This is a genomic window from Ensifer sp. 1H6, assembly GCF_001976035.1.
Classification (GTDB): domain Bacteria; phylum Pseudomonadota; class Alphaproteobacteria; order Rhizobiales; family Rhizobiaceae; genus Ensifer; species Ensifer canadensis.
This window is the reverse complement of sequence record NZ_MOAI01000007.1, coordinates 1-111836: the sequence shown is the minus strand read 5'-3', so window position 1 is coordinate 111836 and position 111836 is coordinate 1. Positions and strand designations below refer to the sequence as shown.

The 111836-nt window shown below is 60.1% G+C and carries 112 protein-coding genes, 4 tRNA genes and 4 pseudogenes (1 of these 120 running past the window's edge); 79 read left to right on the top strand and 41 right to left on the bottom strand.

The features are described 5' to 3' along the window. Positions 1-263 carry the final stretch of a cystathionine beta-lyase gene (locus BKP54_RS10580; RefSeq protein WP_025426803.1) on the top strand. The gene continues 928 nt to the left of window position 1, outside the view, so the window shows 263 of its 1191 coding nt (coding positions 929-1191); its start codon lies beyond the left edge, outside the window; its stop codon occupies positions 261-263. A 6-nt stretch (positions 264-269) separates the two neighbouring features. Here BKP54_RS10580 and BKP54_RS10575 read toward each other — a convergent pair whose 3' ends face one another. Further along, a complete protein-coding gene (locus BKP54_RS10575) occupies positions 270-1436 on the bottom strand; it encodes an FAD-dependent monooxygenase (protein ID WP_025426804.1) in 1167 nt (388 codons plus the stop codon). A gap of 11 nt (positions 1437-1447) precedes the next feature. Beyond that, entirely contained in the window at positions 1448-1693 is a 246-nt protein-coding gene (locus BKP54_RS10570; RefSeq protein ID WP_025426805.1) for a zinc-finger domain-containing protein, read from the bottom strand. Positions 1694-1872: 179 nt separating this feature from the next. Here BKP54_RS10570 and BKP54_RS10565 point away from each other — a divergent pair, with 179 nt between their 5' ends. The 9 genes from BKP54_RS10565 to BKP54_RS10530 all read left to right on the top strand — a co-directional run bounded on the left by BKP54_RS10565 (position 1873) and on the right by BKP54_RS10530 (position 8764). Beyond that, positions 1873-2658: an alpha/beta hydrolase gene (locus BKP54_RS10565; RefSeq protein WP_084814400.1), complete on the top strand. Its 786-nt coding sequence runs from the start codon at positions 1873-1875 to the stop codon at positions 2656-2658. A gap of 100 nt (positions 2659-2758) precedes the next feature. Beyond that, positions 2759-3586: a serine O-acetyltransferase gene (gene cysE / locus BKP54_RS10560; protein ID WP_025426807.1), complete on the top strand. Its 828-nt coding sequence runs from the start codon at positions 2759-2761 to the stop codon at positions 3584-3586. 100 nt (positions 3587-3686) lie between these two features. Further along, on the top strand, positions 3687-3890 hold the full coding sequence (locus tag BKP54_RS10555; RefSeq protein ID WP_003535016.1) for a DUF3126 family protein: 204 nt from the start codon (positions 3687-3689) through the stop codon (positions 3888-3890). A 32-nt stretch (positions 3891-3922) separates the two neighbouring features. Then, a complete protein-coding gene (locus BKP54_RS34990; RefSeq protein ID WP_128090394.1) occupies positions 3923-4141 on the top strand; it encodes a hypothetical protein in 219 nt (72 codons plus the stop codon). After that, positions 4125-4478: a phasin family protein gene (locus tag BKP54_RS10550; RefSeq protein WP_025426808.1), complete on the top strand. Its 354-nt coding sequence runs from the start codon at positions 4125-4127 to the stop codon at positions 4476-4478. Before BKP54_RS34990 ends, BKP54_RS10550 begins: the two co-directional genes overlap by 17 nt. A 241-nt stretch (positions 4479-4719) precedes the next feature. Then, positions 4720-5073: an ATP-dependent Clp protease adapter ClpS gene (clpS, locus tag BKP54_RS10545; protein ID WP_025426809.1), complete on the top strand. Its 354-nt coding sequence runs from the start codon at positions 4720-4722 to the stop codon at positions 5071-5073. 9 nt (positions 5074-5082) lie between these two features. After that, complete coding sequence (gene clpA / locus BKP54_RS10540) at positions 5083-7602, top strand: ATP-dependent Clp protease ATP-binding subunit ClpA (RefSeq protein ID WP_025426810.1); 2520 nt, start codon at positions 5083-5085, stop codon at positions 7600-7602. 83 nt (positions 7603-7685) lie between these two features. Further along, positions 7686-8423 (top strand): AzlC family ABC transporter permease, encoded by a 738-nt coding sequence (locus BKP54_RS10535; protein ID WP_025426811.1) that lies wholly within the window; start codon positions 7686-7688, stop codon positions 8421-8423. Further along, complete coding sequence (locus tag BKP54_RS10530) at positions 8420-8764, top strand: AzlD domain-containing protein (RefSeq protein ID WP_038576042.1); 345 nt, start codon at positions 8420-8422, stop codon at positions 8762-8764. Before BKP54_RS10535 ends, BKP54_RS10530 begins: the two co-directional genes overlap by 4 nt. Before the next feature lie 156 nt (positions 8765-8920). On the opposite strand, the gene BKP54_RS10525 is transcribed toward BKP54_RS10530, so the two are convergent. The 4 genes and pseudogenes from BKP54_RS10525 to BKP54_RS10510 all read right to left on the bottom strand — a co-directional run bounded on the left by BKP54_RS10525 (position 8921) and on the right by BKP54_RS10510 (position 11781). Next, a complete protein-coding gene (locus BKP54_RS10525) occupies positions 8921-9340 on the bottom strand; it encodes an HIT family protein (RefSeq protein WP_025426813.1) in 420 nt (139 codons plus the stop codon). Between the two features lie 43 nt (positions 9341-9383). After that, positions 9384-10570, bottom strand: a pseudogene (locus tag BKP54_RS10520) (GNAT family N-acetyltransferase). Between the two features lie 4 nt (positions 10571-10574). Continuing rightward, positions 10575-11300, bottom strand: coding sequence for a glycerophosphodiester phosphodiesterase (locus BKP54_RS10515; protein WP_057205061.1), 726 nt, complete (start codon positions 11298-11300; stop codon positions 10575-10577). 13 nt (positions 11301-11313) lie between these two features. Next, positions 11314-11781, bottom strand: coding sequence for a RidA family protein (locus BKP54_RS10510; protein WP_025426816.1), 468 nt, complete (start codon positions 11779-11781; stop codon positions 11314-11316). A 144-nt stretch (positions 11782-11925) separates the two neighbouring features. Here BKP54_RS10510 and BKP54_RS10505 point away from each other — a divergent pair, with 144 nt between their 5' ends. From BKP54_RS10505 to lpxB, 14 genes are all read left to right on the top strand, one after another. Beyond that, complete coding sequence (locus BKP54_RS10505; RefSeq protein ID WP_025426817.1) at positions 11926-12753, top strand: cell envelope integrity EipB family protein; 828 nt, start codon at positions 11926-11928, stop codon at positions 12751-12753. Between the two features lie 180 nt (positions 12754-12933). Further along, entirely contained in the window at positions 12934-13701 is a 768-nt protein-coding gene (rpsB, locus tag BKP54_RS10500; RefSeq protein ID WP_038576045.1) for a 30S ribosomal protein S2, read from the top strand. A gap of 256 nt (positions 13702-13957) precedes the next feature. Next, positions 13958-14881 carry a translation elongation factor Ts gene (gene tsf / locus BKP54_RS10495; protein ID WP_025426819.1) on the top strand — a complete coding sequence of 308 codons (924 nt, stop codon included), beginning with the start codon at positions 13958-13960 and terminating at the stop codon, positions 14879-14881. Positions 14882-15072: 191 nt separating this feature from the next. After that, the gene (pyrH, locus tag BKP54_RS10490; RefSeq protein WP_025426820.1) at positions 15073-15795 is read left to right on the top strand and encodes a UMP kinase; all 723 of its coding nucleotides are present in this window, start codon (positions 15073-15075) and stop codon (positions 15793-15795) included. Between the two features lie 52 nt (positions 15796-15847). Continuing rightward, positions 15848-16408: a ribosome recycling factor gene (frr, locus tag BKP54_RS10485; RefSeq protein ID WP_025426821.1), complete on the top strand. Its 561-nt coding sequence runs from the start codon at positions 15848-15850 to the stop codon at positions 16406-16408. A 37-nt stretch (positions 16409-16445) separates the two neighbouring features. Then, positions 16446-17189 carry an isoprenyl transferase gene (locus tag BKP54_RS10480; protein ID WP_025426822.1) on the top strand — a complete coding sequence of 248 codons (744 nt, stop codon included), beginning with the start codon at positions 16446-16448 and terminating at the stop codon, positions 17187-17189. Continuing rightward, on the top strand, positions 17190-18023 hold the full coding sequence (locus tag BKP54_RS10475; protein WP_025426823.1) for a phosphatidate cytidylyltransferase: 834 nt from the start codon (positions 17190-17192) through the stop codon (positions 18021-18023). Between the two features lie 27 nt (positions 18024-18050). Then, on the top strand, positions 18051-19184 hold the full coding sequence (gene rseP / locus BKP54_RS10470; RefSeq protein WP_025426824.1) for an RIP metalloprotease RseP: 1134 nt from the start codon (positions 18051-18053) through the stop codon (positions 19182-19184). A gap of 250 nt (positions 19185-19434) precedes the next feature. After that, entirely contained in the window at positions 19435-21768 is a 2334-nt protein-coding gene (gene bamA / locus BKP54_RS10465; RefSeq protein ID WP_025426825.1) for an outer membrane protein assembly factor BamA, read from the top strand. Between the two features lie 48 nt (positions 21769-21816). Continuing rightward, a complete protein-coding gene (lpxD, locus tag BKP54_RS10460; RefSeq protein WP_025426826.1) occupies positions 21817-22881 on the top strand; it encodes a UDP-3-O-(3-hydroxymyristoyl)glucosamine N-acyltransferase in 1065 nt (354 codons plus the stop codon). Beyond that, complete coding sequence (fabZ, locus tag BKP54_RS10455; protein WP_025426827.1) at positions 22874-23338, top strand: 3-hydroxyacyl-ACP dehydratase FabZ; 465 nt, start codon at positions 22874-22876, stop codon at positions 23336-23338. Before lpxD ends, fabZ begins: the two co-directional genes overlap by 8 nt. Positions 23339-23340: 2 nt before the next feature. Further along, on the top strand, positions 23341-24150 hold the full coding sequence (lpxA, locus tag BKP54_RS10450) for an acyl-ACP--UDP-N-acetylglucosamine O-acyltransferase (RefSeq protein WP_025426828.1): 810 nt from the start codon (positions 23341-23343) through the stop codon (positions 24148-24150). Positions 24151-24155: 5 nt separating this feature from the next. Further along, the gene (locus tag BKP54_RS10445; protein ID WP_025426829.1) at positions 24156-25043 is read left to right on the top strand and encodes an LpxI family protein; all 888 of its coding nucleotides are present in this window, start codon (positions 24156-24158) and stop codon (positions 25041-25043) included. Continuing rightward, the gene (gene lpxB / locus BKP54_RS10440) at positions 25040-26224 is read left to right on the top strand and encodes a lipid-A-disaccharide synthase (protein ID WP_057205058.1); all 1185 of its coding nucleotides are present in this window, start codon (positions 25040-25042) and stop codon (positions 26222-26224) included. The genes BKP54_RS10445 and lpxB overlap by 4 nt, the downstream gene beginning before the upstream one ends. A gap of 35 nt (positions 26225-26259) precedes the next feature. Here the strand turns inward: lpxB and gltA are convergent, their stop codons facing one another. Continuing rightward, positions 26260-27549: a citrate synthase gene (gene gltA, locus BKP54_RS10435; RefSeq protein WP_025426831.1), complete on the bottom strand. Its 1290-nt coding sequence runs from the start codon at positions 27547-27549 to the stop codon at positions 26260-26262. 317 nt (positions 27550-27866) lie between these two features. Here gltA and BKP54_RS10430 point away from each other — a divergent pair, with 317 nt between their 5' ends. From BKP54_RS10430 to exoR, 9 genes are all read left to right on the top strand, one after another. Beyond that, positions 27867-30305, top strand: coding sequence for a ComEC/Rec2 family competence protein (locus BKP54_RS10430; protein WP_084814399.1), 2439 nt, complete (start codon positions 27867-27869; stop codon positions 30303-30305). Between the two features lie 173 nt (positions 30306-30478). Further along, positions 30479-31528, top strand: coding sequence for a tonB-system energizer ExbB (exbB, locus tag BKP54_RS10425; RefSeq protein ID WP_084814398.1), 1050 nt, complete (start codon positions 30479-30481; stop codon positions 31526-31528). A gap of 3 nt (positions 31529-31531) precedes the next feature. Beyond that, positions 31532-31957: a TonB system transport protein ExbD gene (gene exbD / locus BKP54_RS10420; protein WP_025426837.1), complete on the top strand. Its 426-nt coding sequence runs from the start codon at positions 31532-31534 to the stop codon at positions 31955-31957. Between the two features lie 234 nt (positions 31958-32191). Then, complete coding sequence (locus tag BKP54_RS10415; protein ID WP_025426838.1) at positions 32192-32857, top strand: protein-L-isoaspartate O-methyltransferase; 666 nt, start codon at positions 32192-32194, stop codon at positions 32855-32857. A 287-nt stretch (positions 32858-33144) separates the two neighbouring features. Next, positions 33145-34515 (top strand): outer membrane channel protein TolC, encoded by a 1371-nt coding sequence (tolC, locus tag BKP54_RS10410; RefSeq protein ID WP_025426839.1) that lies wholly within the window; start codon positions 33145-33147, stop codon positions 34513-34515. Between the two features lie 184 nt (positions 34516-34699). Next, the gene (locus BKP54_RS10405) at positions 34700-35518 is read left to right on the top strand and encodes a PopZ family protein (RefSeq protein ID WP_025426840.1); all 819 of its coding nucleotides are present in this window, start codon (positions 34700-34702) and stop codon (positions 35516-35518) included. 122 nt (positions 35519-35640) lie between these two features. Beyond that, a complete protein-coding gene (locus BKP54_RS10400) occupies positions 35641-38481 on the top strand; it encodes a valine--tRNA ligase (RefSeq protein WP_057205048.1) in 2841 nt (946 codons plus the stop codon). A 453-nt stretch (positions 38482-38934) separates the two neighbouring features. Next, the gene (locus BKP54_RS10395; protein ID WP_025426842.1) at positions 38935-40215 is read left to right on the top strand and encodes an OmpP1/FadL family transporter; all 1281 of its coding nucleotides are present in this window, start codon (positions 38935-38937) and stop codon (positions 40213-40215) included. A 457-nt stretch (positions 40216-40672) separates the two neighbouring features. Further along, positions 40673-41479, top strand: coding sequence for an exopolysaccharide production regulator ExoR (exoR, locus tag BKP54_RS10390; protein ID WP_025426843.1), 807 nt, complete (start codon positions 40673-40675; stop codon positions 41477-41479). Between the two features lie 26 nt (positions 41480-41505). On the opposite strand, the gene xth is transcribed toward exoR, so the two are convergent. Then, positions 41506-42300 (bottom strand): exodeoxyribonuclease III, encoded by a 795-nt coding sequence (gene xth, locus BKP54_RS10385; protein ID WP_025426844.1) that lies wholly within the window; start codon positions 42298-42300, stop codon positions 41506-41508. 205 nt (positions 42301-42505) lie between these two features. Here xth and BKP54_RS10380 point away from each other — a divergent pair, with 205 nt between their 5' ends. Then, complete coding sequence (locus BKP54_RS10380; protein WP_025426845.1) at positions 42506-43969, top strand: phosphatidylserine/phosphatidylglycerophosphate/cardiolipin synthase family protein; 1464 nt, start codon at positions 42506-42508, stop codon at positions 43967-43969. Positions 43970-44003: 34 nt separating this feature from the next. Here BKP54_RS10380 and erpA read toward each other — a convergent pair whose 3' ends face one another. Beyond that, on the bottom strand, positions 44004-44336 hold the full coding sequence (erpA, locus tag BKP54_RS10375; RefSeq protein ID WP_025426846.1) for an iron-sulfur cluster insertion protein ErpA: 333 nt from the start codon (positions 44334-44336) through the stop codon (positions 44004-44006). 213 nt (positions 44337-44549) lie between these two features. Between erpA and BKP54_RS10370 the strand changes: the two genes are divergently transcribed. Continuing rightward, the gene (locus BKP54_RS10370; protein ID WP_057205045.1) at positions 44550-45767 is read left to right on the top strand and encodes a deoxyguanosinetriphosphate triphosphohydrolase; all 1218 of its coding nucleotides are present in this window, start codon (positions 44550-44552) and stop codon (positions 45765-45767) included. A 95-nt stretch (positions 45768-45862) separates the two neighbouring features. Next, positions 45863-47623 (top strand): arginine--tRNA ligase, encoded by a 1761-nt coding sequence (argS, locus tag BKP54_RS10365; protein ID WP_057205041.1) that lies wholly within the window; start codon positions 45863-45865, stop codon positions 47621-47623. Positions 47624-47629: 6 nt separating this feature from the next. On the opposite strand, the gene BKP54_RS36445 is transcribed toward argS, so the two are convergent. Beyond that, a complete protein-coding gene (locus BKP54_RS36445) occupies positions 47630-48130 on the bottom strand; it encodes a hypothetical protein (protein WP_245317818.1) in 501 nt (166 codons plus the stop codon). Positions 48131-48193: 63 nt separating this feature from the next. Between BKP54_RS36445 and BKP54_RS10360 the strand changes: the two genes are divergently transcribed. The 13 genes from BKP54_RS10360 to BKP54_RS10300 all read left to right on the top strand — a co-directional run bounded on the left by BKP54_RS10360 (position 48194) and on the right by BKP54_RS10300 (position 62084). Further along, the gene (locus BKP54_RS10360) at positions 48194-50641 is read left to right on the top strand and encodes an SPOR domain-containing protein (RefSeq protein ID WP_245317817.1); all 2448 of its coding nucleotides are present in this window, start codon (positions 48194-48196) and stop codon (positions 50639-50641) included. 141 nt (positions 50642-50782) lie between these two features. Next, positions 50783-51799: a beta-N-acetylhexosaminidase gene (nagZ, locus tag BKP54_RS10355; RefSeq protein WP_025426850.1), complete on the top strand. Its 1017-nt coding sequence runs from the start codon at positions 50783-50785 to the stop codon at positions 51797-51799. Positions 51800-51883: 84 nt separating this feature from the next. Beyond that, complete coding sequence (locus BKP54_RS10350; protein ID WP_051509162.1) at positions 51884-52702, top strand: ScpA family protein; 819 nt, start codon at positions 51884-51886, stop codon at positions 52700-52702. Further along, a complete protein-coding gene (gene scpB / locus BKP54_RS10345) occupies positions 52695-53423 on the top strand; it encodes an SMC-Scp complex subunit ScpB (RefSeq protein ID WP_025426852.1) in 729 nt (242 codons plus the stop codon). The genes BKP54_RS10350 and scpB overlap by 8 nt, the downstream gene beginning before the upstream one ends. 88 nt (positions 53424-53511) lie before the next feature. Beyond that, positions 53512-54624: an ABC transporter ATP-binding protein gene (locus tag BKP54_RS10340; RefSeq protein ID WP_025426853.1), complete on the top strand. Its 1113-nt coding sequence runs from the start codon at positions 53512-53514 to the stop codon at positions 54622-54624. 94 nt (positions 54625-54718) lie between these two features. Then, positions 54719-54925 carry a twin-arginine translocase TatA/TatE family subunit gene (locus BKP54_RS10335; RefSeq protein ID WP_025426854.1) on the top strand — a complete coding sequence of 69 codons (207 nt, stop codon included), beginning with the start codon at positions 54719-54721 and terminating at the stop codon, positions 54923-54925. A 74-nt stretch (positions 54926-54999) separates the two neighbouring features. Next, complete coding sequence (gene tatB, locus BKP54_RS10330; RefSeq protein WP_025426855.1) at positions 55000-55659, top strand: Sec-independent protein translocase protein TatB; 660 nt, start codon at positions 55000-55002, stop codon at positions 55657-55659. After that, positions 55656-56498 carry a twin-arginine translocase subunit TatC gene (tatC, locus tag BKP54_RS10325; RefSeq protein WP_025426856.1) on the top strand — a complete coding sequence of 281 codons (843 nt, stop codon included), beginning with the start codon at positions 55656-55658 and terminating at the stop codon, positions 56496-56498. The genes tatB and tatC overlap by 4 nt, the downstream gene beginning before the upstream one ends. 47 nt (positions 56499-56545) lie before the next feature. Next, positions 56546-57829, top strand: a complete 1284-nt coding sequence (serS, locus tag BKP54_RS10320; RefSeq protein WP_025426857.1) for a serine--tRNA ligase — start codon at positions 56546-56548, stop codon at positions 57827-57829. Positions 57830-57845: 16 nt separating this feature from the next. Then, on the top strand, positions 57846-58616 hold the full coding sequence (surE, locus tag BKP54_RS10315; protein WP_057205034.1) for a 5'/3'-nucleotidase SurE: 771 nt from the start codon (positions 57846-57848) through the stop codon (positions 58614-58616). Continuing rightward, a complete protein-coding gene (locus BKP54_RS10310; RefSeq protein WP_025426859.1) occupies positions 58613-59266 on the top strand; it encodes a protein-L-isoaspartate(D-aspartate) O-methyltransferase in 654 nt (217 codons plus the stop codon). Before surE ends, BKP54_RS10310 begins: the two co-directional genes overlap by 4 nt. A 474-nt stretch (positions 59267-59740) precedes the next feature. Continuing rightward, on the top strand, positions 59741-60385 hold the full coding sequence (locus tag BKP54_RS10305) for a hypothetical protein (RefSeq protein ID WP_025426860.1): 645 nt from the start codon (positions 59741-59743) through the stop codon (positions 60383-60385). Between the two features lie 151 nt (positions 60386-60536). After that, on the top strand, positions 60537-62084 hold the full coding sequence (locus BKP54_RS10300) for a peptidoglycan DD-metalloendopeptidase family protein (protein WP_025426861.1): 1548 nt from the start codon (positions 60537-60539) through the stop codon (positions 62082-62084). A gap of 5 nt (positions 62085-62089) precedes the next feature. On the opposite strand, the gene BKP54_RS10295 is transcribed toward BKP54_RS10300, so the two are convergent. Next, a complete protein-coding gene (locus BKP54_RS10295; protein WP_025426862.1) occupies positions 62090-62959 on the bottom strand; it encodes an ATP-binding protein in 870 nt (289 codons plus the stop codon). A gap of 239 nt (positions 62960-63198) precedes the next feature. Here BKP54_RS10295 and yajC point away from each other — a divergent pair, with 239 nt between their 5' ends. The 5 genes from yajC to BKP54_RS10270 all read left to right on the top strand — a co-directional run bounded on the left by yajC (position 63199) and on the right by BKP54_RS10270 (position 68106). Next, positions 63199-63534: a preprotein translocase subunit YajC gene (yajC, locus tag BKP54_RS10290; protein ID WP_025426863.1), complete on the top strand. Its 336-nt coding sequence runs from the start codon at positions 63199-63201 to the stop codon at positions 63532-63534. A gap of 50 nt (positions 63535-63584) precedes the next feature. Next, positions 63585-66155: a protein translocase subunit SecDF gene (gene secDF / locus BKP54_RS10285; RefSeq protein WP_057214180.1), complete on the top strand. Its 2571-nt coding sequence runs from the start codon at positions 63585-63587 to the stop codon at positions 66153-66155. A gap of 1 nt (position 66156) precedes the next feature. After that, entirely contained in the window at positions 66157-66543 is a 387-nt protein-coding gene (locus BKP54_RS10280; RefSeq protein ID WP_025426865.1) for an Mth938-like domain-containing protein, read from the top strand. A gap of 22 nt (positions 66544-66565) precedes the next feature. After that, complete coding sequence (locus BKP54_RS10275) at positions 66566-67408, top strand: phytoene/squalene synthase family protein (protein WP_025426866.1); 843 nt, start codon at positions 66566-66568, stop codon at positions 67406-67408. A gap of 230 nt (positions 67409-67638) precedes the next feature. Next, on the top strand, positions 67639-68106 hold the full coding sequence (locus BKP54_RS10270; RefSeq protein ID WP_025426867.1) for a hypothetical protein: 468 nt from the start codon (positions 67639-67641) through the stop codon (positions 68104-68106). Between the two features lie 111 nt (positions 68107-68217). Here the strand turns inward: BKP54_RS10270 and trmFO are convergent, their stop codons facing one another. The 3 genes from trmFO to BKP54_RS10255 form a co-directional block, all read right to left on the bottom strand. After that, positions 68218-69636 carry a methylenetetrahydrofolate--tRNA-(uracil(54)-C(5))-methyltransferase (FADH(2)-oxidizing) TrmFO gene (gene trmFO / locus BKP54_RS10265; RefSeq protein ID WP_025426868.1) on the bottom strand — a complete coding sequence of 473 codons (1419 nt, stop codon included), beginning with the start codon at positions 69634-69636 and terminating at the stop codon, positions 68218-68220. A 109-nt stretch (positions 69637-69745) separates the two neighbouring features. Further along, the gene (locus BKP54_RS10260) at positions 69746-69889 is read right to left on the bottom strand and encodes a DUF1127 domain-containing protein (RefSeq protein WP_065781539.1); all 144 of its coding nucleotides are present in this window, start codon (positions 69887-69889) and stop codon (positions 69746-69748) included. A 442-nt stretch (positions 69890-70331) separates the two neighbouring features. Then, on the bottom strand, positions 70332-70475 hold the full coding sequence (locus BKP54_RS10255) for a DUF1127 domain-containing protein (protein WP_067698887.1): 144 nt from the start codon (positions 70473-70475) through the stop codon (positions 70332-70334). Between the two features lie 940 nt (positions 70476-71415). Here BKP54_RS10255 and BKP54_RS10250 point away from each other — a divergent pair. The 4 genes from BKP54_RS10250 (at position 71416) to tig (ending at position 75044) form a co-directional block, all read left to right on the top strand. Next, positions 71416-72525 carry a DUF2157 domain-containing protein gene (locus BKP54_RS10250; protein ID WP_057205027.1) on the top strand — a complete coding sequence of 370 codons (1110 nt, stop codon included), beginning with the start codon at positions 71416-71418 and terminating at the stop codon, positions 72523-72525. Further along, the gene (locus BKP54_RS10245; RefSeq protein WP_025426870.1) at positions 72522-73115 is read left to right on the top strand and encodes a GDYXXLXY domain-containing protein; all 594 of its coding nucleotides are present in this window, start codon (positions 72522-72524) and stop codon (positions 73113-73115) included. Before BKP54_RS10250 ends, BKP54_RS10245 begins: the two co-directional genes overlap by 4 nt. Before the next feature lie 186 nt (positions 73116-73301). Continuing rightward, positions 73302-73386, top strand: a tRNA-Leu gene (locus BKP54_RS10240). A gap of 179 nt (positions 73387-73565) precedes the next feature. Then, positions 73566-75044, top strand: a complete 1479-nt coding sequence (gene tig / locus BKP54_RS10235) for a trigger factor (protein ID WP_025426871.1) — start codon at positions 73566-73568, stop codon at positions 75042-75044. Positions 75045-75150: 106 nt separating this feature from the next. On the opposite strand, the gene BKP54_RS10230 is transcribed toward tig, so the two are convergent. Further along, positions 75151-75960: an endonuclease/exonuclease/phosphatase family protein gene (locus tag BKP54_RS10230; protein WP_084814396.1), complete on the bottom strand. Its 810-nt coding sequence runs from the start codon at positions 75958-75960 to the stop codon at positions 75151-75153. A 186-nt stretch (positions 75961-76146) separates the two neighbouring features. After that, entirely contained in the window at positions 76147-77553 is a 1407-nt protein-coding gene (gene sthA, locus BKP54_RS10225; protein WP_025426873.1) for a Si-specific NAD(P)(+) transhydrogenase, read from the bottom strand. Positions 77554-77755: 202 nt separating this feature from the next. On the opposite strand from sthA, the gene BKP54_RS10220 reads away from it, so the two are divergent. After that, positions 77756-78799, top strand: coding sequence for a magnesium and cobalt transport protein CorA (locus tag BKP54_RS10220; protein WP_025426874.1), 1044 nt, complete (start codon positions 77756-77758; stop codon positions 78797-78799). 107 nt (positions 78800-78906) lie between these two features. Here the strand turns inward: BKP54_RS10220 and radC are convergent, their stop codons facing one another. The 4 genes from radC to phaC all read right to left on the bottom strand — a co-directional run bounded on the left by radC (position 78907) and on the right by phaC (position 83355). Next, positions 78907-79698 carry a DNA repair protein RadC gene (gene radC / locus BKP54_RS10215; protein ID WP_025426875.1) on the bottom strand — a complete coding sequence of 264 codons (792 nt, stop codon included), beginning with the start codon at positions 79696-79698 and terminating at the stop codon, positions 78907-78909. After that, complete coding sequence (gene map, locus BKP54_RS10210) at positions 79695-80534, bottom strand: type I methionyl aminopeptidase (protein WP_057205024.1); 840 nt, start codon at positions 80532-80534, stop codon at positions 79695-79697. The genes radC and map overlap by 4 nt, the downstream gene beginning before the upstream one ends. A gap of 229 nt (positions 80535-80763) precedes the next feature. Continuing rightward, positions 80764-81495, bottom strand: coding sequence for a DNA/RNA nuclease SfsA (sfsA, locus tag BKP54_RS10205; protein WP_025426877.1), 732 nt, complete (start codon positions 81493-81495; stop codon positions 80764-80766). Between the two features lie 18 nt (positions 81496-81513). Continuing rightward, positions 81514-83355 carry a poly(3-hydroxyalkanoate) polymerase subunit PhaC gene (gene phaC, locus BKP54_RS10200; protein ID WP_025426878.1) on the bottom strand — a complete coding sequence of 614 codons (1842 nt, stop codon included), beginning with the start codon at positions 83353-83355 and terminating at the stop codon, positions 81514-81516. A 109-nt stretch (positions 83356-83464) separates the two neighbouring features. Here phaC and BKP54_RS10195 point away from each other — a divergent pair, with 109 nt between their 5' ends. From BKP54_RS10195 to recJ, 4 genes are all read left to right on the top strand, one after another. Next, a complete protein-coding gene (locus BKP54_RS10195) occupies positions 83465-83773 on the top strand; it encodes a hypothetical protein (RefSeq protein ID WP_025426879.1) in 309 nt (102 codons plus the stop codon). A gap of 124 nt (positions 83774-83897) precedes the next feature. Next, positions 83898-85115: an LL-diaminopimelate aminotransferase gene (locus BKP54_RS10190; protein ID WP_025426880.1), complete on the top strand. Its 1218-nt coding sequence runs from the start codon at positions 83898-83900 to the stop codon at positions 85113-85115. A gap of 83 nt (positions 85116-85198) precedes the next feature. Beyond that, complete coding sequence (locus BKP54_RS10185) at positions 85199-86521, top strand: homoserine dehydrogenase (protein ID WP_025426881.1); 1323 nt, start codon at positions 85199-85201, stop codon at positions 86519-86521. A gap of 126 nt (positions 86522-86647) precedes the next feature. After that, a complete protein-coding gene (recJ, locus tag BKP54_RS10180; RefSeq protein ID WP_057205021.1) occupies positions 86648-88450 on the top strand; it encodes a single-stranded-DNA-specific exonuclease RecJ in 1803 nt (600 codons plus the stop codon). A gap of 207 nt (positions 88451-88657) precedes the next feature. Here recJ and BKP54_RS10175 read toward each other — a convergent pair. From BKP54_RS10175 to BKP54_RS10150, 5 genes and pseudogenes are all read right to left on the bottom strand, one after another. Continuing rightward, positions 88658-88732 (bottom strand) — tRNA-Glu (locus BKP54_RS10175). Positions 88733-88929: 197 nt separating this feature from the next. After that, positions 88930-89004: transfer RNA gene (locus BKP54_RS10170), tRNA-Glu, on the bottom strand. Between the two features lie 209 nt (positions 89005-89213). Further along, positions 89214-89288 (bottom strand) — tRNA-Glu (locus BKP54_RS10165). Positions 89289-89424: 136 nt separating this feature from the next. Next, positions 89425-90829 (bottom strand): annotated as a pseudogene (locus BKP54_RS10155) (D-Ala-D-Ala carboxypeptidase family metallohydrolase). Positions 90830-91229: 400 nt separating this feature from the next. Beyond that, a complete protein-coding gene (locus tag BKP54_RS10150; RefSeq protein WP_025426884.1) occupies positions 91230-91670 on the bottom strand; it encodes a VOC family protein in 441 nt (146 codons plus the stop codon). A 197-nt stretch (positions 91671-91867) separates the two neighbouring features. Here BKP54_RS10150 and BKP54_RS10145 point away from each other — a divergent pair, with 197 nt between their 5' ends. From BKP54_RS10145 to BKP54_RS10135, 3 genes and pseudogenes are all read left to right on the top strand, one after another. After that, a complete protein-coding gene (locus BKP54_RS10145; protein WP_025426885.1) occupies positions 91868-92446 on the top strand; it encodes a cold-shock protein in 579 nt (192 codons plus the stop codon). After that, positions 92446-92929, top strand: a pseudogene (locus BKP54_RS10140) (DUF192 domain-containing protein). Before BKP54_RS10145 ends, BKP54_RS10140 begins: the two are co-directional and overlap by 1 nt. A gap of 159 nt (positions 92930-93088) precedes the next feature. Then, the gene (locus BKP54_RS10135) at positions 93089-93736 is read left to right on the top strand and encodes an outer membrane protein (RefSeq protein WP_084814393.1); all 648 of its coding nucleotides are present in this window, start codon (positions 93089-93091) and stop codon (positions 93734-93736) included. Positions 93737-93842: 106 nt separating this feature from the next. Here BKP54_RS10135 and BKP54_RS10130 read toward each other — a convergent pair whose 3' ends face one another. Next, a complete protein-coding gene (locus BKP54_RS10130) occupies positions 93843-94469 on the bottom strand; it encodes a DUF1062 domain-containing protein (protein ID WP_084814392.1) in 627 nt (208 codons plus the stop codon). Between the two features lie 535 nt (positions 94470-95004). Between BKP54_RS10130 and BKP54_RS10125 the strand changes: the two genes are divergently transcribed. The 5 genes from BKP54_RS10125 to arsH are packed head-to-tail and all read left to right on the top strand — an operon-like array spanning position 95005 to position 98136. Next, positions 95005-95358 carry a metalloregulator ArsR/SmtB family transcription factor gene (locus BKP54_RS10125; RefSeq protein ID WP_025426889.1) on the top strand — a complete coding sequence of 118 codons (354 nt, stop codon included), beginning with the start codon at positions 95005-95007 and terminating at the stop codon, positions 95356-95358. A 49-nt stretch (positions 95359-95407) separates the two neighbouring features. Beyond that, positions 95408-95935, top strand: a complete 528-nt coding sequence (locus tag BKP54_RS10120) for an arsenate reductase ArsC (protein ID WP_025426890.1) — start codon at positions 95408-95410, stop codon at positions 95933-95935. Further along, on the top strand, positions 95935-97008 hold the full coding sequence (gene arsB, locus BKP54_RS10115) for an ACR3 family arsenite efflux transporter (protein ID WP_057205006.1): 1074 nt from the start codon (positions 95935-95937) through the stop codon (positions 97006-97008). Before BKP54_RS10120 ends, arsB begins: the two co-directional genes overlap by 1 nt. Then, positions 97005-97433: an arsenate reductase (glutaredoxin) gene (gene arsC, locus BKP54_RS10110; RefSeq protein WP_225906175.1), complete on the top strand. Its 429-nt coding sequence runs from the start codon at positions 97005-97007 to the stop codon at positions 97431-97433. Before arsB ends, arsC begins: the two co-directional genes overlap by 4 nt. Further along, entirely contained in the window at positions 97408-98136 is a 729-nt protein-coding gene (gene arsH / locus BKP54_RS10105) for an arsenical resistance protein ArsH (RefSeq protein ID WP_025426893.1), read from the top strand. Before arsC ends, arsH begins: the two co-directional genes overlap by 26 nt. 42 nt (positions 98137-98178) lie before the next feature. Here arsH and BKP54_RS36440 read toward each other — a convergent pair whose 3' ends face one another. Then, positions 98179-98403 carry a GDCCVxC domain-containing (seleno)protein gene (locus BKP54_RS36440; RefSeq protein WP_239637575.1) on the bottom strand — a complete coding sequence of 75 codons (225 nt, stop codon included), beginning with the start codon at positions 98401-98403 and terminating at the stop codon, positions 98179-98181. 190 nt (positions 98404-98593) lie between these two features. Between BKP54_RS36440 and BKP54_RS10095 the strand changes: the two genes are divergently transcribed. The 5 genes from BKP54_RS10095 (at position 98594) to BKP54_RS10080 (ending at position 102279) form a co-directional block, all read left to right on the top strand. Then, complete coding sequence (locus BKP54_RS10095) at positions 98594-98914, top strand: metalloregulator ArsR/SmtB family transcription factor (RefSeq protein WP_025426894.1); 321 nt, start codon at positions 98594-98596, stop codon at positions 98912-98914. Between the two features lie 56 nt (positions 98915-98970). Next, the gene (locus BKP54_RS10090) at positions 98971-100368 is read left to right on the top strand and encodes an FAD-dependent oxidoreductase (RefSeq protein WP_025426895.1); all 1398 of its coding nucleotides are present in this window, start codon (positions 98971-98973) and stop codon (positions 100366-100368) included. 2 nt (positions 100369-100370) lie between these two features. Then, a complete protein-coding gene (locus tag BKP54_RS36435) occupies positions 100371-101129 on the top strand; it encodes an MFS transporter (RefSeq protein WP_245317815.1) in 759 nt (252 codons plus the stop codon). Between the two features lie 35 nt (positions 101130-101164). Beyond that, the gene (locus tag BKP54_RS36430) at positions 101165-101578 is read left to right on the top strand and encodes a hypothetical protein (protein ID WP_245317814.1); all 414 of its coding nucleotides are present in this window, start codon (positions 101165-101167) and stop codon (positions 101576-101578) included. A gap of 404 nt (positions 101579-101982) precedes the next feature. Next, the gene (locus BKP54_RS10080) at positions 101983-102279 is read left to right on the top strand and encodes a hypothetical protein (RefSeq protein WP_025426897.1); all 297 of its coding nucleotides are present in this window, start codon (positions 101983-101985) and stop codon (positions 102277-102279) included. Positions 102280-102319: 40 nt separating this feature from the next. Here BKP54_RS10080 and BKP54_RS34980 read toward each other — a convergent pair. The 4 genes and pseudogenes from BKP54_RS34980 to BKP54_RS10060 all read right to left on the bottom strand — a co-directional run. After that, a pseudogene (locus BKP54_RS34980) lies at positions 102320-102403 on the bottom strand (flavin-dependent oxidoreductase); the annotation flags it as partial. A gap of 242 nt (positions 102404-102645) precedes the next feature. Further along, entirely contained in the window at positions 102646-103770 is a 1125-nt protein-coding gene (locus BKP54_RS10075; protein ID WP_025426898.1) for a site-specific integrase, read from the bottom strand. Between the two features lie 205 nt (positions 103771-103975). Beyond that, positions 103976-104512 carry a DUF1643 domain-containing protein gene (locus BKP54_RS10065; protein WP_084814390.1) on the bottom strand — a complete coding sequence of 179 codons (537 nt, stop codon included), beginning with the start codon at positions 104510-104512 and terminating at the stop codon, positions 103976-103978. Next, positions 104509-104832 carry an ASCH domain-containing protein gene (locus tag BKP54_RS10060; RefSeq protein ID WP_084814389.1) on the bottom strand — a complete coding sequence of 108 codons (324 nt, stop codon included), beginning with the start codon at positions 104830-104832 and terminating at the stop codon, positions 104509-104511. Before BKP54_RS10060 ends, BKP54_RS10065 begins: the two co-directional genes overlap by 4 nt. 448 nt (positions 104833-105280) lie before the next feature. Here BKP54_RS10060 and BKP54_RS34975 point away from each other — a divergent pair, with 448 nt between their 5' ends. Then, the gene (locus BKP54_RS34975) at positions 105281-105478 is read left to right on the top strand and encodes a hypothetical protein (RefSeq protein ID WP_128090393.1); all 198 of its coding nucleotides are present in this window, start codon (positions 105281-105283) and stop codon (positions 105476-105478) included. A gap of 6 nt (positions 105479-105484) precedes the next feature. Here BKP54_RS34975 and BKP54_RS10050 read toward each other — a convergent pair whose 3' ends face one another. Together BKP54_RS10050 and BKP54_RS10045 are read right to left on the bottom strand one after the other, a co-directional pair. Beyond that, positions 105485-105841: a hypothetical protein gene (locus tag BKP54_RS10050; protein WP_084814387.1), complete on the bottom strand. Its 357-nt coding sequence runs from the start codon at positions 105839-105841 to the stop codon at positions 105485-105487. Then, positions 105838-106257 (bottom strand): DUF968 domain-containing protein, encoded by a 420-nt coding sequence (locus tag BKP54_RS10045; protein WP_084814386.1) that lies wholly within the window; start codon positions 106255-106257, stop codon positions 105838-105840. The genes BKP54_RS10050 and BKP54_RS10045 overlap by 4 nt, the downstream gene beginning before the upstream one ends. A gap of 151 nt (positions 106258-106408) precedes the next feature. Between BKP54_RS10045 and BKP54_RS10040 the strand changes: the two genes are divergently transcribed. Next, a complete protein-coding gene (locus BKP54_RS10040; RefSeq protein ID WP_084814385.1) occupies positions 106409-106591 on the top strand; it encodes a hypothetical protein in 183 nt (60 codons plus the stop codon). Between the two features lie 20 nt (positions 106592-106611). Here BKP54_RS10040 and BKP54_RS10035 read toward each other — a convergent pair whose 3' ends face one another. The 7 genes from BKP54_RS10035 to BKP54_RS10005 all read right to left on the bottom strand — a co-directional run bounded on the left by BKP54_RS10035 (position 106612) and on the right by BKP54_RS10005 (position 110239). Continuing rightward, entirely contained in the window at positions 106612-107037 is a 426-nt protein-coding gene (locus BKP54_RS10035; protein ID WP_084814384.1) for a hypothetical protein, read from the bottom strand. Between the two features lie 2 nt (positions 107038-107039). Beyond that, positions 107040-107702 (bottom strand): lambda exonuclease family protein, encoded by a 663-nt coding sequence (locus BKP54_RS10030; protein WP_084814383.1) that lies wholly within the window; start codon positions 107700-107702, stop codon positions 107040-107042. After that, positions 107695-108435: an ERF family protein gene (locus BKP54_RS10025; RefSeq protein WP_245317813.1), complete on the bottom strand. Its 741-nt coding sequence runs from the start codon at positions 108433-108435 to the stop codon at positions 107695-107697. Before BKP54_RS10025 ends, BKP54_RS10030 begins: the two co-directional genes overlap by 8 nt. Before the next feature lie 92 nt (positions 108436-108527). Then, entirely contained in the window at positions 108528-109574 is a 1047-nt protein-coding gene (locus BKP54_RS10020; protein ID WP_084814381.1) for a hypothetical protein, read from the bottom strand. Between the two features lies 1 nt (position 109575). Next, the gene (locus tag BKP54_RS10015) at positions 109576-109812 is read right to left on the bottom strand and encodes a hypothetical protein (RefSeq protein WP_084814380.1); all 237 of its coding nucleotides are present in this window, start codon (positions 109810-109812) and stop codon (positions 109576-109578) included. Continuing rightward, the gene (locus BKP54_RS10010) at positions 109809-110009 is read right to left on the bottom strand and encodes a hypothetical protein (protein ID WP_084814379.1); all 201 of its coding nucleotides are present in this window, start codon (positions 110007-110009) and stop codon (positions 109809-109811) included. Before BKP54_RS10010 ends, BKP54_RS10015 begins: the two co-directional genes overlap by 4 nt. Further along, positions 110006-110239 carry a hypothetical protein gene (locus tag BKP54_RS10005; RefSeq protein ID WP_084814378.1) on the bottom strand — a complete coding sequence of 78 codons (234 nt, stop codon included), beginning with the start codon at positions 110237-110239 and terminating at the stop codon, positions 110006-110008. Before BKP54_RS10005 ends, BKP54_RS10010 begins: the two co-directional genes overlap by 4 nt. A 223-nt stretch (positions 110240-110462) precedes the next feature. Between BKP54_RS10005 and BKP54_RS10000 the strand changes: the two genes are divergently transcribed. Further along, complete coding sequence (locus BKP54_RS10000; protein ID WP_084814377.1) at positions 110463-111212, top strand: DUF5131 family protein; 750 nt, start codon at positions 110463-110465, stop codon at positions 111210-111212. Here BKP54_RS10000 and tcmP read toward each other — a convergent pair. After that, on the bottom strand, positions 111188-111706 hold the full coding sequence (tcmP, locus tag BKP54_RS09995; protein WP_084814376.1) for a three-Cys-motif partner protein TcmP: 519 nt from the start codon (positions 111704-111706) through the stop codon (positions 111188-111190). The two genes, BKP54_RS10000 and tcmP, sit on opposite strands and share 25 nt — an antisense overlap. Between the last annotated feature and the right edge of the window lie 130 nt (positions 111707-111836).

The window sequence follows — 111836 nt, the reverse complement described above, 5'->3', positions numbered from 1 at the left end:
TCTTTTCCTTCGTGCTGAAAGCTGAAAGCCCCGAGCGCTTCAAGGCGAAGGCGCACGCGTTCCTCGATGCGCTGTCGCTGTTCGGCCTTGGATATTCCTGGGGCGGCTTCGAAAGTCTGGCGCTTCACGTTGGCCTGTCGGATCGAAAGGTGGCGTTGGCGCCGACCGAGGGGCCGGTCCTTCGCCTGCAGATCGGTCTTGAGGATGTTGCCGATATTCGCCGGGATATCGAGGCGGGACTTGCCGCAGCAAGGGCAGTCTGACCGTTTTTAGCGTTCGGGAGCGCCGTAGCCGTAGAGCCAATCGAAATCGGCTGCGAGCGCTTCCGGACCCTTCATCGACAGGACGATATCTCGCCCGAGCCGGAACGGGCCGCGGGCGTGGTAGGCGAAGCGGTTGAAAGCGGCGCGGCGGCGCACTTGGGCGATGCGTGGCCGGCGTGTGGCCTCGAAGGCCCTCAGCGCTTCGCTGATGTCGTTTGCGCTGCTGAGGCAGGCTGCAAGTGCGTCTGCATCTTCGATCGCCATGGCAGCGCCTTGCGCCGCAAACGGCGTCATCGCATGGGCAGCGTCCCCGATCAGAACGATCTTTCGTCCATCCTGCCAAGCGCCGTCAGTCACTGTGCAAAGTGGCCAATAGGTCGGCGCGTCGGCGTTTTTCAGCAATGTTTGCAGGCCGTTGTTCCAGGTTGAGAAGGCGTCAAGGTAGTCGCGACGCCTGACTTCGGAATCCTTGCCGACCCAGACGCCGTCGGTTTCCTTGCCTTCGATGATCGCAACCAGGTTGAAGCCGCCAATTTCTCGCAGGGGATAGGCGACAAGATGCGCCCGTGCGCCAAGAAAGGCGGTAACGCGATCCGGCTGCAGAAGGTTGTCGGCGGCAGCGCGCGTGACCGTCAAGCGCCAGGCGACATTGCCCGAAAACTGGACGGTGCCAGCACCCGCAATCGCATTGCGCAGGCGCGACCAGATGCCATCGGCACCGATGATCAGCGCCGGCGTCCGCCCGGTAGTGGAGGCAATCGCCTGTTCGGCATCGCCTTCGATGCGGTGTCCCAGGTGGAGACGGCAGCGCGGCTCGGCCGTCACGGCGGCAATCAGGATTCGTTGAAGGCTTGCCCGGTGTAACACGCCGTAGGGCGCGCTCCAGCGGTCACGGGCAAAACGCCCCGAGGGAACGCGTGCAAGCGCGCGAAGCGACTTTCCATCGACGAGCGTGATCGCATCCGGCTCGGTCCAGACGGATTCGAGCGCGTCGAGCAAGCCGAGTTCGCTGAGGATGCGCGATGCATTCGGGGAAAGCTGAAGCCCGGCGCCGACTTCGGTCAGAACGGCCGCCTGTTCGATAATGTCGACGTCGAAGCCGCGATGCGCGAGGCACAGGGCCGCCGTGAGCCCGCCGATGCCGGCACCGACGATCGCGACCGCGGTTGACATCCGCGCGGGTATCAGGTCGCCTGGAAGGTGAAGAGACAGCCCGGCGGGTTGGTTTCGGTCGCCTTCAGCTTCGGATTGTAGCGATAGAGCGTCGAGCAGTAGGAGCAGACCTTTTCATTGTCGTCGCCCATGTCGATGAAGATGTGCGGGTGGTCGTAGGGAACGGACGCGCCGGTGCACATGAATTCCTTGACGCCGATCTCGATTGCCTGATGTCCGCCGTCATTCTGGAAATGGGGGATGCTGTGGCCGGCCATGTCATGCTCCGATGTATGCAAGTCTTTGAGGGTCGAATTTGCCGGCACCATAGTGAGCTTTGTTGCAAAAGTGTAGCGGCAAACACGCCGCACCTGTGGTTTTTGCCGGGCCGGGGTTCCCCTCTACGGGACGACAAATTAGGTTGCGCCAAACCGATGCCGCCTCAAGGACCAGAATGATGGATCTCAATCCGCCGCCATTTTCGCACTTCACGCATGAAGGGCTGGATATCGCCTTCTTCGACGAGGGCGATCCTTCCGGTGCGCCGATCCTGCTCGTTCACGGCTTTGCTTCGAGCGCCAACGTCAACTGGGTTTTTCCCGGCTGGCTGAAGACGCTTGGCGATGCCGGTTACCGGGTAATCGCGTTCGACAACCGTGGCCATGGCAAAAGTAGCAAGCCATACGATCCAGCCCTCTACCATCCCCAGCAGATGGCCGGCGATGCGGTCGCACTGCTCGGGCATCTCGGCATCGCAGAGGCGCATGTGATGGGCTATTCGATGGGCGCGCGCATCTCCGCATTCCTGGCGCTTGCCCATCCCGACCGCGTGCGCACTCTGGTGTTCGGTGGCCTCGGTATGGGCATGGTCACCGGGGTCGGCGATTGGGACCCGATCGCCGACGCGCTGGTTGCGCCGTCGCTCGATGTGGTGACGCATGCACGCGGCCGCATGTTCCGCGCGTTTGCCGACCAGACCAAGAGCGATCGTCAGGCACTGGCCGCCTGCATATCGACGTCGCGTGACCTTCTGACCGCCGAGGATATGGGCCGCATCGACGCTCCGACCTTGATCGGCGTCGGCACAACGGACGATATCGCCGGCTCGCCGCAGGAACTTGCAGACCTGATGCCGAATGCCTGTGCGCTTGATATTCCGGGCAGGGACCATATGCTTGCGGTCGGTGATCGGGTGTTCAAGAAGGCGGTACTCGAATTTCTCGAAGAGGTGGGGCGAGCTTAGGTGTGTCTACGACCTCTGGTCGAACTGTGGCCCGGCCATTTATGTCCTGCCGGATTTCCCCTATATTGAAGGCATCGACCGATTAAGAAGGAGTGCGACGATGGTCGCGACGACCGAACTTCGTCAGACGGAATCCCTCAAGTTGATGGACCCGATCTGGAGCAGCCTGCGCGAGGAGGCCCGTCTTGCCGCCGAGCAGGATCCGATGCTGGCAGCGTTCCTCTATTCGACGGTCGTCAACCAGCATTCGCTGGAAGAAAGCGTCATCTACCGTATCTGCGAGCGCCTCGATCATCCCGATCTGCAGGCGAACCTGCTGCGGCAGACATTTGCCGAAATGCTGGAGGATTGGCCGGAATGGGGCGCGATCCTGCGCGTCGACATCCAGGCCGTCTACGATCGAGACCCGGCCTGCACCCGCTTCCTTGAGCCCGTGCTTTACTTCAAAGGCTTTCACGCGATCCAGACGCACCGTCTCGCCCATTGGCTCCTGAAGCGCGGGCGCCGGGATTTCGCGTTCTATCTGCAGAGCAGGGCATCCAGCGTCTACCAGACCGACATCAATCCGGCTGCCCGGATCGGCCGCGGTATCTTCCTCGATCACGCCACCGGGCTGGTGGTCGGCGAAACCGCTGTCATCGGCGACAACGTTTCAATCCTGCATGGGGTCACGCTTGGCGGCACCGGCAAGGAAGGCAGCGACCGTCATCCGAAGATCGCCGACGGCGTGCTGATCGGTGCAGGCGCCAAGATCCTCGGCAATATCCACATCGGCCACTGCTCGCGCATTGCTGCCGGCTCGGTCGTCCTCAAACCGGTGCCGCCGAAAACGACGGTTGCGGGCGTTCCCGCCAAGGTCGTCGGCGAAGCCGGGTGTTCCGAACCGTCGCGCCAGATGGACCAGATCCTGAGCAGCTTCGAAATTTGAACCATCGGGAACCGGTGCGTAGCTGCTTTCGAGGGGTTTACACCCGCCAATGCAGCGTGCGAGAAGCGCCGCACATCAAAAACGGCTACGGAGAAGACATTTGAAGCCCGAAGAAATCCGCAAGCTTGAAGCCTACCTCAAGCGCACGTTCAACCAGTCGATGGTCGTCAAGGCTCGCCCGAAGAAGGACGAGTCGGCTGAAGTCTATCTCGGTGACGAATTCCTCGGCGTCGTCTTCCGCGACGAAGAAGATGGCGAACTGTCCTACAACTTCTCCATGGCGATCCTTGACATCGACCTCTAAGTCGCTGATCGATGGTTTCAGGAAATGACCCGGTGGCGAGCGATCGCGCCGGGTTTTTCAATGCTTTCATGTTTTTTCAGGGCGTAAAGTCGAAGAATTTTGAACGTCGGCTGCGTTTTTTCATCAAGCTGTTGCAAGTATTGTGTTTTATTGCACTGCACGCTGGACTTGACTTTTTGTGCAGTGCACATAAACTAAAGCCTTCAGATCAGGCCGTCACTAAGGAGACACCCGATGTTCAACTTCGATGATGCAAACAAGAAAAGCAAAGAAGCCATTGACGTGGCTGTGAAAAGCTATTCCGCCTGGACCAAGGGCCTTCAGGCCATTGCGACCGAGGCTGCCGATTTTTCCAAGAAGTCCTTCGAAGACAGCGTTGCCCATGTGGAGAAGCTCTCCAGCGTCAAGAGCGTCGAGACGGCCTTCGAACTGCAGACCAATTTCCTGAAGTCGAGCTATGAAGGCTTCTTTGCCGAGGCAACCAAGATCGGCGAGATGTATGCCGACCTCGCCAAGGACGCCTACAAGCCGTACGAAGCGCCGGTTGCCAAGGCAACCGCAGCGGTCAAGGCTGCTGCTGCCGCGTAACGCAACGGATCATTGCCGTCATTTGGAAGGCCGGTCGCCGATACAGCGACCGGCCTTTTTGCTGTTTCGCGCACTTCGCGGTGGATCGAAGAAAGTTGATCAATCTTCTGCCTCTCCGTGCGATTATGATTGCAGTGCGTTGGTTCGGTCTTAAAATCTAGAAACGAACCATTAGATAAAGGGCAAGCACGCTGCGGCCACATCAGATGGATCCGCGGCTTGTACTAAGGAAAAGACACGAATGATCGCCATGCCGGTCCGGATGCAGCAAGGAAGCGACGACGAAGGAGGCGGAAGCAATCGCAGCACCTCCGTCATCACGCGCACCAAGCCGAAGACCAAGAAGCCGAGTTTGTATCGCGTTCTGCTTTTGAATGACGATTACACGCCAATGGAGTTTGTCATCCACATTCTGGAACGTTTTTTTCAGAAGAACCCGGAAGAGGCGACTCGCATTATGCTCCACGTCCACAATCACGGTGTGGGGGAGTGCGGCGTCTTTACGTACGAAGTCGCCGAAACGAAGGTGACGCAGGTGATGGATTTCGCCCGCCAGCATCAGCATCCGTTGCAATGCGTCATGGAAAAGAAATGAGGAACTAACGTGCCAACATTTTCGCCCAGCCTCGAAAAGGCGCTGCACCAGGCACTGACTTTTGCCAACGAGCGCCACCACGAATATGCGACGCTTGAGCATCTGCTTCTGGCATTGATCGACGATGCCGACGCAGCGGCCGTGATGGGCGCGTGCAACGTCAATCTCGAGACGCTGCGCAAGACCGTGACAGATTATGTCGACAACGAATTGTCGAACCTGATCACCGGCTATGACGAGGATTCGAAGCCGACCGCCGGTTTCCAGCGCGTCATCCAGCGCGCCGTCATTCATGTCCAATCGTCCGGACGCGAGGAAGTGACGGGGGCGAACGTTCTCGTTGCCATCTTCGCCGAGCGCGAGAGCCATGCCGCCTATTTCCTGCAGGAGCAGGAGATGACGCGCTACGACGCGGTCAACTTCATCTCGCACGGTATCGGCAAACGGCCGGGAAGCTCCGAGGCACGTCCGGTGCGCGGAGCTGAGGAACACGAATCCGAGCAGAAGCCTGCACGCGAAAACGAAGAGGCAAGCGCCAAAAAGCAGCAGGATGCCCTGACGGCCTATTGCGTCAATCTCAACGAAAAGGCGAAGTCCGGCAAGATCGATCCTCTGATCGGCCGCCACGCCGAGGTCAACCGCACGATCCAGGTTCTCTGCCGCCGTTCGAAGAACAACCCGCTCTATGTCGGCGACCCCGGCGTCGGCAAGACGGCGATCGCCGAGGGCCTTGCCAAGCGCATCATCGAAAAGAAGGTGCCGGAGGCGCTCCAGGACGCGACGATCTTTTCGCTCGACATGGGCACGCTGCTGGCCGGAACGCGCTATCGCGGCGATTTCGAAGAGCGCCTGAAGCAGGTCGTCAAGGAACTCGAGGACTACCCGGGTGCGGTGCTGTTCATCGATGAAATCCATACGGTCATCGGTGCCGGCGCCACCTCAGGCGGCGCTATGGATGCGTCGAACCTGTTGAAGCCTGCGCTTTCGTCGGGCGCGATCCGCTGCATCGGGTCGACCACCTACAAGGAATACCGGCAGTTCTTCGAAAAGGACCGCGCGCTGGTGCGCCGCTTCCAGAAGATCGACGTCAACGAGCCGACGATCGCCGATACCATCGAGATCATGAAAGGCCTGAAGCCCTACTTCGAGGATTATCATCATCTGAAATACTCGAACGAGGCGATCAAGGCGGCGGTCGAGCTTTCGGCCCGCTACATCAACGACCGCAAGCTGCCGGACAAGGCGATCGACGTGATCGACGAATCCGGTGCAGCCCAGATGTTGCTGCCGGTCAGCAAGCGCCGCAAGCTGATCACCGAGCGGGAGATCGAAGCCACCGTCGCGACAATGGCCCGCATTCCGCCGAAGACCGTCTCCAAGGACGACGAGGCGGTGCTGGCCAACCTCGAGAAGGAACTGCGTTCCGTCGTCTACGGCCAGGATCTGGCGATCGAGGCGCTTGCCTCGTCGATCAAGCTCGCCCGCGCGGGCCTGCGTGAACCGAACAAGCCGATCGGCTGCTACGTCTTCTCCGGTCCGACCGGCGTCGGCAAGACCGAAGTCGCCAAGCAGCTTGCGACGTCGCTCGGCGTCGAGCTCCTACGTTTCGATATGTCGGAATACATGGAGCGGCACACCGTGTCGCGTCTGCTCGGTGCACCTCCCGGCTATGTCGGCTTCGACCAGGGCGGCCTTCTGACCGATGGCGTCGACCAGCATCCGCATTGCGTGCTGCTGCTTGACGAAATCGAGAAGGCGCATCCAGACCTGTTCAACATCCTGCTGCAGGTCATGGACCATGGCTCGCTCACGGATCACAACGGCAAGAAGATCGACTTCCGTAACGTCATCCTGATCATGACGACCAATGCGGGCGCTTCGGAAATGGCACGGGCCGCTATCGGCTTCGGGTCGTCCAAGCGCACCGGCGAGGACGAAGAAGCGTTGAACCGCCTGTTCACGCCCGAGTTCCGCAACCGTCTCGATGCGGTCATCCCGTTCGCATCGCTGCCGACGCCGGTTATCCATCAGGTCGTGCAGAAGTTCGTCATGCAGCTGGAAACCCAGTTGGCCGAACGCAACGTCACGTTCGATCTGGCGCCCGATGCCATCGCGTGGCTTGCCGAGAAGGGCTACGACGAGAAGATGGGTGCGCGGCCGCTCGCCCGCGTCATCCAGGAGCACATCAAGAAACCGCTCGCCGACGAGATTCTGTTCGGCAAGTTGAAGAAGGGCGGCGTACTGCGCGTGACGATCGGCACGAAGGCCGACGGAACCAAGGGGTTGCTGCTTGATGCCGTTCCGGAAACGGCGCCAATCAGGCCGAAGGCGGAAGTGACCCGCCCCGCGATGAAGAGCGCCAAACCGAAGAAGGCCGAGGAAAAGGAAGCCGTCGGCGCTGAACCGGCACCGAAGGCCAAGCCGAAGAAGGTAGCAACCAAGTCGTCTTCGGACGACGACGGTAAGGCTGCCGGCGAGGCGAGCCCACGAAAGGGCAAGACGGTGCCGAAGGTGCCACGCAAGAAGTAGCCCGATCGGGCATGATGTTTGGCGCTGCCGGATGGTCTCATCCGGCAGCGTTTCTCTGAATGAAAACAATCCCGGAATGACTGATGAAGAGTGATGAAAACGACCAGTCGTCGGTCGTCTGGTTTCTGACTGGGATGCGTGGCCTGTTCAGCCTTCCGGCCTTTATCCTGATGCTGTCCTTCGTCGGCTTCTGTTCCCTGACGGCTCAGGCTGGAATTCCGCCGGAGCAGGTCGTTTTCATGACCGGCATGGTGTGGGCACTGCCGGCCAAGGTCATTCTCGTCAGTTCGATGATGAGCGGTGCCAGTCTCGCGGCTGCTTTCCTCGCTGTGTCGCTTTCGTCTGTCCGGTTGATGCCGATGGTTGCAGCACTCATTCCGGAGCTGCGCACAGCGAAAACGCCGACATGGCTACTGCTGTTCTTGTCGCACTTTGTCGCGATCACCGCCTGGGTCTTTGCCATGGAAAAGGTGCAGGCGGTGCCACGCGAGAAGCGCGTTGCCTTCTTCGCCGGCTTTGGCATCACGCTCGTCGTCGCCAACATGGTGTTGGTCGCCATCGTCTATCACTTTGTCGCCGATTTTCCGCCGATTGTCGCCGGCTGCCTGTTCTTCCTGACGCCGATCTACTTCCTGGCTTCGATCTGGCATTCGGCACGTCATCCGGTGGTCTACATCGCGCTGCTCTTCGGTCTTATCGCCAGTCCGCTGTTCTATTGGCTCGCCCCTGAATTTGACATCCTGCTCGCAGGCGTTGGCGGCGGCACGCTGGCCTGGGCGGTGGAAGGGCTCTGGCGCCGTCGCCGGGAGATCGGCGCATGACCTGGCAGGACGGTTGGTGGGCCTACGCCTTCATCGCGATCGCCGGCTGGCTCGCGACCGACATCTGGCGCTGGCTGGGTGTTATCGCCGGAAACCGGCTGCGCGACGATTCCGAGGCATTGAACTGGGTGAGGGCGGTGGCGACTGCGCTCGTCGCAGCCGTCATTGCCAAGCTCATACTCTATCCGACAGGCGTTCTTGAGCAATCGCCGTTATGGCTGCGTCTGGGAGCCGTCGCGATAGGGGCAACGGCATTCTTCCTGCTTGGCCGCAAACCGGCAATCGGCATAGCAACAACGATCGCAACGTTGGCTGCAGGCCTATGGTGGCTGGGCTTCTAAAGTGCGTCGCGATCTTTCAGATTCACTTGATGCGCTTTAAGCTTTTGTTTTTGCGTATGTCGTTATCGCAAAACCGCTGAACACTTTTGCGGGACATACTTTAGGGGCTCAATACGCAGCCGGTGACGGCCGCTGGTGCGACCGTCAGATTCGCATTTAAAGTGCCTGGCGCACTTTCTCGGCGTTGGCGGCCAATACCGCGCCATCTTCCATCGTGCCGGAATGCGGCTTCAGCGGAATTCCGTCGCGCCGCGGGATAACGTGGAAGTGCAGGTGGAAGACGGACTGGCCGGCAGGAGCCTCGTTGAACTGCATGATCGTCACGCCGTCGGCGTCGAAGGCTTCCTTGGCTGCGACGGCGATTTTCTGAACGGCGGTGATCAGTGCCGGCAGGCTCGTAGCGTCGGCATCCAGCAGATTGCGGGAAGCGGCTTTGGGGACGACCAGTATGTGGCCTTCAGCCTGCGGCATCACATCCATGAAGGCGATCGTCGCATCGTCCTCGTAGACCCGGTGCGACGGGATCTCGCCCCGCAGGATCTTCGCGAAGATGTTGTTGGTGTCGTAAACGCTCATTGTATTTCCTCGTAGATTGGATCCGGCCAGCGCCGAGAGCGGTTCAATCGTCCTGGCGCTCACCTTTGCGGAAAGGGCCGTGTTCGGCAAGAAACTCAGCCGTCTCTTCCACATCCCTTCGTTCGCGAAGAGATAGTCCGAGACCGCCCGGGCGAGGCCGGGATGGCTGATGTAGTGCGCTGAATGCGTCGTGACCGGCATGTAGCCGCGGGCGAGCTTGTGCTCGCCCTGCGCGCCGGCTTCCACGCGTTTGAGGCACTTTGCGATGGCGAAATCGATGGCCTGGTGATAGCAGACTTCGAAATGCAGGAAGGGGTGCTCCTCGATGCAGCCCCAGTGGCGGCCATAGAGCGCGTCGCCGCCGATGAAGTTGATCGCGCCTGCGATATAGCGGCCGTTGCGCCGTGCCATCACCAGCACAATGTCGTCCGCCATGCGCTCGCCGATCAGCGAATAGAAGGCGCGGGTGAGATAGGGGCGCCCCCATTTGCGGTCGCCGGTGTCCATGTAGAACGTGAAGAACTGGTCCCAGATTGCTTCCGTCAGATCGCTGCCGGTCAACCAGTCGATCGTGATGCCGTTTTCGAGTGCGGCGCGACGCTCCTTCTTCAGGGCCTTGCGCTTTCTGGATGCCAGCGTTTCCAGGAATTCGCCGTGCGTGCCATAGCCTTCGTTCAGGAAATGGAACTGCTGGTCGGTTCGATGCAGGAAACCTGCCCGTTCGAATACCGGCATCTCGGCATCCGGGACGAAGGTCACATGCGCCGATGAGGCGTCATGCCGCCGTGCAAGCTCCTTCAGACCTGCCGCAAGCCCGTCCTGTACGGGCGAGCCGTCTTGGCCCGAAACCGTCAGGAGCCTCGGTCCGGTTGCGGGCGTGAAGGGAATGGAGCCTTGAAGTTTGGGGTAATAACGACCGCCGGCGCGCTCGAACGCATCCGCCCAGCCGTGGTCGAAGACATATTCGCCCTGGCTATGGTTTTTCAGATAGCAGACGAGCGCCCCAAGAAGCTCTCCGTCAGCGCCCTCCATCAGCAGGTGTTGGCCGAGCCAGCCGCTTTTGGCCGTGGCCGAGCCCGATTCCTCCAGCGCCGAGAGATAGGCGTGCGAGACGAACGGGTTGTAGACCGCCCCGTCTCGTCCCTTCGCCGCGCCGGAAAGCATGTTCCAGCGCGCCGCCGGTATCTCGGAGAAGGATTGCTCTATGCGGATGGTGACGGCGTCGGACATGAGCTCAGGAAATCAATGCCTCCCGCGGGTCGAAACCCTCGAAGGTCATCTGATCGGCGTTGGCGTAGGTATATTCTTCAGCCTGCCTGTCGCGAACGGTCCAGGTGATGATCGTTCGGCCTAGCGTACGTTCCTTGGTGATGAACGAGTTCGGCAGATGGCCGTAGTGGTAGGAGATGAAGTCGAGGCCGAGTTGCATGGCCTCTTCATGCACGAAGAAGGTCTCCGGCCTTGCCCCCTCGGCGGTCAACCCGAGCGGATAGGGTGCATCGAGCGCTTTCAGATCCTTGAGCAACCAATGGTCGAAGCTCATGAGGGCGACATGGCCTTTGTAGCCTTCGAGCGTTTCCAGGACGGCGGCGGCAAACCCCTCGTCGTCGTCCTTGCGTCCCTTGAGCTCGATGATGAGCGGCACGCGCCCTTTGACGAGCCGAAGCATTTGCGACAGCGTTGGCACCCTGTCCTTCGTTCCGCCGATGGACATCAGGCCGAGCTCGCCGGCCGTCCTCGATCGCACGTCACCCTTGATGCCGCACAGCCGCTCGGTGTCGTCGTCGTGGAAGACGACCGGCACGCTGTCGGCGGTGTATTGCAGGTCGCATTCGATCGCAAAGCCGGCATCAACAGCGCGGGAAAACGCCGAAAGCGTGTTTTCCCAGACTTGCTTGTTCATGTCGTGATAGCCGCGATGGGCGATCGGTTGAGCTTTCAGCCAGGAAATATCTGTCATGCCCGGCACCCGATCACGCGATCTCGATGACCGCGTCGATCTCGACGGCGGCATTGAAGGGCAGGGCGGCCATGCCGACGGCAGCGCGCGCGTGCTTGCCGGCGTCGCCAAGGACGTTTGCAAGCAGGTTGGATGCGCCGTTGAGGACGAGATGCTGTTCGATGAACTCTGGTGTCGAGGCAACGAAGCCGTTGATCTTGACCAGCCGGCGGATGCGGCCGAGGTCGCCGCCAAGTGCGGATTTGGCTTGTGCCAGAATGTTGATCGCGCAGAGTTCGGCGGCGCGCTGGGCGCCCGCGACGTCAACGTCCTTGCCCACATGGCCGGTAACGGCGATCTTTCCGCCTTCCATTGGCAGCTGTCCGGAGATGTAGAGCATCGAGCCGCTGATGACGTAGGGCACATAGTTCGCCGCCGGGGCTGCAGCCTGGGGAAGGGTGACGCCGAGGTCCTTGAGGCGCGTTTCGATCTCTGCGGACATGGAAAGCTCCGTTGTTGTCTTTTGTGTTAAAATCCGGCATTCAGACCGGATCGCAGCGGGATGCGGCATTTAAATGTGGTGACGCCTCGCTTCTGCCGAAAGCTTGTTTATAGCATTGCCGGCGAGTCCAACAGGAGGAAACGGATGTTTCGTAAAGGCTTCGGTCTCGCCAGTTTAGGCAGCGCCTGCTTCGCGGTGATGACGGTTTCGGGCGTCGGTACGGCAAGCGCCAGTGTCCTCGTGCCACATCGGGCGGTCTACGATCTCGAACTCAAAGACGCTTCCGACCGCTCGGGTATCTCCGGCATGTACGGCCGCATGGTCTACGAGTTCAACGGATCGGCCTGCGAGGGGTATACGGTCAGCTTCCGTTTCGTGACGCAGGTGAATACCGGCGAAGAAACGCGCATGACCGACCAGCAGACGACCACCTATGAGGATCTGAAGTCGGGCAACTTCCGCTTTCTGACCCGCTCCTTCACCGACGAAAAGCTCGACAAGGAGGTGCGCGGCACGGCCCATGACGACAAGACCGGCGTCAAGGTCGAGCTGACCGCGCCGGACAAGCGCGAGGTCGAGCTGGCTGCAAGCCGGTTTCCGACCCAGCACATGGTCGAAGTCATCGATCGTGCCAAGAAGGGCGAGAGCTTTTTCGAGGCACGGATCTTCGATGGTTCCGATTCGGGCGACAAGACGCTGATCACCTCGACCTTCGTCGGCAAGTCGCGTAAACCGGCGCCCGATGAGCCGGATGCAGGCAAGGCCGGCAAGCTCGGCGCCGAGAATTATTGGCCGGTCACCATTTCCTATTTCAACGACGACAACAGCAGCGACGCGCTGCCGATCTACCGCATGTCGTTCAAACTCTACGAAAACGGCATCACCCGCGACCTGACGATGGATTACGGCGACTTCGTGCTGAGCGGCAAGCTTGCCGACCTCGAAGTCTTCAAATCGGAGGAATGCAAGTAGTCGATATGACAAAAACAGACTTCAAGTCTTGATTTGTCGGGCAGTAGCCGCTAAGGGGCTGCCTATTCCACACGTGAGGCATGGGATGTTCCGGGAGAAATCCGGATCGTTCCGCCGGTGGGCTTTTCGAAAGATGAGCTCGACGTCTCGCGGAGGTTCAACCGGAAAAGGAGAAAAGGCATGGCATTGCCTGATTTTAGCATGCGCCAGCTGCTTGAAGCTGGTGTTCACTTCGGCCACCAGACGCATCGCTGGAACCCGAAGATGAAGCCCTACATCTTCGGCGATCGTAACAACGTTCACATCATCGACCTCGCACAGACGGTTCCGATGCTGTCGCGCGCCCTGCAGATCGTAAGCGACACCGTCGCCAACGGCGGCCGCGTTCTGTTCGTCGGCACCAAGCGCCAGGCTTCGGAAATCATTGCTGACGCCGCCAAGCGTTCGGCCCAGTACTACGTCAATGCTCGCTGGCTCGGCGGCATGATGACCAACTGGAAGACGATTTCGAACTCGATCCAGCGCCTGCGCAAGCTCGACGAAATCCTCGCTTCGGAAGCTTCGGGCTTCACGAAGAAGGAGCGCCTGAACCTCGAGCGCGAACGCGAAAAGCTCAACCGCGCTCTCGGCGGTATCCGCGACATGGGCGGCACGCCGGACCTGATGTTCATCATCGACACCAACAAGGAATCGATTGCAATCGACGAAGCCAAGCGTCTTGGCATCCCGGTTGTTGCCGTTATCGACTCCAACTGCGATCCGGACCAGATCGACTACCCGATCCCGGGCAATGACGACGCCTCGCGTGCGATCGCTCTTTACTGCGATCTCATCGCTCGTGCAGCCATCGACGGCATTGCCCGTCAGCAGGGCGCATCGGGCCGCGATCTCGGCGCATCGGCTGAAGCTATGATCGAGCCGGCGCTCGACGAAGCCTCCGAAGCCTGATCGGAAGGCGCGGCGGGCATGAACCGCCGCACCAATCTAATGTCGGGGCGAGGCCGTTTGTGATGAAAAGTCTGAACGGCCTTGTTCTTTTCAGCGAGGGATGAAGCGGCTTGGGCCGGCGATCCGCGCCCCGGATATCATCGCGGTGGGCGCGTTCATCACGGTGTCACATACGCAAGCCATTCCCCTGCCACACCTCCTGGTGCCGCGCCACTTGCGGGCAGCGCGCCAGCCAAACAGACAAAGAGGCAAAAAGATGAGTGTAACTGCAGCAATGGTGAAGGAACTGCGCGAAAAGACCGGCGCAGGCATGATGGATTGCAAGAAGGCGCTCGCCGAAACCAACGGCGACATGGAAGCTGCGATCGACTGGCTGCGTGCCAAGGGCATCGCCAAGGCCGACAAGAAGTCGGGCCGCACGGCTGCTGAAGGCCTCATCGGTATTGTCAGCGGCGGCGTCAAGGCCGTTGTCGTCGAAGTCAACTCGGAGACCGACTTCGTTGCCCGCAACGAAGCCTTCCAGGAACTCGTTCGTGGCGTTGCCAACGTCGCGCTCGGCACCGACGGTTCTGTCGAAGCCATTGCCAATGCCAACTACCCGGCAACCGGCAAGTCGGTCGACGAGACGATCAAGGACGCGATTGCCACGATCGGCGAGAACATGACGCTTCGCCGCGCAGCCTTGCTCAAGGTCGAAGATGGCGTCGTTGCCACCTACATCCACAACGCTGCCGGCGACGGCATCGGCAAGCTCGGCGTTCTCGTTGCGCTGAAGTCGGTTGGCGACAAGGAAGTTCTGTTCTCGGTCGGTCGTCAGGTCGCCATGCACATTGCTGCCACCAACCCGCTGGCAATCCGCGCCGACGAAGTCGACGCCGCTGTCGCCGAGCGCGAGCGCAACGTGTTCATCGAACAGTCGCGCGCTTCGGGCAAGCCGGACAACATCATCGAAAAGATGGTCGAAGGCCGTATGCGCAAGTTCTTCGAAGAAGTCGCCCTGCTGTCGCAGGCCTTCGTCATGAACCCGGAAATCACCGTCGGTCAGGCCGTCAAGGACGCTGAAAAGCTCGCTGGCGCACCGATCGAAGTGACCGGCATGGCGCGCCTTCTGCTCGGCGAAGGCGTCGAGAAGGAAGAATCGGACTTCGCAGCCGAAGTTGCGGCTGTCGCCAAGGGCTGATTTCTTCACCCTTGTTTGGAAAACCTTGGGGCATCGCGTGACAACGCGGTGCCCTTCGTGTATCCGGCTTCGTCAATGCGCCGGACCCGCCGGAAAAAGCTCCGCAGCGGTTGAAACCGGGTAGCGCAATATGTCCTTATACGCAGCGCGCCGTTTTGTGCGCCCGCGTACCGATCTGTTCAGGAGCGATGATGTCGGCCGAGCCAATCTACAAGCGTGTTCTACTCAAAGCCTCCGGTGAAGCCCTGATGGGAAGCCAGGGCTTCGGTATCGATGTGGCGGTTGCCGACCGCATTGCCGCCGACATTGCCGAAGCACGCGCCATGGGCGTCGAAGTGGGCGTCGTCGTTGGCGGCGGCAACATCTTCCGCGGCGTGGCCGTTGCCTCCAAGGGCGGCGACCGGGTAACTGGCGACCATATGGGCATGCTGGCGACCGTCATCAACGCGCTGGCGCTGGCGACGTCTCTGCGCAAGCTCGACATCGACACGGTGGTGCTCTCGGCAATCGCAATGCCGGAAATCTGCGAGAGCTTCTCGCAGCGCGCAACGCTTTATCATCTGTCGCTCGGACGCGTTGTGATCTTTGCAGGCGGCACGGGCAATCCGTTCTTCACGACCGATTCTGCCGCTGCCTTGCGCGCCGCCGAAATGGGCGCACAGGCGATCTTCAAGGGCACGCAGGTCGACGGCATTTATTCCGCTGATCCGAAGAAGGATCCGACGGCCACACGCTTCGACCGCCTGACCCACAGCGCAGTCCTGGAAAAGGGCCTCGCGGTCATGGACGTGGCAGCGGTGGCGCTCGCACGCGAGAACGCCATTCCGATCGTCGTCTTCTCGATCCACGAGAAGGGTGGCTTCGCTGAAATATTGACGGGTGGCGGCCGCGCCACCATCGTTACCGACAATTAAGAGCTGCAAGACGGCTATCGGCCGATGAAAGACAGAACGGGAGTTTCCAGCCATGAGTGAAGGTGTAGACCTGAAGGAACTGAAGCGTCGCATGGACGGCGCTATCTCCGCATTCAAGAGCGATATCGCGTCGCTGCGCACCGGCCGCGCGTCGGCGAATGTTCTCGATCCGGTAACCGTTGAAGCCTACGGCTCGCGTGTTCCGCTCAATCAGGTGGCAAACATCACCGTGCCGGAACCGCGCATGCTGTCCGTTTCGGTATGGGACAAGCAGATGGTCGGCGCTGTCGACCGTGGCATCCGCGAATCGAACCTCGGCCTGAACCCGATCATCGACGGCCAGAACCTGCGCATCCCGCTGCCTGAACTCAACGAGGAGCGCCGCAAGTCGCTGGTCAAGGTGGCGCACGACTATGCCGAGAAGGCCAAGGTCGCGGTCCGCCATGTTCGGCGCGATGGTATGGACGACCTGAAAAAAGCCGAAAAGGATGGCGACATCGGACAGGATATTAGCCGTGCTCAGTCTGAGCGGGTGCAAAAGATGACCGATGAAACGATTTCCGATATCGACCGCTTGCTCGTCGATAAGGAAAAGGAAATTATGCAGGTCTGATCTGCTCTTGATCTGAGTCTCCTTTCGCGGACGCCTTATGCAAAATCTCATCCCGATCACCGTTCCGGAACACGTTGCCATCATCATGGATGGCAACGGGCGCTGGGCGAATGCGCGCGGTCTGCCGCGCACGATGGGACACCGCAAGGGTGTTGAAGCGGTTCGTGACGCGGTGAAGACGGCGGCTGAAGCGGGGATCCGTTACCTCACGCTGTTTGCCTTCTCGTCCGAAAACTGGAACAGGCCGCAGGCCGAAGTGACGGATCTGATGGGCTTGCTCAAGGCCTTCATTCGTCGCGACCTTGCCGACCTGCACCGCGAGAACGTTCGCATCCGCGTCATCGGGGAGCGATCGAACCTGCGCGGCGACATCCTGCCCCTGCTGATCGAGGCTGAGGAGACGACGAGCGGGAATACCGGCATTACGCTGGTGATCGCCTTCAACTATGGTGCGCGTGACGAGATGACGCGCGCCATGCGCCGCCTGGCAACTGAAGTTGCCGAAGGCCGTCTGCGGCCAGAGGACATAACGCCTGAGCGCATCGCCGCTTCGCTCGATACGGCCGGCATTCCCGATCCGGATCTCATTATTCGCACCAGCGGCGAAGAACGGCTTTCAAACTTTCTTCTTTGGCAGGGAGCCTATTCCGAACTGCTGTTCGTTCCGGAGCTTTGGCCAGACTTCACGCGTGAGACGTTTCTGTCTGCGCTCGAGAAATTCGCCTGCCGCGAGCGTCGCTTCGGCGGTCTGGCGCAGCCGACGTTAGCGGTTGGTTCGTAAATGCAAACAGAACTCAAGCTTCGCATCGCCTCGGGAGTGGTGCTCGCGGCGGTCGCACTCGGTGCGACCTGGTTCGGCGGCTTGGCCTTCCAGCTTCTTTCGGTCCTGATCGCACTGCTCGTTTACTACGAGTGGTCGACGATTACCGGGCTGCCGGAGCGCGATTTTCAAGGCAATGCCTTCGGTTGGCTGTCGCTGGCGATAATCGCCGCTCTCATTCTTCTCGGATATATCGGCTACAGTCTGCCGGCCTTGCTCATTGCTGTCGTTATCGCAGTGCTTTGGGTATCGCTCAAGAAAGGCAGCTGGTGGTTGCCCGGCGGCATCGTCTACGCAGGATTGACCGGCATCTCGCTGGCGGCCCTGCGCGGGGTTGACCAACCCGGCCTGATCGCGACCTTGTTCGTCTTCGCCGTCGTTTGGGGAACCGATATTCTTGCCTATTTCGTCGGTCGGGCGATCGGAGGCCCCAAGCTCGCGCCGCGCATTTCGCCCGGCAAGACCTGGTCGGGCGCCATTGGCGGGACGATTTCCGGCGTTGTGGCCGGCATTGCCGTTTTTATGGCATATTTTCCGCTGCAAGATCTGCGTGTCCCGGCTGTGGCGCTGGTTCTCTCCGTCGCGAGCCAGATCGGAGACCTCTTCGAATCCTTCATAAAGCGCCGATTCGGCGTCAAGGATTCGAGCCATCTCATTCCTGGGCATGGCGGGGTCATGGATCGGGTCGACGGATTGGTCTTTGCCTGCATCGCTACGCTGGTCCTGGTGCTGATACAGTATGTCCTCAGCGATGGGCGTCAGATCGCCTTTGGTTCGGTCTTGCTCGGCCTGTGATGCTGGTGGCAGGCTTAAGGAAAGTTCATGACATATCTGCTTGTTGGCCTGCAATTCGTGACCGGCTACATCGTACCCTTCCTGTTGGTGCTGACCCTTTTGGTCTTCGTGCATGAAATGGGACACTACCTCGTCGGCCGGTGGTCGGGCATTCGTATCCTGGCTTTTTCGGTCGGCTTCGGGCCGGAACTGCTCGGGTGGACCGATAAACACGGCACGAGGTGGAAGTTCTGTGCAATACCGCTGGGCGGCTACGTCAAGTTCTATGGCGACGAGGATGCGGCCAGTACGCCCGATTACAAGCGGCTGGAGGCGATCTCGCCTGAGGAACGGTCACGAACCTTCCTGGGCGCCAAGCTGTGGAAGCGTGCCGCGACCGTTGCGGCCGGTCCGATCGCCAACTTCATCCTTGCCATCGCCATTTTTGCCGTTCTCTTCGCCGTTTATGGGCGTTCGGTTGCGGACCCGGTCGTTGCCCAGGTGAAAGAGAACAGTGCTGCCGCCAAGGCAGGCATTCTTCCGCGCGATAGGTTGATCGCCATCGACGGAACGCCGGTCGCGACCTTCGACGACGTTCGCCGCTATGTCAGCGTGCGACCTGAACTGGAAATCAAGATCCGGATCCAGCGGGACGGTTCATTCCTGGATCTTCCGATGGTGCCTGAGCGAACCGAGATATCGGACCAGTTCGGCAACAAGATGGAGGTCGGAATCATCGGTATCGTCACCGATCAGGATGCGGGCAATTTCCGACTGGTGACTTACGGTCCGATCGAAGCCATAGGGCAGGGGGCGCTTCAGAGCTGGCACATTGTCACCGGCACGTTCGACTATCTGGCGAACCTCGTTACGGGACGTATGAAGGCGGATCAGCTTGGTGGTCCGATCCGTGTCGCTCAGGCCTCGGGCCAAATGGCGACACTGGGTGTGGCTGCCGTGCTGCAGCTTGCAGCCGTCCTGTCAGTTTCCATAGGATTGCTTAACCTCATGCCGGTTCCGGTGCTTGATGGCGGCCACCTGATGTTCTATGCGGTTGAGGCCTTGCGCGGAAAGCCGGTTGGAGCTGCTGCGCAGGACGTCGCTTATCGGATCGGCTTTGCCATGGTGCTGATGCTCATGGTTTTTGCGACCTGGAACGACATTTCGATGTTCTTCGGCTAGCGTTCGGCCGGCGAGCATCTGAGGCGGACGACGACCGATACTCTGAACGATTGGATTTCAATGGCTTGTCCAGCAAGGATTTGTTTACGATAACTCGAATCTGTAGTGGCCGTTAAGCCACGGTTCGAATTGAAGTAAACAGAAATTAACGAGCTGACTTGCTTGTATGGGAAAAGCGGGTAAAACGGCAACCGTGACCGGAGTCGGCACGAAATTGCCGCGCGACGTTGGGAAAAGGTAAGATTTGAACATGAAAGCTGGTTCAAGGTTTTTGAACGCGGTGTCGGCGTTTGCGCTGTCCACGAGTATGGTGGTTTCTGGCGCTGGTGTTGGATTGCTCGCAGGCGCTTCCGTCGCAGAGGCCGCGACCATTAGTCGTGTTGAAGTCCGCGGAGCCACGCGCGTCAGCGCTGAAACGGTTCGTGCGAACATCACGATTGTCCCTGGCAAGAGCTTCAGCAACGCCGATATCGATGCTTCCGTGAAGCGCCTTTACGCGACAGGCTATTTCTCCGATGTCAGCATCAATGTCGCTGGCGGCACGCTTGTCGTCACCGTCAGCGAGAACCAACTGGTCAACCAGGTCGTCTTCAACGGCAACCGCAAGATCAAGGACGACAAGCTTCAGCTCGCCGTCCGCACGCAGCCGCTCGGACCCTACAGCCAGGCGACGGTCGAAACGGATATCCAGTCGATCAAGGACGCCTATGCTGCGATCGGTCGCAGTGATGTCACTGTGACGACCCAGGTCGTCCCGATCGCTGAAGGTCGCGTCAATCTTGCTTTCGTCATCAACGAAGGCGAGCGCACCAAGATTGCGCAGATCAATTTTGTCGGCAACGAAGCCTATAGCGATGGTCGTCTGCAATCCATCATTGCGACGAAGGAATCAGGTATCTTCTCGTTCCTGACCCGCAAGGACGTCTACAACCCGGACAAGCTGCGCGCTGACGAAGAGTTGCTGCGTCAGTTCTACTACAACCGCGGTTATGCCGACTTCCAGGTCGTTTCGTCCGAGTCTTCTCTTAATGAGGCGACCAACGAATACACCGTGACGATCACCGTTGAAGAAGGTCCGCGCTACGACTTTGGTGCAGTGACTGTCGAATCGACGGTTGAAGGTGTGGATGCCGAATCGCTGAAGGGCGTCGTGCTTAGCCGCGAAGGCTCGGTCTACAAGGCCAGGGACATTCAGGAAACGATGAGCGAGATCTCGAGGCGCGTCGCTTCGGCTGGCTACCCGTTTGCCCGCGTGACGCCGCGCGGTAACCGCGACCTCAGCAATCATACGATTGCCGTCGACTATCTCGTCGATCAGGGCGAGCGCGCCTACGTCGAGCGTATCGAAATTCGCGGCAACACCCGAACTCGCGACTACGTCATTCGCCGCGAGTTCGATATGGGTGAAGGCGATGCCTTCAATCAGGAAATGGTTGCGCGCGCCAAGCGTCGCCTTGAGGCTCTCGGTTACTTCTCGACCGTCAATATCTCGACGGCACCTGGCAGTGCGGCAGACCGCGTCGTGGTTATCGTTGACGTACAGGATCAGTCGACCGGTTCGTTCGGTATCGGTGCCGGCTACTCCGCTGGCAGCGGTGGCGGCTTCCTCGTCGAAGCCTCGATCGAGGAAAAGAACTTCCTGGGTCGCGGTCAGTACATTCGCGTCGCGGCAGGTCGCGGCGAAGAGAGTCGGACCTACAACGTTTCGTTCACCGAGCCGTATTTCCTTGGCTATCGTCTGGCTGCCGGCTTCGACGTCTTCAAGAACGAAAACGACTTCGACGACGAAGACTACAGCTATGAAGACCAGGGTTTCAGCCTGCGCATAGCGGCGCCGATCACAGAGAACCTGTCGACCACGCTGCGGTATAACTTCACGACGTTTGACTATAGCGGTAATATTGCAGATCTGTCTTCGCCTTACGTCCGAGCGGTTGAAGGCGGAAACTGGGTCCGTTCGTCGGTATCGCAATCGATCACTTACAACACGCTCGATGATGCGCAACTGCCGCACGATGGCATTCTGGCGACGTTTACGCAGGAGTTCGCCGGCCTCGGTGGCGACTCTGATTTCTACAAGATCACCGGTAAGGCCAAGTGGTATTACACGGTGAACGATGAGGCGGATATTATTGCTTCGCTTGCCGGCGGTGCGGGTCATATCTTCGAGACCGGTAGCGATCTTCAGGTCTTTGACCAGTTCCAACTGGGCAGCAACGATATTCGTGGCTTCGAGCGCAACGGGGTCGGCCCGCGTGATCAGGCAACAGGCGATGCGCTTGGTGGCACCACCTATTTCACGGCGTCGGCCGAAGCAACGTTTCCGCTGCCTGGCATCCCGCGTGACAGCGGCTTCCGCGGCGCAATCTTCGCCGATGCAGGTACGCTCTACAGCAATAAGGTCGCTACGCTGCCCAGTGAAACGGTACTGGGTAACGACTCCTCGCTGCGTGCATCGGTCGGTCTCGGCCTGATCTGGGCGTCGCCGTTCGGTCCGCTGCGTGTCGACTACGCTTGGCCGATCGCGAAGGAAGATTTCGACCGGGTTCAGAATCTGAAGTTCGGTATTTCCTCGTCGTTCTGATAAAGAAGCAGTCCAGAACTGCCAAAAGTAGATCGTTCTGGAGTGTCCATGGAACAGAATTGGTTTTTTCCGCCCCATCAAGGGATTCGTCTGGGTGACCTGGCGAACCAAATTGGGGCGGATCTGACGGATGGCGCGGTGGCAGATCGCGCTATCCACTCGGTAGCACCTGTCAATCGGGCAAAGCCCGGTGACGTCTGTTACATGCTTTCGCGCAAGTACCGTGCTGAGCTGGAAAGCTGCCAGGCTTCCGCGATTATCTGCGACAAGACGATCGCCCCACTCGTACCGTCTCACATTCCCGTTCTCTTGACTGCGCGGCCGCATACGGCCTTCGCGCTGGCAGGTACACTCTTGCACGAGGCTGCCATGCGCCCGGCGCGCAATACCAGCCTTGCCGGTGTGTCGCCGGCCGCCTTCGTTGACCCGACGGCACGCCTTGAAGAGGGCGTGGAGATCGAGCCGATGGCAGTCGTTGGGGCCGGCGCCGAAATTGGTAGCGGAACGAGAATTGCCGCAGGTGTCGTCATAGGGCCGGGCGTTCGCATTGGCCGAGACTGCACGATCGCGGCGGGCGCAAGCGTTCTCTGCGCTCTTGTCGGCAACAGTGTCATCATTCACCCAGGTGCCCGGATCGGCCAGGATGGGTTCGGCTACGCGCCGGGCCCCAAGGGTGGAATGATCAAGATCGTTCAGGTCGGACGTGTGATCATTCAGGATCATGTCGAGATCGGCGCGAACACGACGATCGATCGTGGCACCATGGACGACACCGTCATCGGCGAAGGCACGAAGATCGACAACCTTGTACAGATCGGCCACAACGTCCGCATCGGCCGTTATTGCGGCATCGTCAGTCAGGTCGGCATCGCCGGCAGCACCAGGATTGGTGACGGCGTGATGATCGGCGGCGGTAGCGGCGTCAACGGCCACATCACTGTGGGTGACGGCGTTCAGATCGCTGCCATGAGCGGCGTTGCAAGCGACGTCCCTGCGGGCGAACGCTATGGCGGTATTCCAGCGCGCCCCATGCGCGATTTCCTGCGCGATGTCGCCGAAATGGCCTTGCGCGCAAGTGACAGACAGAAAAAGAAGGATGGCACGAATGAGTGAGGCGGCAACGGTTCTGGGTACGGCTGATATTCAGGAGATCCTGAAGCTTCTTCCGCATCGTTATCCCTTCCTGCTCGTCGACCGGATCATCGAGATCGACGGCGACAATTCGGCGATCGGCATCAAGAACGTCTCGGCAAATGAGCCGCACTTTACCGGCCATTTTCCGGAGAAGCCGATCATGCCGGGCGTCCTGCTGATCGAGGGCATGGCGCAGACGGCGGGCGCGATCTGCGCGCGCAAGACTGCTTCGGGTACCAACCTCGTCTACTTCATGACCATCGACAATGCGCGCTTCCGCAAGCCGGTTGTTCCGGGTGATCGTGTTGAGTTTCATGTCGTGAAGCAGAAACAGCGCGGCAATATCTGGAAGTTTCATTGTGACGCAAAAGTTGACGGGCAACTTGTCGCGGAAGCTGATATCGGCGCGATGATAGTCAGCACGGAAGACGCTTAAACATGATTGCATCAACAGCGAAGATCCACCCGTCCTCGATCATCGAAGATGGCGCGGTCATCGGTGAGAACGTCAAAATCGGCCCGTTTTGCTACATCGGGCCGAAAGTCGTTCTCGGAGACGACATGGAACTGATGAGCCACGTCGTTGTCGCCGGCCGCACGACGGTCGGCAAGGGCACCAAGATTTTCCCGAATGCCGTCATTGGCGGAGATTCGCAAAGCGTGCATCACAGCACTGTCGACACCATTTTGCAGATCGGCGACAACTGCACGATCCGCGAAGGTGTCACGATGAATGCGGGAACCGTCGAATATGGCGGTGCGACGATCGTCGGCAATAACAATCTGTTCCTCGCCTATTCGCATGTGGCGCATGATTGCCGCCTCGGCAGCAACATCATCATGTCGAACAACGTGTTGTTGGCCGGCCATGTGACGATCGAGGACCGCGCTATCCTTGGCGGCGGCTGTGCCGTGCACCAATTCACGCGCATCGGTCGTCAGGCGTTCATCGGCGGCCTCTCCGCCGTAAGCTACGACGTCATTCCCTATGGCATGCTCAACGGCAATCCCGGTGTCCTGAGCGGGCTGAACGTTGTGGGCATGACCCGGGCGGGCATTGAGCGTGCAACGATCCACGTGGTTCGCCGCGCCTACAAGCAGATCTTCGAGGGCCCAGAATCAGTTCGCGCCAATGCCGCCGCCATTCGCGCTGATTATGCCGACTGTGCGCCTGTTGTCGAAATCCTCGATTTCATCGCAGCCGAAAGCGACAGGGCACTGTCTTCACCAAGTCGCGGCAAGGCCTGACCGTGATGTCGGCCACGGCGAGCCGCGCAGCAACTGGCGGCCGGCTCGCGATCATCGCCGGCGGCGGAGCGCTGCCGCATCATGTGGCCGAGGCCGTTCGTGCCCGTGGAGAAGATCCATTTGTGATCGCGCTCTCGCGCGAAGCGGAAGAGAGCGATTGGGTCGGTTTCGATCACTCCGTGCTCGCCATCGGCGATTTCTCCGGCATCAGCCGCACATTCAAAGAACAACGCATCGACCGCGTTGTGCTTTCGGGCTGGGTCCGTCGTAGACCGGAATGGCGCGACATTCGCCCGACGCTGAAAACGCTTGCCAGAATACCGAGCGTTTTGAAGACGCTGGTGTCTGGCGGCGATGACGCTGTCTTGCGCATGGCGATGCAACTCATCGAAGCAAGCGGCGCCCACGTGATCGGCGTGCATGAGGTGGTTCCGAACCTTCTGGCGGATCCAGGGCCGATTGGCGCTATCGCCCCATCGGACGATGACAGACGCGACGTTGAGGCCGGCATCGCTGCCGCCAACGCGCTTGGCGAACTCGACGTGGGGCAGGGCGCCATCGCTGTCGGTGGTCGCGTGGTTGCCCTGGAGGGCGCCGAGGGCACCGATGCGATGCTCGAGCGGGTGGCGACACTCAAGACGGAAGGACGCGTCTCGGCGCGTCGGCGTGGCGTTCTGGTCAAGCTTTGTAAGCCGGGGCAGGACTTGCGTGCGGATCTGCCATCGATCGGACCATCGACCGTCGCTGGCGCTGTCGCGGCCGGGCTTGCCGGAATTGCTGTCGAGGCCGGTCGCGCCCTGGTGCTCGAGCGCGCGGAGGTGATCGAAGCTGCCAACCGCGCGGGGCTGTTTGTCATTGGTGTCGAGCGGAGCGGTCACCGGGGAAAAGCATGAGCGGACAAGGCTACAAGCTGGCGGTCATTGCCGGCGAGGTATCGGGCGATCTTCTTGGCGCAGATCTGGTGCGGGCACTGCGTGCACAATGCGGGCGTGATGTCGAGCTTGTCGGCGTTGGCGGCGACGGTCTTGAGGGCGAAGGCCTGGAATCGCTGTTCGATTATTCCGAACTTTCGATCATGGGCTTCTCGCAAGTGCTCGCGCGTCTGCCAAAGTTGATTCTGCGCATCCGCCAGACGGCGAATGCCATTATTGCTGCGCGCCCCGATGCCTTGCTGATCATCGATAGTCCGGATTTCACCCATCGTGTCGCGCGTCGCGTTCGCGACGCGCTGCCGGATCTGCCTGTCATCAACTATGTCTGCCCGAGCGTATGGGCCTGGAAGCCGGAACGCGCGCCGCGCATGCGCAGCTATGTCGATCATGTTCTGGCGGTGCTGCCGTTCGAGCCCGAGACCATGCGCAAGCTTGAGGGGCCGCCGACGACCTATATCGGCCATCGGCTTGCCTCGGATGCCAATGTGCTTGCCGTCCGCGCCAGCCGACGCGAAAGACTGAACGACGTCAATGGTAGCGCGGTTTCCACCTGCCTGCTTCTGCCGGGATCGCGTTCAAGCGAAATCAAGCGGCTGCTACCGATCTTCAGGCAGATGACCGAGGAACTCGCTCGCCGGCATTCCGGCGTCCGCTTGCTGTTGCCGACGGTTCCGCGCCAGGAAAAACTGGTGCGCGAGATCACGGCCGGTTGGACGGTTCAGCCGGAAATATTGGTGGGAGCCACCGAGAAATGGGCTGCCTTCGACAAGGCGGATGCGGCAATCGCCGCGTCGGGAACGGTCATCCTAGAGCTTGCGCTAGCCGGCGTTCCCGTCGTTTCTACCTATGATGCCGACTGGCTTGTGCGGTTGCTGCACAACCGCATCCGCATCTGGAGCGGGGCGCTTCCCAATCTCATCGCCGATTTCCCGATCGTGCCGGAGTATTTCAACCAGAGCATTCGTCCGGGCGCCTTGACCCGCTGGGTCGAGCGGCTGTCCGGGCCGACGGCCCAGCGCGCGTCGATGCTCGACGGCTACGCGCTGGTACAGCAGCGCATGGCGACAAGCAGACCGCCGGGCGAATTGGGCGCCGAGATCGTCCTCTCCTATCTGCAAAATCGAAAGCCCGGTCATCTCTGACCGGGCTTTTCTCATTTCCTGATTTCCGTTTGGCGTTAACGCTTGGAGACCGGCACGTAGTCACGCTGCGGAGCGCCGACATAGAGCTGGCGCGGGCGGCCGATGCGCTGTTCCGGATCTTCGATCATTTCGTTCCACTGGGCGATCCAGCCGACGGTGCGCGCAAGCGCGAACAGCACGGTGAACATGGTGGTGGGGAAGCCCAGCGCCTTCAGCGTGATGCCGGAGTAGAAGTCGATGTTCGGGTAGAGCTTCTTCTCGACGAAGTACTCGTCGGTGAGCGCGATACGTTCGAGTTCCATCGCCACTTCGAGGAGGGGATCGTCCTTGTGGCCGAGTTCTGCAAGCACTTCATGCGTGGTCTTCTGCATGATCTTGGCGCGCGGATCGTAGTTCTTGTAGACGCGGTGGCCGAAGCCCATCAGGCGGAACGGATCATTCTTGTCCTTGGCCTTGGCGATGTATTCCGGAATGCGGTCAGCCGTGCCGATTTCGGCCAGCATGTTGAGCGCAGCTTCGTTCGCGCCGCCGTGGGCCGGGCCCCAGAGGCAGGCGATGCCAGCGGCGATGCAGGCAAAGGGATTGGCACCTGACGAACCGGCAAGGCGCACGGTCGAGGTCGAAGCATTCTGCTCGTGGTCGGCATGCAGGATGAAGATGCGATCCATGGCGCGCGACAACACCGGGTTCACTACATATTCCTCGCAAGGCACGGCAAAGCACATGCGCAGGAAGTTCGAGGCGTAGTCTAGATCGTTCTTCGGATAAACGAACGGCTGGCCGATATGGTACTTGTAGGCCATCGCGGCGATCGTCGGCATCTTGGCGATCATGCGCAGCGAAGCGACCATGCGCTGGTGCGGATCGGTGATGTCGGTCGAGTCGTGATAGAAGGCCGACAGGGCGCCGACGCAACCGCACATGACGGCCATCGGGTGGGCATCGCGACGGAAGCCGGTGAAGAAGCGCGACATCTGCTCATGCACCATGGTGTGGTGTGTGACGCGGTAGTCGAAGTCAGCCTTCTGCGCCTTCGTCGGCAGTTCGCCGTAAAGCAGGAGATAGCAGACTTCGAGGAAGTCGCCATGTTCTGCGAGCTGTTCGATCGGGTAGCCGCGGTGCAGGAGCACGCCTTCGTCACCGTCGATATAGGTGATCTTGGATTCGCACGACGCCGTCGACGTAAAGCCCGGGTCGTAGGTGAACATCTTGGTCTGCTTGTAGAGCGAGCCGATATCGACCACATCAGGACCGATGGACCCCGATCGCACTGGTAGCTCCGCCGACTTTCCATCGAATGTTACGACCGCGCTTTTTTCTGTCATGGGGACCCTCCGTCTTATGGCAACGTGGCACAGAGACCATGCCACGAAAATGAACGTTGCGAATTTGCTATATGATTTATTTTCGGCTGCCAAGCTGTACGAAAGGCAAATTGTGCGATGCGAAAATGTGCATATGGCGACGCAATAATCGCACGTTAGAGCAATATGTCCAACCGGATCAATAACTGTCAGGATAATGATGCGGTACCATTCCATATAGGTTTGCCGCTTTTTTCGGCAGATGACGTTCAGGTTGCGGTTGGGTGATGTTGGTTGCATGATCGACCTCTACCGTCTTAGGGGAGTGGTACCGTACGATGAGCGAGATCGAAGTCCGGTCTTTGATGCAGGACGCAGATCGTGTCGCTCCGGCACCACCCGCTTCGGTTTCGATCGGGAGCATGTCTGCAACGCCTGCGAATGCACGCGGCAACCTCGTTTTTCCCCTTGTCAAATCTTGCGCCGCGCTCGCGCACGCACGCCTCCGACCAGAGGCGATTGCCGCACACTGGCGCGAAGCGGTCGAAGAAGAATCGGCCTTCGGCCACGGATTGGTGCTTGTCCCCGTCCTGTTAGCCGCCGGCGTGCTGACGTGGCTCTCGCTGCCCTATGACCTCGGACTCATCAAACTTGCACTGCTGCTTTGCGTTTTCGGAATAGCCGCCTTGCTGTGCAACCTCCGTGTGCGCGCCCTGCGTGCGCCGAGGATCGCAGCGGGGCTGTTCACGGCGGGAATGATGCTTGCGGCGATCGAGGCATCGCGCATCGACACGATCGTTCTCGATGGACCGGTAACGACGAACCTGCGCGGCAAGGTATTTTCGCGCGAGAAGAATGATCGGGACCACTGGCGCTACGGAATTGTCATCGAGCAAACCACGAAGCCGACGTTGCGCCGTGCGCCGTTGAAGGCCATGGTGCTGTCGCGCAGCCCGCACGCGCCGTTGGCGATCGGGGCAACGATCGAGGGCAGGGCGCGTCTTTCGCCGCCTTCCGGCCCTGCGTTGCCAGGCCTCAACGACTTCGCATTCGATTCTTATTTCCGGCAGATCGGCGCCGTCGGTTACTTCTATGGTGCGCCACTTAGCCCGATAGCCGACGGTGCTGCGACGGTGGCGGACCGCTCGTTTTGGATGCGGATGGCGGAGTATCTGGCCGCGCTACGCGAAACGGTCGGCGAGCGGATCCGCACGGCAGTCGGTGGCGACACTGGTGCGCTCGCTGCAGCCCTGGTGACGGCGGAAGAAAGGGCGATTGGTCGCGACACCGTCGAGATGCTGCGACAGGCGGGCTTGGCGCACGTTTTGGCGATCTCCGGTCTCAACATGGTGCTTGCGGCAGGTACGTTTCTAATCGGAGCGCGTACCGTCTTGAGTGCGGTTCCCGGGTTGGCGCAGCGCGTGGCGATCAAGAAGGTTGCCGCTGCGGGCGCTCTGGCAATGGTCTTCCTTTACATCTTGATTTCCGGTGGAGCCGTATCCGCCGTCCGCGCCTGGATCATGATTTCGAACATGCTGGTTGCGGTCTTCTTCGACCGCATGTCGATCAGCCTGAGAAATATCGCGCTGGCTGCGATTGTCATCATCGTGATCACGCCATCTGCCGTTGCGGGGCCGGGCTTCCAGATGTCGTTCGCCGCCACGCTGGCGTTGGTTGCTGGCTATGCGCGCTGGCGCGAGCGTGCGGAAGCAGAAGAGCCGGCAGTCGCCGGGCGTTGGTGGGGCAGGCGGCTCGTCACGGGTTTCGTTATCGGCGTGGTTGCGACCTCATTGATCGGCGGACTTGCAACCGCGGTTTACTCTGCCGCCTATTTCCAGCGACTGCCGGCCTATGGGTTGCTCGCCAATATTCTCGCAGCGCCACTGATCAGCATTGTGATCATGCCGTTCGGCCTCTTCGCCATGGTGTTGACGCCTTTCGGTCTCGAGCAGTACCCGCTCGCCGTCATGGCTTGGGGCCTTGACGGTATGCTGGTGATCGCCCGCTTCGTCACGTCGCTCGACGGCGAGTTTCTGACCGGCCGCGTCGGGCCGCTGGCATTCGTTCTTATCGCTGCCGGCGGCGTTATTCTGTGTGTGTTGCGCACTTGGCTGGCAGGGCTCGGAGCCGTGCAATTGCCGGCGATCGTGGTATCGGAAGATGGGCGCCTCGTCGGATTGGTCACCGACGCCGCCATTGCGACGAACCGGGATCGTCCCTCCGACTTCCTTTTCTCTCAATGGCAGCGGGCATTGGCGGTCGACGCCCACGTCGCTCCGATGCCCGCGCAAGGGGCGGTCGCTGATGGTCTTTATCCCGAGGCGAAGCTACGGCCCGCGAAGGCGCAAACGAGGACCATCGATGCCGCGACAGCCGCCGCCATCCGTCACGATATCAACTCCGCGCTCGGCCAAGTTTCGCCGAATGCTTTTTCGTGCCGCGAGAAAGAATGGTGCATCGCTCGAAGCGATGCCGGCTGGACCGTTGCTCTCGTCGAAAACCCCTACCTGTTTGAGGTGCTGTGCAATCAGGTCGATCTGCTGATCGTGCCGGGAAGCACCGAGCGGACCTGTTCATCCGGCCGGGCGCGGATCCTGAGTGGACGCCTGCAGCGATTGGTAGGTGCGATCGAGATTTTCGCCGAGCCGGTTGCGGGCGATGAGCTTCCGAAAATGCGCTTCAAGACGTCGTTCACGTCGCTGCAACGCCCTTGGGAGCGGCACCGCGCATATGACTGGAGAAGTGACGGCTTCGTCGATAACTCTCCCGCCCTTTGAGATCTCGATTGAAACGCAGGCATGAAATTATTCTTGATCTTTATACTCCACAAATCCTTGTGTTTCGTTCATAGTTTGTCGTAAAGAGCGGCCAATGCACGTTGAGGTGGCCGAAATTCCGGCTGCCCTGTGATTTTTGTGATGGCGAAACGGACCAGTACGCGAGGAACAAGATGCCCAATCGAACACGATCGAAGCTGAATTTGTTGGCCGCAGCGACATTGGTGCTGGCTTCTGGTCTTCCCTCGACGGTCGTGTTTGCACAGGCGACAACCTCAACCGAAACGACCGCTCCTGCGGTCAGCCAGGCTCAAGACGCGGGACCTGCGGGAACGGCACGGGCCAATGCCAATGCAGCGGCCCGTGGCGAGCAGCCGACTGTCGACGGTCTTCCGGCCACCGGGTCTGAAGCCGGCGCACAAACACCGGCTGTGTCGATTGAGACGCCCGCAGCAGAAGCGGCGGCCAACCCAGTCCTGCCACACGACCTTTCGCCTATCGGCATGTTCCTTGCCGCCGACATGGTGGTGAAGGCAATGATGATCGGGCTGGCGCTCGCCTCGGTCATCACCTGGGCGATTTTCGTGGCCAAGACGTTTGAACTCTTCGCCGCAAAGGCGCGCCTCAGCCGCGCCGTCCGTCAGCTCTCCGCTGCAAACGGGTTGGCAGAGCTTAAGTCCACATTCAACGGCAAGGCGGGCCCTGCCGCGGAAATGGTTGCCGCTGCGATCGATGAGATGGTGCGTTCGGAGGCTGTGCTCGATCACGCACCGGCAGCTGGTCTCAAGGAACGCGTCGCATCGCTGCTGACGCGTATCGAGGTTCGCGCCGGCAAGCGCATGACGAGCGGAACGGGCATCCTTGCCTCGATCGGCTCCGTCGGCCCGTTCGTCGGTCTGTTCGGAACCGTCTGGGGGATCATGAACTCCTTCATTGGCATCAGCAAAGCGCAGACGACCAACCTGGCGATCGTTGCTCCCGGTATTGCCGAAGCGCTGCTGGCGACCGCAATCGGTCTCGTTGCCGCTATCCCCGCCGTTATCATCTACAACTACTTTGCCCGCGCGGTGGGTGGCTACAAGGTGATCCTCGCCGACGCGGCAGCCGCCGTCGAACGGCTTGTCAGCCGCGATCTCGATCATCGCCTGGTCCGCAAGGCGCAACCGCGTCGCCAGGATGGCTTTGCCCATCCGGCAGACGCGTCGATCGCAAGGATCGGGTGAGACATGGCCGGCAAGGTTACCGACAGCGGCGGCGATCTCGACGAGAACAGCGAGATCAACGTCACCCCATTCATCGATGTCATGCTCGTTTTGCTGATCATCTTCATGGTCGCGGCACCACTTGCGACCGTGGACATGAAGGTCGATCTGCCGCAATCGGCCTCCAAGCCGACGCCGCGCGACGATAAGCCGGTCTTCGTCACGCTCAACGCCGACCTCGGTCTGGCGATTGGCAACGAAGAAACAGCCCGTGAGGAATTTGCGGTGGAGCTTCAGCGCCTGACGGAGGGTAACACCGAGACGCGCGTTCTGCTGCGTGCGGACAAGGCCGTCGACTACGGCGAGCTGATGACGGTCATGAACCTCATCCAGAACGCCGGTTATACGAAGATTGCCCTCGTTGGGCTCGAAGGGGCGCCTGGCCGCTGACGTCAGGCTCTCTCTGTTCTGGCGGCAGCCAGCGCCGCCGCCCGTGCCGGGCCGTGCAAACGTCGCTTCGGTGTTTCTCGTTCCTTTTTCCGCTGCAAGATGTCGCTGTCGCTTGAAACCAGCGGGAGGGCGATTTATGAGCTTATATAAAGGCGCCATATTTGGCAGCCAGAAGACGACTGCGCGGTCATCCGGGATACCGGTGCCGTGCCATCCGGACACGAGGGCAGTATGATGAATTTCGAAGCGGCGCGCACCAAGATGGTGGACAACCAGATCCGGACGACGGATGTGACGTCCCATGCGATCCTGTCCGCTTTCCTCTCCGTACCGCGCGAAGAATTCGTGCCTTCGCGGATGAAGGAACTCGCCTATATCGATGCCGACATCGAACTCGACGGCGCTAAGGGCGCAAGCCCGCGGTACCTGATGGAGCCGTCGCCGCTCGCCAAGCTGCTGCAACTCGCCGAAATCTCGAAGTCAGACGTGGTGCTGGAGATCGGCTGTGGCACCGGTTACGCCTCGGCGCTGCTTTCGTTGATCGCCGGTTCGGTCGTCGCACTCGAAAGCGATGAAGCGCTTGCCGCAACTGCGACGGAAACCTTGGCACGGCTGGGCTATGACAACGTTGCCGTGGTCACCGGCGATCTTGGCAAGGGATATGCCGGCGAGGCACCCTATGATGTCATTTTCGTTCATGGTTCGGTAGAAGTGCTTCCTCCGGCCTTGTTCGAGCAGTTGCGCGACGGCGGCCGGCTTATTGCCGTTGAAGGCTTCGGTAACGCTTCGCGTGCTAAGCTTTATGTCCATGAGCATGGGAAGACGTCCGAAAGGGCGGATTTCAACACTGCGGTCAAGCCGCTTCCCGGCTTCCGCCGCGAGCAGACTTTTGTTTTTTGAGGTGCCACTTATTGAGGTATCTCAACATTTGATTGTGCTGCTAAAATAGCAATGTTGCCAATTGGCAACGAACCACCTGTTTCTTTTTGAAATGATCGTGCGCAGTATCGGTGTACAGTTGTGATCAGGCCGAATCCGGGTTTCAAAGAGTGCTGAGGTAGTGATTTGCTCACCGGTGGGCGGTGTGAGCGCTTCATCGCCGTATTTAGGGCGGCCCGGTTTCGACGTCGGAATGGTGCCGCAGGAAATAGTGGGCTGGCTTTGCCGCCCCGATCGGAGAGGGAAGTATGGTGTCGATTGTCCGCAAAGCAGCCTTTTGGGCTGCCGTCTCGACGAGTGTACTGCTTGCGCCGCAGGCCGTGCTGGCGGAGACGATCTTCGGCGCAATGGCCAAAGCCTATGAAAATAACCCGGATCTGAACGCCGCGCGCGCTGGTCTTAGGGCGACCGACGAAGGGGTGCCGATCGCGAAGTCCGGGTTTCGTCCACAGGTTTCGGCTTTTGCAAACGGAACGCTTTCAAACGTCGACAACGAGCTTACCGGAAGCCGGGACTTTCATCAGGGGCAGATCGGTATCACCGTAACCCAGATGATTTTTGATGGCTTTCAGACGCTGAACAATGTTCGCGCCGCTGAATCGAATGTCTTCGCCAACCGCGAATCGCTTCGCGCAAACGAGATCCAGATTCTGCTCGCAGCAGCCACGTCCTACGCCAACATCGCGCGCGACCAGCAGATCGTTGTTATTCGCCGGCAGAACCTCGCCTTCCTCAGGGAACAGCTGAACGCATCCCAGGCTCGCCTTGACGTGGGTGAAGGCACCCGCACGGACGTCAGCCTTTCCGAGGCATCGCTTGCCGACGCGCAGTCGCTTCTGATTACCGCCATTGCGCAGTTGAAGCAGAGCGAATCAGTCTACGTGCAGATCGTCGGCGTTGCGCCGACGGGTATCAAGCAGCCGGGGCCGGCCACCAAGGGGCTTCCGCGTTCGCTCGATCAGGCTGTTGCCCTGGGATTGCGTCAGCACCCGACCATTCTCGCCGCCCAGTACAACGTCGATACGGCCGGCTTCCAGGTGAAGTCTGCTGAAGGCACCATGCTGCCCGGCGTGAGCATTCAGGGGCAGGTTGGACGCGTGACCGGCAACTCCGGCGACGGTCTTGACAGCAACGCGTCGAGCGTTACTGCCCGCCTGACGGTGCCGATCTACCAGGGTGGCGCGGAATACGGTCAGATTCGCCAAGCGAAGGAGACCTTGGGCCAGCAGCGCATCCTCGTCGATTCGCAGCGCGCCGCCGTTCAGCAGAACGTCGTGAGCGCACACGCCCAACTTGAGGCGGCAATTGCGCGCATCGGCGCCAACAAGACGCAGATCTCGGCGGCTAACATGGCGCTTGCCGGCGTCATCGAAGAGCGCAATGTTGGTCAGCGCACTACGCTCGACGTGCTCGATTCGCAGCAGACCGTTCTGAATGCGCAGGAACAGCTGGCTATCGCCCAGCGCGACGCCGTCGTCGCAAGCTACGGTCTGCTCGCTGCCACCGCGACACTGAGCGTCAAGAGCCAGGGCCTGCAGGTCGCGGAATATCGCGCCGAAGAGCATTACGAAGCCGTCAAGGACAAATGGTTCGGACTTCGAACCGTCGACGGCCGCTGATCAAAGAAAACGCCTCGGGAAACCGGGGCGTTTCTGCTTCTGCCGATCGAAACAAATCTGTGCAACAATCCAAGTGTCTGATTCGTGGCGTATGTTTCGTCCGCGGACTCACTTAAGGTTTGTTTGTTATCGGCACATGCGTCGTTTCGGGACACATGCTCTGCCGCGTCAAACGGGGATAGAAATGGCACAGCTCAATGTCGCGCGTGAACCTTCGATGGATGAGATTCTCGCATCCATTCGCAAGATCATCGAGAGCAATGAGCCGGGGCAGACCGATTTCTCCTCGCGTGACCAATACGAGGACGACGGCTCGGATGAGATTGAACTGACGATCGACAGCGAAATCGAGGCTGCCGCTTTCGGCAGGCGGGAGGACCATGGCGAGGCGTCCAAGCTCGCTACACCTTCGCCGGAGATCGAGGTGGCCGTCATTCCTTCGGAGCCGCATTCGAGCATCGCGCAGCCGCCGCTTTCGCTGGCGGACGTTGCAGCCCGAGTAAGGGCGGCCTCCGAGCGCCACACCATGAGCTATACCGCCAAAGAGCCGGTCAAGGATGTGCCTTCGCGCAGCGTTCAGGATAGTCCGGTCATCACGTCACGTATGGCAGCAGTGTCCGCGCCGCCGGCGCCGGTTGATCGTCTCTCGGTGAGCGCCGTACAAGAGCCCGTCAATCGGGCGGTAGCTGTTGAAGCGCTGAAGGTAGCAGACCCGGCACCCGTAGCCGTTTCGGCCGGACCGGTGGCTGTTATTGCCGAAGAGCCCGTGACCGAAAAGGCCGCGCCTGCGATCCTTTCACCCGAGGTTGGTCGTCAGGTCGCTCAGTCCTTCGACAATCTTGCCCAGGCGGTCGACCTCAGCACGCGGCGGTCGTTCGACGAAATTGCCGAAGAAATGCTGCGCCCGATGCTGCAGGAATGGCTGGACGACAACCTACCGACCTTGGTTGAACGGCTGGTGCGTGAAGAGATCGAACGCGTCGCGCGCGGCCCCCGGCGCTAGGATCTGAACCTTTCCGATACAGAGGCCGCGGAACAGTCGCGGCCTTTTTGCGTTCGTGTTGACTTGCACCGGTCGTTCCGGTTTACAAGACATAGACATCAATCTCCAAAATTGGCTTCAAAATGCTTGATAAGACCTACGATTCCGCATCCGTCGACCCACGTATCGCCAAGAAGTGGGACGAAGAAAACGCGTTTCGTGCGGGTGCGGGAGCAAAGCCCGGCGCCGACAGCTTCTGTATCGTGATCCCGCCACCGAACGTGACGGGCTCGCTGCACATGGGCCATGCGCTGAACAACACGCTGCAGGACGTGCTGGTACGGTTCGAGCGCATGCGCGGCAAGGACGTGCTGTGGCAGCCGGGCATGGACCATGCCGGTATCGCCACGCAGATGGTCGTCGAGCGCAAGCTGATGGAACAACAGCAGCACCGCCGCCAGATGGGCCGTGAAGCCTTCATCGAGAAGGTCTGGGAGTGGAAGGCCGAATCCGGCGGGTTGATTTTCAACCAGCTGAAGCGGCTTGGCGCTTCCTGCGACTGGTCGCGCGAGCGCTTCACCATGGACGATGGTCTGTCGGAGGCCGTCCTCGAAGTGTTCGTCTCGCTCTACAAGGAAGGCTTGATCTATAAGGACAAGCGTCTGGTCAATTGGGACCCGAAGCTGCTGACGGCGATTTCCGACCTGGAGGTCGAGCAGCACGAAATCAACGGAAACCTCTGGTACCTGCGCTATCCACTCGAGCCGGGTGTCACCTATCAGCATCCGGTCGCCTTCGACGAAGACGGCAAGGCGACGGAATGGGAAACTCGCGACTACCTGGTCGTTGCCACCACGCGGCCGGAAACGATGCTTGGCGACAGCGGTATTGCCGTCAATCCGGAAGACGCGCGCTACAAGCCGCTCATCGGCAAACACGTCATTCTGCCGATTGTCGGCCGCCGTATCCCCGTTGTCGGTGACGACTATGCCGATCCGACCGCTGGAACGGGCGCCGTCAAGATTACGCCCGCGCACGATTTCAACGATTTCGACGTCGGCAAACGTGCAGGCCTCGCAGCCATCAACATCCTGACCATCGAAGGTCGGATCACCATCAAGGACAATGAGGAGTTCCTCGAGGGCCTCAGCGACCCCGCGGCCCTGCATGGCGCCTGGGATGAGCTTGAGGGCAAGGACCGTTTCGAAGCGCGCAAGATCATCGTTCGGATCTTCGAGGAAGGCGGCCTGCTCGACAAGATTGAGCCGCACAAGCACATGGTCCCGCACGGCGACCGTGGCGGGGTGCCGATCGAGCCGCGCCTGACCGAGCAATGGTATGTCGATGCGAAGACGCTGGCGAAGCCCGCGATCGCATCGGTCAAGGAAGGTCGTACCAACTTCGTCCCGAAGAACTGGGAGAAGACCTATTACGAATGGATGGAGAACATCCAGCCCTGGTGCGTCTCGCGCCAACTCTGGTGGGGACACCAGATCCCGGCCTGGTATGGCCCGGACGGCCAGGTCTTCGTAGAGAAGACCGAGGAAGAGGCGCTGCACGCCGCGATCCAGCACTATCTGGCGCACGAAGGTCCAATGAAGGCCTATGTCGAAGACCTGCTTGAAAACTTCAAGCCGGGCGAGATCCTGACCCGTGACGAAGACGTGCTGGACACCTGGTTCTCGTCGGCGCTCTGGCCGTTCTCGACGCTCGGCTGGCCGAACGAAACGCCGGAACTCGAAAAATACTATCAGACCGATGTTTTGGTCACCGGCTTCGACATCATCTTCTTCTGGGTCGCCCGCATGATGATGATGGGTCTGCATTTCATGAAGGATGCGGACGGTACGCCGGTCGAGCCGTTCCACACCGTCTATGTCCACGCGCTCGTTCGCGACAAGAATGGGCAGAAGATGTCGAAGTCCAAGGGCAACGTCATCGACCCCTTGGAACTGATGGACGAATACGGTGCCGACGCGCTGCGCTTTACCCTGGCGATCATGGCCGCCCAGGGGCGCGACGTGAAGCTCGACACCGCTCGCATTGCCGGCTACCGCAATTTCGGAACGAAGCTCTGGAACGCCACGCGTTTTGCCCAGATGAACGGCGTCACCAATAGTGACGGCTTCATCCCCGAGGCATCGTCGCTGACGATCAATCGCTGGATCCTGACCGAGCTCTCACGGACGATCCGCGATGTCACCGAAGCGCTCGAAGGCTTCCGGTTCAACGAGGCCGCTGGCAGTCTCTATCGGTTCGTCTGGAACCAGTTCTGCGACTGGTACCTCGAACTGCTGAAGCCGGTCTTCAGCGGCGAGGATGAAGCGGCAAAACGCGAATCCCAAGCTTGTGTCGCCTATGTTCTCGATGAGATCTACAAGCTGCTGCACCCCTTCATGCCCTTCATGACCGAAGAGCTCTGGGATCAGACGGCGGGCGAGGGGCGTGAGCGCGCGGGCCTGCTCTGCCACGCGGAATGGCCGTCTGCCTCCTACGCCGACGATGCCGCAGCTGACGAGATCAACTGGCTGATCGATCTGGTTTCCGGCATCCGTTCGGTCCGTTCGGAAATGAACGTCCCGCCGGCAGCGACCGCACCACTCATCGTGGTCGCAGCCAACGCACTGACGCGCGAGCGGCTAGAGCGGCATGCTTCGGCCATCGGTCGCCTGGCGCGCGTCGAGCATATCGACCATGTGGCGGTGGCGCCGGGCGGCAGCGCGCAGATCGTCGTTGCGGAGGCAACGTTCTGCCTGCCGCTTGGCAACCTGATCGATCTCTCGGCCGAAAAATCGCGTCTGGAAAAAGCGATCTCCAAGGTCGAAGTCGAGCGGGAACGTATCCTCAGCAAGCTGGCCAACGAGAAGTTCGTCGCCAATGCAAAGCCGGAGCTGGTCGAAGCCGAGCGTGAACGTCTCGTTGAACTGGATCTGCAGAAGGACTCCCTCGGCATCGCCTTGGCGCGGGTTGCAGAAGCCGGCTGAGGGTACTGCAAGCTCTGATCTTGTGTCATCCGCGGCGGAAACGTCGCGGATTTCGCATTTTCTGGCGAGATCGCTAGAGGTGTCGCCAAGCCGATTCGTTCGGCCAAAACAGTGGCTTTCTGACGCACCGACCTGGGAGTTAGAGCCCCGCTTTCAAACCCAAATTCGCGTTTTTTCCTGCAAAAACCAATGCTGTTGTTGTTGAGTAACACTTTCGGGTTATGCTGGTAAAATATCCTAACATTAGTCGATAAATACCCGTATTGCGCAAAAATATTTCAAATTGTTTGGATTGTGTTCAGATGATGAGAATCTTACGTAAATTTTATGGCGCACATGAGCACAATACCCCTGGAAAGCGGCATTTGCGATTTCACACGATCGTGAGAATACTTTTCGCACAGGCGACGTGAGGTGGATTGTCGCAGATTGAAATGCAGGGGGAGGAGCTTAATGGCTCATGAGAATTTGAAGCGGGGCGTCTTTGCGTTGGCGGCCGGAATTCTGGTTGCATCGGCGGCGCACGCTGGCGGTCTTGAACGCGGCGGTTACAATATCGACCTGCTGTTCGACCCGTCGGACTATGCAGCGGAAGCGACGACAACCTATGTCAACCCGCAGCGCGAACTGAAGAACGTCAGGGATACGAATACGACGTCTGCAGCCTTCCCATTCAACGGAACCGGACCCGGTACTGGCGGTGGCAATCTGAACTCCCGTCCCAATTCTGTCGAAGACACGGAGAGCTATTGGGTGCCGCGTGTGGGCATCAAGGCCCGCTTCGGAGAGGACGTCGACTGCATGGCTGACTATTCGCAGCCATGGGGAGCTCATACAAATCCGGGCGTAAATTGGGCCGGCGCCAACAACAACATTGAGACGAAGGTCGAGAGCGACAACTACGCCGCGACTTGCTCATACAAGTTTGACATGGGGCAGGGCCAGTTCCGCGTCATCGGCGGCGTCTTTTACCAAGAGGTCGGCGGCTTCAAGGAGAGATTGGTACAGGATTTCACGGGTGTGCCGCCGGCATTCGGCGGGTTGCAATCCGGCATCGGCAGGCTGGATCTCCAAGGTGACGGTTGGGGTTGGCGCGCCGGCGTCGGCTACGAAATACCGGAGTACGCGGTACGCGCAAGCTTGGTCTATAACAGTGCCGTTGATCTGGATAATCTGGCGGGTACGATCGATCTGCGCAATGTGCGCGGACCGGCGCCGGTCAACTTCTACGATGTGGCCGGGTTCGCCTCCATGCCGGACTCGCTCGAGCTCAAAGTTCAATCCGGTATTGCACCTGGCTGGGTCGCGTTCGGTTCGGTCAAGTGGACGGACTGGAGCCAGCTTCAGGTTCTCAAGTTCTGCCCGCCTTCCGGCGGTACCCTGGAGCAGCCTTGCACCTCGCTCGACCTGCTCTATCGCGACGGCTGGACGATCTCTGGCGGCGTTGGTCACAAGTTCAATGAACAGTGGAGCGGTGCCGTCAGCCTAACGTGGGATCGTGGCACGAGCCATGGCTATGGCACACAGTCCGACACTTGGGCGCTGGGCACCGGTGTTGCCTATTCGCCCACGAAGAATGTTGAGTTCCGCCTTGCAGGTGCTGTCGGTATCCTGACGAGCGGCAGTTCTGGCGCCGTCAACTTCGACGGCCAGGTCATCGGAGACGATGTTTCCTACGACTATGGCAACGACTTCTTCGGTGCGATTTCGACAGCGATCAAAGTAAAATTCTGATCCTCCATTGATCAGGACGCGCAAGGCCCGGTTTCATCACCGGGCCTTTCTTTTTGCCTTGAGCGACATCTGTTGGTGACTGTTCCGCTCGACGCCAATGTGACGATTCAGCAACACATTTAATGCTAGAGTTTGCTAGGGTCGGACTCAAGGTCAGTATGTCCATTTCCCGCCACAAACAGGGAGCAGCGATGTTAAGGACAAACGTGCGACTTGAGGATCGGGCCCGCAATGTTTGTAACGAAATGACGTCATGTGTCGTCTTGAACGAACTGCCGCACTTCCGCGGAAATGGTTCGGTAAGGCTACACACAATGGAGTTTCATTCTGGACTGAGTGAGCCGGTGTTTTCGGCGGTTTCGGTGAACAAGTGAATGGCAAAGAGTCATTCAGGCGTTTGTGTTTGCAGCGGTGATGAGTTCGGCGTGGCCGGCTGGAACGGAAGAATTAGACTGTGATGCTTGCGGGTGAACTGAAGTCTCTGAAGGTTGCGATGCTCGGCGTGTCGCTGGTGGTCGGCGGCGCTACGGCTGGTCCGGCACGTGCCTTTGATCCGGGCACCGGTGTCAGCAAGGAATCCGGTCCGTTTGCCCTGTTCAAATTCGGCTTCTCCGCCTACAAGAACGGCCGCAAGGACGAAGCGGTCGAAGCCTACCGCTATGCCGCCGAAAAGGGGCATACCGGCTCCCGCTGGGCGCTTGCCAATATGTATGCCTACGGCGACGGCGTCGCCGAAAACGACCTCGAAGCCTTCAAGATTTACAGCGAGATTGCCCAGCAGGGTGTCGAACCTGGCTCCGAGGATACGGGCTACTTTGTCAACGCGCTGATCTCGCTTGCCGGCTACTATCGTCGCGGTATTCCGGACAGCCCCATCAAGTCCGACATGTCGCAGGCACGTCAGCTTTACTTTCAGGCTGCATCGACCTTCGGCGTATCGGAGGCGCAGTTCCAGTTGGCGCGCATGTTGCTTTCGGGCGAGGGCGGCAACGTCAACGTCCAGCAGGCCAAGAAGTGGCTGAACCGCGCACGCAAGAACGGTCATGCCGGCGCCATGGGCGTTTTCGGCAATGTCATTTTCCAGGAAGGTCAGACCATCCGCGGTCTCGCCTACATGACCGCGGCACTCGATCAATGTTCGCCGAAGGATCGGCCATGGCTGCAGTCGATGCAGGAACAGGCATTTTCTCTGGCAACCGAAGATGATCGCCGTAAGGCGATCAACCTGTCGCAGAACATGCACACGCAGGGCGACGACGACTAGGCGCTGCCCTTGGCGTCACCTCCGCTTCAAAGCGGACGTTCGAACGCGAAATAGCCCGCGACCGGTACGTGGTCGGATGGTTTTTCCCAGGCCCGCACGTGCTTCTCGATCGACGTCGAGACCAGCCTGTCCGCCGCTTCCGGCGATAGCATCAGGTGATCGATCCGTATCCCGAAATTCTTCGGCCAGCATCCGGCCTGATAGTCCCAGAATGAGTAGAGCGGAACGTCATCCGTGGTCGAGCGCACTGCGTCAGTCAGGCCGAGATTCCGCAACTGGCGAAAAGCCTGGCGTGTCTCAGGCAGGAACAGCGCATCGTTCTGCCAGACCTTGACGTCCCAGCAGTCGTGTTCCTCGGGGATGACATTGTAGTCGCCGGCAAGAATGAGCGGCTCTTCCAGTTCCAGCCGACGTTGCGCGTAGGCGGAAAGGCGCTCCATCCAGCGCAGTTTGTAAGGGTACTTCTCGCTATCGACCGGGTTGCCATTTGGCAGGTAGAGCGAGCAGACGCGGATGACGCCGCCGGAGACGGAGAAGACGCCTTCGATAAATCGAGCCTGCTCGTCCGCGTCGTCGCCCGGCAGACCGCGGTTGACTTCGTCAGGTTTCAGCTTGGAAAGCAGCGCAACGCCGTTGAAGCCTTTCTGGCCGTGCGTTTCGACGTGATAGCCGAGCGCTTCGATCTCAAGGCGCGGGAAGTTTTCATCGACCGACTTGATCTCCTGCAGGCAGACGATGTCCGGGTTCGATTCTTTCAACCACGCCAGCAGGCCGTCGATTCGCGCCTTGACGCCATTGATGTTCCAGGTGGCAATCTTCATGGCTCGAAACGCCCTTCCATGTCAGTGAATCCTTCCGGACGGCTTCTTGTAACGACTCGGGATTCGTTTGACAAATCCGATACCTGCGGTCTTTTCGCGGAGAAAGGCCCCGTACATCAATAACGGGCAGCGCTTTTCACGCACTTGCCGTATGCGGGCATGCCGTTGAATTGATTCCCACCCGCCGAAGGCTATAGTCCCCCACATGATCGACCTCATCCAGAACTATTGGCCGCATTTCCTCGTTTTCCTGTCTTTCGTCTTGGGCGTGCCGGCGGCCATCCATGCCGCCATGACCAAGGACGATGTTCGGGCGGCAGCCGGTTGGGTCGGCGTCGTGCTGCTGTCACCGATTGTTGGGGCGGTCGTCTATGGTGTTGCCGGCATTAACCGCATCCGCCGCTCGTCCATCGGCATGCAACGCTCGTTGCTGCGCGGCCGCGGCCCCGATCAGTTCGGGCGCTTCGATGTATCCGATGCCGAGATTGGCACGCGTTTCGGCCAACGATTCTCGGCAATGAAAATCCTCGGTGACCGGGTGTCGCGGCATGCGATGTCCACAGGCAACCGCATAAGCATGCTCGAGGGCGGGGATGCGGCCTATACCGCCATGCTGCATGAGATCACCCACGCGCGCCGCAGCATCCTGCTTGAAAGTTACATCTTCGATCGAGACGCGCTCGGCTTGCGCTTCGCCGATGCATTGATAGCGGCGCGTGGGCGAGGGGTCGAGGTACGGGTGCTGATCGATGCGGTGGGCGCACGCTACTCCGTACCGAGCATCGTCGGTTATCTCAAGGCTGCGAGCGTGCCCACGGCCGTCTTCAACGGCAACATCATCATGGGGCTCAGATTGCCCTATGCCAATCTGCGCACGCACCGGAAGATCCTGGTCGTCGATGGCAAGGTCGCCTTTGCCGGCGGCATGAACATCCGCGCCGGCTTCACCACCGAAATCGCCGGTCCCGAAGCGGCCTATGACACCCATTTCCGCATCACCGGGCCTGTCGTTGCCGACATCTTCCAGGTTTCTGCCGAGGATTGGCAGTTTTCGACGGGTGAACTTCTGGCAAGTGACACGTGGAAAATCGAGCCGACCTCGCCGGCGGCAAAGGCGCCCGGCATTCTGATGCGCGCTGTACCGTCGGGGCCCGACAAAACGAATGAAACCAATCACAAGATGCTGATGGGTGCGTTCTCGGTGGCGCGAAAGAACATTCGACTGATGTCGCCCTATTTTCTTCCTGACCGGGAGTTGATCAGCGCGCTTGTGACGGCCGCCCGCCGTGGCGTAGAGGTGGATATTGTCGTGCCCGCGGTCAACAATCTGCTGCTGGTCGACCGCGCCATGACAGCGCAGTTCGATCAGGTGTTGAAGGGGCATTGCCGCGTCTGGCGCGCAAAGGGTGCCTTCAATCACTCCAAGCTGCTCGCCGTTGATGAGACTTGGGCCTATGTCGGCTCGACGAACCTCGATCCGCGGTCGCTACGCCTCAACTTCGAATTCGATCTCGAAGTGCTCGATGACGGCTTCGCACGCGATGTCAGCAGCCGCATCGCCGCAATCGCGGAGTCTGCGGAAGAGGTGACGCTAAAGGATTTGAATGCCCAGCCTTTAGCTGCGCGCTTGGCAAACCGCCTGCTCTGGCTGGGATCGCCATATCTGTAGCAATGAGCGGCGCACGGGAATGCGCCCGCTTGGGTCAGATGGAAAAACTCGTTCCGCATCCGCAGCTTGCGACAGCATTCGGATTCTTTATCTGAAAGGACTGGCCGAGCAGGTTGTCGATGAAGTCGATCTCCGAGCCACCCATATAGACGAGCGACAAGCTGTCGATCAGGACCTTGGCATCGTCCTTTTCAAGCACGAGGTCGTCGTCGTTCGCATCGTCGACCAGATCAAATTTGTACGAGAAGCCCGAGCAGCCACCGCCCTCGACGGAAACCCGCATGGCATTCTTATGGCCGTCCGAATGCAGAATGGTGGCGATCCGCTTGGCGGCCGCGTCGGAAAGGGTCACTGTTTCCTGTGTCATATTTGCCTCCTGCCGGGGTCAAGAACCGGAGAGATTCGTTTTCATTGCATATTCGGCACTTGGCCGGTTTCGACATGTCTTTTAATGTCGAGCGCCAAACCGTTGCTTTGACTTCCGGAATCGGTCGATGTTTGGTCGACGCTTTCCCGTAGCTTTCACTATAGGTATGAAGGCTTGAATGTCCCGTCAATGGGGCGACCACGCAGGTGTGAAATGACGTTCGACAAAAATGCGCTCGGCTTCGGTTACGGTGAACATGCGCCATTCGCGTCGAATCCCTGGGCGACGCGCGGCAGGCTCTACCCGGAAGCGACAAGCCCGACGCGGTCCGATTTTCAACGTGACCGCGACCGCATCGTGCATACGACCGCCTTTCGCCGGCTAAAACACAAGACGCAGGTCTTCATCGCCGCCGACGGCGACCACTATCGCACCCGCCTGACCCACACGATCGAGGTGGCGCAGATTGCACGCGCGCTGGCGCGAGCGCTGAAGCTGGACGAGGACCTCGCCGAAGGCGTGGCGCTCGTCCATGATTTCGGCCACACGCCGTTCGGGCATACGGGCGAGGATGCGCTGCATGAGATGCTCAAGCCCTATGGCGGCTTCGATCACAACGCCCAATCGTTGCGTATCGTCACCAAACTCGAGCGGCGCTACGCCGAGTTTGACGGCCTGAACCTCACCTGGGAAAGCCTGGAGGGGCTGGTAAAACACAATGGGCCGCTTCTGAGCCTTGACGGGCAGGGCACCCACGGCCCGGTGCCGCAGCCGATCCTGGACTATTGCGCTATTCACGACCTTGAGCTTGCAAGCTTTGCGAGCCTCGAAGCACAGGTGGCGGCGATCGCCGATGATATCGCCTACAACACCCATGATATCGATGACGGTCTGAGGTCCGGCTACCTGACCTTCGAGATGCTGGAGGACGTGCCGTTTCTCGCCCGCCTGATGCGCGAGGTCAGCGATCGTTATCCCGGCCTTGAAGCGAGCCGCTTCACCCATGAGATTATGCGCCGCCAGATCACGGCGATGGTCGAGGACGTGATTGCGGTCGCGCAGACGCGCCTCCGGGATATCAGGCCCGAAAGTGCCATGGATGTCAGGCAGGCTGGTAGGGTCATAGCGACATTCTCGGACGAGATGGGCGAGACCGACAAACAGATCAAGAGACTGCTGATGACGCGGATCTATCGCCATCCCGAGGTGATGCGGGTGCGCGAAGGAGCTGCGTCGATCGTTTGCGATCTCTATCGCGCCTTCATGGCCGACCCTTTGCTGATGCGCGAACATTATTGGATCGACCAGATCCCTGGTATGGCCGAGCCGGCGCGGGCGCGTCATGTCGGCGACTATCTGGCCGGAATGACGGATACCTTCGCCATCAGTGTCCACCGCCGTTTGTTTGACCATACGCCCGATTTGCGGTAGGGACGCCCCGCCCGGAGGCTTTTGGTTCAACCGAACCGGGCCTCCTTTTGAGTTTTGCACCGACCATATTCTGTCGGGAAAAGCGGACGGATCAGATGAATCTCTTCACGGACTTCGAATCAAGAATTAAGGATATTCTCGAAACGCTTGATGTCGTTCGAGAAAAGCGATCCGAACTTGACTTCGCCCGTATCAATGTCGAGCCGCCGCGCGACCCCAGCCATGGCGATGTCGCGACCAATGCCGCGATGGTGCTTGCCAAACCGCTGGGCATGAATCCGCGCGCGCTTGCCGATCTGATCGTCGAGAAGCTCAAGCAGGACCCTGAGGTCACCGATGTTTCCGTTGCCGGTCCAGGCTTCATCAACGTGCGGCTTTCCGTCTCCTACTGGCAGAAGCTGTTGACCGCGATGGTTCGCACCGGTGCGGACTACGGCCGCAGCACGACCGGTGCCGGCCGCAAGGTCAACGTCGAATACGTGTCGGCCAATCCGACCGGGCCAATGCATGTCGGCCATTGCCGCGGTGCCGTCGTCGGCGACGCGCTTGCGAACCTGCTAGCCTTTGCCGGCTACGAGGTGACCAAGGAATATTACATCAACGACGCCGGCTCGCAGATCGATGTGTTGGCGCGTTCGGCCTTCCTTCGCTACCGGCAGGCGCTTGGCGAGGAGATCGGCGAGATCCCGTCGGGCCTCTATCCCGGCGATTATCTCGTACCCGTCGGCGAGGCGCTGGCCGACGAGTTCGGCACGAGCCTGCGGCTGATGCCCGAGGACAAGTGGATGCCGCTGGTCAAGGAGCGCACTATTGATGCGATGATGGTCATGATCCGCGAGGATCTTGCCGCCCTGAACGTCACCCATGATGTCTTCTTCTCGGAGCGGACCCTGCATGCCAATGGCGCTGCCAAGATCCGCACCGCGATCAACGACCTGACCTTCAAGGGCCACGTCTACAAGGGCACGCTGCCACCGCCGAAGGGCCAGCTGCCGGAGGACTGGGAAGACCGGGAGCAAACGCTGTTCCGCTCGACCGAGGTCGGCGACGATATCGACCGGCCTTTGATCAAGTCGGATGGCAGTTATACCTACTTCGCTGCCGACGTTGCTTACTTCAAGGACAAGTTTGACCGCGGCTTCGACGAAATGATCTATGTGCTCGGCGCCGACCACGGTGGTTACGTCAAGCGGCTTGAGGCGCTGGCACGCGCGGTGTCTGGCGGTGCGTCGAAGCTGACTGTACTGCTTTGCCAGTTGGTCAAGCTCTATCGCGAGGGTGAGCCGGTCAAGATGTCCAAGCGTTCCGGTGACTTCGTGACGTTGCGCGACGTCGTTGATGAAGTCGGACGCGATCCGGTCCGGTTCATGATGATCTACCGGAAGAACTCCGAGCCGTTGGATTTCGATTTTGCGAAGGTGACAGAGCAGTCCAAGGACAACCCGGTCTTCTACGTGCAGTACGCACATGCGCGTTGCCGGTCTGTCTTCCGTCAGGCTGCGGACGCTTTCCCCGAACTCGACCTGTCCACCGTCGATTTTGCCGGCGCAATCAATGGCCTGATCGTCGATCCGGCGGAGCTGCAGCTGGTCGCCAAGCTCGCAGAATATCCGCGCGTCGTGGAGGCTGCGGCACTGGCGCAAGAGCCGCATCGCATCGCGTTTTACCTTTACGATCTTGCCGCTGCCTTCCATGGACACTGGAACAAAGGTAAAGAGAATCCGGAATTACGTTTTGTTAACGATAAAAATAGAGAATTAAGTACTGCCAGACTCGGGCTGGTGCATGCTGTCGCTTCCGTACTGAAGTCGGGCCTGTCCATTACAGGCACCTCTGCACCGGAAGAAATGCGATAAGTATTGTCACCATTTTCCCACAATGCACTGGCAAGTGAATGCAGGCAATTGTGAGTGGAGAGCATGGCAGACAAACAATTCGCACGAAGCGGGCCGGCTGAATTCGATGTATTGGCAGACGATGATCCGTTGGCCGAACTCGCCCGGATCGTCGGCTACGATGCCCGGCCGGCTGTCCAGCAGTTGCAGGAATTGCAACGCCACCAGGAAGCCGTCCGGCAAGATCCGACGTTCGATCTCGAGGAAGAGCTCCTTCGAGAGTTCGATACCTATGATGCGCCGCGCGCGGCAGATGTTCAGCCGGACAACGATCCAGTTGAAACTGTAGCTGCGCCCGCAGAAGAGCTTCAGCAGGTCGAGCCGGTGCTTGAATTTGCGCCAGCCGAGTTTGCTGTGGCCGAATCGGCGCCAATCGAAGATGCGCCGGCGATTAAACCGGAGTATCAGCCGGTCGAACTCGCAGAGACATGGCCAGAGGCCGCTCTTGAAGAAGTCGACCGCGGCCACGCCGAATTCGTTGCGGTTCCCGAGGCGACGTCCACTTCGATCACTGACGTAACGGGATACGACGTGGTTTCGGAAGCGGTCGAGCCGACCTTCGATCTGGAACGCGAACTCGAGCTCTCGCTCGGTGACGTCGATCTTTCTCCGACGGCCGAGATTGCGCCGATCAAACAGCACGTTGGTGCACCTGAAGAATGGCATGCGCCGGTCGAGGACATTTCGTTCGACGTTTCCGATTTCGCCGATCAACTGGCAACAGAGCAGGCCTCGCTGTCCGTCGAGCCAGCCTTCGAAGTGGCTCCGGCTGCCGAGGGCAGCAACGCCTATGCGTCGGACAATGCCTATTCGTACGAACCGACAGTGATCGAGCAGGTCGCTCCGGTTGCGGCAGAGCCGACAACAGATAACGCCGTCGATGAGCTTCTTGCCGATATCGAGCGGTTTCCGGTACCGGCTGCGACCGGCCTGGTCGCCGCTGCAGTTCACACTCATCCTGCGATTCATGCGCGGGCCGAGCCGGCTGTCGTGGCTGCGCCACCTGTCAAGAAGAGCCCCTATCCCTTCACGCCGACGTTCAGTCGCGCCACCCCGGTCGCTTCGCCCTCGGGTGCCGGCCAGCAGCGCGCCTTTGCTGGTCCGATCGTCTCGTCGATCCCTGCTGCCGCAGCACCTGTAGCCGCCGCACCGGTGGCCGCAGCGGTTGCGCCAGAGGCTGTCGTCGAGCCCGCTCTTCCGGCTACCGAGCCGGAGAACGAGCCGAGCTTCGACATCGAGAACTTCGAAATGGAGCTCTCGGATGTGGCGATGGAAATGGAGCTTCCGGAATTCGACGCTTCTGAGGATATCGCCGCCGCAGTGCAGCAGCCGGTTTTCGCCGCTATCGAGCAGGAGCCGGTACAGCATGAAGAGCCCTTCGTAGCACCGTCGGTCGCAGCTGCGCCCTTAGAAATCGAAGAGCCGCCGGTTGAAAGCGTTCTGCCGTTCGATCCGTCGATGATCGCTGAAGCCGATACCGGCGTCGCACCGATCGCCGATATGGATGTACCGCAACTGCCGGTCATCGAGACAGAAAAGCCGGTCGCTTATCCCGCCGACTACGATCTCGATATCGACGCGGAAATGGCCCAGCTCTTCGGGACGCCGGCACCATCCGTCAGGGAGACGCAGGCTCGCCCCGTCGAGGCTCGTGAACCTGCACGCTCCGCGCCGGCAGCCAAGCCGGCCGCATCGCTCGGCGCAGCACCGATGGATGATTTCGACGAGTTCGAGAAGGCAATGGAAGAAGACTTCCGTCGCTCGATGGTCGAACGTCAGAACACGCCGCGCGAATCCGAGCGCGCTCAGCCTATGTCCGGCCAGGCCGACGCCGGTGTTTATAACGAATACGGCTCCGGTCGCCGCTCGCAGCGCACAATGCTGCTCGCTGCAAGCGTCGCCGGCATCATCATTCTCGGTGGTGCAGGCGTCTACGCCTGGATGGGTGGCAGCGATGCCGTTTCGTCCGGCGAGGGTCCGAAGATCATTCTCGCCGACAAGTCCCCGGTAAAGGTCGTGCCCGAGGAAAAGGGCGGGAAGACCGTGCCGAACCAGGACAAGGCCGTCTATGACCGCGTTGCCGGTGCTCAGGGCACGGGTCCTCGGCAGGAGGCACTCGTCTCCTCGACCGAGGAACCGATGGACGTCGTCCAGCGGACGCTGACACCGGAAAACCTGCCGAATGACGGCAGCGATGAAGCGGATGCTCTGGGTGCTTCACCGAATGCGGACGAGGAGTCTGCCCGCCTTCTGCCTGGTGACGGTGCTGCCGTGCCGGCTGATCAGGAAGAGGACAAGGCTCCCGCAGTCGCGCCGCGAAAAGTACGCACGATGATCGTCAAGCCGGACGGCACGCTCGTCGCCCGCGAAGAGCCGGTTGCTGAACCGGCGACGGAAGTTGCTGGCAACACCCAGCCGGTTCCGGCAACGGCTTCGGGTCAGGTTGCGGCGTCGGGCACTGAGGGCCAGGCGACAGCCACGGGCGCCGGTTCCGAACTTCGCGCAGCCGGCAAGGCACTTGCAGGTGCCGACCAGGTCGCACTTGCTGCCGCGAGCGACGCCACGGTAAACGCCGCTGGCGTTGAGGCACCGCTGCCTCAGACCCGCCCGACCGGGCAGGCTGGCAACGTGGCTGGCGCCGTACCTGAAAGCGCAAGCGCACGTCCGGCGGAAACGCAGGCCGCCGCCAACCCTGCAACGGATACCCAGCAGGTTTCGACGGCATCAGTGCCGGCTGGCACCTACTTCATCCAGGTGGCGTCGCTGCCCTCCGAGGCCGAAGCGAAGAAGTCCTACAACAGCCTTTCGAACAAGTTCGGAAGCGTTATCGGTGGTCGCGGCGTGGATATCCGCAAGGCGGAGATCGCGGGTAAGGGCACCTACTATCGTGTCCGCATCCCGGCCGGTTCGCGCGAAGAGGCCAATGCGCTTTGCTCGCGCTACAAGGGCGCTGGTGGCAGCTGCCTCGTGACCAAGTAGTCACAGCAGCAATATTATCCCCAGAGGGGCGCGGCAGAGATGCCGCGCCCTTTCACGTTTCAGTGACAGTAGTCTGTGCATGACGCGCACCGATAGCTATTCTCGCTTCGCTGTGGGCAAGCCGCGCATTATGCTTTTTGCATGAGCGAATCAAAAGCATTTATCTCCGGCTGCAAGGGTCTTTCTCTTTCGAGCGAAGAGCGCAGCTTCTTTGATGGCGAGCGGCCCTGGGGCTTCATCCTCTTTGGCCGCAACATTGGCGAGGAACAGCAGATTTCCGATCTGGTCGCGGCGCTACGTGACAGTATCGGCAATCCCGCGGCACCCGTGCTGATCGACCAGGAAGGCGGACGTGTTCAGCGCATCCGGCCGCCGCTTGTTCAGCAGTATCCGAATGGTGCGGCGATCGGCGAGATCTACCGCCGTGATGCCGAGGGCGGTTTGCGTGCGGCCTGGTTGATGGGGCGGCTGCATGCGTTCGATCTGATGCGGTTCGGCATCACCGTCGATTGCCTGCCGGTGCTCGACGTGCCGGTTCCCGGCAGTCACGATGTGATCGGCAATCGCGCCTATGGACACGATCCGCAGAGTGTCACGGCGATCGGTCGGGCGATGGCGGAAGGCCTTAAGTCCGGTGGCATGCTGCCGGTAATGAAACATATGCCCGGCCATGGCCGCACTTTCGTCGATTCCCACCACAGCCTGCCGGTGGTCAGCGAAACCTTCGACGAGCTTGCCAAGAGCGATTTCCTGCCCTTCATCGCCATGAAGGACGAGGTCATGGCGATGTCGGCGCACATGGTCTTCACGGCGATCGATCCGGACAATCCGGCAACGACCTCGGCCAAGGTTGTGCGTGAGATCATCCGCGGCCATATCGGTTTCGACGGGTTGTTGATGTCCGACGACGTTTCGATGAATGCGCTGGCCGGCGACATGTCCACCCGCGCGCGCAACATCATCGACGCCGGACTTGATCTCGTCTTGCATTGTCATGGCATAATGGACGAGATGAAGGCTGTAGCGGATGTCGTCCCGGTTCTGGCCGGAGAGACATTGCGCAGGGCAAGGGCCGCAGAGGCCGCCTTCCGCAAGCCTGATAATGCGAACGAGCAGGAACTACGTGCCGAATTCAACAGCCTGTTCGCGACGGTTTGAGGACGGGTACGGCCGGCGGGAAAGGATCAGGCTGTCGTGAGCAACGCGGGTGAAAAGCAAGGCAGGTCCGGGGCGAAAGCGCCGATGGATCCCTTGTGGCAGGACGAGACTGCGGAGCGCGGATTGCACGAAGAGGCGCTGGTCATCGACATCGCCGGCTTCGAGGGCCCGCTCGATCTGCTCCTCCATCTTGCTCGCAGCCAGCGGGTCGATCTTGCTCGCATCTCGGTGCTGGCATTGGCCGAACAATACATCGCCTTTGTCGAGCGGGCGCGCAGCATCCGCATCGAACTGGCCGCCGACTATCTCGTCATGGCGGCTTGGCTTGCCTATCTCAAGTCGCGGCTGCTGATCCCGCAGCAGGCGAAGGATGATGGTCCCTCCGGTGAGGAAATGGCATCGGCGCTGGCGTTCCGGCTGAAGCGCCTCGAAGCCATGCGCGAGGCCGCCACCCGGCTGATCAACCGAAACCGCCTCGGCCGCGATGTTTTCGTGCGTGGTGCGCCGGAGCATATCGTCACCGAGCGGAAGTCGGACTATGACGCTTCGCTTTACGATCTGCTGACCGCGTATGCGAGCTTGCGGCAACGGACAGCGATCACGCAAGTGACGATCGAAAAGCGCCACGTCTGGTCGCTCGCCGATGCGCGATTGATCCTGGCACGCATGATCGGCCATCTGGACGATTGGACCGCGCTCGATCACTTCCTGTTGCGTTACATGACGACGCCGAAGGAGCGGGCGACGGCCATCGCCAGTTCCTTTGCCGCCTCGCTGGAAATGGTACGTGAGGGGCGCCTGGAAATCCGCCAGGAAGAAGCGTTCGCGCCGATATATCTGCGGCGTGGGCCGAACCCGATCGATGCGGCGACGCTCGCCGATATGGAGGCAGCCCGTGGCTGAGCCGCAGAAATACCTCCCGGACGTGACAGACGAAGACGGCGAGAACGACGGCCTTGTGTTCGATCCGCGCATGGAGCAGGAAACCGAGCGAATTGCCGAAGCGCTGGTGTTTGCCTCCGCGCAGCCAATCTCCGAGGCTTACATCGCCACCCGCCTGCCGCGCGGTGCCGATGTCCCGCGCATCATGGCGCGATTGAAGGCGCTTTATGCAGGCCGTGGCGTCAATCTGGTGCAGGTGGCCGATCACTGGGCGTTCCGCACGGCCGCCGACCTGTCCTTCGTCGTGCAGACGGATGAGAAGGAGGTTCGCAAGTTGTCGCGCGCCGCGCTAGAGGTTCTGGCGATCATCGCCTACCACCAGCCGGTTACCCGCGCCGAAATTGAAGACATTCGCGGTGTGCAGACATCCAAGGGCACGCTGGATGTGCTGATGGAGGCGGGCTGGGTCCGCTTCCGTGGCCGCCGCCGCACGCCCGGGCGTCCGGTCACCTTCGGAACGACACGCGATTTTCTCGACCACTTCGGCCTGGAGGAACTGCGCGACCTGCCTGGCATCGAGGAGTTGAAGGGAGCGGGGCTTCTCTCCGGCCGCGTTCCGTCCAACCTGCATATTCCCGTGCCCGTCGGCGAAGATGACCTGGCGGAAAACGAGGATCCGATCACCCAGCTCGATCTGGAAGAACTGGGGCTCTTGACTCCGAAGGGCGAAGAGGCCGATTAAAAAACCTGATTGGAGATATCGGCTTTCTCCATCGAGCCTGCACCCGGCATGGTCGCCGCGGTGCCACCGGTGTCAAGGAATACGCAGCATGGTTTCAGATACGCAGGACGGGCCCGTCATGGCAACGCGACGGACGGCGGGCGTATCTTTCGCGGCGAGCCTGACATTCGAGGATATCCACCACAACTACCATTCCAAGGAGACTATCAAGGGCGTCAGCCTGGCGGCCAAGGCCGGCGAGGTCCTTTGCCTGCTCGGCCCCTCCGGTTCCGGCAAGACGACGCTGCTGCGGATCGCCGCCGGCATCGAGATGCAAAGCGCCGGCCGCCTCCTGCTTAACGGCCAGGAGATTTCTGGCCCGTCGGTCTTCTTGCCGCCGGAAAAGCGCGGTGTCGGTCTGATGTTCCAGGACTTTGCGCTGTTTCCGCACATGACGATCCGCGACAATGTTCGCTTTGGGCTGACGGCGCTTCCGAAGAAAGAAGCGCTGATCCAGGCCGACGCAGCCCTGGAACGGGTCGGTCTTTCGCATTACGGAGATCGTTATCCCCATGTGCTTTCGGGTGGCGAGCAGCAGCGTGTGGCGCTCGCCCGTGCGCTCGCGCCGCGGCCTGCTGTGCTGTTGATGGACGAACCGTTCTCCGGGCTCGACTCGCGGCTCAAGGATTCGATCCGCGCCGATACGCTCGCCATCCTCAGAGAGACGCGTGCCACCGCGATCGTCGTCACGCATGATGCCGAGGAAGCGATGCGCATGGCCGACCGGATCGCTCTGCTCAAGGATGGGCGCCTGGTCCAGGTCGGCACCGCCGACGAGCTTTATCGAGAGCCACGGGACCTGTTTGCCGCCGGTTTCTTTTCGGAAATCAACGTGTTCGACGCCCAGGTGCGCAACGGTCGCGTCGATACGCCGCTCGGCGGCGTGGATGCCAGCAAGTACCGCGATGGCCAGCGCCTTTCCGTGGCCGTGCGGCTTTCGGGGCTGCGTGTCGGCAAGGACGAAGGCGACATACAGGCGCGGATCGTCTCGCGCCGTTTCATCGGCGTTGTCGAACTGCTCGAACTGGCTGTGGCGGGCTGCGATGGAACCGTGCGCGCCCGTATCCGCGCGGACCAATTGCCGCAAGGATTGCGCGATGTAATGCTTTCAGTTAACGAGCGGGATATATTGCTGTTTGAAAAAGATGTTCCGACATCTTAGGGTCTGTGGCGAAAAGAGGCTGTGCTGGTGGCGCGCCTGAAAATTGACACGCGAATAGGGCCTAAATCGGGGAAGGCTCAGAGGGAGTAAACGCATGGGTTCCTTTAGTATCTGGCACTGGCTGATCGTTCTGGTCGTGGTGCTGTTGTTGTTCGGTCGCGGCAAGATTCCGGAACTGATGGGCGACGTTGCCAAGGGCATCAAGAGTTTCAAGAAGGGCATGAACGACGACGACGTCGCTTCCGCCGACAAGCCGCTCGACGGCAAGACTGTTGATCACAAGTCTGACGAAGTTCGCTAACGATCGAGCACCGATAGCGCCAGGCTGGGATTACCTCCCGGCCGGCCGCACCACGGGTTTGCAGGACATATCGAATGCTTGATATCGGCTGGACCGAGCTAGTCGTCATTGCCATCGTACTGATCGTTGTTGTCGGACCGAAGGATTTGCCGCCGATGTTGCGCGCCTTTGGCCGCATGACGTCGAAGCTGCGCGGCATGGCGTCGGATTTCCGCCAGCAATTCGATGAGGCGTTGCGTGAGGCGGATCTCGAAGACGTCCGTAAAACGATCAGCGACGCGCAAAGCCTCAATCCGGCAAATGCGCTACGTGACGCGATGAACCCGTTGCGCCAGATCGGCAACGAGATCAAATCCGATCTCCAGAAGGCCGCATCACCAGACAAGGCGCCCGTATCCGCTGCAGAGCCGCCAGTTTCCTCCGTGGAACCGGTTGCCGTTGGCGCGGCCGAGGCAAAGCCAGCCAACAGCATTGCGGCCGCGGCGATTGGTTCTGCCAGCCGGCAAATGCAGCGTGCCGAAGCTTCTGAGCCTGCGGCAAAGCCGAAACGGGTAACGAAGGCCAAGGCAGACGCTACGCCCGCGCCCAAGAAGGCCTCACCGGCGAAGGCGGCAACCGCCAAATCTGCACCCGCCAAGACGGCTGCAAAGAGGCCTTCCAAGGTCGAGGCAGAGCAGCCGAAAGAAAAAACACAAAAGACACGCGCGGCAACGCGCAAGAAAGGTGACGTATGAGCGGCGATATCGAGGACCGGCCGCAGCCGCTGATCGAACATCTGATCGAGCTCAGAAAGCGGCTGATGTGGGCCGTTGGCGCGTTCTTCATCGCCTTTCTCGTCTGCTTCTACTTTGCCAAGGGTCTCTTCAACCTTCTGGTGCTGCCGTTCAAATGGGCGGTCGGTTGGGCCGGGATGGATCAACGCAATGTCGAGCTGATCTACACTGCTCCGCAGGAGTTCTTTTTCACCCAGATCAAGGTGGCGATGTTCGGCGCTCTCGTGATCGCCTTTCCGGTGATCGCGTCGCAGATCTACAAGTTCGTCGCCCCCGGCCTCTACAAGAACGAGCGTGCGGCATTCCTGCCGTTCCTGATTGCCTCGCCGCTCCTGTTCCTGCTCGGTGGCGCGCTCGTCTATTTCTTCTTCACGCCGATGGTCATGTGGTTCTTCCTGGCGATGGAGCAGGGCGGTGACGAGGGGCATGTTGCAATCCAGCTTCTGCCCAAGGTCTCGGAATATCTGAGCCTGATCATGTCGCTGGTCTTTGCTTTCGGCCTCGTGTTCCAGCTGCCGGTGGTCACCACGCTTCTGGCCCGCGTTGGCTTCGTCAGCGCACAGGGACTTGCCGAGAAGCGCAAATACGCGATCGTGATTGCCTTCATTGTCGCGGCCGTCCTGACACCGCCGGACCCAGTCTCCCAGATCGGCCTTGCACTGCCCGCCATCCTTCTCTACGAAATTTCGATCTATACGGCGCGACTCGTCGAGAGACAGCGGGCAGCGGATGCGCTCAAGCGTGAGGCTGCCCAGTCGCAGGAAGAAACTTCCGAAGAGGTTGGCCCCGCAAAGGGCTGAGCATTCGACGGTTCCGCGCCGTGACCTGCAAAACGCGTGGAACGACAATGCTTGATATCAAATGGATCCGTGAGAATGCCGATGTGCTGGATGCCGCCCTGGCGAAGCGGGGCGCGGAACCATCGTCTGCGTCGCTGATCGCCATCGACGAACGTCGCCGCACAATCCTTCAGTCGCTGCAGGACATGCAGTCGCGCCGCAACGCGGCGTCGAAGGATATCGGCGCGGCCATGGCACAGAAGAACAATGAGCTCGCCGAAAAGCTCAAGGCCGAAGTTGCCGAACTGAAGAATTCAATGCCGGCGCTCGAGGAAGAGAGCCGCCAGGTCGAAGCCGAACTGAACGACGCCCTGTCGCGTCTTCCTAATATTCCGCTCGACGACGTCCCTGTTGGTTCGGACGAGGCGGGCAATGTCGTGACACGGGTTATCGGTGCCAAACCCACCTGGAACCACCAGCCGCGCGAGCATTTCGAAGTCGGCGAGGCGCTCGGGCTGATGGATTTTGAGGGAGCCGCGCGCATTGCCGGATCCCGCTTCACCATCCTGAAGGGCCAGCTCGCCCGGCTCGAACGCGCGCTCGGCCAGTTCATGCTCGACCTGCACACCCAAGAGCACGGCTATACCGAAGTACAGCCGCCGCTATTGGTGCGTGACGATGCGATGTACGGCACCGGCCAACTGCCGAAATTTGCCGAAGACCTGTTCCGCACAACCGACGATCGCTGGTTGATCCCGACGGCGGAAGTGCCATTGACCAACATCGTGCGCGAGCAGATCCTCGATGGCGAAAAGCTGCCGTTGCGCTTTACCGCGTTGACCCCGTCCTTTCGTTCGGAGGCCGGTTCTTCGGGCCGCGACACGCGTGGCATGCTGCGCCAGCACCAGTTCAACAAGGTCGAACTCGTGTCGATCACCGATGCCGAGACGTCCGTTGCCGAGCATGAGCGCATGACTGCCTGCGCCGAAGAAGTGCTGAAGCGTCTGGGTCTGCACTACCGCGTGATGACGCTTTGCACCGGCGACATGGGCTTTGGCGCCCGCAAGACCTACGATCTCGAGGTCTGGTTGCCGGGACAGGACACATATCGCGAGATTTCGTCCTGCTCGGTCTGCGGCGATTTCCAGGCGCGGCGCATGAATGCGCGTTACCGCAACAAGGAAGACAAGGGCACAAGGTTCGTTCACTCGCTGAACGGTTCCGGCGTCGCCGTCGGCCGCGCCCTGATCGCCGTTATCGAAAATTACCTGAACGCCGACGGCTCGGTTTCGGTGCCGGATGTATTGCTTCCCTATATGGGCGGCCAGAAACGTATCGAAAAAGCTGCCTGACGGGAAAGAAATCGCAATGCGGATCCTGCTGACAAACGACGATGGCATCCACGCCGAAGGCCTTGCGGTCCTCGAGCGGATAGCCAAGACGCTTTCCGAGGATGTCTGGGTGGTGGCGCCCGAGGCCGATCAGAGCGGTCTTGCCCATTCGCTGACGTTGTCGGAACCGCTGCGCTTGCGTCAGATCTCCGAGAAGCGTTTTGCGCTCAGGGGCACGCCGACTGATTGCGTGATCATGGCTGTGCGCAAGGTGCTGGACAGCAAGCCGGATCTCGTCCTATCGGGCGTCAATATCGGCGCCAACATGGCTGACGACGTCACCTATTCCGGCACCGTCGCCGGTGCGATCGAGGGAACGCTGCAGGGCATCCGCTCCATGGCGTTGAGCCAGGCCTACAGCCACGTCGTCGGCGAGGCGGTGGCCTGGGACGTGGTCGAGCGTCACGCGCCTGCGTTGATCCGCAGCCTGCTGGCAGTTGATCTTCCTGATGGTACGTTGCTCAACCTCAACTTCCCGAAGTGCTCCGCCGATGCCGTCGCCGGCACCGAAGTGACTTCGCAAGGCAAGCTCGACTTCGGTCTTTCCATCGACGAGCGTGCCGACGGTCGCGGCTTTCCCTACTTCTGGCTGCGTTTTGGCGAGCGCTTCGGTGATTTTCGCGCCGGTACCGATATCCACGCGCTTCGTGAAAACCGGATCTCGGTGACGCCGCTCAAGCTCGACCTGACCGACTATTCAGTGCAGGACCGTCTGGCACGGGCCTTGAGCGAAGGGACCGTCGCTTGAGCGGACGTGTTTCGGAACAGGAAGGCTTTGCGGCGATGGTCTTGCGGCTGCGCGCCGAAGGCATCAGCAACCAGGGCCTGCTGAACGCGGTCGAGCAGACGCAGCGCGGCCATTTCGCGCCGCCGCAGTTCCAGGCGGACGCTCATTCGCAGCGGACGATCCCACTCGACTGCGGCTCGTTCATGGAAGGCTATGACTTCGCCGTCCGGCTGTTGCACTGCCTTAACCTCAAGTCCGGGCAGCGCATCCTCGAGGTGGGAACCGGCAGCGGCTTTACCGCTGCAGTGATGGGCCGCATCGCCGAGCGCGTGCTGACAATCGACCGCTACCAGACACTCGTCTCCACTGCGCAGAAAAGCCTGGAAAAGTCGGGTGTGCGCAATGTCATCGTCCGCCATGCCGATGGCAGTGCCGGAGTACCGGGCGAGGGCACGTTCGATCGCATCTTGATTACCGCTGCGTTCAACAGCCTGCCGCGCATGTTCTCCGACCATCTCGTGTCCGGCGGAACGCTGGTCGTTCCGATCATGATGAGCGAAACGCATTGTCGCATCGTTCGTGTCAGCCGCACCGGCAGCCGCTTCGATCGTGAGGATCTGTTCGACGCGCCTTACCTTCCGATCGTTCCGCAACTGGCGTCTTACCTCTAGGTTAGCAACCCACTTGCGTGATCTGTGCTGTCCCGCTACGGCTTGGAGCCCAACCATGCACATTCATGTGGGGGAATTGGAGCATGGCGCGGCTCGTCAGAGCCGTGCTCACGGATCGTGACGTCTCAGGACACTACAGCGCCGCGCGTCTTATTAGACGCGCAAAGGTCGCTGTAGCACTTTGAATTGCTGCATGTTTTTATCCTTAAATCGAATGCGATTTAAGAAAACATGCAGTAGGCATGGCGGCTCTTTTAAAAGTGCGACGCAGAGATCCTCGTCGTGGCCACGTGATGAGGGCGGGCGGATCGCCCCGACGACCGTCTATTGGTTAACAAAATCCTAATCTCTCCAGTTTCGCGCAAGCTTCGCGCCATACGCCTTCGGCTGCACGAAAGGTTTGGCCTTGCGAGTCGCTGAATTTCTATGCGGTTCGGAAAGGCGATCTGGTCGTGCGGTTGACGGAGACGGCACATGCAGATTGCGAACAGGCTGACGGCCGCGGCATCAGGCGATGGACTGGGCAACCTTGCCGGCCGTGCGGCGGGGCAATCCGGCGCAGGCGGTAAGGATGAAAATGCCGCTCAGGCGATGCAGGCCACGTTCTTCGATCCGACGCCGCGGATTTCGCTTTCCGCCGATGCGCTGCTTTATCTCAGTCAGAACAGAAGATCCTCCGACGGCCAACCGGCCCTGACGCGCGACGAGTGGAACAACCGCCTGTCGCCGCAATTGGCCTTGCGGGAATACCAGGCGTTCGGAAAGTTCCTGGAGACCGGTGATCACAGTGGCTACTACAAGGGCTTCATCGAGTACTATGATGGCCTGCGGTCCGAGGACCAGCATAGCCTGCGCTATTTCGGGACGCGTGAGGCGGCTGTCGCCGGGCTACGCTCGCTCGAATACGATCAGGCAAGCGGCCTTGATGGAGAGACGACGTTCCAGACGCTGGTGAGCGTGCTTCTCGAGGAAGACAAGACTGCGCAGTCGGAAGCTCCCGCAGCGCCGGCTGGACGCCAGATTTTTGCCTGGGATCTGACAAGCATTAGCTATGAGGGCGAGCCAACCGAGCGGCGTGCCGTCTCCGAGATCGAACGCCTCTATTCCGAACTGATCTAAGTTTGCAGCGCCGCTAAGGCGAGCCTTTGCACCGGTCTATGGTTAGCATTCTGTCAAACTAGGTCTTTGGTGGTGTCGCCCTTAACCGTGCGGTAACTCTAATACGCTTTAATCATCCCACATCGAGTTGCGTTCGGAGTGGGTAAGCGTCATGCGTCAGTTTGTATCTCCCAAGGTTGGAAAGTCCACGATCCGCCTGTGTGCAGCAGTTTTGCTGGCAGGCGTTGCCACAGGGTGCAGCTCCGACGCCAGCCGTTTCGACGGCTTGTTTTCGCGATCGGACACGCTGACGACCAGCTCAATTCAGAGAAATACCACGCCGGTGCCGCGCGGCGATGTCGACAGCGGCCAGATGGCTGTTGTCTCTCCGGCCGATACGCGCAACTCGGCTCTCGGGCAGCCTTATCCCGCGGCGAACGGTGGCTACGATCCGGTCAATACGGCGTCGACGCCGGTCTCCAGCGCCCGCGCCGCCTCGACGCCGATGAGCGTGCAGCGTTCGACCCTCGCCGATCCGACGGCGGCCTCCAGCCAGCGTATTGATCCGCAACCGTTCCCAGCCGCACGCCAGGTCGAGCAGGTCTCCACGGCCACGCGTCAGGCATTGCCCGCTGCCGTCAACGATACTGCGAGCAAGAGCGGCTGGACGACGCAGAATGCTCCCTCGATCATGGTTCGCCAGGGCGACAGTGTGTCCATTCTCTCCAAGCGTTTCGGTGTTCCTGAAAAGGAAATCCTGAAGGCCAACGGATTGAAGACCGCTGGACAGGTCGAGCCCGGTCAGCGCCTGGTGATCCCGACCTTCGGTGTTGCGAGCAGTGCCGCGAAGGCTGCCGCGTCCAACACGATGACCGATCTGGATGGCAGCAAGCGCCAGCCATCGCCCTTGCCGACCGATCAGCGCGATGTCGCAATCCTGCCCGGTCAGTCGCAGTCCCGCGATAAGAGTGCAGGCAAGACGGATGTTGCTGCAGGCAAGGTCGCTTCGACGGGCGAGGGCAGCGGCAACGGCTCGTACACCGTCAAGCCGGGTGATTCCCTCAATCGTATCGCCAAGGCAACGGGTGTTTCGGTCGGCGCCCTCAAGCAGGCCAACGGCCTGACGGCAGAATCGATCCGTGTCGGCCAGACGTTGAAGGTGCCGGGCGCAGCGACCGACCAGGTGAAGACGGCATCGGTTCCGCCCAAGAAAGCCGAAGGTCAGGTCGCCGCGCTCGACAAGAGCAAGCCCGCCGAGTACCAGCCTCCCGTTGCCAAGCAGAGCGTGTCCGAAGTCGCCAGCAAGACCCCTGACGTTGACGAGGAATCGCCGAAGTCGACGGGTATCAGCAAGTATCGCTGGCCGGTACGCGGCGCGGTCGTTGCCGGCTACGGCGCCAATGTCGATGGCAACCGCAACGACGGCATCAACATCTCCGTGCCCGAGGGCACGCCGATCAAGGCAGCTGAAAATGGTGTGGTCATCTACTCCGGCAGCAGCCTGAAGGAACTGGGCAACGCCGTTCTCATCCGTCACGACGACGGCACGGTCACCGTCTACGGCAATGCTTCCGAACTGAAAGTCCAGCGCGGCCAGAAGGTGCAGCGCGGCCAGACGCTCGCGGCATCCGGTATGACCGGCCGCGCAAGCCAGCCGCAAGTCCACTTCGAAGTGCGCAAGAACGCCAGCGCCGTGAACCCGGCCACGTTCCTGGAATAGGCGGCTTAGCCTTCCAGCCGGTGGCGCAGGCGACCGGCCAGATCCTGAATGAACTGCCAGGCGACGCGGCCGGACCTTGCTCCCCGCGTCGTCGACCATTCCAGCGCATCGGCGTGCAGAATATCCTTGTCCACCGCAAGGCCGTAGTGAGCCGCATAGCCGTCGATCATCGCCAGATAATCTTCCTGGCTGCATTTGTGGAAGCCGAGCCACAGTCCGAAGCGATCCGACAATGATACTTTCTCTTCGACTGCTTCCGATGGGTTGATGGCGGTCGATTGCTCGTTTTCCATCATGTGCCGCGGCAGAAGATGACGCCGGTTGGACGTGGCGTAGAGCAATACGTTGGTCGGACGCCCCTCGACGCCACCGTCGAGCACGGCTTTGAGCGACTTGTAGGACGTGTCGTCATGGTCGAAGGAAAGGTCGTCGCAGAAAACGATCACCGGCACCGGCGCGGATTTCAGGATTTCCATCAGCGCCGGTAGCGTCGCGATATCCTCGCGGTGAACCTCCACCAGCTTCACGGCGATGCCCGTATCGCGTGCGACCTGTGCGTGAACCGATTTGACCAGCGAGGATTTCCCCATGCCGCGCGCGCCCCACAGAAGCACGTTGTTTGCCGGATAACCTTCGGTAAAGCGCAACGTGTTGTCGACCAGGATATCACGCACGTGGTCGACGCCGGTGATCAGCGACAGTTCGATCCGGTTCGGTCTTTTGACCGGCTGCAAGTGGTGGCTTGCCGGCGCCCAGACGAAGCACTCTGCCGCGTCCCAATCGTTGGCAGCGGCAGCGGGGCCGGCGATGCGTTCGATCGCCGCGGAAAGCTTCTGCATTTCCTTGATGAGAACGTCGATCTTTGTTTCACTCATCGGTCCATCTCCGCTTGCTGAATCAGTCACTTGGCTTCGGTTTAACCGGGTAGCACGCAGGTTTGCGCTGGAAAAGGCCGCACTGGGTGGGAGAGGGGGTTCTCCTCTTGCCCAAATTATGTCAGAGGCACTGGAACGGATACGGGTGCCGTCGCTTTGCATTGCGGCTGCGCGCCCTTATATTCCGGCCGATTTGGCGCGGAGGAACCGCCGCATATTTTGAACTCAAGGAGTGATCGATGTTCATTACCGAAGCTTTTGCGCAGACAGCCGGCGCCCCGTCGACCGGCGGCGCGGACATCCTTATGTCCATTCTGCCCTTCCTGCTGATCTTTGTTGTTATGTATTTCCTCATCATTCGCCCGCAGCGTGCACAGATGAAGCGCCGCGACGAGCTGCTGAAGAACATCCGTCGCGGTGACCAGGTCGTGACCGGCGGCGGCATCGTCGGCAAGGTGACGAAGGTGGTCGACGATAGCGAGCTGGAAGTCGAAATTGCCGAAGGCATCAAGATTCGCGTCGTTCGCAGCGGCGTATCGGAAGTTCGCGTCAAGGGCGAACCCGTAAAGGAATAATCGAAGTCCAGCCACAACCGGATGTGTCCGGGAAACGGAGCGTTTGAGGCATGTCCAATCTGAAGCCGTTGAAGAGCGCTCTTGTTTGGCTGGCAGTGCTTTTGGGTGTCGCGCTCGCGATGCCGAACTTCCTGACGAAGGAACAGGCGGATGCGCTGCCTTCGTGGCTTCCGCACCGTCAGGTGGCGTTGGGGCTCGACCTCCAGGGTGGCTCGCATTTCATGCTGCAGGCCTCGCGCGAGGACATTCTCGCCGAGCGGCTTGAAGCGGTGACAAATGATGTCGGCAAAGCGCTGCGCGATGCCGACATTGCCTATTTCGGCCTGTCGGGCGAAGGTCAGTTGATCTCGCTGCGGGTTCGTGACCGAGCCAAGTTGCCGACAGCGCGTGCGGCGCTTGCTCCGCTCATGGCACCGGTGGAAACTGGTGGTCTGGTCAGCGACGAAGTTACCGAACTTGCCTTCGACAGCGCCGAGGCAGACGACTTGATCCGCCTTCGCCTGAGCGACGAAGGCATCGACTACAGGATGTCGCAGGCTCTGGCACAGACCATGGACGTCGTTCGGCGCCGGATTGCCGAAGTCGGGGTGGCAGACCCCCTGATCCAGCGCCGGGGTGATGATCGGCTTATCGTCCAGGTGCCGGGTCTGGCGGATCCGCAGCGCCTGAAGGACCTGCTTAGCCAGCGCGCCCGCGTTTCCTTCCAGATGCTGAATGTCGCCGTGCCCGTTGAGCAGGCTGTTGAAGCGCAGCCGCCGGCCGGCAGCGAAGTTCTTTATTCCTTCGACGATCCGCCGATACCCTATCTCGTCGAGAAGACCCGGCTGCTGTCGGGCGAAGACTTCACCGCCGCGCAGCCGGATATCGACGCGACAAGTGCCGAGGCGTCGGTCGCGATCAAGCTGACACCGGCGGCAACCGGCCGTGTTGCCGCACTTCAGGCAAAGGGCGCCGACCAGAAAGTCGCGATCATTCTCGACGACCAGGTCGTCGCTGCGCCGACACTTGCGGCTGCCGTCAAGGGCGATACGGCAATCATTACCGCCGATCTGCCGGAGGAGGGTGCCACCGATCTCGCAGCCCTCGTCAGAACCGGGCCACTACCGGCGACGTTGACTGTCGTCGAGGAGCGGACCGTCGGGCCGGGCGTGGGCGATGACGCGATCGGTGACGGCCTCAAGGCCGGCTTCATCGCTGCCGTTGCAGTCGCTGTTTCGATGATTTTCTTCTACGGCGTCTTCGGCATCTTCGCCGTCGCGGCTCTGGCCGTGAATCTCATTTTGATCATCGCCGCACTTTCACTCACCGGTGCGACGCTGACATTGCCGGGTATTGCCGCAATCATTCTGACCATCGGCGTGGCTGTCGATTCCAACGTTTTGATCTATGAGCGCATCCGCGAGGAAGCGCGCGGTGGTCAACCGCTGGTCCAATCGGTCAACAAGGGCTTTGCGCGCGCGTTCAGCAGCCTTTTCGATGCCAATCTAACGATGCTGATTGCCGGTGCGATCCTTTTCTACCTTGGGTCTGGTCCCGTGCGCGGCTTCGCCGTCACGCTTGCGATCGGCAGCTTCACGACCTTGTTTACCGCCTACACGATCACCCGCAGGATCGCCAAGGCCTGGCTGCGCGGCTGGAAGGCGCAGCATCTGCCGAAGGGTATTCGTACGGGACGCTTCAGCGATCTCGACATCCGCTTCATGGCGATCCGCAACCCGGTCTTCATCGTCATGGCCGCCTTGTCGGTTGCTTCCGTACTGCTGCTCGCAAGTCTCGGTCTCAATCTGGGGGTCGACTTCAAGGGTGGCTCGATCATCGAACTCGAAAGCAAGGCCGGCAATGTCGATATCGCCGATCTGCGCGTGCGGCTCGATGAGTTGAACCTCGGCGAAGTTCAGGTACAGCATCTGGGTTCTGGTAACGATGTCCTGGTGCGCGTGCCGTCACAGGAAGCCGGCGACAACGCCGAGCAGACCGCGATCGGCGTCATCCGGGCAGAGCTCAGCGACGAATATGCGTTCAAGCGCGTCGAAGTCGTCGGTCCGGTTGTCTCGGGCGAATTGACGCGCGCCGGCACTATTGGGCTTGCGGTCTCCTTTGCTGCGATCCTGCTTTACGTGTGGCTGCGCTTCGAATGGCGTTTCGCGCTCGGCGCCATCATCGCAACCCTGCACGACGTGCTGCTGACGATCGGCTTCCTGGTGATAACCGGCATCGAGTTCAATCTCGGCAGCATCGCCGCCGTTCTGACCATCGTCGGTTACTCCCTGAACGATACGGTCGTCATCTATGATCGTATCCGGGAGAACCTCGGCCGCTACAAGAAGATGCCGCTGTCGGTGTTGATCGACGCCTCGATCAACCAGACGCTGTCGCGCACGATCCTGACGGCGCTGACGACGGTGCTGGCGCTGGCGGCGCTCTACCTCTTCGGTGGCGGTCTTATCCGCTCTTTCAGCGTTACCCTCTTGTTTGGCGTCATCGTCGGCACGATCTCTTCGATCTATATCGCTGGTCCGATCCTCATTCTCTTCCGCAAGCGGACGGACCATTTCCAGGGCGGGGAGAATTCCTCCGGCCCGGGCGCCGGAGCGGCGCAAACGGCAAAGGGTTCAGTCTGAAATGCCCAAGGGTATCGAGATCCGCGAAGCGCATTTTCCGGGGCGCGCCCCGATCGATGCCTATGGCAATGGCGGCTTCCGCTTTGCCGATATGTCGCACCGCGGCTCCGTGCTGATGCTGCCATCGGGCGTCTATGCGTGGGACGTTGTTGAAGGCGATCCGTTGTTGGTCGAGAAGTTCCAGCGCGTGCTGGACGAAGCGAGTGACATCGAGGTGCTGTTGGTCGGCACCGGCCTCGATATCCGGCAACTGCCGGCCGAGCTGAAAACGGCCCTGCGTGCATTGAACATCTCGTCCGATCCGATGAGCACGGGAGCAGCTGTCAGAACCTACAACGTGATGCTGGCCGAAGCGCGTGCGGTCGCCGTCGCGCTGATTGCCGTCTGATCGCGGCCAGGGGAAGACTTGCGTGCAAGACATTGATGCCCAGATCCTGACCGACCTCAGGGACACGGATCGCGACCGTTACCTCGCCTGTCTGCTGGCGCCGGTGGCCAGCCAGCCGTCACTCGCTCCGCTCTATGCCTTCAACGCCGAGCTCGCCCGCATTCGCGAACTCGTGCACGAGCCCATCCCCGGTGAAATCCGAATGCAATGGTGGCGGGAGCTGTTGGAGAACGAAGCGGCGACGGGCGAGGGGCATCCGCTCGCGCGGGCGTTGCTCGCGTGCATTCGTAAGCATCGGCTTCCGATCGCTGTATTTCAGAACATGATCGATGCACGGATCTTCGACCTCTACGATGATCCGATGGAGGACAGGGCGGCGTTCGAAGGTTACGCCGGCGAGACCGCCTCGGCGCTCATTCAGCTGTCGTCGCTCGTCCTCGATCCGCAGAACGCCGCAAGGTCTGCGGAGGCAGCCGGTCATGCCGGCGTCGCGCAGACCGTCGCAGGCCTGCTTCTGCTCCTGCCGCAACATTCCCGCCGCGGCCAGGTCTATCTGCCGGCCGAGCTTCTGCGAGCAACCGGGCTTGACCGCGAAGCGCTGCTCGCCGGAGAAGACGGGCAAGCAATCGGGCGGGCGATCCGGGCCTTCGCCGGTTTCGGCCGCGATCATCTGGCCAAGGCGCGCGCCCGGCTCGACACGATCTCACCCGACAATTTCGCCGCCTTCGTTCCCCTGGCCCTCGCCGAGCCGATCTTCAATCGCGCGGATGCTGTCGGCGCAGAGTTGCTGCGCAATCCGATAAGGCCGGCGCAATGGCGGCGGCAGTGGTGGATGTGGTGGGCGAGCAGGCGCAAGCGGTTTTGAAGCCGGCCGCGCAAATGTGTTCAATGGCTTTGCTATAACGACCTGCACAAAAACCAGAGCTTGAAGCGAAGTCAAACGTTAGCGAAAGATGGCGGCGCGCTTTGGTGCCGAGACCTGCGCGGCATGTTGTAGGCCAGCTAGCCACGGCACGAGGCTGGTCAAATTGGCGCAAGGCTCGCATCGTATAAACACACCCTATCGACTCATTACCGACTTAGGGGGCCTGTCTGATGCTCTGGCTGCTTTTCATCATCATCGCCATTCTCGCCGGCGCCTTCTACATGTGGATGAACGCACGGGCCGAGCGGGATTGGGACGATCCGGATGCTGGCTCGGCAATGGTCGAGTTCGGGCGCGCCTTTCCGGACGAAGCGATCCGTGCACTTCATTCGACGGCGGACCGCAAGGCAATTTTTCTGCGGCTGCATGACGGCAAGGCTGGTTTCATCCAGTCGCACGGCACGCATTATGTCTGCCACGTCATTCAGCCGGGAAAAGTCCGGGTCAACAGTTCGGACAGCGGCCGCGGTCTGATTGTCCATTTCCCTGATTTCGCCTATCTCGACAACGCGTTCGAATTTCACAACGCTGCCGAGGCGGCCGAGGTATCGTTGTGGCTGTTGGGCAGTTTCAGCCCGAAGTCCGAGTTTACGGCAGACGAGGCAAATGTGCCGTCTTCGGCGCAGGCGAGCGAATAGCCGGCGCTCCGCTAGCAAACGCTGCGGGCATTCATGACATCAGTTTAGTTCTGTAAAAGGAAAGCCCTCGCAAACCGGAGTGGATCCGGTTTGCGAGGAAATGTTTGGCTCTCAGGCGCATCCGTTCAGCCAGGCGGCGCAGTCGCCGAGCGCTCGGGCGGCCGTGGCCTGTTTCTTCGCTGCGGCCTTTTCCTTGCCGCGGAAGCGCTTGGCGCCTTCGGGCTTGATGATGGCGCCGGGTTCCAGCGGCGGGAACAGGCCGAAGTTGACGTTCATTGGCTGGAACGAACGTTTGCCCGGCTCGTCGTCGGAAACGATGTGACCGCCGGTGATGTGGTTGAGCAGCGCGCCGAAGGCCGTCGTTGCCGGCGGTGCAGCCAAAGTTTCACCCTTGCGTTCCGCCGCGGCGAACCTGCCGGCCAGCAAGCCGATGCTTGCGCTCTCGACATAACCCTCGCAGCCAGTGATCTGACCGGCAAAGCGCAGGCCTGGCCGCGACTTGAGAGTTAGTGTGCCGTCGAGCAGGGTCGGCGAGTTGATATAGGTGTTGCGGTGCAGGCCGCCGAGGCGCGCGAACTCGGCGTTCTCGAGACCGGGGATCATCCGGAAGACTTCCGCCTGCGCGCCATACTTCAGCTTCGTCTGGAAACCGACCATGTTGTAGAGCGTGCCGAGCGCATTGTCCTGACGAAGCTGGACGACGGCATAGGCCTTGACCGTCGGATTGTGGGCGTTGGTGAGCCCCATCGGTTTCATCGGTCCGTAGCGAAGCGTCTCGCGTCCGCGCTCCGCCATCACCTCGATCGGCAGGCAGCCATCGAAGTAAGGCGTGCCTTCCCACTCCTTGAAGCCGGTCTTGTCGCCGGCCACGAGTGCGTCGATGAAGGCGTTGTACTGCTCTTCGTTCATCGGGCAGTTGATATAGTCCTTGCCCGTACCGCCGGGGCCGACCTTGTCATAGCGTGATTGGTACCAGCAGATGTCCATGTCGATCGTCTCGGTATAGACGATCGGCGCGATGGCGTCGAAGAAGGCAAGCGCATCAGCGCCCGTTTCCTGGCGGATCGATTCGGCGAGATCAGGCGCTGTCAGCGGACCGGTTGCAATTACTGCAAGGTCCCATTCCTTCGGCGGCAGGCCGCGGATTTCTTCGCGTACCACGGTGATCAGCGGATGGCCGTCGATCGCCGCGGTGACGGCGTCGGAGAAGCCGTCGCGGTCGACGGCAAGCGCGCCGCCGGCCGGAACCTGGTTGGCATCGGCCGCCTTCATGATCAGCGAGCCTGCAAGGCGCATTTCGGCGTGGAGTACGCCGACGGCATTGCTGGTCGCATCATCGGAGCGGAACGAGTTGGAACAGACGAGTTCGGCAAGGCCGTCCGTCTTATGTGCATCGGTGCCGCGGACGCCGCGCATCTCGTGCAGCACGACCGGAACGCCGGCCTCGGCGATCTGCCAGGCCGCTTCGGAGCCGGCAAGGCCGCCGCCGATGACATGAATGGGAGAGTGGGAGGAGGTGTCTTTGCTCATGGTCGGCTTCCTACCATGCTCGTCCTGTCGTTCCAACCGTCGTTGCGCCGGGAACAAACGAAAACGGCGCCTGAAGGCACCGTCTTGGAAGTCTGGTCGTTCGTTCCGATTAACGGAAGGAACGCGATGCGATGTTGCGGATATCGTAGCGGGTGATGCCGATGTCATTGAGAGCGTGGTTCGACAGGTTGCCGAGCTCGCTAACGGTGCGGCGGTAGTTAATCCAGCTTTTTGCGATACGAATCGGGTTCATGACTTTTTCCTCAAGATCGGTTTGTCGCGACAGCCATCTGTCTGCGTCGTTGAGGTTCTTATACGCTTGTCTAATTGGAAGGTGGAGTGCAAAGAAAATGCAGCTGCTATGCATTTGTGCAGTGCATCGCCAAATTGCTGGGCAACATTTGCACCCGCTCGAAAACGCGCCATCACTTAAAGATTGATTAAAGTGCGTGCGCGGCCCGTTAAGGATTTGTAATCGCGCTATTTTCTGCGCGGATGCCCGACGGTGTCGCCGCGGTTCCCAGCTTCAATCCAGGCACGATTGCTTGGCTATAAGCAGAACTCGATCGGTGACGCGCTTTCGCAATTGCGAAGGTGATTTTGCGGCAGCATTTCGACAACGAAAAACGCCCCCCGGAATGAACCGGAGGGCGTTGGTAATGTCCGGCGCGCTGCGCGAAGCAGCGCTCCTGGAATTACTTGATGGCCTGACGTGCAACGTACTGGATGTCGCCGCGGCCGATGCCGAGGTCGCTCAGTTCCCGGTCGCTCATGCGGCCGAGTTCGTTGCAGGTCTGACGATACTTGCGCCAATTGTTGAAAGAGCGTGCGAGGTTCATGATCCTATCCTTTCTAGGGTCGTGTGCCAGCGCTTATCTCTCGGCTGGCCGTCATCTGATGACCCGAAATATAATCGATTTTAGCAGAAGTTACAGAGATAATGCTGCATCGCACCCATGCAGCTATTGCAAGTCTCATTCTGGCCGGGATGTCGACGCCATACCACCAATGTGCTGCCGGATGCCGACAGAACCGTAAGAGACTGCAGAGAGAAGAGGATGGCTGAATCAAACAACGCCCGCTGGGGGAGGAGATCCAGCGAGCGTCGTTTTATTCTGATCGGCAACTGGGAGGAGGAGTGCTGCCAATCCAAATCGAGGGGCGCTGGGAGGAGGAGTGCGCCGCCCCGATCGATGAGTTGAAGGTACTTCAGTCTGCCGAATTTGGGTAGATCAGTTGCCTCATGGCACCTATGCATGCGGCGCATACCTCGATGTGAAGTCGACAGATATCTGCGCAAATATTGTGCAATTGCTTCGCTTGGTCGCGATGGATGAAAAACGGGGGGGCTGAAAAGAAATAACGCCCGCTGGGGGAGGAGGTCCAGCGAGCGTCATTGAAGGTGATTGGCAACTGGGAGGAGGAGTGTTGCCAATCGTATCGGAGGGGCGCTGGGAGGAGGAGTGCGCCGCTCCGAATTCCATCGAACTTTCGTCCGGGTCTTTCCCGGCACTCCGGGGCGGTTGACCATTGCCGCTAGCGTCCGCTTGGCTGTTTGCCTTCGTTCGCTTCTGATGATTTGAATATAGGGTGTTTAAATCGATTTGTGCAGTGCAATATCCGCATGGAAGATATGCGCATTGCGCAAGCCGTCAGATCCTGGCGGACCAACGTCTGGTCCGAGCGATCGAATGGTTGTGTTTTTCCGCCATTGCGTGATTAGGTAAGCGCCTCGGTTTTTGTCTTCAAGGGCAGGGCCGCCGAAGGAGGTGGGGCAGCATGTATCGCGGTCGTCTGGAAAAGGACTTCAAGCATTGGGTTGGCATGGGGCTTCTGCCGGAGGCTTCCGCGCGACAGATGCTTGCGGAGTATGATGGTCGCGAATCCACCTTTCGGGCGGGGCGTGTTCTGCTGGTGCTCGCCGCCCTGCTGCTGTCGGCCTCCGTCCTGCTGCTTGTCGCGGCCAATTGGGAAGCACTGCCGCGTCTTGCCCGCCTGATCGGTATTGTCGCCTTGATCTGGGGCTTTCATCTTGCCGGTGCGTTGCTTCTCCGGCGAGGCAATGGCGGCCTGGCCGCGGCGGCTCTGGTGCTGGCGGCGATGTCGTTTGGTGCCGGCATTGCCCTGGTCGGGCAGATGTATCATCTCTCGGGTGATGCAGCCGATGCGATCCTGCTCTGGATCGCCGGCGCTTGCGTGACGGCGCTCGCCTTTCGATCGGCGGCTGTCACAACAGTGTGCGGCGGGCTGGCCTGGGCCTATTTCCTGACGTTGCTGTCGGAGGGCGGTCTTGGCGATATCGTCGAATGGCAGACCTGGCTCGTCCCGGCGCTCGCCATCCTCGTGGTCATTCTGGTGCGTGTGACGGATGCAGGTCGCGCGCGGCACCTCGCCTATCTTCTCGTCACGGGATGGCTGATTTGGCTCTATATCGAGAACTCGTCCTTGGGTTTTGCCGGCACGCTGGCAGGCGGCGGCATTGTCGCCTTCCTTGCGGCAGCCATGCCGGGCTCGCCGCTTCGCCCCATCGCGCTTGAAGCCGGCTCCGCGCCCGCATTCTATTCCTTCGCCTTGGCACTCATCGGTTTCTCGGTGCTGCAGTTTGAAGCTGACGGTTTGACCAGTGAAGTGGCCGCCGGCGCGGCCGTGCTCATCGTCGCTCTGCTTGGGATCGCACTTGCCGGCGCGCAGAACGGGGCAGTGCGTTACCTCGGTTATGCGGCGTTTGCTGGTGAACTTCTCTATCTCGCATTCGAGACGCTGGGCTCAATGCTCGGAACCTCGGGCTTCTTCCTGATTTCCGGCCTGCTGGTGGCGGCGATCGCCTGGCTGGTGATCCGGATCGAAGGGCGCCTGATGCGGACGCGACGCGAGGAGGTTTCGCCATGACTGGTCTCTCGCCAAAGCGTCGCTGGTTGCCGCCGCTCATCGCCGCGCTGATTGCCGCCGTCCTTCAGACGGCAGCGCTTGGCTACATGGTCGAAAGCCGGGCTTCGATCCTGCGCAACGGCAAGGAAGTCCTGCTGAAGACCGTGCCGGTTGATCCGAGGGATCTGCTGCGCGGCGACTACGTCATCCTGAGCTATGACATTTCCTGGCTGCCGCCGGCACTTTTCAAGGACGGATTGCCGACGGCGCCGGCGGAAGCGACGGTTTTCGTGCGTCTGGCAAAACAACCGGACGGCTTCTGGGGTGCGGCGCAAGCGTCCTTCAAGCCCCTTGCGCCGACGGATGACAGTGTCGTGCTTCAATCGCAACCGTTCACCTATTACCCTTCGTCGAGTGAAAACCCGTCATCGATAAACGTCGCATATGGCATCGAGCGATTCTATGTTCCGGAGGGCGAGGGCCGGGTGCTGGAGCAAGCGCGCAATGCCGAGGCGCTTTCGGTCAATGTTCGCGTCAATAATGCGGGGCGCGCACAGATAAGGCAGATCGCCGTCGAAGGCACGCCTGTCTACGAAGAGACGCTCTATTGACCGCTTGCTGCGGGATCGGATCGATCTGTCGTGGGTAACCGCATTTTCCCTTTGATCCCGCGAAAACGAGTGATATAGAGACGCCGCGCTCGGGAAAGCCCTGAACCTCAGCATGCCCATTCTATCTGCGGTATTTCCGTTGGTTGGTCTTGCGGGAATACGATCAGGCGGTGCGATTGTCTGAACGCGGGTATGGTGAAATTGGTAGACACGCCAGATTTAGGTTCTGGTGCCGCAAGGCGTGGGAGTTCAAGTCTCTCTACCCGCACCAAGACAAGCATCGCGCCAAAAGTCCGGATTCTGCTATGATGAAGGGGGCTGGAGTGCCATTTTGCTTGCAAAACGGTTACGGAACTGCGTAAAGCCACTCCCGGCAAATGGATCGGCTCACGTGCTCGCCAGACCTTTCTAAGGGGAAGAGCACAGTCAACGTGAAATGAAGGTTTGAACATGCAGGTTATCGAAACGCTCGCTCAAGGGCTGAAGCGCGAACTCAAGGTCGTTATCCCGGCCAAGGACATGGAAGCTCGGATGAACGAGCGTCTGGCCGAAGTGAAGGACCGTGTGAAGATCAACGGCTTCCGGCCGGGCAAGGTGCCGTTCGCGCATCTGAAGAAGGTCTATGGCAAGTCGATCATGGCAGATCTCGTCAACGAGATCGTCCGCGAAAAGCCGACCGAGATCCTTTCGGGCCGTGGCGAGAAGTCGGCGACCCAGCCGGAAATCGCGATGACCGAGGACGAGTCCGAAGCCGACAAGATCCTCAACGCTGAGGCTGACCTCGAGTTCACCGTCGCTTACGAAATCATCCCGGCGATCGAACTCAAGGACGTCAGCGGCATCAAGGTGACGCGCGAAGTCGTCGAGATCGCCGAAGACGAAGTCAACGAGCAGATCCTGCGTATCGCTGAAAGCGCTCGCACCTACGAATCGAAGAAGGGCAAGGCCGCCAACGGCGACCGCGTCACCATCGACTACCTCGGCAAGGTTGACGGCGAAGCCTTCGACGGCGGCAAGGACGAAGACGCAGAACTCGTTCTCGGCTCCAACCGCTTCATCCCGGGCTTCGAAGAGCAGCTCGTCGGCGTCAAGGCTGGCGACGAGAAGACCATCACCGTGACGTTCCCGGCCGATTACCCGGCAGCGAACCTCGCTGGCAAGGAAGCCACCTTCGACATCACCGTCAAGGACGTTGCTTCGGCCCAGGACATCGAAATCAACGACGAACTGGCCACCAAGCTCGGCCTCGAATCGGCTGACAAGCTGAAGGAAATCGTTCGCGGCCAGATCGAGAGCCAGTACGGCTCGCTGACCCGCCAGAAGGTGAAGCGTCAGATCCTCGACCAGCTCGACGAACTCTACCAGTTCGATACGCCGGAGCGCCTCGTCGAAGCCGAATTCGAAAACATCTGGCGTCAGATCAACACCGATCTGCAGCAGGCCGGCAAGACCTTCGCTGACGAAGAAACCACCGAAGAAGAAGCACGCGCCGAATACCGCAAGCTCGCTGAGCGTCGCGTTCGCCTCGGCCTCGTTCTCTCGGAAATCGGCGAAAAGGCCGGCGTTCAGGTCAGCGACGACGAACTGCAGCGTTCGCTGTTCGAACAGCTCCGCCAGTTCCCGGGCCAGGAAAAGCAGATCCTCGACTACTTCAAGAACACGCCTGGTGCCGCCGCTTCGCTGCGCGCTCCGCTGTTCGAAGAGAAGGTTGTCGATCACCTGCTCTCCGAGATCTCGGTAACCGACAAGACGGTTTCCAAGGAAGAGCTGACGGCTGACGACGAAGAAACCGAAGGCAAGGCTGCCAAGAAGGCTCCGGCCAAGAAGAAGGCCGCTGCCAAGGCTGACGCCGCTGAAGGCGAAGAAGCCGCTGCTCCGAAGAAGAAGGCTCCGGCCAAGAAAAAGGCTGCTGACGACAGCGCCGAGTAATCACTTCTTCGATTGCTTACAAATTGAGGCCCTGCCGTTTACGGCGGGGCCTTTTCTGTTGGGGAAATGTTTGTCGTGCGTGGTGGGTGCACAGAGACGTTTTGCTTTACCGAAGATCGAGCAGCAACGCCCGGTGATCCGAGACTTCCGGTTGTTCGACAACGTCGAAGCTGATGACATCGACATCCGGCGTGGCCAGCATGTAATCGGCGTAACGCCCTGATTTGCCGTAGTGCGATGTGCGTGTATCCGTGTGACCTCGACCGGTGACGAGATCGGACAGGCCGAGACTGCCGAGCGCCGCAAAGGTTGCGCTTTCAGGCAGGACATTGAAATCGCCGCAGACGACGAGCCTTTCGTTTCCGGGCCAAATGCGGCCGATAAGTTGTACCAGCGCATCCGCCTGCGCCTGCCGCTCCGGCGTGTCGCCCTTGCCGTTCGTGGTCCGCAGGCCGTGCATCTGCGCGATGGTTATGGAAAAGCCATGCTCATAGTTGAAGAGGCGGAGGCAGTGGGCATTTCGGGCGCGCGGATGTTCGCCCCAACCGTCGGGCGAAAACTCGCCATGGACGAAATCGAGCGCCTGGCCGATGACGGGAAAGGATTTGCGCACGAATGTCGCCAATCCGAATTCGGAATGGACCATACGATCGCCATCGGAAAGCTCGCCTCTCGACGTCGGGCAGAAATACCCGTCATGATCAGGCAGGGCTGCGCAGATCTCGTCGAAGAGATTGGCGCGCTGCGGCAGCTCGACATCGCGATCGCGGTAAAGGAGCCACTCTGACCTCGTCTCCGGAGAGCGCACGACCTCCTGCAGACACAGGATGTCTGCGTTGACTTCGACAAGATACGGTATCAGCGGCGCATGCAGCTTGCCGCCCCAGGCATTCTGGGAGAGGATGCGTAGTGCCATGCTCAATCGCTCGCCAAAACACGGCCCGACGATGCGCAGCATATTCGGGCCGTATGCGTGAAAACGAAGCCCAGGCCGATCACTTGATGCCGTTCTCAAGTGGCCGGATTTGGCGACGTCAGGGCGGCGAGGCTATCTGATTCGCGGCGGTTTGTTCGGGGCCGACCTGGCCGGCCTCGCGGCATTTTAAGCCGTCGGCTTGATCTCGCCCATGCGGTTCCAGGCGTCGAGGCCGGCAATCTTGTAGGCTTCGGCAAGCGTCGGATAGTTGAACGTGTTCTCGACAAAGTACTCGACGGTGCCCTTGAGGTTCAGCACGGCCTGGCCGATATGAACCAGCTCGGTCGCGCCTTCACCGAGGATGTGCACGCCGAGCAGGCGGCGCGTCTTTAGCGAAAAGATCATCTTCAAAAGACCGGAGTCGAGCCCCATGATGTGGCCGCGCGAGGTTTCGCGAAAGCGCGCAATGCCGCATTCATAGGCAATGCCGCGCTCCTTGACCTCCTCTTCTGAAAGGCCGCAGGTGGAGATTTCCGGAACGGCATAGATGCCGTAAGGGAAGTATTTTTGCGGCTCCATGGCGATGGCGCCGACTGCGACGCGAGCAGCAATGCGTCCCTGTTCCATCGAAGTCGAGGCAAGGCTCGGGAAGCCGACCACGTCGCCGGCGGCGTAGATGTTGGGCACTGAGGTCTGGAAGGTTTCGGGATTGACCTTGAGCCGACCGCGGCTGTCGGCTTCGAGCCCGGCGGCCGGAAGATTGAGCGTGTCGGTCGCGCCCATGCGGCCGGCGGCAAAGAGCACCATGTCGGTCACGATCCTGCGGCCGTTGTCGAGCGTCAGCAGAACCTTACCATCGTCGAGCCGTTCGACCTTTTCCGCCTTCTGCCCGAGATGGAGTTTCATGTTGCGGTCGCGCAATTGATAGGTGAAGTCCTCGACAATCTCCTTGTCGATGAAGTCGAGCATCGTCGTCTTCGGGTCGATCACCGTCACTTGCGTGTCTAGCGCACTGAATATCGTCGCATATTCGATGCCGACGACGCCGGCGCCGATCACCACGAGCGAGCGCGGCAACTGCGAGATATCGAGCAGCTCGTCGCTGTCGAGCACGGTCTTGCCGTCGAAGGGCATGTAGTCCGGACGGAATGGCTTCGTGCCGACGGCAAGCATGATGCTGGTCGCCGAAACGAGCAAAGTCTCGCCGTCGTCCTTGACCACTTCAAGCGTGGTCTGATCGACGAAACTTGCCTTGCCGCGCATCTGCTGCACGCGGTTGCGGGCAAACTGGTGTTCGAGAACCTCAACCTCATGATTGAGGGTGATGATCAGTCGCTGGCGCAGATCCTCGGCGCTGATCTCCTCCTTGACGCGGTAAGAGCGGCCGTAAAAGCCGCGTTCGCGCCAACCCGAGAGATTGAGCGCCGTTTCGCGCAGGGTCTTCGACGGGATCGTGCCCGTGTGCACGGAAACGCCGCCGACGCGTTTGCCCTGTTCGATGACGAGAACCTTCTTGCCGAGCTTGGCGGCCTGGATGGCGCCACGGCGGCCGGCGGGTCCGCTTCCGACGACGATGAGATCGAACTGGTTCATGGGCATTTCCGTAAAAAAGGAAGAATCGTTGTGCGCTGCGAAAAGTCTCGCTCGCATGCGTCTATATCGTCAATCGCACAGTTTGATGAAGTGGTTTTCGTCTTTGAAACCTGTTGGGTGCGAATATGACGAAATACGCGTATGCTCGATGACCCAATAGCATACCGGTGCATGGAATTCATGCGGGCATGGGAGGTCTTCTATGGCGTTCGACCTGATGAACGAGCCAAGCTCGGACTATTCGCGCACCACGGAACCGCCGCATGGGGAGGACAGGCAGGGCGTGATCGCCGCTGCGGTCTACGAAAACGGCGTGCGCATCCAGGACATTCAGGTGGAAGATGCGAGCAAATGGCGAAACCGCCCGAATGCCGTCATCTGGATCGGTCTCCATGAACCGGATGCTGCGTTGCTTCGCCAGGTGCAGCGCGAGTTCGATCTGCATGACCTGGCGATCGAAGACGCCTGCAAGGCGCATCAACGTCCTAAACTTGAGATCTATGGCGATTCGATTTTCGTCGTTGCCCGCACCGCTCATATGGTCGGAGTCGAAATCGCGTTCGGCGAAACGCATCTCTTCGTCGGGCGCGGCTACGTCGTCTCGGTTCGCCACGGCGCCTCGACCTCCTATATGGCCGTGCGGCAGCGATGCGAAGCGTCACCCGCTGCCCTTGCTCATGGTGAGAACTATATCCTGTATTCGATCCTCGATTTCATCGTCGACAATTACATGCCGGTAATCGAGGCCATTCACGAGGAAGTCGAACGGCTCGAGGATCGTCTGCTTCGCCAACGGCTGGAGAAGGCGGATATCGAACGGCTCTATCTGCTCCGGCGCAACCTGCTCAGGCTTCGCAATGCCGCCGTGCCGCTGGTCGATGTCTGCCGGCGGCACGAGCATATCGATCTGCCCGGCATGGAGGCGGCACTGCAACCGCTGTTTCGCGATGTGACCGACCATGTCCGCCGCGTGCAGGAAGATATCGATGCGTTGCGCGAGGTTCTGGCCTTCACCTTTGAAGCCAGCTTGATGATCGGCCAATCCGAGCAGACGGAGATCTCCCGCAAGCTTGCCTCCTGGGCAGCTATCCTTGCAGTGCCGACGGCAATTGCCGGTATCTACGGGATGAACTTCGACGACATGCCGGAGCTTAAATTCCGCTACGGTTATTTCGTGGTGCTGGCCGTGATCATCGGGCTCTGCCTGACGCTGTATCGCTTCTTCCGCCGCGCCCGATGGCTTTGATTGCAAAGCCCGGCGGCTAGAGCATTTCCAGGAAAAGTGCGAAGCGGTTTTCCATCAGGAAATGCGTAAAAAAGCGTTTGTGCGATTCCGTCCAAATCGGAAACGCTCTAGAAGAGGCGCAGCCCCTTCAGGCTTACATGGCCGTCCTTGCCGATGATGATGTGATCGTGCACCGCAATGCCGAGCGGCTTGGCTGTCTCGACGATCAGCTTGGTCATGTCGATATCCGCCCGCGACGGCGTGGGGTCGCCTGAGGGGTGATTATGCGCAAGGATGATCGCGGTTGCCGACAATTCGAGTGCGCGCTTGACGACCTCGCGCGGATAGACAGGCGTGTGGTCGATCGTGCCCGTCTGCTGGACCTCGTCGGCAATCAACGCATTACGCTTGTCGAGGAATAATATCCGGAATTGCTCCTTGGTCTCATAGGCCATAGCCGCGTGGCAATATTCGATCACCGCCGACCAGGACGAGAGAATGTGCTTCTTGCGCAGGTCACTCTTCAGCGTTCGGTGCCCGATCGTCGAGACGAGCTTCAGGTCGAGCGCGACCGATTCGCCAACACCCTTGACCTCCTGCAGCAACGGGAGCGGTGCGCCGAATACACCGGCAAGCGTGCCAAAGCGCGTCAGCAGCGCCTTGGCAATCGGCTTGGTATCCTTGCGCGGGATAAGCCGGAACAGCAGCATTTCGAGGAGTTCGTAGTCGGCAAGCGCGGCGTCGCCGTGCTCGCGATACCGTGTTCGCAGCCGATCACGGTGGCCAAGATAGTGCGCCTCGACCGCCTGAGCTGCCGCGTCTGAGACATGCGCGTCCTGCGGCTGCAGATCCGCAAAAAACGACCGTTCGTCCGCCGGCTGCGTCGCATCGCCTGCGGATGAGCGGGAGTTTTTCTTCATGCGGCGCCCATGGCGGCCATGTCAGGCTTGAAGAGGCCGGCCGGCGAGAGCGTGAAGATCTCGCAGCCATCAGCCGTGACGCCGACCGTATGCTCGTACTGCGCCGAGAGAGAACGGTCGCGTGTTACCGCCGTCCAGCCATCGGCAAGCACCTTCACGTGCGGGCGACCGAGATTGATCATCGGCTCGATGGTGAAGATCATGCCTTCGCGCAGTTCCGGCCCCTCGTTGGCGCGGCCGTAATGCAGGATGTTGGGAGCGTCGTGGAAAAGCCGGCCGACGCCGTGTCCGCAGAAGTCGCGTACGACCGAGCACCGTTCGGCTTCGGCATAGGCCTGGATGGCTTCGCCGATCGCGCCGGTGCGGGCGCCAGGACGCACGGCGGCAATGCCGCGCATCAGGCACTCATGCGTCACGTCGAGAAGCCGCTCGGCGGCACGTTTGATCTCGCCGACCGGATACATGCGGCTGGAATCGCCGTGCCAGCCATCGATCACATAGGTCACGTCGATATTGACGATATCGCCGTCGCGAAGCGGCTTGTCGTTCGGAATACCGTGGCAGACAACGTGGTTGATCGAGGTGCAGGACGACTTGGTATAGCCGCGGTAGTTCAGCGTTGCCGGAAGCGCGCCGTTGTCCATGCCGAACTCGAAGACGAAGCGGTCGATCTCCTCGGTCGTCACCCCGGGCCGAACGCGCGACACCAGTTCGTCGAGGCAACGCGCCGTCACCTGACAGGCCTTGCGCATACCTTCGAACCCCTCCGGTCCGTAGAGGCGGATGACGCCGGTGTTCTTATAGGGCGCGGACCCTGCCTCGATGTAAGTCACCATTCCAGAACTTTCAGTTGTTTCCTGTCGAATTTCATAATCCAGCAGGGGCAGCCTCGTCCACTGCCGTGCACCTTGAGGGACTGATATAGGGCGCAGCGCACAGTATTTCGCAGCCGCGATCTTCCGCTAAGCAGATCGGCAAGCCTAACGCGGATCAATGCCTGCGCCTATCCGTAGAATGTTGCAGGTTGCTAAGGGTTGGCGATGCCGTGCGTGCCAAATCGGTAACTCAGGCGAAGTTGCGAATAGCGCTGGCACCTGCCTCATCGATTGCGATCAAGCCGATCGGTGCTATCTCGGAGGGCGATACCAGGCATTTCACCGCATAGGCCTCGACACCTCTGGTCATGGCACGATCGAAGGCAGCGGCATATACAGGGTCGTAGTCGCGGCAGATCTGCAGGTGATCGCAATCGCTGCGCTGCACTAGGTAGACCATGATCGCGCGATGGCCGGCTTCGACCATGTCTCCCAGTTCTTCGAGGTGCTTGGCGCCACGTGCAGTCGGGCTGTCGGGAAACTCGGCCACGCCAGGGTTGCGACTGAAATGCACATTCTTCACCTCGACATAGGCAAGACCGCGCAGGCTGTCGCTCAAGAGAATGTCGATTCGCGAATTGCGCCCGTATTTCTGCTCGCGGGCGAGGTTCTCGTAGAGATGAAGGTCGGCGACAAGTCCGAGCCGAATGGCCTCTTCCGCCAGACGGTTGGGCAGGCCGGTGTTGATGCCGACCAGCGTACCATCCGCCTCGACGATTTCGAGCATCTGCCGGTACTTGCGCGTCGGGCTATCATGCTCCGACATCCAGATGCGCGAACCCGGCGTCGTCAGTCCGCGCATCGACCCGGTGTTGGGGCATGAGCCGGTCAATGCCGTACCATCGGCGAGGAGAGCGTCGAATAGAAAGCGTTTGTAGCGCTGCACGAGCGTGGCGGGCACGAGTGGCCGATCGAAAATCAAGATCTGTTCACACTTTGGTCAGGCGCGGGCGCGCACATAGGAGCCGGGCGCCTCTTCCAGCGTGTTGAGCGTGCCGCCGGGCTTGCGCGCGGGCACGCGCTTCTTGTCCAGCTTTTCGATCCACTGATGCCAGTGCGGCCACCAGGACCCGGGGGTCTCCGTGGCCGTTTTGACCCAATCGTCGAACTCTCCCTTGGGAGGACCGCCGGTCCAGAACTGGTACTTGCCCTTGTCCGGTGGGTTCACGACGCCGGCGATGTGGCCCGAGCCGGAAAGCACGTATGTGACCTTGCCACCGAAGGAGGAACTGCCGAGGAAAACGGAGCGCGGCGGAGCGATATGGTCTTCCTTGGTTGCCAGGTTGTAGATCGGGATCTTGACGTCACCCAGCGATACCTGCTTGCCGGCCAGCATCATCTCGCCCTTCGACAGACGGTTTTCCAGGTAGCAGTTGCGCAGGTAGAACGAATGGTTGGCCGCCGGCATCCGGGTCGAATCGGAATTCCAGTAGAGCAGGTCGAAGGGCAGGGGCTCCTGCCCCTTGAGGTAGTTGTTGACGAAGTAGGGCCAGATCAGTTCGGAGGCGCGCAGCATGTTGAACGCGGTCGCCATTTTCGAGCCGTCGAGATAGCCGGCCACCCGCATGTTGGCTTCCATCTGGCTGATCTGGTCTTCGTCGACGAAGACCTTGAGATCACCGGCGTGAGTGAAGTCGACCTGGGTGGTAAACAGCGTTGCCGAGCGGATGCGCTCGTCGCCCTCTGCGGCATGGAGCGCCAGTGTTGCGGCCAATAGCGTTCCACCGACGCAATAGCCGATGGCATTCACGTCCCGTTCGCCGGTCGCCTGTTCGACGGTGTCGAGCGCAAAGCCGATGCCTTCGCGGGCATAGGCTTCCCAATCCTTGGCCGCATGCCGCTCGTCCGGATTGACCCAGGAGATGACGAACACCGTGTGTCCCTGATCGACCGCCCACTTGATGTAGGATTTCTGCGGGTTGAGGTCGAGCACGTAGAACTTGTTGATCCAGGGCGGGCAGATCAACAGCGGACGCTTGAGCACCGTTTCCGTCGAGGCCTCGTACTGGATCACCTGGCAGACGTCGCTCTGCGCGACCACCTTGCCGGGGGTGATCGCGATGTTTTCGCCGATCGCGAATTTGCTGGTATCGGTCTGGCGCATCCTGAGATCGCCGCGACCGGCCACCACGTCCTCGGCAAACATTTGCATGCCCTTGACGAGATTGGCGCCGCTCGTCGCAACCGTTTCCCGGTAGAGCTGAGGGTTGGTGGTGACGAAATTGGTCGGAGAGAGCGCACTCGAAATCTGCCTGACGTAAAAGGCAGCCTTGTGTTTGGTGTGGTCGTCCAGCCCTTCCGCGTCGCGCACCATCTTGTCAGCCCAGTCCGACGTGATGAAATAGGCCTGCCGGACGAAATCGAAGAACGGGTTTTTTACCCAGTCCTCGTCGGCGAAGCGCTTGTCGGTGCGCTGCAAGCTCACGGGATCGGTGGCGACAACATCACCGGACATGCGATGCAAGGTTCGAGACCACATCTCGAAGAAACTGCCCATCAGATGGGTCTGGGCTTCGAGCGTCCGGCGTGGATCGGAAAGCCAATACTCGGAAACCCTGGAGAGGGTTTTGACCATGTCGGTGACAGGTTCGGAGAAGACGTCGGATTTTTCGCCGGTTTCGCGCGGCGCAAGCCAGGCTGAGGCCGCCTTGCCGAGCTGCTCCATTGCGCGGGCAAGGTTGACCGCGAGGCCTTCGGGATCCTTGACGATGTAGGGTTCAACGGACTTCGGGTCGAAGCCAGCAAAGCCGTCCTTGCCTTCGGCATTCCTGTCTGCTGTCACCCGGTTTCCTCCACAGCATCTTGTTTGTTTTGTATTTTTACATTCTGCCCGAAAATGATTACAAGGGCTAGCGCATCGTCGCGCCACGAAAACAGAGGTCTTTGCCAGTATGCTCGCCGTCGGAAAACAGCGCTCCATCACCTGGGTTGCCGGGATCATTCTCCTCGGCACGCTTGCGGGCTGCAACAGCCAGAAGACCGATTTCGAAAATTATCCCTCCGTCTACGGTCAGAAGCCTGCGGCAACGCAGCAGATGACCAATCAGGAAGCCGCCGATATGCAGGCGCGGCTGTCCGCGCTCGGTGCCGCGCGCAAATCCGGCTCCATCTCCGAAGCGGAGTATCAGCGTCGCATGAAGGAAATGCGAAAGCTTGCCGAAGACCACGGCTCCGACACGTTGAAACAGATCACGAATTAGCACTTGCGTTTCAGGTGATTTGGACGCAAAGCGTTCAATGGCCGCAATGACGGCCGTTCACCAAAGCGCATGTTTTCGCGACGGCCAACCGCTGGCGGATACGTGCGCCAAACGAGGTTTGGAGATGGAAGAGTTTCACAAAGTCCGGCGTTTGCCGCCTTATGTTTTCGAACAGGTCAACCGTTTGAAAGCAAGCGCGCGAGCGGCCGGTGCTGACATCATCGACCTCGGCATGGGCAATCCGGATCTTCCCACTCCGCAGTCGATTGTCGACAAGCTCTGCGAGGCCGTTCAGGACCCGCGCACGCATCGTTATTCGTCGTCGAAGGGCATTCCCGGGCTGCGTCGTGCCCAGGCCGCCTATTACGCCCGCCGCTTCGGCGTCAAACTGAACCCGGACACGCAGGTCGTCGCCACCCTTGGCTCCAAGGAAGGCTTTGCCAACATGGCTCAGGCGATCACCGCGCCGGGCGACGTGATCCTGTGCCCTAATCCGACCTATCCGATCCATGCCTTCGGCTTTCTGATGGCCGGTGGCGTCATCCGCTCGATCTCGGTCGAGCCGGACGACACATTCTTCGGGCCGCTGGAGCGCGCCGTTCGCCATTCGATCCCGAAGCCGCTGGCGCTGATCCTCAATTACCCGTCGAACCCGACGGCGCAGGTTGCGACGCTCGATTTCTATAAGGAAGTCGTGGCATTCGCGAAGAAGCACGACATCATCGTCTTGTCGGATCTGGCCTATTCGGAAATCTACTTCAACGATGCGCCGCCACCATCCGTGCTCGAGGTGCCGGGCGCGATCGACATCGCGGTCGAGTTCACCTCGATGTCGAAGACGTTTTCCATGCCCGGTTGGCGCATGGGCTTTGCCGTCGGCAACGAGCGGTTGATCGCGGCGCTGACGCGCGTGAAGTCTTATCTCGACTATGGTGCGTTCACGCCGATCCAGGTTGCCGCCACCCAGGCACTTAACGGTGACGGCAGCGACATCGCCGAGGTCCGCAACATCTACAAGCGCCGTCGCGACGTGATGGTCGAAAGCTTCGGCAAGGCCGGCTTCGACGTGCCGCCGCCGGCAGCCACGATGTTTGCCTGGGCCAAGATCCCGGAGAAGTTCCGTCATCTCGGATCGCTCGAATTCTCAAAGCTGCTTGTAGAGAAGGCCGATGTGGCCGTAGCGCCGGGCATCGGCTTCGGCGAGCAGGGTGACGACTATGTGCGTCTGGCGCTCGTCGAAAACGAGCACCGCATTCGTCAGGCGGCACGCAATATCAAGAAGTTCCTGTCCACGGCTGACGAGACGATGCACAACGTCATCTCGCTCAACGCGCATCGGTAAAAGACGGGGGCGTGCCAGGCGCGCGCCCCTACCGCAACGGCCCCGCCGTTCTGGCGGGGACCCTCACATGTTAGGAAATGGCTATGGCAGATGCCCTCAAAATTGGCATTGCGGGCTTGGGTACCGTCGGTGCCTCGCTCGTGCGAATCCTCCAGGATCGTCACGAGATGCTGGCAACGACATGTGGCAGGGCAATCGAAATTACAGCCGTAACGGCGCGTGACCGCTCCAGGGATCGTGGAGTCGATCTGTCGAAGACCACCTGGTTCGACGATGCCGTCTCGCTCGCTGCCAATGCCGATATCGATGTCTTCATCGAATTGATGGGCGGTTCCGGCGACCCGGCCTATGCTGCGGTCAAGACGGCGCTCGGCCGTGGTATCCATGTCGTCACCGCCAACAAGGCGTTGCTGGCAGCACATGGCATCGAGCTTGCGGCCATTGCCGAGAACAACGGCGCGCTGCTCAACTACGAAGCTGCCGTTGCTGGCGGCATTCCCGTCATCAAGGCGCTGCGCGAATCCATGACCGGCAACACGATCTCGCGCGTCTACGGGATCATGAACGGCACCTGCAACTACATCCTGACGAAGATGGAGAAGGAGGGTCTGTCCTTCGAGGCCTGCCTGAAGGAAGCCCAGAGGCTCGGCTATGCTGAGGCCGACCCGGCCTTCGACATCGAAGGCAACGATACCGCCCACAAGCTATCGATCCTGACGAGCCTTGCCTTCGGCACGGCGATTGCGGCCGACGACATCTATCTCGAAGGCATCACCAATATCTCCATCGACGATATCAATGCCGCGGCCGATCTCGGATACCGGATCAAGCTTCTCGGGGTCGCCCAGCGCACCGAAAGCGGCATCGAGCAGCGCGTACATCCAACGATGGTTCCCTATGATTCGGTGATCGCTCAGGTCGATGGCGTCACCAATGCGGTCGCGATCGAATCCGATATTCTCGGCGAGCTGCTGATGGTCGGTCCGGGTGCCGGCGGCAACGCGACGGCGTCGGCCGTTCTCGGCGACGTCGCCGATATCGCCAAGAGCCGCCCTGGCGCCCAGCATGTGCCCGCATTTGGTCGTCCGACCAATGCGCTGCTGCCTTACAAGCGCGCGCAGATCCAGAGCCACGAAGGCGGCTACTTCATCCGCCTGAAGGTCGTCGATCGCACAGGCGTCTTTGCGAGCATTGCTTCGCGCATGGCCGAAAACGGCATTTCGCTGGAATCGATCATGCAGCATTCCAAGCACCCGAAGGAATCGGACGAGCCGCAGACGATCATTTTGGTGACGCACGCGACCGCCGAGCATTCGGTGCGCGATGCGATCGTCGCGATCAAGAGCGAGGGCTATCTGGTCGGCGAGCCGCAGGTGATCCGCATCGAGCGGCCGAAGGCAGCCTAGCTCAAGGTGCAAAGCTGTTGAGAACGGGCCCCATCGACCATTGGCGTCGGTGGGGCCTTTTTCATGCCGGGTTTTGCGTGCGCGCATTGTTCGCTGATAACGAAGAGATTGAGGCAGGTGGACAGCATGGAAGAACCGGTAGACCCGATACAGCGAGCTTTTCTGGGCGTCGAGCGATCGATCAGCGGTCAGCGCTGGGTCTCTCGTCTCGACCAGGCCGGGCAGAACCGCGCGCTGGCGATCAGCCAGGTTCATGGCTATTCCGATCTCATTGGACGCGTGCTGGCCGGCCGTGGCGTTTCGCTCGACGATGCCGCGACCTTCCTCGACCCGACGCTTCGCTCGCTGATGCCGGACCCCGACACCTTGACCGACTGCCGCAAAGCGGCAGAGCGCCTGTCGCTGGCAATATCCAGGCGCGAGAAGGTAGTGGTCTTCGGCGACTACGACGTCGATGGCGCTGCATCCTCGGCGCTGATGGCGCGCTTCCTCGAACATTTCGGGCTCGAGGTCGAGATCTACATCCCCGATCGCATCTTTGAAGGCTATGGCCCCAACCCACAGGCGATCGAACAGTTGATCGATAACGGGGCCAGGCTCATCGTCACCGTCGACTGTGGCTCGACCAGCCATGAATCGCTCGCTGTCGCGGCCCAACGCGGTATCGACGTCGTCGTCATCGACCATCACCAGGTCGGCTCGACGTTGCCGCCATGCCATGCACTGGTCAATCCCAACCGCGAGGACGATCTCTCCGGCCAGGGGCACCTTTGCGCTGCCGGCGTCGTCTATCTCGTTCTCGTCAATGCCGTGCGGGTGCTGCGCGCCGCTGGTGATGCGCGCGTTGGGACTTTCGATCTACTGGCGCAACTCGATCTCGTGGCACTCGCAACCGTTTGTGATGTGGTGCCGCTGAAGGGGCTCAATCGCGCCTATGTGGTCAAGGGGCTGATTGCAGCCCGGCATATGGGCAATGTCGGGCTGGCCGCGCTGTTGCGCAAGGCGGCGATCGGCGGTCCCGTGACGCCATATCATCTCGGCTTTCTGGTCGGGCCACGCATCAATGCGGGCGGGCGCATCGGGGACGCGGCGCTTGGCAGCCGCCTGTTGACGATGGACGATAGTGCTGCGGCTGAAACGATTGCGGCACGGCTCGACGAGCTCAACCGCGAGCGGCAGGCGATGGAAGCGGCGATGTTGGCCGAGGCCGAGGCCGAGGTTCTGGCTGAGTACGGCACGGGCGAGGGCGCCTCCGTCATTGTGACGGCGCGGGAGAACTGGCACCCCGGTATCGTCGGGCTGATCGCGGCGAGAATAAAAGAGAAATTCCGTCGCCCGACCTTTGCCATTGCCTTCGATCCGAATGGTCGCGGCACCGGATCGGGTCGGTCGATTGCTGGTTTCGACATGGGAAAGATGGTTCGTGCCGCCGTCGACGGCGGATTGTTGGTGAAAGGCGGCGGCCACGCCATGGCCGCAGGCCTGACGGTCGAGCGGGCAAAGCTCGGCCGGTTGCGCCAATTCTTTGAGGAGAAGGCTGAAGCAGCCGTGCGGGACCTCGTTGCGGTGCAGACGCTGAAGGTGGACGGCGCGCTCGGCGCGTCTGGCGCAACGCTGGAACTGATCGATCTGCTGGAGCAGGCCGGCCCCTACGGCTCCGCCCATCCGCAGCCGGTCTTCGCCTTCCCCCTGCATCGGCTGCGCGACTGCCGCCAGGTTGGAGCCAACCACATCAAGGTGACCCTCGAAGGGCAAGACGGCAGCCGCCTCGAAGGTATCGCCTTTCGGGCCGTGGAGACGCCGCTCGGCGACTTCCTGTTCGCCAGCCGTGGCGCATCCATTCATGTTGCGGGTTCGGTTTCGGCCGATCTTTGGCAAGGCCAGCGGCGCGTGCAGTTGCGTGTAAGCGACGCTGCCAAGGCAATGTAGCCGGCAGCCTGAATCTATATTCCGTCAAGCTCTGCGGTGCCGCTTGGAATGCATGACTATCTGCCGGGATCGAGTCCAGTCATCTCCTGTGAACCTGCGTCAGAGACGGGGCAGAAGTACTCCGCGCCACGGGACGGAGCATGACTATTTTTGGTCCTGCGAAGACGTGCAGGCCGAACATCAACAATGTCGAGGGGAAGGTCACAGTGGCACGCCCTAGGGGAGTCGAACCCCTCTTCCCAGAATGAAAATCTGGTGTCCTAACCGATAGACGAAGGGCGCACTTGCTGTGTGGGCGTCTTATAGTCAGCGCTTTTGCCGGCTGCAAGCGCTAATGTCAGGATTTTTGAGGTTTTTCTGGGGAAAATGCAGGAAAAATCAACGGCTAAGAACATGGCGCAGATGCCTGAAGCCGAGGGGCATGGGTCGATGCAATCGGCGCCAAAACGGAAACGAATGTGCTGGGGAGGGGATCACAGTGGCACGCCCTAGGGGAGTCGAACCCCTCTTCCCAGAATGAAAATCTGGTGTCCTAACCGATAGACGAAGGGCGCACTTGCTGTGTGGGCGCCTTATAGGCAGCGCCTTTGCAGACTGCAAGCGTGAATCTGAAAATTCGTGTGCTTTTCCCGTGAAAAAGAAACGGAAAAATCTGCACCCGTTCGGCGTGCATGTGCGCATCGCATATTCGAGCGCACGCTGAATTCTCGGCAAGAAACTGCCGATCACCAATAACAAAATCATCTGAAGGGGAGGGTCACAGTGGCACGCCCTAGGGGAGTCGAACCCCTCTTCCCAGAATGAAAATCTGGTGTCCTAACCGATAGACGAAGGGCGCACTTGCTGTGTGGGCGTCTTATAGTCAGGCGATTTGATTACCGCAAGCGGCAATTTTCATTTTTCTGTAAAAAATGCAAAAGCCGGAAAAGATGGACGGATCCTGCGGATTAGCTCATGGAAACAAGGGCTTGCCTTCAGCCCTTGCCGCGGCGGCAGCGCCAGTTCCAATCGCGCTGGGCGCCGATGTCGATATGAACCGATTCCGTGTGGCAGTAGGTTCCAACGCCACCGCGCCCGGGAATGCTGCGCAGGAAATCTGCCAACTCCCACTTGCTGACGCCCTTCACCTGGATGTCTGCCGCCTCGCAGCGCGTATGGAGGGATTGCTTTGCGCGGTTGACCTTGATCGGGCGCAGGCCCGAAGTCACCATCACTTGGCGGCCGTAATGCGTTTCAACCTGTTTGAGCATCTGCATCAGCTCCGGCTTGAAGCAGCCGGCCTCGACCTTTTCGGTCTGCAGGATAAGGCCGCTTGGTGCCAGACGGGCCAAGCCGGAAAGGGAGGCGACCTGAACCGGTGCGTCCTCTTCGTCCGCCGCGTGGTCTTCATGCGCCACGCTGAACAGCGGGCTCATCTTGACGCCGGGCAGGCCCTGATAGGCGAGCGAGGCCATCTGCGGCTGGCTGGCGTTGCTGGTGGTGATGGTTTTTTTTCTCAGCCGGCTGCGCTGCGCGCGCCGTTTCCTGCTGCTGTTTCTCCTTGCGTTTTCCCGCAAACAGGCTCGCAAGCGTCCAGGTCTTCGGTACTTCCTTGGAGCCGCTTTCGCTGGCCTTGGCGTTCGGCGTGGCCGTGGCGGCCTGGGTCGCCACGTCTGTTGCCGCCTGCGCCTGCTCAACAGCTTGTACGGGCTGAAGCACGCGCGATGTCTTGCCGCCGAGGGCGGCTTGCGCGCTCAAGGGCAGCGGTACCGAGGCGGGAAGAGTAGCGCCTTCCGGGGCGGCATAGGCCATCACTGCTGTATCGGACGGGGCGCCGGAAGTCTCATTCGATGCGCCTTGCTGCGGCTGGATGATCGGCTGGGGTTGCGGCTGAGGCTGAGGCTGAGGCTGGATTTGCCCCTGTCCTTGGCTGCCGCTGAAGAGGCTGTTCGTCGTTGCGTTCATGCTCGGCTGGGCAGCGCCTGTGGCCGGGACGGAGCCCGTCGCCTGCGGCTGTGCGCCCGCCATCGCCGCTTGACCGGCCGCGGCCGGAGCCTGGCCATAGATGCTCGATGAGGCCGCACGCAGGCCCGTGCTCTGCATGGTCAGCGGCCCACCCTGTTGCGCGGGGGCCTGACCCGGCGCGAGAGCGCTATTGCCTTGGGCTGCCTGCGGGTTGCTGCCAACCGCCGACACTTGAGCGTCGCGAACGGTCGCGCCGGTCTGGGGCGAATCGGCGACCTGCAGAGCGTCTTGCGCTTCCTCTACCTTCAACGCATTTGCTGCTTCGCTATCAGCGACGGCAGACACGCAGCCGCTCAACGCGAACAGCGAAACGGATATCGCGGCTGCGCGGCTGAAAGTTGCCAGCAGCGCTCCCCTTGTTTCCCGATGTTGCAACGTCCTATCCCCGCTCTCCGTGCATGATCGGCGAGATCGTCGCCTTTCCATGCATTAAGTCTCAGTTCCGAAACATCGCCCAGAACAAACAAACACGAATTTCGCGCGGCGACCAATCGGATCGCCGCGGGAAGGATTAGGCCAAATACAGTTAGGGGCGTCGCCACGAGACATCGCGGATAGAACCCCGTATCAACGTTTCGCGCGGAAAGTTACTGAACGATACGTGATTTGTAAACTGGCGCTAACCTTGAGCCCACATGCGCCAAGCATGCGAAGGCCCGGTGTCGATGCCGGGCCCCGGATCATTCGTCAATTCAACGGATCCGCGACTCGACTGTGCCAAGCCGAAACTCCCGGCTGCAGACGTCAATCATCGGCGGCCAGAATTGCGCGAGGCTTACCAGGCGCCGGTGTTGGCCATGGACGCCCAGGGCTCCTGCGCCGCCAGGTTCTCGCCCTTCTGCAGGATCTCGATCGAAATACCGTCGGGTGAGCGCACAAAGGCCATGTGCCCATCGCGTGGCGGGCGGTTAATGGTTACGCCGTTGTCCATCAGGTGCTGGCAGAAGCCATAAATGTCATCCACCTCATAGGCCAGGTGACCGAAGTTGCGACCGCCTGTATAATCTTCGCTGTCCCAATTGTAGGTGAGTTCGAGGCACGGCGAGAGTTCGCCCTTTGCCCGGTCGAGATCGCCTGGGGCGGCCAGGAAGACAAGCGTGAAGCGGCCCTTCTCGTTCTCGTAGCGACGGATTTCGCTGAGGCCGAAAAGCGTGCAATAGAAGTTCAAGGCCTCGTCCAGATTTTTGACGCGAACCATCGTGTGCAGATAACGCATTGCAATGTCCCTGTTTCGAAGAAGATGGCGTATACTTATCTGCCAGCAAGCCAGAGGCAAGGCTGCGTCCCTACATTGGATCCAGGCCAAAATACGCCGAGGGTCTTGCGCACCAGCGGCGGGACGATGTTATTCTGGTCAATAAGAATCAGTTAACCGTAGTCGGTAGTCGCGCGTAAACGAGGGGCTGGGAGAGAATGGCGGATAGGACATCTTCAAAAGACGTCATGCATGATGACGACTTTGGCAGCGACGCCCTCGACCTCGTCGAAATCACCGGCGTGATCAAATGGTTCGATGTCGCCAAGGGGTTTGGCTTCATCGTGCCTGATAACGGCATGCAGGATGTGCTGGTGCACGTGACCTGCCTGCGGCGCGACGGCTATCAGACGGTGCTCGAAGGGGCCCGCGTCGTGGCTCTCATCCAGAAGCGCGACCGTGGCTACCAGGCCTTCCGCATTCTGTCGATGGATCAGTCGACGGCCATTCATCCCTCGCAACTGCCGCCGATCAGAACCCACGTGCAGGTAACGCCGACGAGCGGCCTCGAACGTGTCTTGGTCAAGTGGTTCAACCGGACCAAGGGCTTCGGCTTCTTGACGCGCGGCGAGGGCACGGAGGATATCTTCGTTCATATGGAAACGTTGCGCCGTTTCGGTCTGACGGAACTGCGCCCCGGCCAAGTGGTTCTCGTGCGCTTCGGCGACGGTGAAAAGGGCTTGATGGCGGCCGAGATCCATCCCGATGGCCCAACACCGACAAGCCGTTCGCACTGATGTCGATGGCTCGAACCTTTTCTGCAAGAAGCGCCGCCACGGCGCTTTTTTTTGTCGGCGCTACTGTTTGCAGCCTTTGCGCTAGCGGAAGCGCAATTCACCAGCGACCGGATGCGGCTGGTGACGGCCGACAACAAGATCCATGAGTTCACGGTCGAGCTTGCCATCGATGCCGATCAGCGGGAGCAGGGGCTGATGTTTCGGCGCTCAATGGCACCCGATCACGGAATGTTGTTCGATTTCGGTGATACCCGTCGGGTGATGATGTGGATGAAGAACACCTATCTGGCGCTCGACATGCTGTTCATCGACAAGAGCGGTACTGTGCGGACGATCCATCAGGATGCCGTGCCGTTTTCCGAGGCGATCATCGATTCGCGTGAGCCGGTGGCCTATGTGCTGGAACTCAATGCCGGAACCGTCAAACGGCTCGGCATCAAGCCGGGTGATCGGCTGGAAGGCGCTCGTATCGTCGGTAACTGATGATGCAGGGCACGGTGTCCGACGTGGCCCGGTTAACGGTTTCCAACCAGCTGATTTAAAAGCGCAATTCATTATTCTTGCACTGCAGCGAGCCTTTTCGGCAGACGCGCCCTACATAAGTTGGTAGTCTTTCTATCGGACCAACAGGAGGCATCTGTGATGATCAGGCATGTGCTTGTTGCAATCATTGCTGCGGCCGCCTTCGCGCCCGCGGCATCGGCCGCCGATCTGACCGAAAACCTCGAGCCGGCGCCCCTCGTGGAAGCAGCGCCTACCTTTGTCTGGACCGGCGGTTATGTCGGTCTACAGGGTGGTGGCGGCTGGCTTAATGGCGATTTCAGTACGCCGGGCGGAAGCGCTTCACAGGATTTCAATGGCGGCCTTCTCGGTGCCTTCGCCGGCTTCAACTACCAACAAGGCGATTGGGTCTACGGTATCGAAGGCGATGTCAGCTATAACTGGAACGACAAGACCTTCGATATCTTCGGCGCCTCTCCGGAAGCCGGAACCGATGTATCCGGTTCCGTCCGCGGCCGTCTGGGTTACGTCGTCAACGACAAGGCACTTGTCTATGCGACCAGCGGCTGGGCGATTACGCGCGGCTTTGTCGATGTGCCTGGGGTTTCCAAGGAAAAGGAAACCTTCAATGGCTGGACGATCGGTGCCGGTGTCGACTACGCCTTCACCGACAGCCTGTTCGGTCGGGCCGAATATCGCTACAACGACTATGGCGACAAGGATGTCGGCGGCTACAACGTCGATTTCGACCAGCATCAATTCACCGTCGGCATCGGCGTAAAGTTCTAAAGATTGTGAATGCGAGGAGAGGGCGCCGATGGCACGGAGCCCTCTTTGCTGTCGTCATCGTGCTCTTCACGCTTTGATCGGGGCCGAGACCCCAGCCAATCTTCGGCTAAGGCCCGGCGCGGCTGAGGATTGCATTACGATCGGCTTCGCCGGCAAGATCGATGGTGATGCGCATTTCATCCTTCACCGGTCGCCGTAGAGCGTTCTTGCCCGATGGTGCTGTGGAGAGGCGGCCTGCCTCTTCAAGTATGGCGATACGCTTGCGTGATAGGCCGAGTTCCATGGATAGCAACCGCTCCGTTCGCAGCGATGTTTTCATCGCCAGGTCAAGAACGATCTCCAGAGGCGGGGATGATTCGGCGGCCGGGTTCAGAATCGTCTTTTGCACATGAACCTCGGAAAACTCCTCGATCTGCCCCGCATCCCGGCGCAACCCGTCGAGATCGAAAGAGACCTTCTCGATCCAGGCTTCGTCATTGGTCTGAAGCGCGTTGAGCGTGTGCGGATCGATATCGCGGATGTGGCGGCGTTCGAAGATGGGGCGGTTCCAGGTGCTGTCGCAACTGCAGCAGCGATAGATCAGCCAGGCATCCAGCCGCCGACCATTGGCATTGAGCCGTGTCTTGCCGCTCGGCTCGAATGGACGTGCTGCTCGGCAACGGTTGCAGGCGAGCCAGGGACGCGGCGCGATTTTGGGTTTGATGGTCCACTGGAACAGGTATGTGTGAGACATGTCGTCTGGTTCTTCCGATTGGAAGTCCATCAAGACGACGGTTTGAGCACCCGTTCAGGGGACGCGGTCTGGCAGCGTTGTTGGTGATGGTTCGATCCGCACAAGCAATTGTGCGGCGACAGGTCGGCAATGCCATTCCGGTCTCGAACCGTCACCTCGACGAACGCATTGAGTTGCGATCCGACAGCGACGATCGCTATCGGGCGTACGTGGTGAAACAAGCGAGACCGGGGTTTACAAAGGCAAAGCGGAACTCCAGGAAAAGGCAGCGCAATTTGTTGCGCAACCGTCCTAGCCGAATATTGTTGCTACGGGAAGTAGTAGTATTTGTGATAGTCGCGTTTTTGGATTTGTCGTGGGCGTGTGAGGACGAGTTTCTCTGATTGAGTTTTTCTATGTGCCGTCGGACACCGGATGACCCAGTCGGGAAGGCCGGGCTGTCGTGCCGGCATAGAAATTCTTGTTAAGAGGTACTAGGCGCTCAAAGTTCGAAGAACGCGTTGACTCGTATCCATATATCCAATAGGTTGGATATATGGATAACTTGGAAGCCATCACTGCGCTGGGCGCACTCGCACAGAGCACTCGTCTGGACACGTTCCGGCTGCTCGTCAAACATGAGCCTGACGGGCTGCCCGTTGGCGAGTTGGCGAAGATCGTCGACGTGCCGCAAAACACCATGTCTGCGCATCTCAAAACGCTGACACAGGCTGGCTTGATCTCCGGTGAGCGCCACAGCCGTTCAATCATCTACCGTGCAAAGCTCGATGTGTTCCGCGAACTGACACTGTTCCTGATCAAGGACTGCTGTGGCGGCAATGCGGAGATTTGCACCCCTTTGATTGCCGAACTCATGCCGTGCTGCCCACCCGTGGGAGTGAGCGCATGACTGGCTTTATTTTTCTAAAGTCGGACCAACACCACTAGGGACAGCTCCAATGTCTGAACGTGTTTATAACGTGCTCTTCTTGTGCACGGGCAATTCCGCTCGCTCTATTCTTGCCGAGTCCATCCTCAACGCCGAGGGCAAGGGCAGCTTCCGCGCCTACTCCGCGGGCAGCAATCCAAAGGGCGAGGTCAATCCTCACGCCATCAGGGAGCTAGACGCACTCGGTTATCCGTCCACGGGGTTTTCCTCGAAAAGCTGGGACGTCTTCGCTGAGCCAGGCGCACCGCAGATGGACTTCATCTTCACCGTCTGCGACAGCGCAGCAGGCGAAGCGTGCCCTGTGTGGATTGGCCATCCCATGACCGCACATTGGGGTGTCGAAGACCCGGCAGTCGTCGAAGGGACAGAAGTCGAGGTGCAAAAGGCCTTCGCTCAAGCTGCAAGGTTCGTCAAGAACCGCATATCGGCGTTTCTCAGCCTGCCGCATTCCTCCATCGACAAGCTCGCCCTCGAACAGCACCTGCGCCAGATCGGCAGGATGGAAGGCTCCACGCAGCCTCAGGAAAAGGCAAGCTGATGTCGACGTTTGAACGTTACCTTACCGTCTGGGTGTTTCTCTGCATTGTTGTCGGCATCGCGCTTGGTCATCTGATGCCAGGCGTCTTCCTGGTCGTCGGGGCAGCGGAAATCGCCAAGGTGAACATCCCCGTCGCCGTCCTGATATGGTTGATGGTTATCCCCATGCTGCTGAGGATCGACTTCGGATCATTGTCTAAGGTCGGCAGCTACTGGCGCGGGATCGGCGTCACCCTGTTCATCAACTGGGCGGTCAAGCCGTTCTCAATGGCGCTGCTCGGTTGGCTGTTCGTAGGCTACCTGTTTCGTTCGTGGCTGCCCGAAGACCAGATCGACTCCTATATCGCGGGCCTGATCATTCTCGCCGCAGCGCCGTGCACGGCCATGGTCTTCGTCTGGTCGAACCTGACAAAGGGTGAGCCGCATTTCACGCTTTCCCAGGTCGCACTCAACGACGCCATCATGATTGTCGCGTTCGCGCCGATTGTCGGCCTACTCCTCGGACTGTCGGCAATCACGGTCCCTTGGGACACGCTGACGATCTCGGTCGCGCTCTACATCCTGATCCCTGTGGCGATCTCGCAGGTCCTTCGCAAGATGTTGATGGCCGACGGCACGACGAGGGCTCTCGATGGGCTTCTCACCAAGCTGCAGCCTCTGTCGCTCTTGGCGCTTCTGGCAACCTTGGTCCTGCTGTTCGGCTTCCAGGGTGAACAGATTACCGCCCAGCCGACGATTATCGCACTGCTTGCAGTTCCGATCCTGATTCAGGTCTACTTCAATTCCGGCCTGGCATACCTTTTGAACCGGATGACTGGCGAACAGCATTGCGTTGCGGGACCGTCCGCACTGATTGGGGCATCAAACTTCTTCGAACTCGCGGTCGCGGCGGCCATCAGCCTGTTCGGCTTCCAGTCGGGTGCTGCGCTGGCAACCGTCGTTGGGGTCCTCATCGAGGTCCCGGTGATGCTGTCCGTCGTCTGGATCGTGAACCGCTCGAAGGGCTGGTACGAAGCAGGCACTGCCGTCGCCAAGAACACCATCGTCGAAAAAGCCGTTGCCGAAAGGGCATGATCATGGACGTCACTATCTATCACAACCCGGCCTGCGGCACGTCGCGCAACACGCTGGAAATGATCCGCAACGCGGGTATCGAGCCGACTGTCATCGACTACGTGAACACGCCTCCAACACGCGACCGGCTCGCGCAGACGATCACCGATGCGGGGCTTACGGTCCGTGAGGCGATCCGCGAGAAAGGCACGCCCTATGCGGAACTGGGCCTCGATAATCCGGAGCTGACCGATGATCAGTTGCTCGATGCCATGCTGAAGGACCCGATCCTGATCAACCGTCCGTTCGTCATCACGCCGATGGGTACCCGTCTTTCCCGTCCGTCCGAACTCGTCCTCGATATCCTTCCAGACACTCACAAGGGTGCGTTCACGAAGGAGGATGGCGAGCGCGTCCTCGATGAGAAGGGACGGCGCATTGTCTGAAACACTTCCTGCCGCCGCCAGTGAACACTTGTGTATGCTCGATCTCGATGCGCTGCATCCCGCGTTCTCGACACGCAAGCCGCGCATCCTGATCCTGTACGGTTCACTCCGGGAAATCTCCTACAGCCGTCTTCTGGCACACGAAGCTCGCCGCCTGCTGGAGCGCTTCGGCTGCGAGGTACAGGTGTTCGATCCCAAGGGCTTACCACTCCCCGATGAAGCGCCGATCAGCCATCCCAAGGTGAAAGAACTGCGCGACCTTTCCGAGTGGTCCGAGGGCCAGGTCTGGGTCAGCCCGGAGCGACATGGCGCGATGACCGGCATCATGAAGGCCCAGATTGACTGGATCCCGCTTTCCCTCGGCTCCGTTCGACCGACTCAGGGCAAGACGCTGGCGGTCATGGAAGTGTCCGGCGGCAGCCAGTCGTTCAATGCGGTCAACCAGATGCGCATTCTCGGTCGCTGGATGCGGATGATCACGATCCCGAACCAGTCTTCATTTGCCAAGGCCTACCAGGAGTTTGACGGCGATGGCCGGATGAGGCCGTCGTCCTACTACGACCGCGTCGTCGACGTCTGCGAAGAGCTGGTGAAGTTTACGTGGCTTACCCGAGATGCGTCGTCGTACCTCACTGACCGCTACAGTGAGCGGAAAGAGGATGCGGAGAAGCTGGAGAAGCGGGTTCAGCTCAAGGCCATCTGAACAAACGCCTTGTTCGAAGCTCCACCAGGGGATGAAGACCTATCAGGAGGCGGAGCAACACGATCCTGTTCTATTTTGCCTGTCTTCTTGGACCGGCGGGCAAGGTACGTCACCGTAGGAGCAGAACACACAACAGTCACCAGCTTTTGGCCGGAGCATCGTGCCACATCCGATACATTCATAGAAAAACTGGCAAGCGTCGACGGGCATCGTTTCCGTTGCCGTTTGCCCGCAGTGCGGACAGGTAAGGGTCGATTGAAGCTGCACCATCGTTCCTTGCTTTAGTAGACAGGGTGATTCTACTTGGCACGGCACGTGAGCCCAACAACTAAAAACATCATGCCCGGTGCGGGCGGTACGAGCACCCAGATTGACGGTATACTTCTACGCGCACCGTATTTCCACAAATGCCGAAATACTCTTTGACCGGAGGCGGTTTTCGCCATAGCTTATTTCCATGATTATCGAAAAAGCAGCATCGCAGCTCGAAGCGATTGGCAACGTTACCCGCCTTCAGATTTACCGTGCGCTTGTGCGTGCCGGTGAAGATGGCCTGCCGGTCGGGAAGCTGCAGGAGAAGCTGGAAATTCCGGCATCGACCCTTTCACACCACCTCAAGCGGCTCGTCGATACAGGCCTTGTTATCCAGGATCGTCAGGCGACGACACTGATTTGTACCGCGAACTACAAGCACATGAACGCGCTGATTGGCTACCTTGCCGATGAGTGCTGCGCCGACGCAGCTTGCTCAAAGCAGACCGACGAAACCGTAGCCTGAGGGCTTTTTTTCGCACTCTAATTTCGAAACTTCCAGAAATACGAAAGGATATGCAGATGGCTTTAGATAGTAACCTTCCTGTGGCAGTGATTGGTGCTGGTCCTGTTGGCCTCGCAGCTGCCGCGAGACTGGTCGAGGCAGGCATCACACCGCTTATCCTGGAACGGGGGGCTTCCGTCGGCTCAGCACTTGTTGACTGGGGCCATGTCCGCGTGTTCTCACCCTGGAAATACAACATCGACGATGCCGCGCGGCGATTGCTCGATGACCACGGCTGGAGCGCTCCACGAGCAGATGGTGTGCCGACGGGTCGGGAGATCGTTCAAAACTATCTGCTTCCACTATCTGCTATCCCTCAGATCGCTGACAACCTGAAACTCAGTGCTACGGTCAAGGCGATTACGCGTGCGGGGTTTGACAAGGTCTCATCAAATGGTCGTGAGGCTGCGCCCTTCGTGGTCCGCTACAACGATGCAACGGGTGAGCACGACGTCCAGGCACAGGCCGTTATCGACGCATCCGGCACATGGACGCAACCGAACCCGATGGGGATCAACGGGCTGCCTGTTGTTGGTGAAATTGCCTCCGGCAGGCTCTCCTATGGCATTCCAGATGTTGCCGGGACCAGGCGGGCTGACTTCGTTGGCAAGCGAACATTGGTCGTCGGAAGTGGTCACTCCGCAATCAATGTCGCCTTGGCCTTATTGGAACTTCAGGAAAGTGATCCTGCGACTGAAATCTTCTGGGCGCTCCGTCACCATGGTGTAGCTCGCCTTCTTGGCGGCGGTCTCAATGACCAGCTACCCGAGCGCGGTGCCCTCGGGTTGGCTGCGAAGAAGGCCATGGACGAGGGTCGCCTCAAAATGCTGACGTCCTTTGCTGCCAGAAGTGTGAAATCAGAAGGCGAAGGGGTGGTGGTCGAAGCCGTGTCAAATGGAGAGCCTATCACACTGGCGCTCGACCATGTGGTGGTCACGACTGGTTTCCGGCCTGACCTATCGTTTCTTCGAGAACTCCGCATTGATCTCGATCCTGCCGTGGAGGCCCCGCCAGCCCTGGCTCCACTGATCGATCCGAACCTTCATTCCTGCGGTACCGTCCCGCCCCACAGCGTCGATGAATTGGCCCATCCGGAGAAGGATTTCTACATCGTCGGCTCGAAGTCCTATGGCCGCGCTCCAACATTCCTGATGAAGACCGGCTACGAACAGGTTCGTTCCGTGGTCGCCGAGCTTGCAGGGGATCATCTCGCCGCCAGACGGGTCGAACTTGTCCTTCCCGAGACAGGAGTGTGCTCTGTCGACCTCGCAGTGAATGCCACATCATCCGGATGCTGTGGGGGACCTGCGCCCTTAGAAACGGATGCCTGTTGTGTCGCCGACGCGACCGCCAAATCCGAGGGAAAGTCCGGATGTGGTTGCTCGGCGTCGGTCGTTGAAGAAGAGCGAGCGTGATCATGGAAGGACGGAAGCTTCCTACATGGGCGCTGGCGGGCCTCGGCGCATCACAAATTATCGGATACGGCACGCTCTATTATGCCTTCAGCATCCTGGTGCCAGAAATCGCCGAAGACATCGGCAAATCGCAGCAATGGGTCTTCGGAGCCTTTTCGGTGGCTCTGCTCGTTGGCAGCCTTGCCGCACCCCTCTCAGGCTACCTTGCCGACCGGATCGGTGCGGGGCGATTGATGGCGGCAGGATCGCTGTTAGCCTCCGCGACACTCGTCTTGATGGCGGTATCCACCGGGCCAATCACCTTCGCTGTCGCACTGGCGCTGACCGAAATCGTCTCTGTCGCTGTCCTCTATGCCACTGCCTTCACGGCTATCGTTCAGACTGGAGGACACAAAGCCCAGAAGTCGATTGTTCACCTGACACTGATCGCTGGTTTCGCCTCTTCGCTGTTCTGGCCGCTGACATCCTGGCTGCATGGTTTTCTGTCTTGGAGAGAAGTCTACCTGCTCTTTGCCGCGTTGAACCTCCTCGTCTGTCTTCCAGTGCATTTGGCGCTGGCGCGGCTGACGACGACTGCGGTGTTCGCTTCCAGGGGTACCGTCGCGGCCGTTGGCGAACACCGGCCACTTGCGAACGGAACGCTTGTATTCTCCCTCATGCTGCTTGGCTTTGCCATCGAAGGCTATGCGCTGTCGGCGATCCTGGTTCATATGGTTCCGCTCACACAGCGCTCGGGTTTGGTGCCGCAGGTCTCCTGGTAGCCTCGCTGTTCGGTCCGGCTCAGGTCGCAAGTCGCTTGATCAACCTGCTCTTCGGCCGTGAACTGTCGCAGAAATGGCTGGCTGTTATCGCGACCGGGCTCCTGCCAATCGGTTTGACGATCCTCCTGATGACGACACCGTGGGTGGCCGGAGCGGTAATGTTCGCTATCTGCTTCGGATTAGGCTCCGGTCTGACAAGCATTGTCGGCGGGACATTGCCGCTCGAACTGTTCGGACCAAAGGGATACGGCAGTCGTCTCGGCTGGGCCACGTCGGCCAAACAGATGATGTCGGCGATTGCGCCGCTCGCCATGTCCATGTCGATGGCCGGGATCGGCGTCGTGCCGTCCATCTGGATGACTGTGGCTATTGGCATAGCCGGGGTGGTGGCATTCTTAGCCATCGTTGCAGTCGTGCAGGGTCCTGCCGGACTGCCCCGACCGGCTTAACGCTTCACGTTCGTTCTTTCGTCACGGTTTGCCGCTGATACTGGACGACCTCATGCCCAGTCAGCCTAAGGTCGTCCAGGGAGCAATTGGGTCGTGCGTCGGTCGCCTTTATTCGGCCGCTTCGTCTAGAGCATTTCCAGGAAAAGTGCGAAGCGGGTTTTCCGTCAGGATATGCGTAAAAACAAAGAGATAGAGCGTTTGTGCGGTTCCGCATAAATCGGAAACGCTCTAGGATCGCCGATCCAGGCTTCAAGTCGACCGACTGCGTGTCGAAACCGACTGCCTGGTGGAACGGTTGCAGCGATCAAGCGTTATTCTTACCAGGCAGCGTAAGCCCGCAGGCAGAGGCTGCCTGGTATCTCGTCAGGTGGGACTGAATCCCGACCGGAGATAGGAGCAGCGCCATGAGAATTTCTACGAAAATGTCATGCGTCGCATTTGTCGTCACCTTGGCCGGGAACACCGCACCGGCTTTTGCCGACAACTACTATTACGAGCCTGCACCCGGCGGCGTCTATGTTGATCCCATGCCGACGGGCAATGTGTATGTGGAGCCGATGCCGATGTACGGCGCTTACGGTTACTACCGTCCGCCGGCCCGGACGTTGGGTGACGAACGCGAACGCTATACGAATGAGTTCATGGGGCCCGGTGAAGGTGATTACTACCAGGGGATCGCGCACCCGCCACCAGTTCCCTGAGCGCCCGATCGTTCAGCATGAGGAAACGAGCAGCTGCGGCTCAGCGCCAGCCGAGAGTCGGTGCGACGCGATGTAGGGTCGCCTCGATAACGTGTGCGCTGTAGTCGACGCCCAGCTGATTGGGACGGCCGTGTCGGCCTCATCGATTGTCTCGCCTGGCGGCGCGCCAGCTTAGCCCTATGCCGACAGCATGCGGCGAGGTGAGAACAGTTGGCGCACAGTCTTTGGTCGCACCCAATTTCAGGTAAGACCAAGAGTATCAACTAGATGGAAAAGTGGTGGCGACCCCTGCAGGATTCGAACCTGCGACAACCTGCTTAGAAGGAATGGACGCGCTTTCCGATTTTGCGCCTATTTTCCAGAGAGTTACGCGACGTCTGTTCCGCTGGTCCGGGACTTTTTCCGGGATTTTGCGACCTTCTCTAATGCGTCCGCAACTTCCTCGTCCAGTACGTGTGCGTAACGAGCCGTAGTCTTCATGCTCGCGTGGTTCAGCACCTTCTGCGTTAGCTTAAGGTTGCCAGTCGCCCGAAGGACTTTCGTCGCGACATCGTGGCGAATGTCGTGAAAACGGAAATCCTCGATCCCAGAACGCTTGCGGGTGCGCTGCCATTCGGACTTCGATCCGGAATACGTGATCGGATAGCGTTGGCCCTTGGTCTTTCCCTTGCTATTGCGTTTGGCGACGTAGGTGAAAACCCATTCATCGTGGTGGCCCTTTAGGGGCTCGAGGATGGCCCAAACTTCAGGCGTGATCGGTGTCGTAACCTTCCGGCTTCCTTTGCCCAACTTGGTGATGCGCTTTGCGAACCAATTCACCTCGGACCATCTGATCAGCGTTTCTCGGCGACGTAGACCGGTGATGCGTGCAAACTCTAGCCATGGCTCGTAGTCGGCCCTGACTGCCTCGTCCAGTTTATGGCCTTCCTCCAAATGAAGCTCACGCACCCTTTCATCGGCTTCTTTCAGCCAGTGGGTCTTCCAATTCGGTTCGGACGGGAAATGATACTTCCACGTCAGTTTTGCCCGCGTGAAAAGCTTCTTGAGAACTGCGGTTGTGTCGCGATTGACGGTGGCGGGCGATACCGTCGGCATCTCTCGCTTGTCTTTGTATTCCTTCTTGCCCCATCGCTGCTGCTGTCGCCGCCAGGTGGTGAGCGCGGTGACATTGCCGTCGGTGATGTCGGACAGCCGCTTATCTTTCCCGAAGAAGCTTACAAGCCGTTCCAGCGCTCGATAGGTGTCGGCGCTGCAGGCGTGGTACTGCCCGACTTCGGTGTAATACCGGCCGGCGGCAAGGTCGATCGTCAGGGGGACGTTGCCCGTCCGCGCTTCGTCGGCCAGGTCCTTCTTGGCCTGTGCCTTCAGTTGCCGTTCTATCTCTTGGGCTTTTTGCTTATTCCGAGCCTTTGTAGATCCGAGAAAGCGACGACCGTTGATTTGGAAGTCGTATTGGTAGAACGGACTTTTGGCATGCTTGTAGACGGACACGCGCGGTCTCTCCGGCTCTTTATGAAGTCGTTGATATCGTCCATGTGAAATCCGAGGCGGGGCTTAGTAGTGCCTTTTCCCCTCGGCACAAAGGCTATATCGCCAGCCTTCACGAATTCGCGCAAGGTCTTGGTCGAGACGTTCAGGGCCTTGGCTGCCTGCTCGCTACTGAGGAGGAGTGGGTTGCTGGATAGATCGAGGGTGCTCATGGCCGATCCCCTTGCGTTGCGAGGGCGGCTGGCGCGAAGTATTCCTTCGGCTGAGTGCTGGCAGCGACATAGAGCGGGTGGCCCGGGTGACCGTCTGCCGTGACCTTGAGCGCGGCAAGCGGGAAGAACTCGAAGCGTTCTGCTACTTCCCGGCCACGGTCACGAAACGCGCCGTGCGTACCCCATGCGCAAATGATCTTGCGGGAGCTCTGAGCTATTGCGAGTAAGTGCCGGTCATTCTCGGGGCCGATAGGATCGGGATGGCCGTAAAGCGCCTTCGGATCGGTGGAGCGTAAGGCGAACAGATTCCCGACGATCAGGCCGCCAAATCCCCACGACTTCGCAAACCCGGTGCATCGACGAATGGTCGGATCATCTTGGTTGGCATCGGCCGTGGAAGGGTTGAGCATCAGGAACGCGATCTTTGGCAGGCCGACATCCCATAGCCGTTCAAGGCGGTAGCGATAGGCGCCACAGCTAGAGATGACCGCCGAGGACGTTGTTTCCTTCGAGAATAAATCGAGGCTACTCATGGCTGATCCCCTTGCGCTACGAGGGCAGCGACATCGATCGCGAACACTTCGACGGGCTCGGGACCGAAATGCGGATGGGTGATCGTCTTCCGCATGAACCCGCGCCACGGAAGTTCAAGTGTGCGCTCAGGATCGCCGGCCTTGGGATAGCCCAGCGTCAAAACGATGCCGTCGAACTCCTTGTGAATAAGGCTGTCGCCAAACCACGGATCGCAGAGCCGGTTTGTCCAGTACTCGGTTGCCTCTCGATACTCTTCGGTCTTCTTCCCGGCTTTGATGGCCTCGAAGTATTCTGCCTTCAGCGAGAGATAGAGCTTCATGGCTGCGTCTCGTCCGGTTTGATGACCCAAAGGTGTTCCGGCGCGCGGGAGAGCGCAGTTGCATTCCCCGACCCCCTGCGGCTAGTTGTAGAGCATGACGAATGATCTGCCGGCCGATTGGCACTTCCTTTCAAGGGAGAGCGCGACCCAAATTGAAAACGAACTAAGGCGAGAGCTTTGCGAAGCGCATGTATTACACGGGGTCCAGGTGCAGGCTTTGGCCCGAAAGCAAGGTCGAGACGATTTCTTGTTTCGAGTCCCCGATCGGACGTATGCGCAAGTGCATCTGACCTGGCGATACGAGCCTTCTCCCGACTGGCCGTCGACTGAGGTGTTTGCGAGCCTTGCCGTGTGGAAACAATGGTTGATTGAGGATGGGGAGTAGGGTTTAGCTCCGCCTTGACCTCTATCAGAGCGAGTGACGGGAACCGGAATCGAAGTGGACCGCATGACTGAGGACGACCAGAACAATTCTGTTCTAACTCTTTTGAGAAATCTCGCCGTTTCGCGATTGAAAACGGCTCGAGCAATGCTGGATGCATACGCAGCCAACGCTTTGCCCTTGCCAGCGACCGAAGAAGACCTCGAGTATTGGGAGGCAGAGCTTCTCGACGCTGAAAAAGAGATTGCGCGTCTAAACCACTAGCCCAAGTCATTTCGATGGTCCTCCATCCGGGACGTTTTCCGGTTCGCTGTCTGCCAACGGGGCGGCGAGGCGGCGCAACTCGAAACCAAGGCCGGCAAGCCTTGCGAGGATTTCGCGCACGTCATCCGGCGTGATGATGTTGATGTCCCACGTCAGCGCTGTCGCCAGAGCGATACGCTCCTCGTGCGTACTGGCCACCGGCTTGTCTGCTTCAGCGAAGCGGGAGGAGAGGGCGGCATCGACGACATTGGTCGCGACGAGGAGCGCCTCGTCGATGCTCATTGGGAATCCGCTGGTCGATAGGTGCCAATCCTGAATTGCTCGGGTGGCTTCCAGCTTCATTTCATCGGTGATAACCGTCATGCCTCGTCCCTCGATCGGAGTGCGCCGGCGTCGGCCAGCGTCTGGTTGATAATGGCGGTCGCGAACGCAATGGCGTCGTCGCCGAGGTCTGACCAGATGCCGTGGATGACGAGCGCCAGAAGGTGCGGGTCGATCCCGATCGACGACCAGAACCGCTCCTCGTTCATGCCGTGCTGGCGGCGGTGTTCGGCTTGGTGCAGAGGCAACGCCCAGCGGTCGGACACCTTGCTGCCTTTGCCGCGGCCATAGTGGCCGTATCGGGGCGAGGCGAATGACAGGTGCGCGGCCTCGACGCCGTATCGACCGGTCACACAGCAAGGCAGTTCGTGAATGAAGGCGAGGTAGTCCTTATTCTTCGACGCTTTCTGCTTCGGCGTCGGGTCCGGGCGGAACGAGTGCGCAATACGAAAAGCCATTAGCGAGCCTCCCCATACGGAACATTACCGATGGCTGCCGGTTCACTTTCCACAGGAAAGGAGTCAGATGATGAGCAATCCGAAGGAACAGAACTAGACATCGAGCCCTCCCGAGATGATTCCGTTGCCAGACCGGTCCGGCGGATCCCCTTTGCACGATGCCGACAATCCGCCGGCCGATCAGGGCCGCGTGCCGCCGGTTCCGAGCCGCGATGAGGCCAATGTTGACCCGGATGACGCCTTGCCCGAAGACAGCGAGGAGGAGATCCTCGACGACGACCCGGCGCGCGAAAAGACCCGCTTCGACGAAGAGCTTCCGAAGAGTAGCCGCTAGGCGTTGCTGTCGGTTCGACATCACGCAGCCTCCTGAAGGAACGCGAGCGGATCGAACCCTACGTGATCGGCAAGCAGCTCCATCGCCTGGTTCATGAAGGCGCAGAACTCGTCGTGATCCATCTTGTCGAGAGCGATACTGTCGGGAACGAGGGTGATTTCGCCGGTCCGCAAATTGATGGTCTGCTCGCGGTAACCGAGTGTCATCTTGATGTCGCGGTGCAGGTTTTCAGGAGAAGCCCACTTGCCCGTGACCTTGACCACGAGGCCAAGCGCCTTCCAGTAGGTGCGCAACTGCTTGCTCGAGCGCTGCGATACCGGGACGAGCTCGAAAACCTTCCCTTGCGGTATCCCGGCCATCTTCTCGGCATCGTCGGCCGTGTGCGCGCGGAGACCGCGCGGCGTCATCACGGCTTCGATGTGCGGGGGCTTCTCCTTCTTCGCCATGGTCAGCCCGCCATGAGCAGTTCTGCAGGCGCGTCGGCTTTCGGCTCCTCATAGAGCCGGCGAAGCCCGATCACCTTGCCGCGGACCTCATTGAGGAACGCGACGACCTCCTTCTCGAGATCGGCAATCAGTGCATCGTCGCGATGGACACGCCGGCAGAAAAACCGCATCGATTCCGGCAAACGCGGATCGTAGGAGACGAAATCGCACCACTTCCGGCCCGTGCACGCCATCTGCCACATCATTTGGGTGACGTATTTCGACGGCACTTCCTTGTTCAGCAGGGTTTCGATGTGCGTGTGGGTTTCCGGGCACTTGATTTCCAGAAGCCCATCAACATCGACGAGGCCGTCGGGAGATGCACCGCTGTCGCCGATCACCGGGTGAGAAACGAACGCCACCTGGACAACGTCGGTGTCGCGATAAAACTCGTAGGTCTTTCGCGCTTCCGGCTCCTGCTCGGTTCCCCAGGCCATAGCGGCATTGCTGAAGCGTTCGGCAGGCGAGCCGGTGAGGCGTTCGGCGATCAGCTCGCCCGCGTATTTCGCGCGGGAGGCTGACGGGCCTGATTTCGTCTTGGCGATGACGTCGGCGACGCGCGAGGCGGTCACCTTACCGAGGCGAATTGCGTGCCATTCGGCAGTACCCTGAACCATATCATCCATTGTTCTGCTCCTCGGTCTGGCGCTGTTTTTTCTGCTGGGCAAAGCGATCGAGTGAGGCCATGGCCTCGTCGAACTTTGCCGCAGGCATTTCGGGGATGGCTCCGATGTGCCAGCGCTTGCAGAAGCGCTCGATATCGGCGCCCGCGTCGTCGACCTTCTGGCGCAGCTGCGTGGCCTGCTCTTCGCTCACCGGGCCGGCCGGTCCCTTGGGGCGGTTCCCGTCGTTGTCGTCGCCGGTGCTGATGTTGAAGAGCATGCAGAGGAGATAGCGGCGGCCATAGGTGGCAGTGCTGCCGAAGGCCTGCGTGCCGGTCTTGTTCACGCCACCCTTTGCGCCTGCGCCGTCAACCGGGATAGCGCCCACACCGTTGCGGACGTAGCCGCCGGAATGCGAAATCTCCCACTTGATCAGCAATTCCCCCAAGTCGTTATAGCCGTCGGGCTGGAACGAGACGCCGAAGCCGTGGGCGTAGATGATCGGCATGGCCTGATCTTCGATCGCGGCCAGGTCGGCATAGTTCGAGTTGGTATGGCTGTTGCGCTTGTTCTTCGTGACGACCGGGAGCTCTTTCTGGCAGGCCGACATTGCGGAGAAGTAGGCGGTTTTCGCCTCATACTCGCGGTCTTCGCGGGCCATCTCCCGGTTGCGGTCTTCCATCCGCTCTTTCATCGCAAGCATCTGTTCGAGCCGGTCGATCGGGATAGTCGGGTCCATGGCGATGCGCTCGATCATGGCGACCATGGGCGCGTCATTGGCAGGGACGAGCCTTGTCTCGTCCTGCGCTGCGATTTCATGCTTCGCTACAGCGTTCACTGGCGTGCTCCTCAGTAGGTGAAGGTGATGTTGGGGATCAGACCGCTGACCATGTGGGCAACGATCTTCTTGGCCTGCTCTGGGCTGACCTCGGCGCAGGCGACGAGGGCGTTGACGACGGTGTTGTTGACCGTGCGGCGATGCTCGATGTCCGCTTCGCGGCGCAGCTGCTCGGCGAGTTCGGCGGCCTGCTCGTCAGCAATCCGCTGGCGCTCGGCCTCTGCTGCCCGCTCGGCGCGTTCGTTGGCTTCGCGTGCTTCCTGCTCGGCCGCATCAATGCGGGCCTGGGCATCGCGCTCAGCCTGTTCGGCGGCGTACGCGGCCGCCTGGGCAATAGCGTCTTTGCGCTGTTCTTCAGCCAAACGTTCGCGCTCAATCCTGACCGCTTCGGCGCGGGCTGCTTCTTCCGAGGCAAGTCGATCGGCTTCTTGCCGGTCCCGTTCAGCTTGGGCAGCGCGCAGTGCAGCAAGTTCGGCCGCATCGGCTTCCTGTTTCACTGCCACGTCGATCAGACGGGTGAGCGAGGCGACAGCGTCCTGTTTGGCGAGTGCAGCACGATCTTCGAACTCTTCCCACGAAGCGTCGACGATTATGCCTTCGGTCGCCATAAGCATGGTTTTCAGGTCCGCAGACGGGAGTCCGAGGGGCGTGGTGATGAGAGCCAGCAAGAGGTCGAGCGCGGCTTGATGCTTGTTGACCCGAGCTTGTTCCGCGTCTTCCCAATCGGTCAGCGGCTTGCGAATGCTCGTCTGTAGAGCTTCAAGGCGCTCCTCGATCTTGGTGCGCGTCGCGTTCACCTTCTTAGTGTTCTCGCGCCACTCGCCGGTGAGTGTGAGGCCCTGCCTGTCCAGGGCGACCTTCGTCTTCGCAATCTTGAAGGCGAGCGATTTGATCTCGTCGCGACCCTTCTTCGACGAGACATCCGGTTTGTGTTCGGCGACCTTCTCAAGGATGGCGGAATAGAGCTTGTCGAATTCCGCCTCGTCCGTGAAAGTCGCGGCGTTCGGTACCGCCGGCAACGTGACGATCAGATCGGTGGTGGTGGACGTGACATCCATCTTAGATGGTCCTCTCGGCTACGATTTTGCGGTGGACTTCCTCCGTGTTCACAAACCCAATCGCCATGAAGGCGAGGAGGGCGCACAGGAGGAGAAGGAAGTAGGCTGTGGCGTAGGACGCGCGGTTGAACTCGGCGATCGCGTCCAGATCGATGTTGCGTGCCGGCGGAAGCCGGCAGTGGCCGCACTCGCAGTACCGGGCGGCCGGGTCGCAGGCGTAGGAGACGGGGCGGGTCATTGAAGGTTCGCCCCCTCAACCAGTGGCGCATGCGGCGCGGCATTATGCCCGATGATCAGAGCCGCACTGATTTGCTCTGCGGCGTCAGCGAGGCTGGAAAAGGTTGGTGCGAGGCCACAAGCGAAGTCTTCCTGCCAATGGCGAACCCAGGCTGCCTGTTGGCGAAGCGCCGCGCGAAGTCGTTCGTTTTCAGTCATGCTGCGCTCCTTTCGATCGAAAAGATTCGGGTAGTGATCAGGTCAGGGACGGCGGAGTAGCGCTGGAAGGTCTCGACGCTGGTGCCGGTGAAGCTGGAAGCCTCCTCGATCGCAGCCGCTTCCGACCGGAATTCCAGAGCGTCGTCGCTGTCGTAGGAGAAGAAGCCGTCTTCGGTCAGAACGCGGCCAACCTCGTCTTCAATCCGGTACCGCGTGACCATCGTGCCCATTTGCTTCGTCCTCTCGTCAGCGCCTTGCTGATAAGATGAAGGTACATATTGTACCCTAAGACGTCAATGGGGTGGGGGTATAAAAAATACCTTATTGGTTGCGCGTTGTGCGAACCCTGCTAGAATCGCGGACACGAAAACCCGGCAGAATGGTCCGGTCGGAGCACGCTTCCTTAATCATTTCTCAATTACCGGTTAAGTTCGATTCGGAGACACGCGCGCCATGGCAGACACATCAATCGAATGGACGGATGCGACATGGAACCCGGTGGCGGGATGCTCCATCATGAGCGCCGGATGCACGAACTGTTATGCGATGCGGATGGCGGCCCGCCTCGAAGCGATGGGCCTCGAGAAGTACAAGGGTCTTACGCGCAAGAGTGGCGGTCGGCCGAAATGGACAGGCGCTCTTTACTTAGACGACAACGCGCTGTCAGTACCCGCAGGGTGGGCGAAACCGAGAAACGTCTTCGTCAATTCCATGTCTGATTTATTCCACCCCGACGTGCCGGTTGATTTCATCCGCAAGGTCTGGTCAGCGATGTCGCAGACGCGCCGGCACACCTACCAAATCCTCACCAAGCGCCCGGATCGCATGGTCGAAGTCCTGAGTGAAGGGTTCGCTGTGCTCCCCAACGTCTGGCTTGGGACAAGTGTCGAGGATGGCCGCGTTCTTCATCGCCTGGACGATCTTCGCAACGTGCCGGCGGCGATCCGATTTGTTTCCTTTGAGCCGCTTATCGGATCGGTCGCCCGTGGTCGTCTGGACGGTATTCAGTGGGCGATTGTTGGTGGCGAGTCTGGCCCGAAGGCTCGTTCGCTCGACCCTATATGGGTCGATGAGATTTTCGACCTTTGTACCGACGCAGGCGCTGCATTCTTTTTCAAGCAGTGGGGTGGCGTAAACAAGAAGGCAACTGGCCGCTCCTATCGGGGCACAACATGGGATCAGATGCCGGCCCTGAGTATGTGATGGGCTATATCGCTGGCGACCTTTACCGCAGCCTTGCTGGGGTTCGATACGGCGAAGAAAAGGGAAGCCATAGGCGCGCCGTTCGGATGCTTTAGGCGAAGAGGCCTGAGAACCGTCCCCTTGAAGACAGATTTGAGCCTTGCGTGCACCCAATCCTCAATCTTGTCCGCGTCGACAATCCGCCTCTCTCGGTTAAAAAGGTCGCCAAGAAGGTCCGTCGAAGCCTCTTCGCTGGCGTACCAATCTTGCCTCCAGCTATCGGTGCCGAAAACGCGATTGAGAGCGTCGATTTTGCCCTGGTCGAGCTTTAGCGGATCCTTCGGAGCGTTTCGGTACAAGCCTGACAATGGGAAGAAGTACCAACAGTCGAGAGCTTCGGTGCGAGCGATAGATGCAACAGTGTCCCAGCTCACCTCCATCCCATAAGGATCCAGGAAAATGACACCGCGCATGCGCTCCTTCTTCCAACTGCGCGCTTCGCAAAAGCTGGACATTGATGGAATGCACCCCTCAACTGAGACATATTAAGTAGCGGACAGTTTCTCGAATACAGGAACTGGAAATGGTTGGAAGAAAGCCGAGATTTAGCGAAGAAGAGAAGCTCTCCATGCTCGTGCGGATGCA

Excerpts from the sequence above, each read along its gene's own strand:
- tcmP (WP_084814376.1), bottom strand. The coding sequence starts at position 111,706 with ATGTCCAGCTTTTGCGAAGCGCGCAGTTGGAAGAAGGAGCGCATGCGC.
- BKP54_RS10475 (WP_025426823.1), top strand. The coding sequence starts at position 17,190 with ATGCAAACAGAACTCAAGCTTCGCATCGCCTCGGGAGTGGTGCTCGCG.
- tatC (WP_025426856.1), top strand. The coding sequence starts at position 55,656 with ATGAGCGGCGATATCGAGGACCGGCCGCAGCCGCTGATCGAACATCTG.
- lpxB (WP_057205058.1), top strand. The coding sequence starts at position 25,040 with ATGAGCGGACAAGGCTACAAGCTGGCGGTCATTGCCGGCGAGGTATCG.
- fabZ (WP_025426827.1), top strand. The coding sequence starts at position 22,874 with ATGAGTGAGGCGGCAACGGTTCTGGGTACGGCTGATATTCAGGAGATC.
- xth (WP_025426844.1), bottom strand. The coding sequence starts at position 42,300 with ATGAAGATTGCCACCTGGAACATCAATGGCGTCAAGGCGCGAATCGAC.
- BKP54_RS10530 (WP_038576042.1), top strand. The coding sequence starts at position 8,420 with ATGACCTGGCAGGACGGTTGGTGGGCCTACGCCTTCATCGCGATCGCC.
- BKP54_RS10380 (WP_025426845.1), top strand. The coding sequence starts at position 42,506 with ATGATCGACCTCATCCAGAACTATTGGCCGCATTTCCTCGTTTTCCTG.
- BKP54_RS10505 (WP_025426817.1), top strand. The coding sequence starts at position 11,926 with ATGTTTCGTAAAGGCTTCGGTCTCGCCAGTTTAGGCAGCGCCTGCTTC.
- BKP54_RS10340 (WP_025426853.1), top strand. The coding sequence starts at position 53,512 with ATGGTTTCAGATACGCAGGACGGGCCCGTCATGGCAACGCGACGGACG.
- bamA (WP_025426825.1), top strand. The coding sequence starts at position 19,435 with ATGAAAGCTGGTTCAAGGTTTTTGAACGCGGTGTCGGCGTTTGCGCTG.
- BKP54_RS10015 (WP_084814380.1), bottom strand. The coding sequence starts at position 109,812 with ATGACCCGCCCCGTCTCCTACGCCTGCGACCCGGCCGCCCGGTACTGC.
- gltA (WP_025426831.1), bottom strand. The coding sequence starts at position 27,549 with ATGACAGAAAAAAGCGCGGTCGTAACATTCGATGGAAAGTCGGCGGAG.
- serS (WP_025426857.1), top strand. The coding sequence starts at position 56,546 with ATGCTTGATATCAAATGGATCCGTGAGAATGCCGATGTGCTGGATGCC.
- BKP54_RS10335 (WP_025426854.1), top strand. The coding sequence starts at position 54,719 with ATGGGTTCCTTTAGTATCTGGCACTGGCTGATCGTTCTGGTCGTGGTG.
- frr (WP_025426821.1), top strand. The coding sequence starts at position 15,848 with ATGAGTGAAGGTGTAGACCTGAAGGAACTGAAGCGTCGCATGGACGGC.
- BKP54_RS36435 (WP_245317815.1), top strand. The coding sequence starts at position 100,371 with ATGGAAGGACGGAAGCTTCCTACATGGGCGCTGGCGGGCCTCGGCGCA.
- tolC (WP_025426839.1), top strand. The coding sequence starts at position 33,145 with ATGGTGTCGATTGTCCGCAAAGCAGCCTTTTGGGCTGCCGTCTCGACG.
- rseP (WP_025426824.1), top strand. The coding sequence starts at position 18,051 with ATGACATATCTGCTTGTTGGCCTGCAATTCGTGACCGGCTACATCGTA.
- BKP54_RS10035 (WP_084814384.1), bottom strand. The coding sequence starts at position 107,037 with ATGGCGAAGAAGGAGAAGCCCCCGCACATCGAAGCCGTGATGACGCCG.
- BKP54_RS10260 (WP_065781539.1), bottom strand. The coding sequence starts at position 69,889 with ATGAACCCGATTCGTATCGCAAAAAGCTGGATTAACTACCGCCGCACC.
- BKP54_RS10010 (WP_084814379.1), bottom strand. The coding sequence starts at position 110,009 with ATGACTGAAAACGAACGACTTCGCGCGGCGCTTCGCCAACAGGCAGCC.
- exoR (WP_025426843.1), top strand. The coding sequence starts at position 40,673 with ATGCTTGCGGGTGAACTGAAGTCTCTGAAGGTTGCGATGCTCGGCGTG.
- trmFO (WP_025426868.1), bottom strand. The coding sequence starts at position 69,636 with ATGAGCAAAGACACCTCCTCCCACTCTCCCATTCATGTCATCGGCGGC.
- BKP54_RS10510 (WP_025426816.1), bottom strand. The coding sequence starts at position 11,781 with ATGTCCGCAGAGATCGAAACGCGCCTCAAGGACCTCGGCGTCACCCTT.
- sthA (WP_025426873.1), bottom strand. The coding sequence starts at position 77,553 with ATGAACCAGTTCGATCTCATCGTCGTCGGAAGCGGACCCGCCGGCCGC.
- BKP54_RS10565 (WP_084814400.1), top strand. The coding sequence starts at position 1,873 with ATGGATCTCAATCCGCCGCCATTTTCGCACTTCACGCATGAAGGGCTG.
- BKP54_RS10060 (WP_084814389.1), bottom strand. The coding sequence starts at position 104,832 with ATGAAGCTCTATCTCTCGCTGAAGGCAGAATACTTCGAGGCCATCAAA.
- BKP54_RS10550 (WP_025426808.1), top strand. The coding sequence starts at position 4,125 with ATGTTCAACTTCGATGATGCAAACAAGAAAAGCAAAGAAGCCATTGAC.
- BKP54_RS10305 (WP_025426860.1), top strand. The coding sequence starts at position 59,741 with ATGCAGATTGCGAACAGGCTGACGGCCGCGGCATCAGGCGATGGACTG.
- BKP54_RS10020 (WP_084814381.1), bottom strand. The coding sequence starts at position 109,574 with ATGGATGTCACGTCCACCACCACCGATCTGATCGTCACGTTGCCGGCG.
- BKP54_RS10575 (WP_025426804.1), bottom strand. The coding sequence starts at position 1,436 with ATGTCAACCGCGGTCGCGATCGTCGGTGCCGGCATCGGCGGGCTCACG.
- BKP54_RS10245 (WP_025426870.1), top strand. The coding sequence starts at position 72,522 with ATGACTGGTCTCTCGCCAAAGCGTCGCTGGTTGCCGCCGCTCATCGCC.
- erpA (WP_025426846.1), bottom strand. The coding sequence starts at position 44,336 with ATGACACAGGAAACAGTGACCCTTTCCGACGCGGCCGCCAAGCGGATC.
- BKP54_RS10025 (WP_245317813.1), bottom strand. The coding sequence starts at position 108,435 with ATGATCGAGCGCATCGCCATGGACCCGACTATCCCGATCGACCGGCTC.
- BKP54_RS10515 (WP_057205061.1), bottom strand. The coding sequence starts at position 11,300 with ATGACAGATATTTCCTGGCTGAAAGCTCAACCGATCGCCCATCGCGGC.
- lpxD (WP_025426826.1), top strand. The coding sequence starts at position 21,817 with ATGGAACAGAATTGGTTTTTTCCGCCCCATCAAGGGATTCGTCTGGGT.
- nagZ (WP_025426850.1), top strand. The coding sequence starts at position 50,783 with ATGAGCGAATCAAAAGCATTTATCTCCGGCTGCAAGGGTCTTTCTCTT.
- BKP54_RS10570 (WP_025426805.1), bottom strand. The coding sequence starts at position 1,693 with ATGGCCGGCCACAGCATCCCCCATTTCCAGAATGACGGCGGACATCAG.
- tig (WP_025426871.1), top strand. The coding sequence starts at position 73,566 with ATGCAGGTTATCGAAACGCTCGCTCAAGGGCTGAAGCGCGAACTCAAG.
- BKP54_RS10190 (WP_025426880.1), top strand. The coding sequence starts at position 83,898 with ATGGAAGAGTTTCACAAAGTCCGGCGTTTGCCGCCTTATGTTTTCGAA.
- BKP54_RS10430 (WP_084814399.1), top strand. The coding sequence starts at position 27,867 with ATGAGCGAGATCGAAGTCCGGTCTTTGATGCAGGACGCAGATCGTGTC.
- BKP54_RS10065 (WP_084814390.1), bottom strand. The coding sequence starts at position 104,512 with ATGAGTAGCCTCGATTTATTCTCGAAGGAAACAACGTCCTCGGCGGTC.
- lpxA (WP_025426828.1), top strand. The coding sequence starts at position 23,341 with ATGATTGCATCAACAGCGAAGATCCACCCGTCCTCGATCATCGAAGAT.
- tatB (WP_025426855.1), top strand. The coding sequence starts at position 55,000 with ATGCTTGATATCGGCTGGACCGAGCTAGTCGTCATTGCCATCGTACTG.
- clpS (WP_025426809.1), top strand. The coding sequence starts at position 4,720 with ATGATCGCCATGCCGGTCCGGATGCAGCAAGGAAGCGACGACGAAGGA.
- BKP54_RS10095 (WP_025426894.1), top strand. The coding sequence starts at position 98,594 with ATGATTATCGAAAAAGCAGCATCGCAGCTCGAAGCGATTGGCAACGTT.
- BKP54_RS10050 (WP_084814387.1), bottom strand. The coding sequence starts at position 105,841 with ATGACGGTTATCACCGATGAAATGAAGCTGGAAGCCACCCGAGCAATT.
- BKP54_RS10250 (WP_057205027.1), top strand. The coding sequence starts at position 71,416 with ATGTATCGCGGTCGTCTGGAAAAGGACTTCAAGCATTGGGTTGGCATG.
- secDF (WP_057214180.1), top strand. The coding sequence starts at position 63,585 with ATGTCCAATCTGAAGCCGTTGAAGAGCGCTCTTGTTTGGCTGGCAGTG.
- BKP54_RS10400 (WP_057205048.1), top strand. The coding sequence starts at position 35,641 with ATGCTTGATAAGACCTACGATTCCGCATCCGTCGACCCACGTATCGCC.
- BKP54_RS10045 (WP_084814386.1), bottom strand. The coding sequence starts at position 106,257 with ATGGCTTTTCGTATTGCGCACTCGTTCCGCCCGGACCCGACGCCGAAG.
- BKP54_RS10280 (WP_025426865.1), top strand. The coding sequence starts at position 66,157 with ATGCCCAAGGGTATCGAGATCCGCGAAGCGCATTTTCCGGGGCGCGCC.
- BKP54_RS10135 (WP_084814393.1), top strand. The coding sequence starts at position 93,089 with ATGATCAGGCATGTGCTTGTTGCAATCATTGCTGCGGCCGCCTTCGCG.
- BKP54_RS10405 (WP_025426840.1), top strand. The coding sequence starts at position 34,700 with ATGGCACAGCTCAATGTCGCGCGTGAACCTTCGATGGATGAGATTCTC.
- BKP54_RS10295 (WP_025426862.1), bottom strand. The coding sequence starts at position 62,959 with ATGAGTGAAACAAAGATCGACGTTCTCATCAAGGAAATGCAGAAGCTT.
- BKP54_RS10080 (WP_025426897.1), top strand. The coding sequence starts at position 101,983 with ATGAGAATTTCTACGAAAATGTCATGCGTCGCATTTGTCGTCACCTTG.
- yajC (WP_025426863.1), top strand. The coding sequence starts at position 63,199 with ATGTTCATTACCGAAGCTTTTGCGCAGACAGCCGGCGCCCCGTCGACC.
- BKP54_RS10525 (WP_025426813.1), bottom strand. The coding sequence starts at position 9,340 with ATGAGCGTTTACGACACCAACAACATCTTCGCGAAGATCCTGCGGGGC.
- BKP54_RS10030 (WP_084814383.1), bottom strand. The coding sequence starts at position 107,702 with ATGGATGATATGGTTCAGGGTACTGCCGAATGGCACGCAATTCGCCTC.
- BKP54_RS10300 (WP_025426861.1), top strand. The coding sequence starts at position 60,537 with ATGCGTCAGTTTGTATCTCCCAAGGTTGGAAAGTCCACGATCCGCCTG.
- BKP54_RS10120 (WP_025426890.1), top strand. The coding sequence starts at position 95,408 with ATGTCTGAACGTGTTTATAACGTGCTCTTCTTGTGCACGGGCAATTCC.
- BKP54_RS10125 (WP_025426889.1), top strand. The coding sequence starts at position 95,005 with ATGGATAACTTGGAAGCCATCACTGCGCTGGGCGCACTCGCACAGAGC.
- BKP54_RS10350 (WP_051509162.1), top strand. The coding sequence starts at position 51,884 with ATGGATCCCTTGTGGCAGGACGAGACTGCGGAGCGCGGATTGCACGAA.
- pyrH (WP_025426820.1), top strand. The coding sequence starts at position 15,073 with ATGTCGGCCGAGCCAATCTACAAGCGTGTTCTACTCAAAGCCTCCGGT.
- exbD (WP_025426837.1), top strand. The coding sequence starts at position 31,532 with ATGGCCGGCAAGGTTACCGACAGCGGCGGCGATCTCGACGAGAACAGC.
- BKP54_RS10415 (WP_025426838.1), top strand. The coding sequence starts at position 32,192 with ATGAATTTCGAAGCGGCGCGCACCAAGATGGTGGACAACCAGATCCGG.
- BKP54_RS10230 (WP_084814396.1), bottom strand. The coding sequence starts at position 75,960 with ATGGCACTACGCATCCTCTCCCAGAATGCCTGGGGCGGCAAGCTGCAT.
- BKP54_RS10535 (WP_025426811.1), top strand. The coding sequence starts at position 7,686 with ATGAAGAGTGATGAAAACGACCAGTCGTCGGTCGTCTGGTTTCTGACT.
- BKP54_RS10220 (WP_025426874.1), top strand. The coding sequence starts at position 77,756 with ATGGCGTTCGACCTGATGAACGAGCCAAGCTCGGACTATTCGCGCACC.
- radC (WP_025426875.1), bottom strand. The coding sequence starts at position 79,698 with ATGAAGAAAAACTCCCGCTCATCCGCAGGCGATGCGACGCAGCCGGCG.
- BKP54_RS10480 (WP_025426822.1), top strand. The coding sequence starts at position 16,446 with ATGCAAAATCTCATCCCGATCACCGTTCCGGAACACGTTGCCATCATC.
- rpsB (WP_038576045.1), top strand. The coding sequence starts at position 12,934 with ATGGCATTGCCTGATTTTAGCATGCGCCAGCTGCTTGAAGCTGGTGTT.
- BKP54_RS10255 (WP_067698887.1), bottom strand. The coding sequence starts at position 70,475 with ATGAACCTCGCACGCTCTTTCAACAATTGGCGCAAGTATCGTCAGACC.
- BKP54_RS10185 (WP_025426881.1), top strand. The coding sequence starts at position 85,199 with ATGGCAGATGCCCTCAAAATTGGCATTGCGGGCTTGGGTACCGTCGGT.
- map (WP_057205024.1), bottom strand. The coding sequence starts at position 80,534 with ATGGTGACTTACATCGAGGCAGGGTCCGCGCCCTATAAGAACACCGGC.
- BKP54_RS10000 (WP_084814377.1), top strand. The coding sequence starts at position 110,463 with ATGGCAGACACATCAATCGAATGGACGGATGCGACATGGAACCCGGTG.
- exbB (WP_084814398.1), top strand. The coding sequence starts at position 30,479 with ATGCCCAATCGAACACGATCGAAGCTGAATTTGTTGGCCGCAGCGACA.
- BKP54_RS10005 (WP_084814378.1), bottom strand. The coding sequence starts at position 110,239 with ATGGGCACGATGGTCACGCGGTACCGGATTGAAGACGAGGTTGGCCGC.
- recJ (WP_057205021.1), top strand. The coding sequence starts at position 86,648 with ATGGAAGAACCGGTAGACCCGATACAGCGAGCTTTTCTGGGCGTCGAG.
- BKP54_RS10370 (WP_057205045.1), top strand. The coding sequence starts at position 44,550 with ATGACGTTCGACAAAAATGCGCTCGGCTTCGGTTACGGTGAACATGCG.
- cysE (WP_025426807.1), top strand. The coding sequence starts at position 2,759 with ATGGTCGCGACGACCGAACTTCGTCAGACGGAATCCCTCAAGTTGATG.
- BKP54_RS10445 (WP_025426829.1), top strand. The coding sequence starts at position 24,156 with ATGTCGGCCACGGCGAGCCGCGCAGCAACTGGCGGCCGGCTCGCGATC.
- BKP54_RS10395 (WP_025426842.1), top strand. The coding sequence starts at position 38,935 with ATGGCTCATGAGAATTTGAAGCGGGGCGTCTTTGCGTTGGCGGCCGGA.
- tsf (WP_025426819.1), top strand. The coding sequence starts at position 13,958 with ATGAGTGTAACTGCAGCAATGGTGAAGGAACTGCGCGAAAAGACCGGC.
- arsB (WP_057205006.1), top strand. The coding sequence starts at position 95,935 with ATGTCGACGTTTGAACGTTACCTTACCGTCTGGGTGTTTCTCTGCATT.
- surE (WP_057205034.1), top strand. The coding sequence starts at position 57,846 with ATGCGGATCCTGCTGACAAACGACGATGGCATCCACGCCGAAGGCCTT.
- BKP54_RS10195 (WP_025426879.1), top strand. The coding sequence starts at position 83,465 with ATGCTCGCCGTCGGAAAACAGCGCTCCATCACCTGGGTTGCCGGGATC.
- BKP54_RS10270 (WP_025426867.1), top strand. The coding sequence starts at position 67,639 with ATGCTCTGGCTGCTTTTCATCATCATCGCCATTCTCGCCGGCGCCTTC.
- arsH (WP_025426893.1), top strand. The coding sequence starts at position 97,408 with ATGAGAAGGGACGGCGCATTGTCTGAAACACTTCCTGCCGCCGCCAGT.
- BKP54_RS10150 (WP_025426884.1), bottom strand. The coding sequence starts at position 91,670 with ATGCGTTATCTGCACACGATGGTTCGCGTCAAAAATCTGGACGAGGCC.
- BKP54_RS10130 (WP_084814392.1), bottom strand. The coding sequence starts at position 94,469 with ATGTCTCACACATACCTGTTCCAGTGGACCATCAAACCCAAAATCGCG.
- BKP54_RS10145 (WP_025426885.1), top strand. The coding sequence starts at position 91,868 with ATGGCGGATAGGACATCTTCAAAAGACGTCATGCATGATGACGACTTT.
- BKP54_RS34975 (WP_128090393.1), top strand. The coding sequence starts at position 105,281 with ATGACTGAGGACGACCAGAACAATTCTGTTCTAACTCTTTTGAGAAAT.
- argS (WP_057205041.1), top strand. The coding sequence starts at position 45,863 with ATGAATCTCTTCACGGACTTCGAATCAAGAATTAAGGATATTCTCGAA.
- BKP54_RS10090 (WP_025426895.1), top strand. The coding sequence starts at position 98,971 with ATGGCTTTAGATAGTAACCTTCCTGTGGCAGTGATTGGTGCTGGTCCT.
- arsC (WP_225906175.1), top strand. The coding sequence starts at position 97,005 with ATGATCATGGACGTCACTATCTATCACAACCCGGCCTGCGGCACGTCG.